General features: G+C 49.3%; 115 protein-coding genes and 4 tRNA genes (2 of these 119 running past the window's edge). 43 read left to right on the forward strand and 76 right to left on the reverse strand.

Going from position 1 to position 115343, the window contains the following annotated elements; all coding sequences use genetic code 11:
* Together cycA and fklB are read right to left on the reverse strand one after the other, a co-directional pair.
* Nucleotides 1-1253 carry the 5' portion of a D-serine/D-alanine/glycine transporter gene (gene cycA, locus GC128_RS09445; protein WP_151994083.1) on the reverse strand. Its footprint begins 160 nt before the window's first position, so 1253 of the gene's 1413 nt are visible here — the first part of the coding sequence; the start codon lies at nt 1251-1253; its stop codon lies off the left edge, out of view.
* A 299-nt stretch (nt 1254-1552) separates the two neighbouring features.
* Nucleotides 1553-2173 carry an FKBP-type peptidyl-prolyl cis-trans isomerase gene (gene fklB / locus GC128_RS09450; protein ID WP_151994084.1) on the reverse strand — a complete coding sequence of 207 codons (621 nt, stop codon included), beginning with the start codon at nt 2171-2173 and terminating at the stop codon, nt 1553-1555.
* Nucleotides 2174-2411: 238 nt separating this feature from the next.
* On the opposite strand from fklB, the gene GC128_RS09455 reads away from it, so the two are divergent.
* Complete coding sequence (locus GC128_RS09455; RefSeq protein WP_151994255.1) at nt 2412-3008, forward strand: OapA family protein; 597 nt, start codon at nt 2412-2414, stop codon at nt 3006-3008.
* Nucleotides 3009-3080: 72 nt separating this feature from the next.
* On the opposite strand, the gene rplI is transcribed toward GC128_RS09455, so the two are convergent.
* From rplI to rpsF, 4 genes are read right to left on the reverse strand one after another with little or no spacing between them, the layout of a single operon-like run.
* Nucleotides 3081-3533: a 50S ribosomal protein L9 gene (gene rplI, locus GC128_RS09460; RefSeq protein ID WP_151994085.1), complete on the reverse strand. Its 453-nt coding sequence runs from the start codon at nt 3531-3533 to the stop codon at nt 3081-3083.
* A gap of 39 nt (nt 3534-3572) precedes the next feature.
* On the reverse strand, nt 3573-3800 hold the full coding sequence (gene rpsR, locus GC128_RS09465) for a 30S ribosomal protein S18 (RefSeq protein WP_002210155.1): 228 nt from the start codon (nt 3798-3800) through the stop codon (nt 3573-3575).
* A 4-nt stretch (nt 3801-3804) separates the two neighbouring features.
* Complete coding sequence (priB, locus tag GC128_RS09470) at nt 3805-4122, reverse strand: primosomal replication protein N (protein ID WP_034461190.1); 318 nt, start codon at nt 4120-4122, stop codon at nt 3805-3807.
* A gap of 6 nt (nt 4123-4128) precedes the next feature.
* Nucleotides 4129-4524, reverse strand: a complete 396-nt coding sequence (gene rpsF, locus GC128_RS09475; protein WP_064515710.1) for a 30S ribosomal protein S6 — start codon at nt 4522-4524, stop codon at nt 4129-4131.
* A gap of 360 nt (nt 4525-4884) precedes the next feature.
* On the opposite strand from rpsF, the gene GC128_RS09480 reads away from it, so the two are divergent.
* The gene (locus GC128_RS09480) at nt 4885-5160 is read left to right on the forward strand and encodes a YdgH/BhsA/McbA family protein (protein ID WP_151994086.1); all 276 of its coding nucleotides are present in this window, start codon (nt 4885-4887) and stop codon (nt 5158-5160) included.
* Between the two features lie 198 nt (nt 5161-5358).
* Here GC128_RS09480 and GC128_RS09485 read toward each other — a convergent pair whose 3' ends face one another.
* The 6 genes from GC128_RS09485 to ulaA are packed head-to-tail and all read right to left on the reverse strand — an operon-like array spanning nt 5359 to nt 9775.
* The gene (locus GC128_RS09485) at nt 5359-6048 is read right to left on the reverse strand and encodes an L-ribulose-5-phosphate 4-epimerase (RefSeq protein WP_151994087.1); all 690 of its coding nucleotides are present in this window, start codon (nt 6046-6048) and stop codon (nt 5359-5361) included.
* Nucleotides 6035-6901 carry an L-ribulose-5-phosphate 3-epimerase gene (locus tag GC128_RS09490; RefSeq protein ID WP_151994088.1) on the reverse strand — a complete coding sequence of 289 codons (867 nt, stop codon included), beginning with the start codon at nt 6899-6901 and terminating at the stop codon, nt 6035-6037. The genes GC128_RS09485 and GC128_RS09490 overlap by 14 nt, the downstream gene beginning before the upstream one ends.
* Before the next feature lie 9 nt (nt 6902-6910).
* Nucleotides 6911-7567: a 3-keto-L-gulonate-6-phosphate decarboxylase UlaD gene (locus tag GC128_RS09495; protein WP_151994089.1), complete on the reverse strand. Its 657-nt coding sequence runs from the start codon at nt 7565-7567 to the stop codon at nt 6911-6913.
* A 23-nt stretch (nt 7568-7590) separates the two neighbouring features.
* Nucleotides 7591-8049 carry a PTS ascorbate transporter subunit IIA gene (ulaC, locus tag GC128_RS09500; protein WP_151994090.1) on the reverse strand — a complete coding sequence of 153 codons (459 nt, stop codon included), beginning with the start codon at nt 8047-8049 and terminating at the stop codon, nt 7591-7593.
* 9 nt (nt 8050-8058) lie between these two features.
* Nucleotides 8059-8364 carry a PTS ascorbate transporter subunit IIB gene (gene ulaB / locus GC128_RS09505; protein WP_151994091.1) on the reverse strand — a complete coding sequence of 102 codons (306 nt, stop codon included), beginning with the start codon at nt 8362-8364 and terminating at the stop codon, nt 8059-8061.
* 13 nt (nt 8365-8377) lie between these two features.
* Nucleotides 8378-9775: a PTS ascorbate transporter subunit IIC gene (gene ulaA / locus GC128_RS09510; RefSeq protein ID WP_151994092.1), complete on the reverse strand. Its 1398-nt coding sequence runs from the start codon at nt 9773-9775 to the stop codon at nt 8378-8380.
* Nucleotides 9776-10145: 370 nt separating this feature from the next.
* On the opposite strand from ulaA, the gene ulaG reads away from it, so the two are divergent.
* Both ulaG and ulaR read left to right on the forward strand, forming a co-directional pair.
* On the forward strand, nt 10146-11210 hold the full coding sequence (gene ulaG / locus GC128_RS09515; protein ID WP_151994093.1) for an L-ascorbate 6-phosphate lactonase: 1065 nt from the start codon (nt 10146-10148) through the stop codon (nt 11208-11210).
* 95 nt (nt 11211-11305) lie between these two features.
* A complete protein-coding gene (ulaR, locus tag GC128_RS09520; protein WP_151994094.1) occupies nt 11306-12061 on the forward strand; it encodes an HTH-type transcriptional regulator UlaR in 756 nt (251 codons plus the stop codon).
* Here the strand turns inward: ulaR and yjfP are convergent, their stop codons facing one another.
* Nucleotides 12062-12787 carry an esterase gene (gene yjfP, locus GC128_RS09525; RefSeq protein WP_151994095.1) on the reverse strand — a complete coding sequence of 242 codons (726 nt, stop codon included), beginning with the start codon at nt 12785-12787 and terminating at the stop codon, nt 12062-12064.
* 194 nt (nt 12788-12981) lie between these two features.
* Here yjfP and bsmA point away from each other — a divergent pair, with 194 nt between their 5' ends.
* The gene (bsmA, locus tag GC128_RS09530; protein WP_151994096.1) at nt 12982-13311 is read left to right on the forward strand and encodes a biofilm peroxide resistance protein BsmA; all 330 of its coding nucleotides are present in this window, start codon (nt 12982-12984) and stop codon (nt 13309-13311) included.
* 154 nt (nt 13312-13465) lie between these two features.
* Nucleotides 13466-13741, forward strand: a complete 276-nt coding sequence (locus tag GC128_RS09535; RefSeq protein ID WP_034461185.1) for a YdgH/BhsA/McbA family protein — start codon at nt 13466-13468, stop codon at nt 13739-13741.
* A 49-nt stretch (nt 13742-13790) separates the two neighbouring features.
* Here GC128_RS09535 and GC128_RS09540 read toward each other — a convergent pair whose 3' ends face one another.
* The 22 genes from GC128_RS09540 to nnr form a co-directional block, all read right to left on the reverse strand.
* Nucleotides 13791-15425 carry an isovaleryl-CoA dehydrogenase gene (locus GC128_RS09540; protein ID WP_151994097.1) on the reverse strand — a complete coding sequence of 545 codons (1635 nt, stop codon included), beginning with the start codon at nt 15423-15425 and terminating at the stop codon, nt 13791-13793.
* A 97-nt stretch (nt 15426-15522) separates the two neighbouring features.
* Nucleotides 15523-16710, reverse strand: coding sequence for a glutathionylspermidine synthase family protein (locus tag GC128_RS09545; protein ID WP_151994098.1), 1188 nt, complete (start codon nt 16708-16710; stop codon nt 15523-15525).
* Between the two features lie 6 nt (nt 16711-16716).
* Nucleotides 16717-17331, reverse strand: a complete 615-nt coding sequence (locus tag GC128_RS09550; protein ID WP_151994099.1) for a DUF1190 domain-containing protein — start codon at nt 17329-17331, stop codon at nt 16717-16719.
* Between the two features lie 8 nt (nt 17332-17339).
* Nucleotides 17340-17738: a DUF350 domain-containing protein gene (locus tag GC128_RS09555; protein ID WP_151994100.1), complete on the reverse strand. Its 399-nt coding sequence runs from the start codon at nt 17736-17738 to the stop codon at nt 17340-17342.
* A 22-nt stretch (nt 17739-17760) separates the two neighbouring features.
* Nucleotides 17761-18429, reverse strand: coding sequence for a DUF2491 family protein (locus tag GC128_RS09560; protein ID WP_151994101.1), 669 nt, complete (start codon nt 18427-18429; stop codon nt 17761-17763).
* Nucleotides 18430-18431: 2 nt separating this feature from the next.
* Complete coding sequence (locus tag GC128_RS09565; protein WP_151994102.1) at nt 18432-19499, reverse strand: potassium channel family protein; 1068 nt, start codon at nt 19497-19499, stop codon at nt 18432-18434.
* A complete protein-coding gene (locus GC128_RS09570; protein ID WP_151994103.1) occupies nt 19499-20197 on the reverse strand; it encodes a PspA/IM30 family protein in 699 nt (232 codons plus the stop codon). Before GC128_RS09570 ends, GC128_RS09565 begins: the two co-directional genes overlap by 1 nt.
* 30 nt (nt 20198-20227) lie before the next feature.
* The gene (locus GC128_RS09575) at nt 20228-20620 is read right to left on the reverse strand and encodes a DUF2170 family protein (protein ID WP_151994104.1); all 393 of its coding nucleotides are present in this window, start codon (nt 20618-20620) and stop codon (nt 20228-20230) included.
* A 152-nt stretch (nt 20621-20772) separates the two neighbouring features.
* Entirely contained in the window at nt 20773-21504 is a 732-nt protein-coding gene (rlmB, locus tag GC128_RS09580; RefSeq protein WP_151994105.1) for a 23S rRNA (guanosine(2251)-2'-O)-methyltransferase RlmB, read from the reverse strand.
* 133 nt (nt 21505-21637) lie between these two features.
* Entirely contained in the window at nt 21638-24106 is a 2469-nt protein-coding gene (gene rnr / locus GC128_RS09585) for a ribonuclease R (RefSeq protein WP_151994106.1), read from the reverse strand.
* Between the two features lie 39 nt (nt 24107-24145).
* Nucleotides 24146-24571, reverse strand: a complete 426-nt coding sequence (nsrR, locus tag GC128_RS09590) for a nitric oxide-sensing transcriptional repressor NsrR (RefSeq protein WP_034461180.1) — start codon at nt 24569-24571, stop codon at nt 24146-24148.
* Nucleotides 24572-24856: 285 nt separating this feature from the next.
* Nucleotides 24857-26155: an adenylosuccinate synthase gene (locus GC128_RS09595; RefSeq protein ID WP_034492792.1), complete on the reverse strand. Its 1299-nt coding sequence runs from the start codon at nt 26153-26155 to the stop codon at nt 24857-24859.
* 102 nt (nt 26156-26257) lie between these two features.
* Nucleotides 26258-26455 carry a DUF2065 domain-containing protein gene (locus GC128_RS09600; RefSeq protein WP_034461177.1) on the reverse strand — a complete coding sequence of 66 codons (198 nt, stop codon included), beginning with the start codon at nt 26453-26455 and terminating at the stop codon, nt 26258-26260.
* 66 nt (nt 26456-26521) lie between these two features.
* Complete coding sequence (gene hflC, locus GC128_RS09605) at nt 26522-27526, reverse strand: protease modulator HflC (protein WP_034461175.1); 1005 nt, start codon at nt 27524-27526, stop codon at nt 26522-26524.
* Between the two features lie 2 nt (nt 27527-27528).
* Nucleotides 27529-28791, reverse strand: coding sequence for an FtsH protease activity modulator HflK (gene hflK / locus GC128_RS09610; protein WP_134186262.1), 1263 nt, complete (start codon nt 28789-28791; stop codon nt 27529-27531).
* A gap of 74 nt (nt 28792-28865) precedes the next feature.
* Complete coding sequence (gene hflX / locus GC128_RS09615) at nt 28866-30146, reverse strand: ribosome rescue GTPase HflX (protein ID WP_151994107.1); 1281 nt, start codon at nt 30144-30146, stop codon at nt 28866-28868.
* A gap of 76 nt (nt 30147-30222) precedes the next feature.
* On the reverse strand, nt 30223-30531 hold the full coding sequence (gene hfq / locus GC128_RS09620) for an RNA chaperone Hfq (RefSeq protein ID WP_151994108.1): 309 nt from the start codon (nt 30529-30531) through the stop codon (nt 30223-30225).
* 102 nt (nt 30532-30633) lie between these two features.
* Complete coding sequence (gene miaA / locus GC128_RS09625) at nt 30634-31581, reverse strand: tRNA (adenosine(37)-N6)-dimethylallyltransferase MiaA (protein WP_151994109.1); 948 nt, start codon at nt 31579-31581, stop codon at nt 30634-30636.
* Nucleotides 31574-33460, reverse strand: coding sequence for a DNA mismatch repair endonuclease MutL (gene mutL, locus GC128_RS09630; protein ID WP_151994110.1), 1887 nt, complete (start codon nt 33458-33460; stop codon nt 31574-31576). Before mutL ends, miaA begins: the two co-directional genes overlap by 8 nt.
* A 9-nt stretch (nt 33461-33469) precedes the next feature.
* Nucleotides 33470-34798, reverse strand: coding sequence for an N-acetylmuramoyl-L-alanine amidase AmiB (gene amiB, locus GC128_RS09635; RefSeq protein WP_151994111.1), 1329 nt, complete (start codon nt 34796-34798; stop codon nt 33470-33472).
* Between the two features lie 13 nt (nt 34799-34811).
* On the reverse strand, nt 34812-35273 hold the full coding sequence (gene tsaE, locus GC128_RS09640; RefSeq protein WP_034461161.1) for a tRNA (adenosine(37)-N6)-threonylcarbamoyltransferase complex ATPase subunit type 1 TsaE: 462 nt from the start codon (nt 35271-35273) through the stop codon (nt 34812-34814).
* Nucleotides 35266-36792, reverse strand: a complete 1527-nt coding sequence (gene nnr / locus GC128_RS09645) for a bifunctional ADP-dependent NAD(P)H-hydrate dehydratase/NAD(P)H-hydrate epimerase (protein WP_151994112.1) — start codon at nt 36790-36792, stop codon at nt 35266-35268. The genes tsaE and nnr overlap by 8 nt, the downstream gene beginning before the upstream one ends.
* Here nnr and queG point away from each other — a divergent pair.
* Nucleotides 36791-37930 carry a tRNA epoxyqueuosine(34) reductase QueG gene (gene queG / locus GC128_RS09650; RefSeq protein WP_151994113.1) on the forward strand — a complete coding sequence of 380 codons (1140 nt, stop codon included), beginning with the start codon at nt 36791-36793 and terminating at the stop codon, nt 37928-37930. The genes nnr and queG overlap by 2 nt on opposite strands.
* 270 nt (nt 37931-38200) lie before the next feature.
* On the opposite strand, the gene GC128_RS09655 is transcribed toward queG, so the two are convergent.
* The 4 genes from GC128_RS09655 to orn form a co-directional block, all read right to left on the reverse strand.
* A tRNA-Gly gene (locus tag GC128_RS09655) sits at nt 38201-38276 on the reverse strand.
* Between the two features lie 37 nt (nt 38277-38313).
* Nucleotides 38314-38389: transfer RNA gene (locus GC128_RS09660), tRNA-Gly, on the reverse strand.
* Between the two features lie 148 nt (nt 38390-38537).
* Nucleotides 38538-38613, reverse strand: a tRNA-Gly gene (locus GC128_RS09665).
* Between the two features lie 215 nt (nt 38614-38828).
* Complete coding sequence (orn, locus tag GC128_RS09670) at nt 38829-39374, reverse strand: oligoribonuclease (RefSeq protein ID WP_034461152.1); 546 nt, start codon at nt 39372-39374, stop codon at nt 38829-38831.
* 113 nt (nt 39375-39487) lie between these two features.
* On the opposite strand from orn, the gene rsgA reads away from it, so the two are divergent.
* The 3 genes from rsgA (at nt 39488) to mscM (ending at nt 44988) form a co-directional block, all read left to right on the forward strand.
* The gene (gene rsgA, locus GC128_RS09675; protein WP_151994114.1) at nt 39488-40543 is read left to right on the forward strand and encodes a small ribosomal subunit biogenesis GTPase RsgA; all 1056 of its coding nucleotides are present in this window, start codon (nt 39488-39490) and stop codon (nt 40541-40543) included.
* 80 nt (nt 40544-40623) lie between these two features.
* On the forward strand, nt 40624-41589 hold the full coding sequence (gene asd / locus GC128_RS09680) for an archaetidylserine decarboxylase (protein WP_151994115.1): 966 nt from the start codon (nt 40624-40626) through the stop codon (nt 41587-41589).
* Nucleotides 41590-41649: 60 nt separating this feature from the next.
* Nucleotides 41650-44988, forward strand: coding sequence for a miniconductance mechanosensitive channel MscM (mscM, locus tag GC128_RS09685; protein ID WP_151994116.1), 3339 nt, complete (start codon nt 41650-41652; stop codon nt 44986-44988).
* A 190-nt stretch (nt 44989-45178) separates the two neighbouring features.
* Here mscM and epmA read toward each other — a convergent pair whose 3' ends face one another.
* Complete coding sequence (gene epmA, locus GC128_RS09690; RefSeq protein ID WP_151994117.1) at nt 45179-46156, reverse strand: elongation factor P--(R)-beta-lysine ligase; 978 nt, start codon at nt 46154-46156, stop codon at nt 45179-45181.
* 329 nt (nt 46157-46485) lie between these two features.
* Between epmA and frdA the strand changes: the two genes are divergently transcribed.
* From frdA to GC128_RS09720, 6 genes are all read left to right on the forward strand, one after another.
* The gene (gene frdA, locus GC128_RS09695; RefSeq protein ID WP_151994118.1) at nt 46486-48279 is read left to right on the forward strand and encodes a fumarate reductase (quinol) flavoprotein subunit; all 1794 of its coding nucleotides are present in this window, start codon (nt 46486-46488) and stop codon (nt 48277-48279) included.
* Between the two features lie 4 nt (nt 48280-48283).
* Entirely contained in the window at nt 48284-49009 is a 726-nt protein-coding gene (locus GC128_RS09700) for a succinate dehydrogenase/fumarate reductase iron-sulfur subunit (protein WP_390886963.1), read from the forward strand.
* 10 nt (nt 49010-49019) lie between these two features.
* A complete protein-coding gene (gene frdC / locus GC128_RS09705; protein WP_034461133.1) occupies nt 49020-49415 on the forward strand; it encodes a fumarate reductase subunit FrdC in 396 nt (131 codons plus the stop codon).
* Nucleotides 49416-49425: 10 nt separating this feature from the next.
* Nucleotides 49426-49785: a fumarate reductase subunit FrdD gene (gene frdD, locus GC128_RS09710; protein ID WP_034461132.1), complete on the forward strand. Its 360-nt coding sequence runs from the start codon at nt 49426-49428 to the stop codon at nt 49783-49785.
* A gap of 158 nt (nt 49786-49943) precedes the next feature.
* Nucleotides 49944-51095 (forward strand): CMY2/MIR/ACT/EC family class C beta-lactamase, encoded by a 1152-nt coding sequence (gene ampC / locus GC128_RS09715; RefSeq protein WP_151994119.1) that lies wholly within the window; start codon nt 49944-49946, stop codon nt 51093-51095.
* Nucleotides 51096-51195: 100 nt separating this feature from the next.
* Nucleotides 51196-51729, forward strand: coding sequence for a lipocalin family protein (locus tag GC128_RS09720; protein ID WP_151994120.1), 534 nt, complete (start codon nt 51196-51198; stop codon nt 51727-51729).
* Here GC128_RS09720 and sugE read toward each other — a convergent pair.
* The gene (gene sugE, locus GC128_RS09725) at nt 51726-52043 is read right to left on the reverse strand and encodes a quaternary ammonium compound efflux SMR transporter SugE (protein ID WP_134186238.1); all 318 of its coding nucleotides are present in this window, start codon (nt 52041-52043) and stop codon (nt 51726-51728) included. The two genes, GC128_RS09720 and sugE, sit on opposite strands and share 4 nt — an antisense overlap.
* Before the next feature lie 302 nt (nt 52044-52345).
* Between sugE and GC128_RS09730 the strand changes: the two genes are divergently transcribed.
* Complete coding sequence (locus tag GC128_RS09730; RefSeq protein ID WP_151994121.1) at nt 52346-52930, forward strand: response regulator transcription factor; 585 nt, start codon at nt 52346-52348, stop codon at nt 52928-52930.
* A 47-nt stretch (nt 52931-52977) separates the two neighbouring features.
* Here GC128_RS09730 and ecnB read toward each other — a convergent pair whose 3' ends face one another.
* From ecnB to efp, 3 genes are all read right to left on the reverse strand, one after another.
* Nucleotides 52978-53124 (reverse strand): lipoprotein toxin entericidin B, encoded by a 147-nt coding sequence (gene ecnB / locus GC128_RS09735; protein ID WP_034461127.1) that lies wholly within the window; start codon nt 53122-53124, stop codon nt 52978-52980.
* Between the two features lie 102 nt (nt 53125-53226).
* A complete protein-coding gene (locus tag GC128_RS09740) occupies nt 53227-53352 on the reverse strand; it encodes an entericidin A/B family lipoprotein (protein WP_226812065.1) in 126 nt (41 codons plus the stop codon).
* A 71-nt stretch (nt 53353-53423) separates the two neighbouring features.
* Nucleotides 53424-53990, reverse strand: a complete 567-nt coding sequence (efp, locus tag GC128_RS09745) for an elongation factor P (RefSeq protein WP_064515606.1) — start codon at nt 53988-53990, stop codon at nt 53424-53426.
* A 40-nt stretch (nt 53991-54030) separates the two neighbouring features.
* Between efp and epmB the strand changes: the two genes are divergently transcribed.
* Nucleotides 54031-55059 carry an EF-P beta-lysylation protein EpmB gene (epmB, locus tag GC128_RS09750; protein WP_151994123.1) on the forward strand — a complete coding sequence of 343 codons (1029 nt, stop codon included), beginning with the start codon at nt 54031-54033 and terminating at the stop codon, nt 55057-55059.
* 65 nt (nt 55060-55124) lie between these two features.
* Here the strand turns inward: epmB and GC128_RS09755 are convergent, their stop codons facing one another.
* From GC128_RS09755 to GC128_RS09770, 4 genes are all read right to left on the reverse strand, one after another.
* A complete protein-coding gene (locus tag GC128_RS09755) occupies nt 55125-55478 on the reverse strand; it encodes a DUF4156 domain-containing protein (protein WP_151994124.1) in 354 nt (117 codons plus the stop codon).
* Between the two features lie 157 nt (nt 55479-55635).
* Nucleotides 55636-57279 (reverse strand): chaperonin GroEL, encoded by a 1644-nt coding sequence (groL, locus tag GC128_RS09760; protein ID WP_151994125.1) that lies wholly within the window; start codon nt 57277-57279, stop codon nt 55636-55638.
* A 48-nt stretch (nt 57280-57327) separates the two neighbouring features.
* Nucleotides 57328-57621: a co-chaperone GroES gene (locus GC128_RS09765; protein WP_034461121.1), complete on the reverse strand. Its 294-nt coding sequence runs from the start codon at nt 57619-57621 to the stop codon at nt 57328-57330.
* Nucleotides 57622-57758: 137 nt separating this feature from the next.
* Nucleotides 57759-58244 (reverse strand): FxsA family protein, encoded by a 486-nt coding sequence (locus GC128_RS09770; protein WP_151994126.1) that lies wholly within the window; start codon nt 58242-58244, stop codon nt 57759-57761.
* Nucleotides 58245-58615: 371 nt separating this feature from the next.
* Between GC128_RS09770 and aspA the strand changes: the two genes are divergently transcribed.
* The 6 genes from aspA to GC128_RS09800 all read left to right on the forward strand — a co-directional run bounded on the left by aspA (nt 58616) and on the right by GC128_RS09800 (nt 64429).
* Entirely contained in the window at nt 58616-60052 is a 1437-nt protein-coding gene (gene aspA, locus GC128_RS09775) for an aspartate ammonia-lyase (RefSeq protein ID WP_151994127.1), read from the forward strand.
* A gap of 112 nt (nt 60053-60164) precedes the next feature.
* Nucleotides 60165-61466, forward strand: a complete 1302-nt coding sequence (locus GC128_RS09780) for an anaerobic C4-dicarboxylate transporter (protein ID WP_151994128.1) — start codon at nt 60165-60167, stop codon at nt 61464-61466.
* Nucleotides 61467-61564: 98 nt separating this feature from the next.
* The gene (cutA, locus tag GC128_RS09785; RefSeq protein WP_034461116.1) at nt 61565-61888 is read left to right on the forward strand and encodes a divalent cation tolerance protein CutA; all 324 of its coding nucleotides are present in this window, start codon (nt 61565-61567) and stop codon (nt 61886-61888) included.
* On the forward strand, nt 61864-63576 hold the full coding sequence (locus GC128_RS09790; RefSeq protein WP_151994129.1) for a protein-disulfide reductase DsbD: 1713 nt from the start codon (nt 61864-61866) through the stop codon (nt 63574-63576). Before cutA ends, GC128_RS09790 begins: the two co-directional genes overlap by 25 nt.
* An 87-nt stretch (nt 63577-63663) precedes the next feature.
* Nucleotides 63664-64239 carry a transcriptional regulator gene (locus GC128_RS09795; protein ID WP_151994130.1) on the forward strand — a complete coding sequence of 192 codons (576 nt, stop codon included), beginning with the start codon at nt 63664-63666 and terminating at the stop codon, nt 64237-64239.
* A gap of 114 nt (nt 64240-64353) precedes the next feature.
* Nucleotides 64354-64429: transfer RNA gene (locus tag GC128_RS09800), tRNA-Phe, on the forward strand.
* Between the two features lie 120 nt (nt 64430-64549).
* Here GC128_RS09800 and GC128_RS09805 read toward each other — a convergent pair.
* The 7 genes from GC128_RS09805 to GC128_RS09835 all read right to left on the reverse strand — a co-directional run bounded on the left by GC128_RS09805 (nt 64550) and on the right by GC128_RS09835 (nt 74195).
* Nucleotides 64550-67294: an autotransporter domain-containing protein gene (locus GC128_RS09805; protein ID WP_151994131.1), complete on the reverse strand. Its 2745-nt coding sequence runs from the start codon at nt 67292-67294 to the stop codon at nt 64550-64552.
* A gap of 308 nt (nt 67295-67602) precedes the next feature.
* Nucleotides 67603-68061, reverse strand: a complete 459-nt coding sequence (locus GC128_RS09810; protein ID WP_151994132.1) for a GNAT family N-acetyltransferase — start codon at nt 68059-68061, stop codon at nt 67603-67605.
* A 96-nt stretch (nt 68062-68157) separates the two neighbouring features.
* Nucleotides 68158-69279 (reverse strand): DUF4056 domain-containing protein, encoded by a 1122-nt coding sequence (locus tag GC128_RS09815; RefSeq protein WP_151994133.1) that lies wholly within the window; start codon nt 69277-69279, stop codon nt 68158-68160.
* A complete protein-coding gene (locus GC128_RS09820; protein ID WP_151994134.1) occupies nt 69279-70412 on the reverse strand; it encodes a BamA/TamA family outer membrane protein in 1134 nt (377 codons plus the stop codon). Before GC128_RS09820 ends, GC128_RS09815 begins: the two co-directional genes overlap by 1 nt.
* Nucleotides 70412-71386 carry a porin family protein gene (locus GC128_RS09825; protein WP_193216241.1) on the reverse strand — a complete coding sequence of 325 codons (975 nt, stop codon included), beginning with the start codon at nt 71384-71386 and terminating at the stop codon, nt 70412-70414. Before GC128_RS09825 ends, GC128_RS09820 begins: the two co-directional genes overlap by 1 nt.
* A gap of 47 nt (nt 71387-71433) precedes the next feature.
* A complete protein-coding gene (locus tag GC128_RS09830; RefSeq protein WP_407643470.1) occupies nt 71434-72585 on the reverse strand; it encodes a BamA/TamA family outer membrane protein in 1152 nt (383 codons plus the stop codon).
* On the reverse strand, nt 72582-74195 hold the full coding sequence (locus GC128_RS09835; protein ID WP_151994135.1) for a mechanosensitive ion channel family protein: 1614 nt from the start codon (nt 74193-74195) through the stop codon (nt 72582-72584). The genes GC128_RS09830 and GC128_RS09835 overlap by 4 nt, the downstream gene beginning before the upstream one ends.
* 212 nt (nt 74196-74407) lie before the next feature.
* On the opposite strand from GC128_RS09835, the gene GC128_RS09840 reads away from it, so the two are divergent.
* From GC128_RS09840 to GC128_RS09885, 10 genes are all read left to right on the forward strand, one after another.
* Nucleotides 74408-75502: a GGDEF domain-containing protein gene (locus GC128_RS09840; protein ID WP_151994136.1), complete on the forward strand. Its 1095-nt coding sequence runs from the start codon at nt 74408-74410 to the stop codon at nt 75500-75502.
* 370 nt (nt 75503-75872) lie between these two features.
* The gene (locus GC128_RS09845) at nt 75873-77462 is read left to right on the forward strand and encodes an arylsulfatase (protein ID WP_151994137.1); all 1590 of its coding nucleotides are present in this window, start codon (nt 75873-75875) and stop codon (nt 77460-77462) included.
* A gap of 59 nt (nt 77463-77521) precedes the next feature.
* Nucleotides 77522-78817: an anaerobic sulfatase maturase gene (locus GC128_RS09850; RefSeq protein ID WP_151994138.1), complete on the forward strand. Its 1296-nt coding sequence runs from the start codon at nt 77522-77524 to the stop codon at nt 78815-78817.
* Entirely contained in the window at nt 78814-79812 is a 999-nt protein-coding gene (locus GC128_RS09855; RefSeq protein WP_151994139.1) for an AAA family ATPase, read from the forward strand. Before GC128_RS09850 ends, GC128_RS09855 begins: the two co-directional genes overlap by 4 nt.
* Entirely contained in the window at nt 79812-80717 is a 906-nt protein-coding gene (locus GC128_RS09860) for a DUF58 domain-containing protein (protein ID WP_151994140.1), read from the forward strand. The genes GC128_RS09855 and GC128_RS09860 overlap by 1 nt, the downstream gene beginning before the upstream one ends.
* Complete coding sequence (locus GC128_RS09865) at nt 80718-81158, forward strand: DUF4381 family protein (protein WP_151994141.1); 441 nt, start codon at nt 80718-80720, stop codon at nt 81156-81158.
* Nucleotides 81151-82128, forward strand: a complete 978-nt coding sequence (locus GC128_RS09870; protein WP_151994142.1) for a vWA domain-containing protein — start codon at nt 81151-81153, stop codon at nt 82126-82128. Before GC128_RS09865 ends, GC128_RS09870 begins: the two co-directional genes overlap by 8 nt.
* Entirely contained in the window at nt 82125-83648 is a 1524-nt protein-coding gene (locus GC128_RS09875; protein ID WP_151994143.1) for a vWA domain-containing protein, read from the forward strand. The genes GC128_RS09870 and GC128_RS09875 overlap by 4 nt, the downstream gene beginning before the upstream one ends.
* The gene (locus GC128_RS09880) at nt 83645-84661 is read left to right on the forward strand and encodes a BatD family protein (protein ID WP_151994144.1); all 1017 of its coding nucleotides are present in this window, start codon (nt 83645-83647) and stop codon (nt 84659-84661) included. The genes GC128_RS09875 and GC128_RS09880 overlap by 4 nt, the downstream gene beginning before the upstream one ends.
* Complete coding sequence (locus GC128_RS09885; RefSeq protein ID WP_151994145.1) at nt 84658-85668, forward strand: HAD family hydrolase; 1011 nt, start codon at nt 84658-84660, stop codon at nt 85666-85668. Before GC128_RS09880 ends, GC128_RS09885 begins: the two co-directional genes overlap by 4 nt.
* A gap of 50 nt (nt 85669-85718) precedes the next feature.
* Here the strand turns inward: GC128_RS09885 and GC128_RS09890 are convergent, their stop codons facing one another.
* The 6 genes from GC128_RS09890 to GC128_RS09915 all read right to left on the reverse strand — a co-directional run bounded on the left by GC128_RS09890 (nt 85719) and on the right by GC128_RS09915 (nt 91315).
* Complete coding sequence (locus GC128_RS09890; protein WP_151994146.1) at nt 85719-86240, reverse strand: GNAT family N-acetyltransferase; 522 nt, start codon at nt 86238-86240, stop codon at nt 85719-85721.
* 3 nt (nt 86241-86243) lie between these two features.
* A complete protein-coding gene (locus GC128_RS09895; protein WP_151994147.1) occupies nt 86244-86513 on the reverse strand; it encodes a type II toxin-antitoxin system TacA family antitoxin in 270 nt (89 codons plus the stop codon).
* A 184-nt stretch (nt 86514-86697) separates the two neighbouring features.
* Nucleotides 86698-86910 carry a transcription antiterminator/RNA stability regulator CspE gene (gene cspE / locus GC128_RS09900; protein ID WP_034461105.1) on the reverse strand — a complete coding sequence of 71 codons (213 nt, stop codon included), beginning with the start codon at nt 86908-86910 and terminating at the stop codon, nt 86698-86700.
* 308 nt (nt 86911-87218) lie between these two features.
* Nucleotides 87219-88055 carry a shikimate dehydrogenase family protein gene (locus GC128_RS09905; protein ID WP_151994148.1) on the reverse strand — a complete coding sequence of 279 codons (837 nt, stop codon included), beginning with the start codon at nt 88053-88055 and terminating at the stop codon, nt 87219-87221.
* Nucleotides 88056-88057: 2 nt separating this feature from the next.
* Nucleotides 88058-89374 (reverse strand): MFS transporter, encoded by a 1317-nt coding sequence (locus tag GC128_RS09910; protein WP_151994149.1) that lies wholly within the window; start codon nt 89372-89374, stop codon nt 88058-88060.
* Between the two features lie 75 nt (nt 89375-89449).
* The gene (locus GC128_RS09915; RefSeq protein WP_151994150.1) at nt 89450-91315 is read right to left on the reverse strand and encodes a bifunctional sugar phosphate isomerase/epimerase/4-hydroxyphenylpyruvate dioxygenase family protein; all 1866 of its coding nucleotides are present in this window, start codon (nt 91313-91315) and stop codon (nt 89450-89452) included.
* Nucleotides 91316-91508: 193 nt separating this feature from the next.
* On the opposite strand from GC128_RS09915, the gene yghU reads away from it, so the two are divergent.
* Both yghU and GC128_RS09925 read left to right on the forward strand, forming a co-directional pair.
* Nucleotides 91509-92375, forward strand: coding sequence for a glutathione-dependent disulfide-bond oxidoreductase (yghU, locus tag GC128_RS09920; RefSeq protein ID WP_151994151.1), 867 nt, complete (start codon nt 91509-91511; stop codon nt 92373-92375).
* Between the two features lie 147 nt (nt 92376-92522).
* A complete protein-coding gene (locus GC128_RS09925) occupies nt 92523-92915 on the forward strand; it encodes a hypothetical protein (protein WP_151994152.1) in 393 nt (130 codons plus the stop codon).
* A 102-nt stretch (nt 92916-93017) separates the two neighbouring features.
* Here the strand turns inward: GC128_RS09925 and GC128_RS09930 are convergent, their stop codons facing one another.
* A complete protein-coding gene (locus GC128_RS09930) occupies nt 93018-93419 on the reverse strand; it encodes a Spy/CpxP family protein refolding chaperone (protein WP_151994153.1) in 402 nt (133 codons plus the stop codon).
* Between the two features lie 324 nt (nt 93420-93743).
* Between GC128_RS09930 and GC128_RS09935 the strand changes: the two genes are divergently transcribed.
* Entirely contained in the window at nt 93744-94127 is a 384-nt protein-coding gene (locus GC128_RS09935; RefSeq protein WP_151994154.1) for a hypothetical protein, read from the forward strand.
* A gap of 456 nt (nt 94128-94583) precedes the next feature.
* Here the strand turns inward: GC128_RS09935 and GC128_RS09940 are convergent, their stop codons facing one another.
* On the reverse strand, nt 94584-95126 hold the full coding sequence (locus GC128_RS09940) for a YfaZ family outer membrane protein (protein WP_064515535.1): 543 nt from the start codon (nt 95124-95126) through the stop codon (nt 94584-94586).
* 178 nt (nt 95127-95304) lie between these two features.
* The gene (locus tag GC128_RS09945) at nt 95305-95934 is read right to left on the reverse strand and encodes a helix-turn-helix domain-containing protein (RefSeq protein ID WP_151994155.1); all 630 of its coding nucleotides are present in this window, start codon (nt 95932-95934) and stop codon (nt 95305-95307) included.
* A gap of 323 nt (nt 95935-96257) precedes the next feature.
* On the opposite strand from GC128_RS09945, the gene GC128_RS09950 reads away from it, so the two are divergent.
* From GC128_RS09950 to GC128_RS09965, 4 genes are all read left to right on the forward strand, one after another.
* On the forward strand, nt 96258-96587 hold the full coding sequence (locus tag GC128_RS09950) for a DUF3302 domain-containing protein (protein ID WP_064515530.1): 330 nt from the start codon (nt 96258-96260) through the stop codon (nt 96585-96587).
* A 16-nt stretch (nt 96588-96603) separates the two neighbouring features.
* The gene (locus tag GC128_RS09955; RefSeq protein WP_151994156.1) at nt 96604-97743 is read left to right on the forward strand and encodes an HlyD family secretion protein; all 1140 of its coding nucleotides are present in this window, start codon (nt 96604-96606) and stop codon (nt 97741-97743) included.
* Nucleotides 97744-97769: 26 nt separating this feature from the next.
* Nucleotides 97770-98681: a DMT family transporter gene (locus tag GC128_RS09960; RefSeq protein ID WP_151994157.1), complete on the forward strand. Its 912-nt coding sequence runs from the start codon at nt 97770-97772 to the stop codon at nt 98679-98681.
* Nucleotides 98682-98759: 78 nt separating this feature from the next.
* Entirely contained in the window at nt 98760-99725 is a 966-nt protein-coding gene (locus tag GC128_RS09965) for a GGDEF domain-containing protein (RefSeq protein WP_151994158.1), read from the forward strand.
* Here the strand turns inward: GC128_RS09965 and yghX are convergent.
* The 6 genes from yghX to GC128_RS09995 all read right to left on the reverse strand — a co-directional run bounded on the left by yghX (nt 99722) and on the right by GC128_RS09995 (nt 105664).
* On the reverse strand, nt 99722-100609 hold the full coding sequence (gene yghX, locus GC128_RS09970) for a YghX family hydrolase (protein WP_151994159.1): 888 nt from the start codon (nt 100607-100609) through the stop codon (nt 99722-99724). The two genes, GC128_RS09965 and yghX, sit on opposite strands and share 4 nt — an antisense overlap.
* 65 nt (nt 100610-100674) lie before the next feature.
* A complete protein-coding gene (locus GC128_RS09975; protein WP_051880769.1) occupies nt 100675-101562 on the reverse strand; it encodes a DMT family transporter in 888 nt (295 codons plus the stop codon).
* A 162-nt stretch (nt 101563-101724) separates the two neighbouring features.
* Nucleotides 101725-103245 carry a glutamate:gamma-aminobutyrate antiporter gene (gene gadC / locus GC128_RS09980; protein WP_151994160.1) on the reverse strand — a complete coding sequence of 507 codons (1521 nt, stop codon included), beginning with the start codon at nt 103243-103245 and terminating at the stop codon, nt 101725-101727.
* Nucleotides 103246-103309: 64 nt separating this feature from the next.
* On the reverse strand, nt 103310-104701 hold the full coding sequence (locus GC128_RS09985) for a glutamate decarboxylase (RefSeq protein WP_151994258.1): 1392 nt from the start codon (nt 104699-104701) through the stop codon (nt 103310-103312).
* Nucleotides 104702-104746: 45 nt separating this feature from the next.
* Entirely contained in the window at nt 104747-105046 is a 300-nt protein-coding gene (hdeB, locus tag GC128_RS09990; protein WP_151994161.1) for an acid-activated periplasmic chaperone HdeB, read from the reverse strand.
* Between the two features lie 15 nt (nt 105047-105061).
* Nucleotides 105062-105664, reverse strand: coding sequence for an HdeD family acid-resistance protein (locus GC128_RS09995; RefSeq protein WP_151994162.1), 603 nt, complete (start codon nt 105662-105664; stop codon nt 105062-105064).
* 231 nt (nt 105665-105895) lie between these two features.
* Between GC128_RS09995 and GC128_RS10000 the strand changes: the two genes are divergently transcribed.
* Nucleotides 105896-106528, forward strand: coding sequence for a YfdX family protein (locus GC128_RS10000; protein ID WP_134186175.1), 633 nt, complete (start codon nt 105896-105898; stop codon nt 106526-106528).
* A 64-nt stretch (nt 106529-106592) separates the two neighbouring features.
* Here GC128_RS10000 and GC128_RS10005 read toward each other — a convergent pair whose 3' ends face one another.
* From GC128_RS10005 to GC128_RS10020, 4 genes are all read right to left on the reverse strand, one after another.
* On the reverse strand, nt 106593-109802 hold the full coding sequence (locus GC128_RS10005; protein WP_407643478.1) for an ATP-binding protein: 3210 nt from the start codon (nt 109800-109802) through the stop codon (nt 106593-106595).
* A 37-nt stretch (nt 109803-109839) separates the two neighbouring features.
* Nucleotides 109840-110454 carry an acid-sensing system DNA-binding response regulator EvgA gene (gene evgA / locus GC128_RS10010; protein WP_064515509.1) on the reverse strand — a complete coding sequence of 205 codons (615 nt, stop codon included), beginning with the start codon at nt 110452-110454 and terminating at the stop codon, nt 109840-109842.
* A 385-nt stretch (nt 110455-110839) separates the two neighbouring features.
* Nucleotides 110840-111397 (reverse strand): OsmC family protein, encoded by a 558-nt coding sequence (locus tag GC128_RS10015; protein ID WP_151994164.1) that lies wholly within the window; start codon nt 111395-111397, stop codon nt 110840-110842.
* 54 nt (nt 111398-111451) lie between these two features.
* On the reverse strand, nt 111452-112225 hold the full coding sequence (locus tag GC128_RS10020) for an SDR family NAD(P)-dependent oxidoreductase (protein ID WP_151994165.1): 774 nt from the start codon (nt 112223-112225) through the stop codon (nt 111452-111454).
* Nucleotides 112226-112380: 155 nt separating this feature from the next.
* Between GC128_RS10020 and GC128_RS10025 the strand changes: the two genes are divergently transcribed.
* The gene (locus GC128_RS10025) at nt 112381-113289 is read left to right on the forward strand and encodes a LysR substrate-binding domain-containing protein (RefSeq protein WP_151994166.1); all 909 of its coding nucleotides are present in this window, start codon (nt 112381-112383) and stop codon (nt 113287-113289) included.
* Nucleotides 113290-113338: 49 nt separating this feature from the next.
* Here the strand turns inward: GC128_RS10025 and GC128_RS10030 are convergent, their stop codons facing one another.
* On the reverse strand, nt 113339-114664 hold the full coding sequence (locus GC128_RS10030; RefSeq protein ID WP_064515507.1) for a PTS sugar transporter subunit IIC: 1326 nt from the start codon (nt 114662-114664) through the stop codon (nt 113339-113341).
* Nucleotides 114664-115343, reverse strand: partial view of a glycoside hydrolase family 1 protein gene (locus tag GC128_RS10035; protein ID WP_151994167.1) — the final stretch only. 712 nt of this gene lie beyond the right edge of the window; the window shows 680 of its 1392 coding nt (coding positions 713-1392); its start codon lies off the right edge, out of view; its stop codon occupies nt 114664-114666. The genes GC128_RS10030 and GC128_RS10035 overlap by 1 nt, the downstream gene beginning before the upstream one ends.

Raw genomic sequence — 115343 nt, forward strand, 5'->3', positions numbered from 1 at the left:
ATAAACTTGCCGAGCGGCATTTTGTAGATCGATTTCTCGTGCAAATGTGGGCGCTGTTTGCGGTACACCAGGTACGAGCAAAGAATAATCGTCCAGACGAACATAAACAGAATCGCCGACACGGTAGTTATCATGGTGAACGCCGCAATCACGTTCGGGTTCACGTAAAGCATCACCACGCCACCCAGCAGGCAGATACAGGAGAAGGTCAAACCCTTCGCCGGAACTGCGCGCTTAGAGAGTTTGGCGAATGCTTTCGGTGCCATACCATCTTGTGCCAGGCCAAACAGCATACGGCTGGTTGAGAACACTCCGCTGTTGGCAGAAGAAGCCGCAGAGGTCAGCACCACAAAGTTGATGATACTCGCGGCGGCAGGCAGGCCCACCAACACAAACAGTTCAACGAACGGGCTCTTATCCGCGACGACGGAACGCCATGGCGTCACCGACATAATCACGATCAGCGCAAACACGTAGAACATGATGATACGGATCGGAATCGAGTTGATGGCGCGTGGCAGAGATTTTTCCGGGTCTTTGGTTTCTGCTGCCGTCGTTCCCACCAGCTCAATACCCACAAACGCAAATACCGCTATCTGGAAGCCTGCGAAGAATCCGCTGATGCCTTTCGGGAACCATCCGCCGTCGTTCCACAAGTTGTTGATGGAAGCCTCTACGCCAGACGGGGAATGGAAGTTGGTTAAAATCATCACCAGGCCGATAACGATTAGCGCAACGATGGCGACAATTTTAATCATCGCAAACCAGAACTCCATTTCGCCGAACATTTTCACCGTGGCCAGATTCAGGCTCAGCAGCAAAACAATCACCGCGAGCGACGCCACCCAGTCCGATAAGCCGGGGAACCAGAACTGCGCGTAGGCGGTTATCGCCACAACGTCCGCCATGCCGGTGACCACCCAGCAAAACCAGTAAGTCCAGCCGGTAAAATACCCCGCCCACGGGCCGAGTAAGTCCGCTGCAAAATCGCTAAATGACTTGTATTCGAGGTTTGAAAGCAGCAGTTCGCCCATCGCGCGCATCACGAAGAACAGCATAAAGCCGATAATCATGTATACGAAGATGATGGATGGGCCTGCGAGGCTAATCGTTTTACCGGAGCCCATAAACAGGCCGGTTCCGATGGCGCCACCGATGGCAATAAGCTGAATATGGCGGTTGGTTAAATTACGCCGCAGAGACTGTTCTGACGGCTCTTCAGCAACGTCAGAAACCTTTATCTGATCTACCATGTTGTATTTTTCCTGTACCTGTCTGTTGTGTTCAGGCTCTACCGGCCTTTATAAAAATTAAAATAGTGAGGATGTGATGTTGTTCCGGGGAACTCAAAGATAGTAGGGAAGAATTGGCAGGATGAATACTAAGAAAGAAATTATTTGTTAATTTAATGTTTGTTTTGAGTGCAAAATCACGGCTATAAAGTGAGCAGTCTCACATAAACACTCAGGAAGGTAGCGTTTACCAGATAAAATCACGCTAATTTTGTTAACCACCAAATAAAAACCCCGCCGAAGCGGGGTCGTTCGAACGCTTACAGAATTTCCAGCAGTTCAACTTCAAAAACCAGAGTGCTGTACGGAGGAATTGACGCACCCGCGCCACGCTCACCGTAAGCCAGGTTATGAGGAATAGTCAGTTCCCACTTTGAGCCAACTGGCATCAGAGTCAGAGCTTCAATCCAGCCTGCGATAACGCCGCTAACCGGGAATTCAGCTGGTTCGCCACGTTGTACGGAGCTGTCGAACACAGTGCCATCAACCAGTTTGCCGGTGTAATGCACGCGAACGTGGTCTTTACGCGCTGGAATTGGACCAGTACCTTGAGTCAGAACACGGAATTGCAGGCCAGATTCGGTGCTGCTTACGCCGTCTTTCTTCAGGTTTTCTTCGAGGAATTTCACGCCTTCAACAGCCAGTTCTTTCTGGCGTTCCTGGCGAACGGCGTCGGCACGTTCGTGAACTTCACGCAATGCGCGATGAACCACATCAACCGGAACTACCGGGGCATTCCCTTCCAGCGCATCACGCAGACCAGCCACCAGTGCTTCTGGCAGCAGGCCTTGCAGACCAGATTCACTCAGTTGTTGACCTACCTGTAAACCAATACCGTAACTTGCTTGCGCTTCGACGCTGTCAAAAGAAGGGGTCGTCATGGGATTTCCTTTAATGGTATTTAAAAGCAAGCCCGCAGCATAGCAGCGTCAACCTGACGGGTAAAATGCAAAAGCGGCAAAGGTGACAAATGCAGGCGAAACAGGAACAATGGTTTAAGTGAGCGTGAAATTGCGGTTGAGAATCACGTTACGCGGGATTATTCAGCGCATCAAACAGTTAGCGTTCTATAATGGAGTGGGTAAATGTACAGAGCACGTTGTGTGGAAATGAGGAGTGTTGCCGATGCGATTCGCTGTTAAACCCTGGCTTGCGCGGATTTGGCATGCACCCGACAATTTCCGGTTGATGGATCCACTGCCGGTGATGCACCGCCGTGGCATTATTATTGCGGCGATCGTGGTTGTACTCGGCTTCCTGTGGCCTACACCTGATGCCCCTACTCTGCCAGTTACGCGCGATGCACAACTTTCTATTGAGTCACAATCCCCAATTCGTGCCCACTTAGTCAACCCGCCAGAGAACTCAACTCCTGTCGAACCGTCACGTGTTGAAGAGCAACCACAGGCAGAAACGCAAGCGCCTGTGCCGCATGAGAATAACGATATTGACCAGCAATGGCGTTCGTACCGCGTAGAGTCCGGGCAAACTATGGCGCAACTGTTCCGCGATCATAATTTACCGCCCGCTGATGTTTATTCGATGGCGCAGGTAGAAGGCAGCAACAAACCACTGAGTACTTTGCAAACCGGGCAGATGGTGCAGATTCGCCAGAATGCAAATGGTGTAGTGACGGGGCTGACAATTGATATTGGCAACGATCAGCAAGTGCTATTTACACGTCAGCCTGATGGCAGTTTTGTACGGGCGCGCTAATTTTTTAGCCGGTTCAGAAATGCAAAACGCCGGCACGAGGCCGGCGTCTTTACGTGTTTGAATCAGCGTAAATTACGCTTCAGCAACAACGTTTACAATCAGTTTAGCGAATACATCGCTGTGAACCTGGAAGTCCACTTCGTGCTCACCAGTGGTACGCAGAACACCGTTCGGTAAACGAACTTCGCTCTTAGCCACTTCAACGCCAGCTGCAGTTACTGCATCAGCGATGTCGCGGGTACCAATGGAACCGAACAATTTACCTTCGTCGCCAGCTTTAGACGCGATAGTAACAGTTTCGAGTGCGTTGATCTTCGCAGCGCGAGCTTCAGCAGCAGTCAGAACGTCAGCTAATTTAGCTTCCAGTTCTGCACGGCGTGCTTCGAAGAATTCAACGTTTTTCTTGGTAGCAGGAACAGCTTTACCCTGTGGTACCAGGAAGTTACGAGCATAGCCCGCTTTAACGTTAACCTGATCACCCAGGCTACCCAGGTTTGCTACTTTATCAAGCAGAATAACTTGCATTACCTTATCCTCTCAAAGTCGTTAATGGACAGTGGCCGATTACTGATGACGATCAGTATATGGCAACAAAGAAAGGTAACGAGCGCGCTTGATGCAGCGAGCCAACTGACGCTGGTATTTTGCACGAGTACCGGTAATACGGCTCGGGACAATTTTACCACTTTCAGTGATGTAGTTTTTCAGTGTAGCGATATCTTTATAATCAATCTCTACAACGCCTTCCGCGGTGAAACGGCAGAACTTGCGACGACGGAAATAACGTGCCATTAGGCTAGTCTCCAGAATCTATCAAATCAATCTGCTCGGCATGCAATACCACTTTGTTCAGACCATTTTTTGCCTGATGGCAACTAATGAAACCTTGAACTGTGAGTACCGTGCCGACCGTTATACTTTGAGTAATGGCTGAGTGTGCGTGCCCGCTAATAATAACTGGCATACGGCACCACGCCTGCCGATCTAAACCGGCTTCCTTTTGCACAGAACGATGCTCAAGCACGAACTGGCAATGAGGAATTCCTGACGGGCTGACCTTGCGAAGAGGCGTCTTGCACACTGTGCCAGACAACACCAGGCGGTTGGCCGTCATTGGAAATTACTCTTCAGAATCCCCAGCATCCGCATCATCAGCAGTTTCGCTAGCGAAGTCATCGCGACGATCACGACGTTCGTCTTTAGCTTTAACCATTGGTGAAGCTTCGGTTACAGCGTGCTTAGTACGCATAACCATGCTACGGATAACGGCGTCGTTGAAGCGGAAGTTAGTTTCCAGCTCATCGATCACTTCCTGCGGAGCTTCAACGTTCAGCAGAACGTAGTGTGCTTTGTGCAGTTTGTTGATCGGGTAAGCCAGTTGACGGCGGCCCCAGTCTTCCAGACGGTGGATCGTACCTTCTGCTGCAGTGATTGCAGTAGTGTAACGTTCGATCATACCCGGAACCTGTTCGCTCTGGTCAGGATGGACCATAAAAACGATTTCGTAATGACGCATCGAATTGCTCCTTACGGATTATTCAGCCTCCTGTCAGGGTCAGCCGCGGCCCATGGAAGCAAGGAACGTGTTTATAAAGGCGGCTGAAAAAATTGACGCGTAATCATACAAGCGGAGCCCAGTAAACTCAAGGTCATATGGAAATTAATTCTTTTGCATGAAGGCTAAATTTCTAACAAGCGCTAACTCAGTGAAATCTATAACTTTGACCTGGATCACTTAAAATTTTTGACCAACACCATCAGAAATGGTCGCTTTTTATCCACCCCTAAGGGTTTACACTTATTGTCATAGGCCGCCACTATTTATTAACAGGAGCGACGACCGCAGCTGACACATTAAGTTGTAGTGGAGCGGATTATGAAAATTACAGTTTTAGCCTTTCTGGCGGCGATTTTGCTTAGTTCAAATGCAGCTGCCGCGATCAAGATTGATGGTCGCCAGGCACAGAATATGGATGATGTGATGAGCCTTGGGGTTATTTATATCAACCATAACTTCGCGACAGAACAGGAAGCTGAAGTTGCTATCCATGAGGATGCAGATCAGCACAATGCAAAGTACTACCACACTATTTTGATGAGAGAATCCGGTAGTAACGGCAATATGCGCGTAAGCGCTGACATTTACCGGTAGCAGAATGCAATGAGGTAATGAAGTAAGGCGTTAACACCAGGAATACCACAACGACATAGAAAGCCAACGTTTGACTTGCCCCCGCTTGCGGGGGCTTTTTTATGGTTCATACTGAAAATTAAAGAGAGTTGGAACCTGCGCAAATGCGATTTAAAAGGCCAAAGCCATGTGCCCTGTAACCTCAATTATCTCGCGTATTTATCTTCCCTGCCCGTAATAAGCGTTCGGGCCATGTTTACGCTGAAAGTGTTTGTTCATCAAATAACTGTCGATAGGTTTAAGTGCCGGATTAATCCCACGAGCAATCCACGCCATTCGCGCCACTTCCTCCATAACCACCGCGTTATGTACTGCGTCTTCGGCAGTTTTCCCCCATGCAAACGGGCCATGTTGATAAACCACGACGCCGGGCGTGTGCAGAGGGTGATGGCTACCTAAGGTTTCGATAATCACTTTGCCGGTATTTAGCTCATATTCGCCCTGCACTTCGTCGATAGTTAATGCGCGAGTGCAGCGAATATCACCAAAAAAGTAATCAGCATGTGTCGTACCAAGTGGCGGAATACTTAGCCCAGCCTGCGCCCATGCGGTGGCATGGGTAGAGTGAGTGTGAACAACTCCGCCGAGTTCGGGATATTGCCTATATAATGCGAGGTGAGTCGCGGTATCAGACGAAGGGCGGTACTTCCCTTCAATCACCATACCGTTCATATCGACTATCACCATGTCGTCAGCAGACATCTGCTCATAGGCCACGCCGCTTGGCTTAATCGCAATACATTGCCGCTCGCGGTCGATACCGCTGACATTCCCCCAGGTGAAGGTCACCAGACCATGCCGTGGAAGCGCCATATTCGCCTCAAAAACCTGCTGTTTAAGCTGCTGCATAATCAGCCTCCAGCAAACCGGCAGTTGCCATGCGAGCGAGCACCCAATCACGAGCAGCGATAACTTCAGCAATCGGGTCCACCGCTTTTTCACTCCACATTTCAATCAAATATGGGCCACGGTAGCCACTGCGTTTTAAGGTCGCAAAGCAATCCTCAAACGCCACCACGCCGCTGCCGAAGGGAACATTTTTGAACACGCCGGGCTTCGTGTCTTTTACGTGAACCGCCACAATGTGCCCGCGCCCTGCCTCCAGCTCCATTTGCACGTCGTTATCCCATGCGGATAAATTGCCGATGTCCGGATACAACTGGAACCAAGGGTTATTCAGGTAATGCGCGTAACCCATCGCTTTGCTGATGGAGTTCATCAGCGGGTAGTCCATGATTTCCATTGCCAGTGTGACCTGGGCGCGGCTCGCCATTTCAACAGCCTGAGTCAAGCCTTCACGAAAACGGCGACGGGTTTCGTCGTTGGCTTGCTGGTAATAGACATCGTAACCCGCCAGCTGAATTACGCGTACGCCAACGTCTTGCGCAAACTTGATGGCTTTACGCATGATCTCCAGCCCATGGTTACGAATTTCGTCATCTTCACTGCCTAGTGGATAACGGCGATGCGCACTCAGGCAGATAGAAGGAACGCGTACCCCGGTATCCGCGATGGCTTGTACCAACGAAAATCGCTGTTCGCGACTCCAGTCAAGCCGTGCGAGGCGTTCATCAGTTTCATCAATCGACATCTCGACAAAATCGAACTCCAGACTGGCAGCGAGTTGTAGCCTTTCCCGCCAGCACTCCCCGGCAGGAAGCGCCTTTTCGTAAATACCCAGCGGCACTTGCTTATTCAACATGAGCAGTCCTTATCCCCAAAGCTGGGCGATAGCACGTTTGAACTGGCGAGCTGCATCTACAGGCGAGGTTGCATCACGAATGCTGCGCCCGGCAATAAATACATGAATCGGAATGCCTTTAAACAGCGGTAAATCTTCAAGCGCAAGACCACCCGTAACCGTCACTTTAAACCCCATATTAGCCAGGCGTTTGATTGCACTAATATCCGTTTCGCTCCAGGCAACGCCCGCAGCTTGCGCATCACGGCTGCGGTGATAAACCACTTGTTCGATGCCCGCAGCACGCCACTCCTGGGCTTGTTCCCACGTCCAGAAACCTGTCAGCTCGATTTGCACATCACCGTTAAATTCACGGGCCACTTCCAGCGCACCTTTAGTGGTGTTGATATCGGCACAGCAAATCACCGTAACCCAGTCAGCATGCGCTTCGAAACACATCCGCGAGAGGATTTTCCCGGCATCCGCAATTTTGGCATCGGCCAGTACAATTTTATGTGGATAGAGCGCTTTGAGGTCACGCACCGCGCGCACGCCTTCGCCCACGCAAAGAATGGTTCCTACTTCAATAATGTCGACTTCTTCAGCGATCAGGCGCGTAGTTTTGTAAGCGTCTGATAGGGTCTGGTTATCTAGCGCAACTTGCAGCATCGGTAATGAATGAGACATAAAAAGCTCCTTAAACTGTGGGCCTACGCCGTAGCGCGATCAATTAAATCCAACACTTCCTGCGCGGTGCGGCAGGCGCGTAAACGATCAAAATTGGCTTCATCTTCAAATAGATTAACGATCTGCATGATGCCGACCTCCTGATGTGTAGTGGCATCAACAGCAGCCATGGTAATAAGAATATCCACCGGGTCGTTATCTTCGTGGTTAAACACCAACGGGGTTTTCAGCGTCACCAGCGAAAAACCGGTACTTTTCACCCCTTCTTCTGGCCGACCATGTGGCATAGCAAGACCTGGGGCAATCACGAAGTAAGGCCCGTGTTGTGCGACGCCATCCAGAATCGCCTGGTAATAGCGCGGCTCTACAACATCCGCTTTTACCAGCAGGTCAACGCCCAGCTTGACCGCGTCCTGCCAGGTTTCCGCCTGCGCCTGAAGTAAAATTGAGTGGTTATCAGCCAATGAGTCACGAAGTTTCATGGTGCCTCTCTATTTCAGATCCTGCGGGAAGTGCGCAGTAATCACTTCCATCAGCTTTGGTCCAAAGTCCGCAGCCGAAAGCATGTTGCGCACACCCACCACATATTTATTGCCTACCACAGTGATTTCACCAGCAATGTGCGTTGAGGCGATAATGACATCGGCACCGCTCAGTTCGCTTTTGTACTCACCCACCGCGCAGCTGTTTACTGAGTGATTGACGCCCTGCTGCGTCAGGAACTGATCCACCTTCATTTTCATAATCATGGAACTACCCTGCCCGTTACCGCATACCGCCAGAATTCGTACCGTCATAATCCAGATCCTTTTAGTGGGCAGATGACTCTGCCAGATGTTTTTCTGCATCTTCCTCGGCGCGCAGAGTGCGCCCGGCGAAGAACATGTAAATCAGTGCAATCACGATAACCACCCCCATAAACCACAGCCCAAGCGTCAGCCCTTGCATTAATGGCGGTGCAAGAATCGACCAGTCAGCCATGCCCATCCAGGCGCTTAATCCGGTGAGTTTGATGGCCCAGACACAGCCAAAGATTTCAATCATGCCCATCACCAGGCAGATTTTTAGCGCCGCGCGCCAGCCGCCAAAGTGGTTGGCAAACACGCCAATGGTGGCGTTAGAGAAGAACATTGGGATAAAGCCTGGGATTATCATGATGGAAGAACCGAGTCCGATAAGAATGCCGACGGCAATCAACTGGCCGATGGTTCCCCAGATGAATCCCCACACCACTGCGTTTGGTGCGAAGCTGTAGATAGCTGCGCAGTCGATGGCGAGAACCGCCCCTGGAATTAAGCGCTGTGAGATACCGTTAAAGGCTTCGGACAACTCTGCGACGAACATTCTCACGCCCTGAACGATGATGAAAATCGCCACCGCGAACTGGAAGCCGGTTTGCAGAATGTAGATAGTCCAGTGAGTTTTACCGGCCATTGCCTGCATGACATCGATGCCGAATGAACAAAGGATCACGCCGAAAAACAGCGTCATAACAATGGCGGTGGAAACGATGTTGTCGTGGAAGATGTTGAGCCAGCCCGGTAATTTAAGATCTTCAACACTCTCCTCTTTTTTACCCAGATACGGCGCGATTTTGTAGGCAATCCACGAAGCGAACTGTTGTTGGTGACCGATAGAAAAACCGCTGTTTTCCGTCACGGCTTGTGTCGGTTTATACATCATGTTGGAGGTGATACCCCAATAGAGGGAAACCAACACCGCGGTGCAGATGATGGTTGTCCACATTGGGTAGCCAAGGATAAAGAAGAACACGGCAATGAGGCCCGCTTGCTGGAACATGATGTGACCAGTCAGCATGATGGTGCGGATCCCCGTAATACGCCGTAGCAACACATAAATAATATTGAGTGCCAGAGCCAATAACACGGCGTATCCCACCCAACTGTAGGCGTCGCCCATTCTTTCGACCGTCGCCATCATCGATGCATAAGTATCTGAAATAGCGCCGTTAATCCCATAAACCTCAGACATCTTCGCGACAACGGGTTTAAACGTACCGGTCAAAATCCCGGAGCCTGCCTGCAGCAACATAAAGCCGATAATCGTTTTGATGGTGCCTTTGATAATTACGCTGACGCTTTTACGCAAAAGCACATAGCCTAGACAAGTCACAATCCCTAGTAGCAAAGGGGCGTTTGTCATTACCTGGTTAAAGAAAATGATAAAGCCGTTGTAGAGGATCTCCATAAAGCTCTCCGTAGGGTAGTCGCTCCCTGTTTCGATCAGAAAACAGGCGGAAGTAATGTTCGCCTTCACTCTATTTGTCAAAAATAATCACAACAAGATTGAAAATGATTATTTGTGAGGAAGTACGCAATTTATTTTCCACAATTACACCGCGGTTAATTCAAGGCAATCAAAAAAGACAAATAAACCTTAAAAAACATATAAATATAAAAACAAACCTCTTTCACCCTTCTAATTCAATAAGTGTTTAAAGGTGAAATCCACAATATAACGTGTCAGAAAAAGCTTCTAAATTTAAAAATTTGATGTCAATATAAATCACAATTTGATCACTTATGATTATTGATTCTAAATGGAAAGGAGAAGGCTGATGAGTAAGGTTGAGACGATTACCCGTGAATCCTGGATTTTAAGCACCTTCCCGGAATGGGGTAGCTGGCTGAATGAAGAAATTGAGCAGGAAGTGGTTGCCCCTGGAACCTTCGCCATGTGGTGGTTGGGCTGCACGGGTATCTGGTTGAAATCCCAGGGTGGTGCGAATATCTGCGTTGATTTCTGGTGTGGTACCGGTAAGCAAAGCCACGGTAATCCGCTGATGAAACAAGGCCACCAGATGCAGCGCATGGCTGGGGTGGAAAAATTACAGCCCAACCTGCGCACCACACCGTTCGTGCTCGATCCTTTCGCTATTCGCAATATTGATGCGGTACTTTCAACACACGATCACAACGATCATATCGACGTGAACGTGGCGGCCGCAGTGATGCAGAACTGTGCCGATGATGTGCCATTTATTGGGCCGCAGACCTGCGTTGATTTATGGATTGGCTGGGGTGTTCCGCACGAGCGTTGCATCGTAATGAAACCTGGTGATGTCGTGAAAGTGAAAGACATTGAAATTCATGCGCTAGATGCTTTCGATCGTACCGCGCTGATTACGCTTCCTGCTGATGAAAAAGCGGCGGGTATATTACCTGATGGCATGGATAAACGCGCAGTCAACTATCTGTTCAAAACCCCTGGTGGCAACCTTTACCACAGCGGAGATTCTCACTATTCCAACTACTACGCAAAACATGGCAATGATCATCAGATTGATGTCGCACTAGGCTCTTATGGCGAGAACCCACGCGGGATCACCGACAAAATGACCAGTGCTGATATTTTACGCATGGCGGAGTCATTGAATACCAAAGTGGTCATTCCGTTCCATCATGATATCTGGTCGAATTTCCAGGCCGATCCGCAAGAGATCCGTGTGCTATGGGATATGAAGAAAGATCGACTGAAGTATGGCTTTAAGCCATTTATCTGGCAGGTGGGCGGCAAATTTACCTGGCCGCTGGATAAAGATCAGTTCGAATATCACTACCCACGCGGGTTTGATGATTGCTTTACTCATGAACCGGATCTGCCGTTTAAGTCCTTCTTGTAATGTTGTGAAGCCGGGTCAATATCCGGCTTTTCCTTTAGGTATTCCATCTGATTTCAAATATCATCTTTAAAAATCATCTCTCATCGGAAAAATTCATGACCGAAGCACAACGCCACCAGATCCTGCTCGAACTGCTCCAGCAAACAGGATTTGTGACTGTCGAACAAGTGATGGAACGCCTGGCGATCTCTCCGGCGACCGCACGGCGTGATATTAATAAGCTCGATGAGAGCGGCAGACTGAAAAAAGTCCGTAACGGTGCCGAAGCCATTAGCCAGCAGCGCCTGCGCTGGACGCCAATGAATATTCATCTGGCTCAAAATCACGATGAGAAAAGCCGTATTGCCAGTGCTGCATCAGCGCTCGTCAAACAAGGTGAAAGTGTCGTGATCAACTGCGGATCGACTGCTTTTTTACTCGGCCAGCAGATCTGTGGCAAACCGGTGCAGATCATTACTAACTATCTTCCGCTGGCGAATTACCTTATCGACGAAGATCATGAAAGTGTGGTGATCATGGGTGGCCAGTACAATAAAAGCCATTCCATAACCCTTGGGCCGCAAGAAAATGAGACTTCGCTGTATGCTGGGCACTGGATGTTTACCAGTGGCAAAGGGCTGACGGCTGAAGGGCTTTATAAAACGGATATGCTAACGGCGATGGCAGAGCAAAAGATGCTGGGCGTCGTGGGTAAGCTGGCAGTATTGGTCGATAGCTCAAAAGTGGGGCAACGCGCGGGCATGCTCTTTAGCCGCACGGAGCAGATTGATTTAGTGATTACCGGTAAGCAAGCAAACTCTGAAGTGGTCAAAAAACTTGAAGATCAGGGTGTGCAAGTGATTCTGGTGTAATTAAAGGTTCTCACTAAAGAAGCGACTGACGGCTTCAAGCGCCGTAGGCGTAATACGGTGTTTTACGCCTGGTTCCCGTAAGCAGATCAGTTGTTTATCCAGCCCCTTCTCAACTAGCGCTTGCTGCAAACGCCATGTCTCGGCTGCCGGAACCACATCATCTTCCTCGCCATGCCACAGTAAAAGTGGCCGGTTACCGATGCTTTCTAGCTGATGGCTGATGTCATAACCGGCAAGCGCATTTAGCGATGCAAGATCTTCGGCCCGCGGCGCGAATAGCGTTTGCCCAAGCGACATAAAATATCCCGATCCCATCAGGCATGCCACGCAGCGAACTTGCGGGTTACGCGCCATAATACCAAGAGCCGTCATGCCTCCCATTGAAGCACCACCCACAGCGACTCGTCGCTCATCTACGGGATAGCGTTCAGATAAAGCCTGATAAAGCGGCGAGAACTCATCAATGTTGTGTTTAAGAATCGACCAGAATTGATACAGACGCGCGCTATCATCACCGTTAAATCGCGCACCGTGTTGATCGGCATCGGGCATAATCGCGCGTATTCCAGCCTGAGCAAGAGCGACCGCAAAGTAACTGTAAACCAGTTTAGATGAAGTAAAACCATGATAGAAAAATACCACCGGGAGTTTGCACTCTTTTTTCCCGGAGGGCACAGCGTGGAGAACTTCAATGCCCGCAAGCTGTTCGGTATATATTTCAATCATGATATTAGACCTATATCGGTGTGATATATCCTTTGTATGTCAGGGTCCTGTGGATGGCAAGTCATTGATGGGTTGTGATTATTGTTCACTATGAGATCTGCTTAGCGATTTTCATTCGAAAGTGATTAAAAAGCGCGGGGAAGCTAACAAAATGGGAACATTCCCTCTTCTCAGAAAAAAACCGGGGCTACACTATGGCTATTAAGAGACGAGAAACGATCATGCGATTGCTATCAGCTGTGATACTTGCGACCACGCTCAGTGCTTGCAGCGTGTTACAAGGGACACCACAACCAGCGCCGCCTGCAACCGGAACCCCTCAGGAAATCCAGCGTTACCAAACGCAGGGTTTGACCAAAATAGGGACGGTGACAGCACTTGAGCACGGCTCTCCGATGGACGCAGAACGAGCGCTAGAAGAGAAAGCTGTTGCAGCCAAAGCGGATTATTACGTCATCGTGCTAAACGATGAGACGGTAGTACCTGGTCAGTGGTATGCCCAGGCGATTTTGTACCGTAAGTAATTTAGCGCTGTGTTTAATTTATGCATATTTACATAGCTTTGCGTCAATTGATCGTTTGTTATGCACAATGAACCTCAGCCAACGGACAGGTCTGAAGTTCACCCACGCGAAGGAATGCCCTGCTGATTTAGGGTAAGTATTAAAGGAGCTAATTATGAAACGATCGCTTGCCTTAACCTCATTACTGCTGTCCGTGGGGTTAATCACAACTTCGGCGCAATCGGCAGAAGATGTTGCCGCAGATTGTGTGACGGGTTTGAATGAAATCGGCATGATTTCAGTAAATGGTATTGCCGGTAGCGTGCAAGATGTGGAGAAAGTCATTGCCCTGAAGGCTGACGAACATGGAGCATCATACTATCGCATCGTTAAAATGCAGGAAAACCAGCTTGCTGAAGGCTGGCGTGTACAAGCCATTATTTATGCATAAATAAGCCAGCGGCCATTGATACTCCCCTTATGGCGCTGGCTTTTTTGTTCTATCCTGTGCGGCCTGTCGCTCTGAGCAGTACATCAATAAGTACCTGATTCGGTAAAACACTTTCCCCCCGCGAGTCCAGCATCATACGGCACCAGGCTTCACCTAACGGTGGAGAGAGATGCTGTAAAACCTGGGTACCTGTCGCCAGAAGAGCCAGCGTTCGAGTAACTTCTCTGCTCCATTCCTCTTGTGGCTTATGAAGTCGCTGTTGCAACTGCCGCCAGCTACGATCGAAATGCCGGTTTTGCCCTTTCACTTCGTCAAACTCCGCATGCAACATCTCCATCGCACCGGGCTGTTTGGCCAGAACACGCAGCACATCAAGGCTCATGATATTGCCCGATCCTTCCCAGATACTATTCACCGGCATTTCACGGTAAATGCGTGGCAACTCGCTATCTTCGCAATAACCCATTCCTCCAAGCACTTCCATGGCTTCGGCGACAAAGGGGATACCCGATTTGCAGACGCTAAATTTAGCCGCAGCCGTAAACAGCCGACTATAAGCCAACTCATGCGGATTACCGGGTGATTCCCAGGCGCGGGCCAGACGAAACAGAAACGCCGTTTGCCCTTCAAGTTGCAAAGCCATACGCCCAAGTACCTGGCGCATAATAGGCAGGTCGATCAGCGTTTTGCCGAATGCCTGCCGTTGATGGGCGTGATACAACGCGACAGAAAGCGCACGGCGCATCAAACCATGGCTGCCAAGCACGCAGTCAAAGCGCGTGTAGCCGCCCATTTTAAGAATCGAACGAATCCCCTCGCCTTCTTCACCGATAAGCCAGGCTGTCGCATCACAGAACTCCACTTCACTGCTGGCATTAGAACGGTTGCCGAGTTTCTCTTTAAGGCGCTCAAACCGAACCTGATTACGTTGCCCATCGGGCAAAAATCGCGGCAGGAAGAAACATGAAAGCCCACCTTTCGCCTGCGCCAGAATCAAATGCGCGTCGCTTTGTGGTACGGAGAAAAACCATTTGTGGCCGACTATGCGATACATTTCACCAGGGCCACGTTTATCGATGGCTTCAGCGCGCGTGGTATTGCTGAGCACATCCGAGCCTCCTTGCTTCTCAGTCATACCCATACCAATCAGCAGGCCACGTTTTTGAGCGCCAGGTGAGAGGTGCGCATCGTAACGATCGCTGAGTAGCGGTTTCAGCCACGGCTGAAACTCTTTGGGTAGATGCTTAAGTAAGAGAGGAATGGCACCAAATGTCATAGTGATGGGGCATAACGTCCCTGCTTCCACCTGCGCATGCTGAACAAAGCGCGCGGCACGGGCCACAAACGAGCCTTGTCTGGCGTCTTCCTGCCACGGCAAATTGTGTACTCGATTGGCACACAGCCCTTGCATCAGTAAATGCCACGCAGGATAAAAACGCACATCATCGAGCCGCTCACCGCTGGAATCATAGCGGAGTAATTCAGGCGGATTGGCATTCGCCAGGCGGCCGAGCTCCAGCGATTCAGCTGAACCCAGTTGTTGGCCGATACTTGCCAGAAGTTCCGCATCCCAGCCAGCCCCTTCACGAGCTACAGCCTCGGTTAACGAGATATCAGAAAGGAAAAGGTTACTGTTGTTGAGGGGTATTGGTTGGTTAAAAACGGTATGAGTTTGCCAGCGCATCGTGTTCCCTCCCATTAATGGCAATGCCATTAGTATGGACGGACCTGAAAGATCCGCCCTGGGGCTTCATCACAAAAATACCGGTCTCTGGAGTAAATTACCCAGAGATGTAATGAGGTACAAACCGCGATGTATCTTTAGTAATCAGTGAGATATCCTCACGGATGCCAATTCCTGCAGGTTCATCGTCCACAATCCAGCTACCTAGCAAGGTATAGCTATTTCCAAATCGCGGGAGTGCCTGAAATGCCTGGTAAATCATAGGCTCGTCAGCGTAATCCCCCCCTTCCTCCACGATAATTTTGTCTGCCATGTCATAGACTATTACATTCCCACCTTCGCGTGAGAAAAGGGGTTTTCGCACATAACCACGGCTGGACTGCAAACACTCTTCTATAGCCGGATTATTACGAGAAAAGTCCTCAGAAAACCATGAAGGTAATAAATTGGGATGGTTTGGAAACTGCTGCCAAAGTAACGGCAGTAAGCCTTTATTACTCAGTACGCTCTTCCATAATGGCTCAACCCATTGCTCATGGCGTCTGCGCAAAAGCGGTCCATTCTCGTCACGCATCATCCATTCCAGTGGATAAAGTTTAAATGCATGGCGTATCACATTATCTTCCAAATCGGTGAGCACGCCTCCAATCCCTAATCCAAGATCTTCCATATAGGTAAAGCGAGTGTCCAATCCAGCTTGGCGAGCACAATCCTCGAGGTAAAGCACAGTACCGCGATCTTCTTCGGAATCTTTGCAACAGCAAAAATAGAATGGGTTTGCGCTCGCTAGCTCACCAAAACGAGCAATCAACTTCTCCTGGATTGAATTAAATTGATCAGCATCTCCAGGGATCAAACCTTGGCGTTTCGCATCCTCCAGCCATGTCCACTGGAAATAAGCTGACTCATAAAGCGATGTTGGGGTATCGGCGTTGTATTCCAGCAGCTTGACCGACCCAGTCCCCGTCCAGGCAAAATCCATCCTTCCATAGAGTGATGGATCTTTTTGATGCCAGCTTTTAGCAATAACATCCCAATAAAGGGGTGGGATCGCCAGTTGTTCCATCATTTTCTCGCTTCTTACGGCACGATCAACGATATCGAGACACATTTGATGCAGTTCAGCTGTCGGTTTTTCGATTTGTTCTTCAATTTGACGAAGGGTAAAGCAATAGGCACGGCTTTCATCCCAATAAATTTCATCATCAATGATATGAAAATCAAATCCATGTAGCTTTGCCTGTTCATCCAGATTGGGGCGAACAGGGAGTTTGCGTCTGAGCATAAGTCGTTACCCCCCCCAACTGCCACGTGCGCTGGAGGACTTACCATAACCACCGCGAGAAACTGTCGTGACTTTAGATATACGGGTAGGTTTTGCATCACTGCTATCACTTTTCCCGGTGTTTGATGAATATGAATAATACCCACCAGATCCGCCCCAGACAGGAGTGGATGAATATTGCCTGCAGTAATTAGCATCGTATTGGCAACTGTTCTGCCGACCATTAGCCAGAGCTTGTCCAAGCATGAAACCGGCAAATGCAGGGATAAAGCCATTCGAATCTCTCTCATAATGGCAACTATCAGTGCTGAACTGCTGTTCACAAGCAGTACGACTTAAATTTTTAGGTGCAGAATTATAAAAAGTCGTTTTTGCTTCATCAAAAGCATTATTACAAACATCAAAGGGATGACTATCCTCAGAGCATTCGTAAGGCGTACTATAAAAGTTGCTAGTAGAACTATCCTCGTCATCACATCCTTTCAGAATAAAGAGTGCAGCTCCACCCATTACAATCAGAGTCAAAAAGTGTGGCCCTTTCCGTTTAGGTTTAGGTTTAGCTTTAGGTTTGGTGAGGATCGGAGAAATAGCTTTATTTCGTGTTGATTTTTTTCGGCTCATTTTTCCTCCTACCAGGTCATGCAAGCTGCATTGAAGATTCCACCAGCCAATGAGGCCGTGCCCATAAACATACCGGCAGCAACATTATGATTGATAATGTTTTCACTCAATTTTGGCATGTAAATACGTACTGAAAAATAGATCATCAGTTGTACTGCCAGGGCGATCACTCCCCATACCAAATAGTCAGGAATACTCACTGAGTTAATTGCTGCACTAGACAATGGAATAACATAACCAATAAATGTGCCACTAAAAGCTAGCGCTGCTGCAACGTTGTTTTCTTTTATAAGCCTCCATTCGTTATGTGGAGTAATACGAGTGTAAATAAACATGAAGCAGCAAATCATCGCCAGACCAATGAAGAAATAGGTTGAAAAGGCGAGCAGTGAAGATAAAACATGCATTTCAAACATCCTGTAAAGTTAATTAACCAATGACATTGACCTGAAGGAAAGTTAAATCGATCCCAAGTGCATAAGAGAGAAGCCACTCAGGTTGATTTTGCTCATCGAAGGTTTCTTCCCCAGTAATCATTAAATATTCATATTGGGAATCATTTAATTCTCGTTGATATACCATCGTAAAATTATGAACCTGCCATTCGTCTTGCTGCTGATTACTGACGTTTTCAAGCAGATAGACAGGCGCCACAGCACCGGATTCTTCAGCGTTAAAAACACGCAGCCAGGTTTTATCTCGCCACTTTAATTCTGCAGCGCCGATGCAGGCAGGGCTAATCGCTTTGTCCCATGCCATTTTCCCTGTAATCCCGTGGCTATCTTCATAAACAAATAACTTAATATCGCTGATGCTATTACTGTCAAACCCACCCTCAGTGTTGATCTGAATAAACTCGTCACCAGAGGTGTAATATCGATAAATATCACAACCAGCACCAAGGTCGATGGTGCTTTGCGCTGCAATCAGAAATTCTTCGCCGGGTAATTCTATCAACATTTGGTTTTCACAAAGCCGATATTCCAGCAGATCCAAAGTGAATGCAGCATGAAGATGCAATCCAAGAGGGCCGATGACTTTATTGCTTTTCTGTGAAGGGCCGAAAATATTCTTAAAGCGATTAAATAAATTTGTCATTTCTATTTTCCTATTTCCGACCACGCAACGTCCTGCGCGAGGATTCGAGCATTGCCAATCATATGCAACCACATTCCCCCTTTAACTAGGGTTGATATCACTGGGTTAAGTTCAACATCGCGACCATTTTTGTACTGACTGATTCCAATCACAGTCGCATCATGCACCACCTTCATATAGCGCATTAGGTCTCCGTATTGGAAGTGACCAGCATCGTCAGGAATAGCTAATACACATCCCGTATCGCCAATTAATGGATTGACCATTGTTGCGATGGATTGTGATGAGCCAGGATCCTGCATAGAGCGGGCAAGTTGTTCTGCAGAGAGATTACGGTTGATTTCTATATTAGGGCAATGCACTTCCAGTAAGGTTGCGTAGCGTTCATCCTCAAGGTAAACCACAACGTGGCTACTGGCAGGGACTTTTCCAGCAATAGACAATGCAATAGTGAAAGTTTGCTCATCATTTAGTGCATAAATAATTACGCTATGGCAATGAGATAAAGCAATACGCTGTTGCTCTGAGGGGTCGTTAAAATTTGAGATCCGAGCAAAATCGACAAGAGAATTACTTGTAAACGGATGGCTATCCAGCTCGTTAGGTTCACATAACAACACCCTGTTGAATTGGCGACGCTCATCCACTAGCAAAAGTGAAATCATTTTCTGCGTTTGGTGCCCACGCCAACCAACGACAATCACATGATTTTGTAAGCCGCTGAAATCAGCCATACCGTTAAGTCCCTTTTTGATGATCATCTGTACTATGCTGATGACTTTCCCCATCAATGCACCGAAAAGCCCTATTCCAACGGGTATCTGCCATATGGCGGTAAAAAGACGCCCTCCGGCAGTCGTAGGGCTCAGATCACCAAAGCCAATAGTCGAACCCAACACTGAGCTATAGTAAATAAAATCAATGACATTACTGGTAAGTTGTTGCTCACCCACACACCTTAATAGCCAATAGCAGCTGATGTAATGAACAACAAACATGACCATTAAACCAAACCATGACAGGCGCGCTAAATGCAGCTGGCAGAGCTTTAGAACATGCTTAAGAATCATTACTCCTCGCTTTGTTTCCTTAGTCGAGCAAGTACATCATCAGCCGAAGTTCGTTTAGCATTACCAATACCCGCTTCTGCCAATTTTTCATCAAGGCTGGCACCAGAATTTACTTTTTCCAGTTCATCGATCGCATCCAGTTTGGCCTGACGCTCGACCTGACGAGCTTTGATTCGTTTAAGCGATTCCGCCGCAGTAGCAACATTGGTTGTTGCTCCAAGTGATGAAGCCGTGACGGCCTGTTGTGCTTTTTGCGTGGCTTCTGTCGCCTTGATCATCTCTAATTGCTGTTCAAATTGCGCGATACGCGAACTCGTCGTCGTTACCGCTTTTTCAACAGATTGTTGTGATGATTCAAGATTAGCCAGAAGCTGTTCTTCTGTGCTGATGGCATCGTCCAGACGAGCAATCTCAACAGCCACTTCCTGTAAAAGTGCCTCATCAGCCTGCTTTTCCATAGCCTGAACAGCGTTCGCTTCAAGTATTGCCTGCCGTTCCCAAAGACCAGCAAGTTTGCTCTTGCTCATTCGAACTCTGGCCAGCAAATCGACACGTGATTTTCCTGCTTTATCTAATTCGTTTCGAGCATCGCGGATATGCTGCTCAAGCAAGCGAATTCCCTGGCTCTCTTCTAAGGCTTGTTCCGCATCAGCAACAAACGATTTACCAAAAGTAAATAATTTTTTTAAAATACCCATAATGAATCCCTCCAAAGATAAAACTTAAGATCAAATAAACTCTTCAATTAGCTCCGCTAATTCAAGGGCATTTTCGGCAAGCGTATCTATTTCCATGTTAATGTTTTCTATAGAGGAATGAGTCGCCAGTGCTCCAAAAGCAATATAAAACTCTTGCTTGTTTATGGAAGCAATTCCGACAGTAGAAAGAGGCAGGATTTTCTGGTGGCGTAACAGGAACAGATTAAACTCTGAAGGCCGCGCTATAACATTAACGGGACAAATAGATGTTTCAATGAGCATCTGCTTTTGAGTCAGTGTCAATATTAATTGAAGATCGCCATAATCCTTTAAGCGAATTATCAATGCAGAATCAAATTGAACAATGCAATAATTGGGATTAATAACTAACGCGTCATAAAGTGACGCAATGCTCCATGGCATATAACTACTCTTCCATTTTATAAACTAATATAAATGAAACATATATTCATGCAGTGAATATATGTTTCATTGTGAAGAGATATATTAACACCCACAATAAGAATAGCCATCCGTTAAAAGATGGTTATTCTTATTTCAGAAAAAAGTATATTTTATTTGCGTTGACGCACAGCTTCGAACAGGCAAATACCGGTCGCGACGGAAACGTTCAATGAAGAAACGGTTCCAGCCATTGGGATGCTAATCAGCTCATCGCAATGTTCACGAGTCAGACGACGCATACCTTCCCCTTCAGCGCCCATCACCAGCGCCATTGGGCCAGTCATTTTGCTCTGGAACAAGGTGTGGTCTGCTTCACCCGCGGTACCGACGATCCAAACGTTCGATTCCTGCAATAAACGCATAGTTCGAGCCAGGTTGGTCACACTGATAAGCGGAACATGCTCAGCGGCACCACAGGCTACTTTCTTGGCAGTGGCGTTCAGTTGTGCAGAGCGATCTTTCGGTACGATAACCGCGTGCACGCCGGCAGCATCTGCGCTACGGAGGCAGGCACCGAGGTTGTGAGGGTCGGTAACGCCATCCAGAATCAGCAAGAATGGCTGTTCAAGACCTGCAAGCAGGTCCGGAATATCATTTTCCTGATACTGACGACCCGGTTTCACGCGAGCAATAATGCCCTGGTGCACAGCGCCTTCAGATTTTTCATCCAACCATTGGCGGTTTGCCATTTGAACCGGCACACCCTGGGCTTCCAGCGCATGAATTAAAGGCATCAGACGTTTGTCTTCACGGCCTTTAAGAATAAAGACTTCCCGAAAACGCTGGGGGGCGTTATCAAGTAGCGCCTGGACGGCGTGAATGCCGTAAATCATTTCACTCATTACTGTTACTCTTTTCAGGTGCTGATGCACCAGTGTTAATTTGCTCGTAAATGTCGGATGTCGCTTACGCTAATCCGACCTACGAAAAGCAGTGTCAGGGTGGATAAACGAAGAACCATCCACCCTTTCAAGGCTAGCTCGGCTGCTTTTTCGCTGCCCGCTTAGCTTTCGTGGCTGCCGCTATCTTACGAGTTTTATCCGATGGCGTTTTTGGTTTCTTCACCTTCGGTTCGGCGCTTTTCTCGATTTTTTTGTCGGCTTTCGCTTTCTTCGGCTTCGCAGGGCCTTTCTCTTTACGGAAAGCACTGTCTGACTCGAAGTTTCCGCGTTTGCCAGCTTGACGACGTTTCGGTCCGTTGCCGTTAGCGCCTCTTTTCGCTTTGTCTTTCTCAGTTTTACCCGCACCTCGAGGTACTCGAGTACTAGAGAGCAAAGCAAAATCAATCTTGCGCTCGTCCATATGAACGGCTTCAACGCGCACTTCTACACGGTCACCCAGGCGATAAGTCTGACCGCCGGATTCACCAATCAGGCGCTGCCCAACCTGGTCGAAGCGATAGTAGTCGTTATCAAGAGTAGAAACGTGTACCAGGCCATCGATAAACAGATCCGTCAGTCGGACAAAGAAGCCAAAACCGGTGACGCTTGCGATGATGCCAGTGAAAGTATTACCGACCTGATCCTGCATAAAGTCGCATTTCAGCCAGTCGGCAACGTCGCGTGTGGCTTCATCGGCACGGCGTTCAGCCATGGAACAATGCTGGCCAAGTTGCAGCATCTCTTCCATGTCATAGTGCCAGCCGCCAGACTCGGTGCTGTTGCCCTTATGGCCCTGCTCTTTCGCCAGCAGATACTTGATTGCACGGTGTAACAACAAGTCCGGATAGCGGCGAATAGGCGAAGTAAAGTGCGCATAAGATTGCAGCGCAAGGCCAAAGTGACCACGGTTTTCTGGATCGTAAACCGCCTGCTTCATGGAGCGCAGCAGCATAGTTTGCAGCATTTCATGATCCGGACGATCGGCAATCGAGTTCAGCAGTTCTGCGTAATCACGCGGTTCAGGCTTCTGCCCGCCCGGTAATTCCAGACCCAGTTCAGCCAGCACAGAACGGAACGAGGTGATCGCTTCGTTGGTTGGACGATCGTGGTCGCGGAACAGTGACGGTTCGTTATGTTTTTCAACAAAGCGAGCGGCTGCAATGTTCGCGAGGATCATGCACTCTTCGATTAGCTTGTGCGCATCGTTACGTACAGTTTGCTCAACGCGCTCGATGCGGCGTTCAGCGTTGAAGATAAACTTCGCCTCTTCACTTTCAAACGAGATGCCACCACGCTCGGCGCGAGAAACATCCAGCACTTTATACAGGTTATGCAGCTCTTCGATGTGCTTAACCAGCGGCGCATACTGCTCACGAAGTTCCTGATCGCCCTGCAACATATGCCACACTTTGGTGTAGGTCAGACGCGCATGGGAACTCATTACCGCTTCGTAGAATTTAAAGCCTGTCAGGCGACCCGTTGCAGATATAGTCATTTCGCAGACCATACACAGACGGTCAACCTGTGGATTGAGCGAGCACAGGCCGTTGGACAGCACTTCCGGCAGCATTGGGATAACCTGCGACGGGAAGTAAACTGACGTGCCGCGGTTACGCGCTTCTTTATCCAGTGCGGTTGGCGGGCGAACGTAATAACTCACGTCAGCAATCGCAACCCACAAACGCCAGCCGCCGCCACGTTTTTTCTCACAGAATACGGCGTCATCGAAGTCACGCGCATCTTCACCATCAATGGTCATGAGTGGCAGATCACGCAAATCTACGCGGCCAACTTTGGCCTCTTCTGGCACTTGCTCCTTCAGGGAAGCAACCTGGGTTTCAACTTCTGGTGGCCAGATATAAGGGATTTCGTGGGTGCGCAGCGCCATATCGACGGCCATGCCGGTGCCCATGTTGTCGCCAAGAAGCTCAACAATTTTACCAACCGCTTTGGTCCGGCGAGTTGGACGTTGGGTGAGTTCAACCACTACCACAAAGCCCATACGTGCACCCATTACCCCTTCTGGTGGGATAAGGATATCGAAGCTCAGACGGCTGTCGTCTGGCACCACGAAACTGATACCAGCATCGGTAAAGTAGCGGCCAACAATTTGCCCAGTTCTTGGCTCCAGCACACGCACAATTCGCGCTTCGCGACGGCCTTTACGGTCGGCACCCAGCGGTTGCGCCAGTACGATGTCGCCATGCATACACATTTTCATCTGTTCAGATGAAAGGTAGAGATCGTCTTTACGACCTTCTACGCGCAGGAAGCCAAAGCCATCGCGATGACCAATAACTTTGCCTTTGAGCAAATCAAGACGTTCTGGAAGGGCATAGCACTGGCGACGGGTAAAGACCAACTGTCCATCGCGTTCCATGGCTCGCAAACGGCGACGCAGCGCTTCAAGTTGTTCTTCACCAGTAATATTTAGTTCTTCAGCCAGTTCGTCACGATTGGCTGGTTTTTCACGTTTGGAGAGATGAGCGAGAATAAACTCCCGGCTTGGGATCGGGTTTTCGTATTTTTCGGCTTCTCGTTCCTGAAAAGGATCTTTTGACATTGCGGTTCCTCCGTTGTCATTTGCTGAGGAAATCGTGATTTATTCCACCAGCAATAATTTGTAGAGCGGTTGGTTTTGGTCCACCAAATCGGCCAGCGTGTGCTTATCCAGCTCTGTTAGAAAGCTTTGCACCGCCTGAGCCAGTGCCTGTTTGAGGCGACATGCGGGGGTAATATGACAAAACTCACTGCTACAGTTCACCAAAGATAGCGGTTCCAGCTCGCGCACCACATCACCCACACGAATTGTTTGCGCAGGTTTGCCGAGGCGAATACCACCGTTTTTGCCGCGCACTGCCGTCACATAGCCCGCGCGACTGAGTTGATTGATGATTTTCACCATGTGGTTACGTGATACTCCGTACACTTCTGTTACCTCAGAAATGCTCGTCATTTTGCCTTCTGGCAAAGACGCCATATAAATCAAAGCACGTAAACCGTAATCAGTAAAACTCGTTAACTGCACATCAACCTCTAGGGTGGGAGGGGAAACGCTTAATAGCTGTAAATACTATACCCTAAATAATTCGGGTTGCAGCCAGGCGGCCAGCTCAAGAATCCCCGAGAGCTTACTTAAGTAAGTGACTGGGGTGAGTGAGTGCAGCCAACGCCGCTGCAACATGAAGTATGACGGGTATAGATTGATGATAAACCAGCCATAAGGTTGCCAGCTAATTTATTTAATAGGGGAAGGTAGATAAAACGGCAGGATAAAACAGTTGGGGTGCGCTAAGCACACCCCATCACATCATTATGCGTCGAACGGATCACGCAGAATCATGGTTTCAGAACGGTCTGGACCGGTAGAAATAATGTCTACTGGTACTTCAGTCAGTTCTTCAATGCGCTTGATGTAGTCCAGCGCTGCTTGCGGCAAACCACTACGCTCTTTCACGCCGAAGGTCGTTTCGGACCAGCCTGGCATGGTTTCGTAGATTGGTTCGATACCTTCCCAATCGTCAGCAGCCATTGGAGTGGTAGTCACTTCACGGCCATCTGGCAGACGGTAGCCTACGCACAGTTTAACTTCTTTCAAGCCGTCCAGTACGTCCAGCTTGGTCAGGCAGAAACCTGACAGGGAGTTAATCTGCACTGCACGACGCACAGCAACGATATCCAACCAACCAGTACGACGACGACGACCAGTGGTCGCACCGAACTCGTTACCTTGTTTGCACAGGAACTCGCCGATATCATCAAACAGTTCAGTTGGGAACGGACCTGCGCCAACGCGAGTAGAGTACGCTTTGATAATACCCAGAACGTAATCAACATAACGTGGACCAATGCCGGAACCTGTTGCCACGCCACCCGCGGTGGTGTTGGAAGAGGTCACGTACGGATAGGTACCGTGGTCGATGTCCAGCAGTGTGCCTTGAGCACCTTCGAACATGATGAAGTCGCCGCGCTTACGTGCCTGATCCAACAGATCGGACACATCAACGACCATGCTGGTCAGAATGTCAGCAACAGCCATGACATCATCCAGAACTTTCTGGTAGTCAACCGCTTCAACTTTATAGAAGTTAACCAGTTGGAAGTTATGGTATTCCAGAACTTCTTTCAGTTTGTCGGCAAAGGTGGCTTTGTCGAACAGGTCGCCAACGCGCAGGCCACGACGGGCCACTTTGTCTTCATACGCAGGACCGATACCACGACCGGTAGTACCGATAGCTTTAGCACCGCGCGCTTTCTCACGAGCCACATCCAGCGCTACGTGATAATCAAGGATCAGCGGACATGCTTCAGATAACAGCAGTCGCTCACGTACCGGAATCCCACGGTCTTCCAGCTCTTTCATCTCTTTCATCAGTGCAGCAGGAGACAGCACAACGCCATTACCGATGATGCTGGTAACGTTATCACGCAGAATACCTGATGGAATAAGATGAAGAACGGTTTTTTCACCGTTGATTACGAGAGTATGGCCTGCGTTGTGACCGCCCTGGTAGCGCACAACATATTTAGCCCGTTCAGTCAGAAGATCTACGATCTTTCCTTTACCTTCGTCACCCCATTGGGTGCCCAGTACGACGACGTTGTTACCCATTTTTCAAAATCACCGTTTGCTTAAAAAAGGATTCTACCATCGGTTTCCCCGATGATCAGCCCTTTTAGTATACAAAATGGTAATCAGCCACCTCAACGTGGCTTAACCACCGCTTCGACTCAACATGTAGTAGACAACGACACCTGCAACCACTAGTCCGCCGCCAAAACGACGCAGCGTGTTATCGGGTAATTGGATTAAAGCGGCTATCATACGACGCCACATACGCGGATAAAGCATTGGTCCGAGTCCTTCGAGCACTAATACCAGTGCTAATGCCATCCAGATTGTCGAATTCATAATTTCCTCTAACACCCATAAAAAAAGAGCCGGTCAGACCGGCTCTTGATAGATAACTTGCGAATATTAACGTGAACTGTTCGCTGGTGTTTTCATGTAGCGGAAGAAATCGCTATCCGGGCTTAACACCATAACGTCCTGACCAGAATTGAAGCTCGCCTCGTAAGCACGCAGGCTACGAATGAAGGCATAGAAATCTGGATCCTGGCTGAATGCGTCAGCAAACAGTTTGGCAGCTTCTGCATCACCTTCACCACGGCTGATTCGGCCCATACGCTCGGCTTCTGCCAGAGTACGAGTCACTTCGTAGTCGGCGGTAGCGCGCAGCTTCTCAGCTTCTTCCTGACCTTGTGAACGGTGGCGACGAGCAACCGCTTCACGCTCAGCGCGCATACGGTTGTAGATTGCCTCAGACACTTCAGCTGGCAGGTTGATCTGCTTGATACGCACATCGACCACTTCAATACCCAGCGCTGCCATACTGTTCGGGTTAACCACTGGCACTTTACCTTTGGTTTCCGCCGTTACACGCGCAGCTGCTGAGGCAATCGCATCATCCGCAGCAGGTGTTGACACTTCATCGTCAGTACCTGCAGAACCTGAGTTCAGCGCATCACGAACGTCCAGAGTCAGACGACCGCGAGAATCGGTCACGATGTCTTTCACATCAAGACGACCAATTTCAGAACGCAGACGGTCACTGAACTTACGTTTTAACAGCACTTCAGCTTGAGAAACGTCACCACCACCGGTTGCCAGGTAGTAGCGGCTGAAATCACTGATACGCCATTTGATATAGGAATCGACAATCAGGTCTTTCTTCTCTTTGGTTACAAAGCGATCGGCTTGGTTATCCATAGTCTGAATACGTGCATCAAGGGTTTTAACCGACTCGATAAACGGTACTTTGAAATGCAGACCTGGTTCGTAGACCACCGGCTTGTTTTCGTCATCACGCAACACTTTACCGAAGCGTAACGTAATTCCGCGCTCACCTTCCTGTACCACGAAGACCGAGGTAAACAGCACTACCAGCACGATGATAATTAAAGCAATGACTGACTTACGCATCGTTATTCACTCCCTACGCGCTGGTTATCAGTGCGCTGTGCGTCGGCACGGCGCTGATCCATGATATCGCCCCGGCTTGACGAGGACGGTGTGCTGGCGCTACCGCTGCTTGAGCTGGATGCAGGTGGCAGACGCAACAAGCTGTTCGCACCACTAGTATCGCTCTTCGCCGCAGGCTGTGAACCACCTTTAAGCATCTGATCCAGAGGAAGAACCATCAGGTTACCGCCTTTGTCGTTAACCAGAACTTTACGGGTATGGCTAAGCACTTTTTCCATGGTTTCGATATACAGACGCTCACGGGTAATTTCCGGCGCAGCCTTGTATTCCGGCAACAATCTGGCAAAGCGAGCAACCTCACCCTGAGCTTCTAACACAGTCTGTGTTTTATAAGCGCGAGCTTCTTCGAGAATACGCTGCGCCTGACCGTTAGCACGCGGCTGAACTTCGTTGGTATACGCTTCTGCTTCACGGATGTATTGCTGTTCGTTTTCACGCGCAGAAATCGCATCATCAAATGCAGCCTTCACCTCTTCCGGCGGACGAGCAGCCTGGAAGTTGACGTCCAGCAGGGTAATACCCATGTTGTACGGGCGAATGGTTTCTTCCAGTTCGCGCTGAGTATCGTTACGAATAATGGTACGACCCTCAGTGAGGATCTTATCCATGGTGTATTTACCAATAACACCACGCAATGCACTGTCGGTTGCCTGACGCAGGCTATCGTCTGCGCTGGTTACGCTAAACAGATAACGACGCGGATCGGTAACACGGTACTGGACGTTCATCTCGACGCGAACGACGTTCTCATCGGAAGTCAGCATCACACCGGAAGCAGCCAATTCACGTACTGCCTCAACGTTTACCGCTCTGACACTATCAATGAATGTCGGTTTCCAGTTCAGGCCCGGCTCAACCAAATGACTGAATTGACCAAAACGAGTTACAACACCACGTTCAGCTTCTTTAATGGTGTAGAACCCAGTCGCTGCCCAAATAACAACAGCCACGGCGGCAACGATGCCAACCATGCGGCCACCAATATGAGGACGTGGAAGTTGCGAAGAACCACCACCAGAACCGGAACCGCCGCCTTTACCGCCGCCCAGACCACCAAGTTTCTTACTTAATTTTCGGAAGATATCATCCAGATCAGGTGGCCCCTGATCCCGCCCTCCTTTGTTACCCCCAGAGTCGCCGCCAGGTTTGCTGCTTCCCCACGGGTCGCGGTCCTGTCCGTTATTACCGGGCTGATTCCACGCCATGTTTATGCTCCATATTTGTTGTGCGGTGATATCCCCCGAAGGGGAAAAAGTCTTCAGGACATTCCCTTGACTGGCTAGACAATATAGTCAGCGAGTGCCGGTTCTTGTTTACAGAGGCGACGCCAGTCAACAATAGGCATACGAATTTGTAAGCCAACACTGCCGTCTTCCTCCATCCACTCTTTTTCTATTGCCTGAAGCTGATAAAACCGGCTCCGAAGTCGCCCAGCCTGGGGGGGTAAGCACAACGTATGCTGTGCAATTTCACCAGATAAACGCTCTGTCAAAGCCTGGAAAAGCAGTGGAATACCGTCTCCGGTCTGGGCAGAAAGCCAGACCCGAATCGGCATATTTTCATCATCTCTGTCGATACGTGGAACGAAATCATCCAACATATCTATCTTATTCATCACCAGGAGCGTTGGAATTTCATCAGCCTCAATCTCTTCGAGAACGGTATCTACCGCGGCAATGTTTTCCTCAATCCTGAGGTCGCTTGCATCAATGACATGTAATAACAGTGTCGCCTGACGAGTTTCCTGCAAGGTTGCCTTGAACGCCGCCACTAAATCGTGTGGCAGATGACGAATAAAACCTACTGTATCGGCCAGTATGGTTTCACCAACATCCGTAACGTTAATACGACGTAATGTTGGATCAAGTGTGGCAAACAACTTATCTGCAGCATAAACGCCAGCTGCAGTTATCTGATTAAACAGGGTAGATTTGCCGGCGTTGGTGTAGCCCACCAGAGATACGGTCGGGATATCAGCCTTGGCACGCGATCTTCGCCCTTGCTCACGCTGTTTTTCGACTCGTTCTAAGCGACCAAGGATCTGCATAATCCGATTGCGCAGCAAACGACGGTCGGTTTCGAGCTGAGTTTCCCCAGGGCCTCGTGAACCAATCCCCCCTCCCTGACGCTCAAGGTGGGTCCAGCCGCGCACAAGTCGAGTTGCCATGTGACGTAACTGAGCCAGTTCAACCTGCAACTTACCTTCATGGGTACGCGCACGTTGAGCAAAAATATCTAAAATCAGGCCGGTTCTGTCGACGACACGACATTCACACAGCGCTTCGAGGTTACGCTCCTGAGCTGGAGACAACGCATGATCAAATAAAACGACCGATGCCCCAGTGGCTTTCACTGCATCGGCAATTTCAATTGCCTTACCTTCACCAACAAAATACTTCGGGTGAGGAGCTTTACGGCTACCAGTAACCACCTGCAATGCTTCGACACCGGCTGAAGAGACCAGAGATTCAAATTCCTCTAGATCTTCCATGTCTTTGTCTTGCGAAAAATAGATGTGTACTAGTACCGCATGCTCACCGGCATCATAACGGTCAAACAAGCGTATAACCTCTCTAAAAGACCAGCGGGGAACCCATCATCCCTGGTTCCCCGTCTTGGAAAAACAACGTTATGCCTTATTCAGCTTCTTCGTTGTCTTGTTGTGGCGCAGAACCTTGCGCGCTGCCGCCATGGTGATAGCTGCCAGAACCGCTAGTACCGGTGTTATTGCTGTGATGAGATACCGGACGTGACGGAACAACAGTTGAAATCGCGTGCTTATAGACCATCTGGCTGACCGTGTTTTTCAACAGGATCACAAACTGATCAAAAGACTCAATCTGCCCTTGCAGCTTAATACCATTCACCAAATAAATAGAAACTGGAACACGTTCGCGACGCAGTGCGTTCAAGAACGGATCTTGTAATGATTGCCCCTTAGCCATTCTATCTTTTCCTTATATGCTTGTTGTTTGTAACTCAAGAACCCTGAGGCTCTGAAAAACTGCGTAAGATACTGCGCACCATAACGATTCAATTGTACACATTCATTGGTGCTTCGCACTAACAACCTGTACTACATCGTTATAAGATTGAGACGGATTCTCACTGTCTAGCCAGTGAACACCTTCCCAACCTCTTAACCAGGTCATTTGGCGCTTAGCCAATTGTCTCGTCGCGCAAATACCACGATAAACCATTTCATCATGCGGAATTTCACCTGCCAGATAAGACCACATCTGCCGGTAACCCACACAACGAATGGAAGGCATGTCCGTATGCAAATCACCACGGGCAAAAAGAGCCCGTACTTCAGCTTCAAATCCAGAAGCTAACATCTGATGAAAACGCTGCTCAATTCGTTGATGGAGCAGTTCACGGCTCGCCGGGGCGATGGCGAACTGATGCACCTGGTAAGGCAGAGCTTCTCCTGACGTTTTCGTCAGTTCCGTTAAAGTTTTACCCGAAATGAAAAAAACTTCCAGTGCGCGGGAAAGCCTTTGTGGATCATTTGGATGAATACGTGCAGCGGCGACAGGATCAACCTGTGCTAACTCACGATGCAACGCCTCCCATCCTTGCTCTGCAGCCTGTTTTTCTATCCGATCCCGAACTTCCGGATCGGCAGATGGCAACGGTGACAAACCTTCTAACAATGCCTTGAAGTAGAGCATCGTTCCCCCAACTAACAAGGGGATACGCCCGGCTGCGGTAATGTCTGCCATTTCAGCCAACGCATCGCGCCGGAAATCTGCGGCTGAATAAGCCTGTGCCGGGTCGAGAATGTCGAGTAACCGATGCGGAGCCTGAGCCAGTTCTTCGGCAGTAGGCTTCGCTGTACCAATATCCATTCCTTGATAGATAAGGGCCGAATCGACGCTTATCAACTCTACCGGCAACGTTTTACGCAAATTAATGGCCAACGCTGTCTTACCTGAGGCCGTCGGCCCCATCAGAAAAATTGCCTGTGGCAGGCTTTGCTTAACTTCAGTCATGTTTCAGGGCGTTCATCGCCAATTGTAAATCAACAGGTTGTAACAAACCGCCAGGTGGTGATTTCACCAGCTGCGGACAAAGGCGCTCTACATCAGCCAGCAAGGCAATTGCCTGTGCCAGATTCCATTGTTCATGAAAGCCGTCCATTTGACGAGCAAACCATTGAGCAATCTGTGTTGCGTTAACCTCTGTCTGTTGCGCCAGGTATCCTGGCAGTTCGTGAATCAAGATTTGTAAATTTTGTTTACGTAAAGGTAAAGGTACGGTGCGAATTGTTATCTGACGCGACTCTGCGACAAATTCGATGCCCATTTCCAATAAAAGCGACTGATATTTAACCAGAACGTCCTGTTCTTCTTTCGTCACTTTCAGGCGTACAGGGATCAGCAATGGTTGTGCCCGCGCACCTTCACTACCTGGTACTAACTGCGCCATTTTCAACCAGCGTTCAGCCACGGTTAATGAAAGCAGCATAATTTTGCCGTCGCGTTCCAGCAATGCCATGTCTGGTGCAAGCACCGTCAGTACACGGCCAAAACTTTGTGCGTGGGCGTCTAATACTTCGTTGGTTTCAGGTTCAGCTGCACGATTTTTTGGCGTTGGGGAAGCTTGTGTATTCAGAAGCTCGCGATACAGCGCCCCTTCTTTCTTCTGGAAACCTGGTGCCGCATGAGGCCATAGAGGTGTGTTTTTGCTGGCACCGCCGCTGCTATATTCACCACCATTTGGCGAAGAACTGCGAGGCGATGATTCGCGAACAACAGAAGAAGTGGATGCAGGTGTTGAAAACTGGTTACGTCCAGATGCAACGCGGTTTTCCGGCTGCCAGCGCTGTTGCGGTTCTTCGGCTGTCTCTTCCAGTGGCAAACGGTTTTCTGTCTGCTGTTGCAGCACGCTCAACACGCCCTGATAGATAAAGTCATGCACCAGACGCGACTGATGGAACCGCACTTCGTGTTTGGCAGGATGCACATTCACATCCACCTGATGCGGATCGATCTCCAGATAGAGTACAAATGCAGGCTGCTGATCGGCTCCGAGCTTATCTTCACACGCCTGGCGAATGGCGTGATTTATCAAGCGGTCACGCATCATGCGGCCATTGACATAACAATATTGAATCTCTGCCAGTGCCGAAGTCGTCGCACTTGGTTCAGCCACCCACCCACGTAAAGCAAGATCGCCGTGCTGCCATTCAATGGACAGAGCTTGTTCGAGGAACGGCGTGCCGCAAATCGAGCCAAGACGGCGTTCACGAGGCGCACCTTCTGCGACCGCACGATACTGGCGAATCACTTTGCCGTTGTGCGTCAGGTTTATCGACACATCAAAACGTGCCAGCGCAATACGCCTGACAATCTCATCAATATGGTTGAATTCGGTTTTTTCAGTGCGCATGAATTTGCGTCGGGCAGGTGTGTTGTAAAACAGATCCAACACTTCAAGCGTGGTTCCGACTGGATGCGCTGCGGGCTTCACCGTCACATCTTGTTCACGGCCTTCGGCATAGGCTTGCCAGGCCTCACTTTGATCGGCGGTACGTGACGTTAACGTCAGACGGGCAACTGAGCTAATACTGGCTAACGCTTCGCCACGAAAACCAAGGCTGATAATCGCCTCAAGGTCATCAAGTGAAGCAATTTTACTGGTGGCATGGCGAGCCAACGCAAGCGCCAGCTCGTCTTTTTTGATACCGCAGCCGTTGTCACGAATACGAATAAGCTTGGCACCACCGCGTTCGATATCAATATCAATACGAGTAGCGCCAGCATCCAGACTGTTCTCAACCAGCTCCTTCACCACCGATGCGGGGCGCTCTACCACTTCGCCAGCAGCAATCTGGTTGGCAAGTTGCGGCGGCAGAACCTGAATCGGCATGAAATTTCCTTATTGAGTAATCGCAACCTGATCGAGACCCGCACCTTGCGAACGTGCGGTTTGCCCCGGGGCAGGTGCTGATTGTAACGGATGCGTCTGGAAATAGTCCCTCAAACCTTGATAAATGGCCTGGGCAATTTTTTGCTGATAGTCATCGCTATCAAGCAGGCGCTCTTCCGAGTTGTTACTGATAAACCCGGTTTCCACTAGCACAGAAGGGATATCTGGTGAGCGCAATACGCCAAGGCTTGCATGCTCAGGGCGACGCTTGTGTAACGCGCCGACACGTTGCATTTGAGCCAGCACTTTTGTCGCCACATCATACCCGACACGCTGGGAATGGCCGAACTGCAAATCCAGTACCGCCTGGCTCAGATACGGGTCAGCCTGGCTATTGGCCAGTACATCGCCCGCACCACCCAGCAACTCGGATTGCTTCTCGTGTTGTTCGAGCCAGCCAGCCATTTCGCTATTTGCACGGCGGTTTGACAGCACCCAGACGGATGCTCCGGTCGCATCGCGGTTTGGTGCAGCATCCGCATGAATGGAAACCAGAATATTGGCGTTCTGTTTACGCGCCACATCCGAGCGCCCCATCACCGAAATGAAATAGTCGCCATCACGGGTCAGCACGCCTTTAAACATCGGGTCATCATTGAGCAAGGAACGCAGTTTACGGGCAATAGAAATAGTGACGTTTTTCTCTTTCGTCCCACCTGGACCAATCGCACCCGGGTCTTGTCCACCATGTCCAGCATCAATCGCCACAACCACGGTATCGGATTGAGTTGTGGTGCGTTGAGTTCGCGCAGGATGCATCGCCGTATTCGAACTGACTGCGCCAGTAACGGTTTGTGGGTTAAACGGATTTTTTGCCGGTTCTGTCGGGCGGGTAACTGGCGGGGCCTCCACGCGTTTGGCAACAACCGGTGGTGGAGGCGGCGGCGGCACATCGGCGTTAATGGTAAACACAACCGTGTAATTAGAACCATTTTGCTGTTTCACCGCGCGAGTTTTGCCGGGCTCAGTGAGATCAACCACCAGGCGTAAGGAATCGCTGTCTTTCGGTTGCCCTGAACGAATGCTTTTCACCAGGTTATTTCCACTGAACAACAGAGGTAAACCGCGAATCACACCGGTTTGTTTGATATCCAGAGCAACGCTTTTTTTGTCATCCTGAGAAAAGGCATACTCAGGATCACCAATAAAACTAAAGGTGATTCGCGCCTGAGAATCACCATTTGATACCTGAATATCCGCTAAACTCGCGGCACCCGACTGTGCCGTAAGCAACAGTAAGCACGCCGCCATCAACCAACTTTTCACGCGAACGATCATCCCGTCATCCTTGTTATTTGGCAAACCGCGCCAGTAACGACTCACCAGATGAGGAAACTGCTTTCAGGCACGCCTCGCGCCCTTCGGCCTGGTAACTTAGGTGTATTTCGACATCCGGTTCCGGCAGCACACCCTGGCCTTTTTGCGGCCATTCCACCAGACTAATTGCGTCATTGGTAAAATAGTCACGAATTCCCATAAATTCGAGTTCTTCTGGATCAGCAAGGCGATAGAGATCAAAGTGATACACCATCAAATCGCCAAGTTCATACGGTTCAACCAACGTGTAAGTTGGGCTCTTAACATTGCCTTTATGGCCCAACGCTTGAACAAAACCACGGCTGAATGTCGTCTTGCCCGCACCCAGGTCACCATACAGATGAATCACGGTGGCACCGATACAGGCTTTTGCCAGACGCGCACCCAATTCTAAGGTCGCAGTTTCATCAGGTAATGCGATAACTCGATTAATCATTTTCTTTGCTATTCAAATCCGGGTTAACAAAAGGGTACATCGTCGAGAATAAGTCGCTTGCTAACATGCCGCGTGTACCGAAGCGCTGAGCAAGCACATCAGCAGCAGCGCCATGTACAACACATCCGGCACATGCCGCATCATACGAGGTTAACTTCTGTGCCAGCAATGCTCCGATGATTCCGGATAGCACATCCCCCATACCGCCGCTTCCCATCCCGGCATTTCCCACATCAATGAGTGAGCATTCGCCGTTTTGGCTGGCAACAACCGTACCGGCACCTTTTAAGACCACAATTCCGCCATAACGTTTTACAAGACGGTCTGCGGAAAGTAAGCGGTCACTCTCAATTTGTGATACTGCGCAATTTAACAGCCGGGCGGCTTCTCCCGGATGCGGTGTAATAACGCGATTCTGACGTTTATCGGGATTGATTGCCAGAAGGTTGAGCGCATCTGCATCCCACAGCATCGGTTTACGGCAGTTCTCTACTTTTTCCAGGGCTTTTTTGCCCCATTCATGCATCCCAAGCCCGGGACCAATAACCACCACATCTGCCCATTCGAGACATTCATCAAGTGAATTTGATGTGAGTTCCTGAACCATCAGTTCAGGTCGGGCGGTAATAAGCGGTGCAATATTTTCTGAACGAGTTAAAACCTTGACCAACCCCGCTCCAGCGCGTAGCGCAGCCTCTCCGGTCATGCGAATGGCACCCGCAGTCCCATGGTCGCCACCTATAATCACCAAACGCCCGTTCGTACCTTTGTGTGAGGTCGGCTTGCGTGGCGGCAACCAGCCAACTAACTGCGCACTGTCCACGCGAGTTATCGGCGCAGTCTGCCCATTCAGCCAGGCTTCAAGACCCAAAGCATGAAAATGCAGTTTGCCCACGACATCGCGAGCTTTTCCGGTCAGAAGCCCGGGTTTAAGGGCGATAAAGGTGATGGTGTGGGAAGCGTTGATCACAGCGCCAGGTGTTGCACCGGTTTCTGCAAGCAAGCCGGAAGGGATATCCAGCGCGACGACAGGTGCCGCATGCTGATTGCACTTTTCTATCAGCTGCGCGGCAACATCTCGGGGAGCACTGTTAAGTCCGGTGCCAAGTACGCCGTCAATCACAAGATCGATATCGTCTGCCCAGACATGTTCTGGCGCATGAATCACACCTGCTGCATCCAGCCAGGCATCACGTGCGTAAGCGGCTTCTTCAGGCAAAGGCTTGTCGCTTTCGATCGCCAGTAAAGTGACGCGAATACCGGCAGCCTGCGCAAGTCGCGCGACGACATAACCATCGCCGCCGTTGTTGCCATGCCCGCACACAACAAGCCAGTGTTGGGTTAGTGGATAGAGTTCGCGGGCAAGATTAAATGCCGCAGCCCCTGCCCGCTGCATCAATTCGTATAGCGTTAACCCTAAGTAATCTGCCGCGTGTTTCTCAGCGGTGCGCAGCCAGTCTGCGGACCAGACTGAGTGTGGTATACTTTTGGCGGTTATTTTTAGGCTCAGGTCCGTCATGTCACAGCCCCTCGATCTCAATCAATTAGCGCAAAATATCAAGCAGTGGGGTATCGAACTCGGTTTCCAACAAGTTGGCATAACCGATACCGATCTCTCTGCCAGCGAGCCTGCGCTCCAAATGTGGCTGGATAAACAATATCATGGCGAGATGGATTGGATGGCCCGTCACGGCATGATGCGTGCCCGACCACACGAATTGCTGCCGGGCACTTTGCGCGTTATCAGCGTGCGGATGAATTATCTCCCCGCAAATGCGGCTTTTGCTTCCACGCTCAAAAACCCCAAAATTGGTTACATCAGCCGCTACGCCCTTGGCCGTGACTACCACAAACTGCTACGTAATCGGCTCAAAAAACTGGGCGAAATGATCCAGTCCCATTGTTCCACGCTGAATTTTAGACCTTTTGTGGATTCAGCGCCGATTCTTGAACGTCCATTGGCTGAAAAAGCCGGGCTTGGCTGGACAGGTAAGCACTCACTAATCCTCAATCAGGAAGCAGGTTCGTTCTTTTTCCTGGGCGAACTGTTAGTCGATATCCCGCTTCCAATTGATAAACCCATCGAGGAAAAGTGTGGGCGGTGTGTGGCCTGCATGACCATCTGCCCGACTGGCGCGATTGTAGAACCCTACACTGTTGACGCTCGCCGTTGTATTTCTTATCTCACTATTGAACTTGAAGGTGCAATCCCGGAAGAGTTCAGGCCGCTTATCGGCAACCGAATCTACGGTTGCGACGACTGCCAGCTGATTTGCCCGTGGAACCGTTTCTCACAATTAACCACAGAAGACGACTTTAGCCCGCGCAGCAAGTTGCATGCGCCGGAGCTGGCTGAGTTGTTCACCTGGAGTGAAGAATATTTCCTGCGCGTGACAGAAGGTTCGGCGATTCGTCGAATTGGCCATTTACGTTGGCTGCGAAATATTGCCGTGGCATTGGGAAATGCACCGTGGGATGAGGCGATTCTGGAGAAGTTACAGCAACGGAAAGGTGAGCACCCACTTCTTGATGAGCACATTGATTGGGCGATTGCGCAACAATTAATCAAGCGAAGCGCTAATGCAACTGAAGTCCAGCTCCCACAGAAACAGCGCCTGGTCCGTGTGATCGAAAAGGGGTTAAAACGTGATGCGTGACATGTCCACAGGATGTGAATAAAAATTTGAACGCCTTGTCCTGCAAACGAAAAAAAAACTGCAAGCGATCTGCTCAATATTCTAAAATTTTAAAAAAATGATATTAATCAAGTGGTTAAAATATTCTTATAAAATTTAAGAAATAATTAGCGATCTAAGTGAATAGACGAAGGCTGTGGATAAGTCTGTTTACAAGAATTTATCGCGAACGTAAAAACCACCACCGACGCTGGTTAGCGTTGTGGATAATTTGTACTGGATATTAGAATTTGGAGCGGGAAACGAGACTCGAACTCGCGACCCCGACCTTGGCAAGGTCGTGCTCTACCAACTGAGCTATTCCCGCTTGGGTGGTGCGTGGCTTATAAAAGCCAATCAAATTTTGGAGCGGGAAACGAGACTCGAACTCGCGACCCCGACCTTGGCAAGGTCGTGCTCTACCAACTGAGCTATTCCCGCATATTCTTCGTCTTTCAAGCTGCTGCTGCGTTAGCTGCCTTCGTTCACCTTAGTCTCTTACCGAAGTAAGCTCTTAAGGATTCACTCAGTTGCTGCCTTGCCGCAACTCGAAATTCATCGAATTTGGTGGTACTGCTTAAATCAAATTTGGAGCGGGAAACGAGACTCGAACTCGCGACCCCGACCTTGGCAAGGTCGTGCTCTACCAACTGAGCTATTCCCGCTCTGTGTAACGCTGCAAATTCTGCATCGGTACGGGAGGCGCATTATACGAGAAATCGTTTTAGTCGCAAGCCCTCAAACGATTTTTTTCGCTATTTTTGTTTGAATGCTGATTAATTCGACAAAATGATTATTTTCCCAGCGAATATCAGGAAAATCTCTCGATCCTGCCTTTTTTCGGGTTAGTAAAAAAAACAGGACCGAGGCTAATAACTTCTTATAGCTTGATAAAGTTCTCGCGGTAGAACGCAAGTTCCGCCACTGACTCACGGATATCATCCATCGCCTGATGGGTACCCTGCTTTTTGAAATCAGCCAAAATTTCAGGTTTCCAACGGCGCGCTAGCTCTTTCAGAGTGCTGACATCCAGATAACGATAGTGGAAGTACTCTTCAAGCTCTGGCATGTACTTAAACAGGAAACGACGATCCTGGCCTATGCTGTTACCACAGATTGGAGAACTATTAGCGGGAACCCACTCTTTCAGGAACTCAAGTGTTGCCAGTTCAGCCGCACGGTCGTCCATGGTGCTTGCTTTCACGCGTTCTACCAGCCCGCTGCCAGTATGGGTACGCACATTCCAGTCATCCATCAACGCCAGCTGTTCGTCAGACTGATGAACCGCAATCGTTGGCCCTTCGGCGAGGATATTCAAATTGGCATCAGTAACCAGCGTGGCAATTTCAATTATGCGATCCCGCTCGGGGTCCAGGCCGGTCATTTCTAAATCAATCCAAATCAGATTGTTTTCATTTCCACTCATGCTATTTTCCACCCTTCTTGTGCGTAGCCCACCGTTGTCGATGGGTTAATTCGTATAAAATAGTGTGTATCATAGAGGTTTTGCCCACCACGGGCGACCAGGAGCCAGTAAGATTGAGCAAAAATAAACTCTCCAAAGGACAGCAGCGCCGGGTTTCAGCAAACCACCAGCGTCGGCTTAAACAGACTGTGGAGAAAGCCGATCCTGACGACTCTCAGTTTGGCGAACCGCGCGATGGTCGCGTAATCAGCCGTTTCGGCCAACATGCCGATGTTGAATCACCAGGTGGTGACATTCACCGCTGCAATATTCGCCGCACCATCCGTTCGCTGGTAACCGGCGACAATGTGGTCTGGCGCCCAGCCAAAGAAGCTGCGGCTGGCGTAACCATAAAAGGCATTGTTGATGCAGTGCACGAGCGCACAACCGTCCTGACACGCCCTGATTTCTATGACGGCGTAAAACCCATTGCCGCCAACATCGACCAAATCATTGTGGTTTCCGCCATTCTGCCCGAGCTGTCATTAAACATTATTGACCGTTATCTGGTGGCGTGCGAAACCCTGGACGTTGAGCCACTGCTGGTACTGAATAAAACCGATCTGCTCGACGAAGAAGGCCTGAAATTCGTCAATGAACAGATGGATATCTACCGCAAGATTGGTTACCGCGTGTTGATGGTTTCCAGCCATAAAGTTGAAGGTCTGAAAGAGCTTGAAGAAGCCCTAATCGGCCGCGTCAGTATTTTTGCCGGGCAATCAGGTGTGGGTAAATCGAGCCTGCTCAATAACCTGCTGGGGTTCAAAGAAGTCCAGATTCTGGTGAATGACGTTTCTGACAACTCAGGCCTAGGCCAGCACACCACTACTGCATCTCGTCTGTACCACTTCCCGGGCGGCGGTGATGTTATCGACTCCCCAGGGGTGCGCGAATTTGGTTTGTGGCACTTAGAACCGGATCAAGTCACTCATGGCTTCACTGAATTCCATGACTACTTAGGCCGTTGTAAATATCGTGATTGCAGCCACACCAACGATCCAGGCTGCGCACTGCGCGAAGCCGTTGAGCGTGGGGATATCGCCCAATCGCGTTTCGAAAACTACCATCGCATACTGGAAAGTATGTCCGAGGTAAAATCGCGTAAAACCTTTTCCGATACTGACCGCTGACAATTAAGCTGGGCATCGCTAAAATCGCGCTCCTTTTTGTGTATGCCCGCTAAATATGGGTACTTAGCCAGGAGGCTATCTTGTTAGACAACTTTAAACTTTCGCTCCAGTACATCCTGCCTAAACTATGGCTGACTCGCCTGGCAGGTTGGGGTGCAAGCAAACGAGCTGGCTGGTTGACCAAACTGGTTATCGACCTGTTCGTTAAATACTACAAAGTCGACATGAAGGAAGCTCAGAAGCCGGATACCGCAAGCTATCGCACCTTCAACGAATTCTTCGTGCGCCCACTGCGTGACGATGTCCGTCCAATCAATACCGACCCAAATGTACTGGTGATGCCAGCAGACGGTGTTGTGAGCCAGTTAGGTCCTATCGAAGAAGATAAAATCCTGCAGGCAAAAGGCCATAACTACAGCCTCGAAGCCCTGCTCGCTGGTAACTACTTAATGGCCGATTTGTTCCGTAACGGCAGCTTCGTTACTACTTATCTGTCACCACGTGATTACCACCGTGTTCACATGCCGTGTAACGGTATTTTGCGTGAAATGATTTATGTACCGGGCGACCTGTTCTCCGTAAACCATTTAACCGCGCAAAACGTGCCGAACCTGTTTGCCCGTAACGAACGCGTGATTTGCCTGTTCGATACTGAATTCGGCCCAATGGCACAAATCCTGGTGGGTGCCACCATTGTTGGCAGCATCGAAACCGTCTGGGCGGGCACTATCACGCCACCGCGTGAAGGCGTAATTAAACGCTGGACGTGGCCTGCGGGTGAAAGCGAAGGCTCCGTTGCGCTGCTGAAAGGCCAGGAAATGGGTCGCTTCAAACTTGGCTCTACGGTCATCAACTTGTTCGCGCCAGGCAAAGTGAACCTGGCTGAACAGCTGCAAAGCTTGTCTGCGACTAAGATTGGTGAGCCACTGGCGATTTCTACCGAGCCTGTGATTGAGCCAGAAATCCCGGTAAGTGAGATTCTGGAAGTCGAAGTTGCGGCTGAACAACAAACCAGTCCGTCTGTGGAAAACAAAACCGAAAGTTAACCTGCTCTCCCCAGCCCTCGTGACATCGCTACGAGGGCTGGTTCACTTAAAGGTACTGACGTGCGCCTGATAATCACACTTCTGATGGCCTGGTGCCTTAGTCTACCGACGTATGCCGCCACCGCCCCCGACGCCAAACAAATCTCCCAGGAACTAGAACAAGCTAAGTCTGCAAAAGACAAACCTGGCAGCCCTGAAACCGTGGAAGCACTTCAGACCGCGCTCAACGCGCTTGATGAACGCAAAGTCTCGCTGGAACGAGCCACGCAATACCAACAAGTTATCGATAACTTCCCCAAACTCTCTGACACCTTGCGTCGGCAGATCAATAATCTGCGCGATGAACCGCCAAAAGTGCCAGAGACCATGAGCACCGATGCGTTAAATCAGGAAATCCTGCAAGTTAGCAGCCAATTACTGGATAAAAGCCGCCTTGCACAGCAAGAGCAGGAACGCACTAGAGAAATCACCGATTCGCTCAGCCAACTGCCTCAACAGCAAACCGATGCGCGCCGCCAGCTAAACGAGGTGGAACGTCGGATGGGCACCCCGCCGGCCACCAGCACACCTCTAGCGCAGGCACAAAATCTCTCTTTACAGGCTGAATCATCACGCCTGAAAGCCCTGGTCGATGAACTGGAGCTGGCACAGTTGTCAGCCAGTAACCGCCAGGAACTTGCTCGCCTGCGCGCTGAGCTTGCCCAGAAACAGAGCGAACACCTGGATGCCTATCTCCAGGCATTACGTAATCAGTTGAATAACCAGCGCCAGCGAGAAGCTGAAAAGGCCCTGGAAAGCACAGAATTGCTGGCTGAAAGTAGCGCCAACCTGCCATCAGGTATCGTTGACCAGTTTAAAAATAACCGTGAATTATCCCAGGCGTTGAATCAACAGGCTCAGCGCATGGATTTAGTGGCCTCTCAGCAACGCCAGGCCTCAAGCCAGACCTTGCAAGTGCGTCAGGCACTCAACACACTGCGCGAACAGTCACAATGGCTTGGCGTGTCGAATGTGTTGGGTGAAGCCTTACGCGCTCAGGTAGCTCGTTTACCTGAAATGCCAAAGCCTCAGCAACTGGATACCGAACTTGGCCAGTTGCGTGTACAGCGTCTGCATTATGAAGACCTGATGAACAAGCAGCAGCAATTACGCCAGATTCGTCAGAACGATGGCCAGGAGCTTACCAGTGAGCAAAACCGTATTCTGGAAGCGCAATTGCGCACCCAGCGCGAACTGCTCAATTCCTTGCTGCAAGGTGGCGATAACCTGATTCTTGAGCTCACCAAACTGAAAGTGGCGAATAGCCAACTGGAAGATGCGTTAAAAGAGGTCAACGAAGCAACACACCGTTACCTGTTCTGGACCTCAGATGTCAGCCCGATGGGCATCACCTGGCCGGTGGAGATTGTGCAGGATTTGCGTCGTCTGGTATCGATGGACACCTTCAGCCAGCTTGGCAGTGCCACCATCATGATGCTAACCAGCAAGGAAACATTGCTGCCACTGTTCGGTGCATTGATACTGGTGGGCTTTAGTGTCAGCTCCCGCCGGCATTTTTCTGCTTTCCTTGAGCGTTCGAGTGCGAAGGTCGGTAAGGTTACTCAGGATCACTTCAGCCTAACCTTGCGTACCGTGTTCTGGTCGATTCTGGTGGCTCTGCCTTTACCTGTTTTGTGGGCAACGCTCGGTTACGGGCTGCAAGCTGCCTGGCCGTATCCCCTTGCAGTAGCTATCGGTGATGGGGTGACTGCCACGGTTCCGCTGCTGTGGGCCGTGATGATTTGCGCCACATTTGCCCGTCCAAATGGTTTGTTCATTGTTCATTTTGGCTGGCCGCAGCACCGTGTTGCCCGCGCCATGCGCTATTACCTGATGAGCATCGGCTTAATCGTGCCGCTAATTATGGCATTGATTATGTTTGATAATCTGAACGATCGGGAGTTCTCCGGCTCTCTCGGCAGACTGTGCTTTATGTTAATTTGCGGTGCAATGGCACTGGTCACCCTGAGCCTGAAACGCGCGGGCATTCCGCTGTATCTGGATAAACAAGGTAATAGCGAAAACATCGCTAACACCATTTTGTGGAACCTGCTGCTTGCCGCCCCGTTGCTCGCCATTCTTGCAGCGGCTGTGGGTTACCTGGCAACTGCACAGGCCTTGCTGGCAAGGCTTGAAACGTCAGTAGCTATCTGGTTCTTACTGCTCGTTGTGTACCATATCTTCCGCCGTTGGATGCTGATTCAGCGTCGCCGCCTGGCCTTTGACCGCGCTAAACATCGCCGTGCTGAAATACTCGCCCAACGTGCACGTGGTGAAGAAGAAGCCGCACATAGCCACAGCAATGAAGGCTCATCAGAAACCATCGAAGAACCTGAAATCGATCTGGATACCATCAGCGTGCAATCACTGCGTCTGGTGCGTTCGATTTTGATGCTGATTGCGCTGTTGTCGGTCATTGTGTTGTGGTCAGAAATCCACTCTGCATTTGGCTTCCTTGAAAACATCACCTTGTGGGATGTGACCTCAACGGTACAAGGCGTGGAAAGCATCGAGCCGATAACCCTGGGTTCAGTGTTAATTGCCATTCTGGTGCTGATTATCACCATGCAACTGGTACGTAACCTCCCTGCACTACTCGAACTTGCGCTCTTACAGCACCTGGATTTGGCGCCAGGTACGGGTTACGCCATTACCACCGTAACTAAATATCTGCTGTTACTGGTCGGTACGTTGGTCGGCTTCTCAATGATTGGTATCGAGTGGTCGAAATTGCAGTGGCTGGTTGCGGCCCTCGGTGTTGGTCTGGGTTTTGGTTTGCAGGAAATTTTCGCCAACTTTATCTCTGGCCTGATAATCCTGTTCGAGAAGCCGATTCGTATTGGCGACACAGTGACGATTCGCGATCTCACCGGCAGCGTCACCAAGATCAACACTCGTGCTACCACTATCAGCGACTGGGACCGCAAAGAGATAATCGTGCCAAATAAAGCGTTTATCACCGAGCAGTTCATCAACTGGTCATTGTCGGATTCAGTAACGCGTGTGGTGCTAACTGTTCCGGCACCGTCTGATGCAAACAGCGAGGAAGTCACGAAAGTGTTGTTGCAGGCAGCCGAGCGCTGCTCGCTGGTAATTGATAACCCGGCACCAGAAGCCTTCCTGGTCGATTTACAGGCGGGTATTCAAATCTTTGAGTTGCGAATTTATGCCGCTGAGATGAACCACCGTATGCCGCTGCGCCACGAGATTCACCAGTTGATTCTGCAAGGCTTCCGCGAACACGATATCGAACTGCCATTCCCACCATTCCAGATGCGTCTGGATAGTCTGGGCGGGCAACGTAGTGCTAAGACGGTGACTTCTTCGGGGAAAGCGGGACGTACGCCGGGGAGTTTGTAAGCCAACTCCCCTCATCCCGGCCTTCTCCCCCAAGAGAAGGAGAAAACCGGACAATCCCCTCTCCCTCAGGGAGCTGTCGCTTAGTCACATCTCTGTGAGTCGGTAGACAGTTCCGTTCACCCGATGTTCAGTGTTTTATATAGCCACTGAACCGGTGAACGTATCAAGGAGAGGCCCGGGGTGAGGGGCTCTAAGCCCTATCTACCGGGAACGCCAGCACATCAGCCAGACTTTCAGCCTTCAGCGCTAACATAATCAAACGATCCACACCTAGCGCAACACCTGAACAATCCGGCAATCCTGCCTTGAGTGCTTCCAGCAAATTCACATCAATCGGCTGCTGTGGCAAACCGCGAGCGACACGTTTGCGATTATCCTGCTCGAAACGCTGCTGCTGCTCACGCGCATCGGTCAATTCGTGGAAACCATTCGCCAGCTCAATACCTCGGAAGTAAACCTCGAAACGCTCCGCAACGCGGTGATCCTCGGTGCTGATCTGTGCAAGGGCTGCCTGGCTTGCCGGGAAGTGATAAACAAACGTCGGTTTGTCTTTACCAATATGTGGCTCAACACCCATGCTGAACAGCAGCTGCAGCAAGGTATCGCGGTCTTCTTCTTGATCGGCAATGTTGCTTAAATCGAGTTTTTTCGCCACTTCGCGCAACTGCGTTTTATCCGCAGAAAGTGGGTCAATTTCCAGATGGCGCTGGAAAGCCTGCTGATATGAGAGAGACTCTGCCGCGTCAGTTTCCAGAACCTGTTGCAGTAAATCATCAACTTCATTCATCAGACGATACATATCGTAGCAAGGGCGATACCACTCCAGCATAGTGAACTCTGGATTATGGTGGCGGCCCATCTCTTCATTACGGAAGCTACGGCACAGTTGGAATACCGGGCCGATACCCGCCGCCAGCAGGCGTTTCATGTGATATTCCGGGCTGGTCATCAGGTACAAATTCACGCCCTGAGCGTGGCCTGGGCCAACAAAACGGGTTTCAAACGGGAACAGATTAATGTCCGTTACCGTAGCCTGACTCATGCACGGTGTTTCCACCTCCAGTACACCGCGGTCGGCAAAAAAACGCCGAATGACTGCCATGATCGCAGCGCGTTTTAACAGGTTGGGGATGGATGCGCTCGGCTGCCAGGTGGCCGTTTCGCTCATGGTGGAGTCTCCGTATTCAAACAAGGCCGAGAAGTCTACCCGCATCGCATATTGGAGACAAATTTTGCGCAGTAAATTTTCATCGTTGCTGAAACCACTATGACGCGAAGAATCCTAATTTCGTGACGTAACTCATCACTACTACTAATTAATTGCTGAACTGAACAGCAAAAAAATCGAACACGTCAAATTTCCTTAAAAAGCCTGCGGCTATAATCCGCTACCTACAAAGGAGCAGGGAAAACCCTTTCGCTATAGCTGCCGCCGTATCGGTGAACTACCTTTGGTTAAATTAGCTATGCGAAATAACTAAAATCTGGAGGAATGTCGTGCAAACCTTTCAAGCCGATCTTGCCATAATAGGCGCTGGCGGAGCGGGCTTACGAGCAGCCATCGCGGCGGCACAAGCCAATCCACAAGCCAAAATCGCTCTGATCTCCAAAGTCTACCCAATGCGTAGCCACACCGTGGCCGCCGAAGGGGGTTCTGCTGCCGTTACGCAGGATCACGACAGTTACGAATACCATTTCAACGACACCGTTTCCGGTGGCGACTGGTTGTGCGAGCAGGACGTAGTCGACTACTTCGTGCATAACTGCCCAACCGAAATGACACAGCTTGAGCAATGGGGTTGCCCATGGAGCCGCCGTCCGGACGGTTCAGTGAACGTTCGCCGTTTTGGTGGCATGAAGATTGAGCGCACCTGGTTTGCCGCGGATAAAACCGGCTTCCATATGCTCCACACCCTGTTCCAGACCTCATTACAGTTCCCGCAAATCCAGCGTTTTGACGAGCACTTCGTGCTCGATATCCTGGTTGATGATGGTGCTGCTCGTGGCCTGGTCGCCATGAATATGATGGAAGGCTCGCTGGTACAAATCCGCGCAAACGCCGTTGTTATGGCAACCGGTGGTGCTGGTCGTGTTTATCGCTATAACACTAACGGCGGCATCGTGACCGGCGATGGTATGGGCATGGCATTGAGCCACGGCGTACCGTTGCGTGATATGGAATTTGTGCAATATCACCCAACCGGCCTGCCAGGTTCCGGCATTCTGATGACGGAAGGCTGCCGTGGTGAAGGCGGTATTCTGGTCAACAAAGATGGCTATCGTTATCTGCAAGATTACGGAATGGGGCCTGAAACTCCTCTGGGCGAGCCGCGTAACAAATATATGGAACTCGGTCCGCGCGACAAAGTTTCTCAGGCCTTCTGGCACGAATGGCGTGCTGGCCGCACCGTTCCAACGCCACGTGGCGATGTGGTTTATCTCGACCTGCGTCACCTGGGCGAGAAAAAACTTCTCGAACGTTTGCCGTTTATCTGCGAACTGTCAAAAGCGTATGTTGGCGTCGACCCGGTTAAAGAGCCGATTCCTGTTCGCCCTACCGCGCACTACACCATGGGTGGTATCGAAACCGACAGTCAGTGCGAATCACGCATTAAAGGCCTATTCGCAGTCGGTGAATGTTCGTCTGTTGGTCTGCATGGTGCGAACCGTTTAGGTTCGAACTCTCTGGCAGAATTGGTGGTGTTTGGTCGCCTGGCAGGTGAAGGTGCGATGCGTCGTGCTAACGAAGCACAGCCCGCCAATGATGCTGCATTGAATGCACAAGCGGCTGATGTCGAAACTCGCCTGAAGAAACTGGTGAATCAGGAAGGCACTGAAAACTGGTCGAAGATCCGCGATGAAATGGGTCTGTCCATGGAAGAAGGTTGCGGTATTTATCGCACGCCAGAACTGATGCAGAAAACCATTGATAAACTGTCTGAGCTGCAAGAGCGCTTCAAACGCGTTCGCATTACTGACACTTCCAGCGTGTTTAATACTGATTTGCTGTACACCATTGAGCTGGGCCACGGCCTGAATGTTGCGGAATGTATGGCGCACTCGGCGATGGCACGTAAAGAGTCTCGCGGCGCGCACCAGCGTCTGGACGAAGGCTGTACCGAGCGTGATGACGTGAACTTCCTGAAACATACTCTTGCTTTCCGTGACGCAAATGGAACTACGCGTCTGGAATACAGTGATGTGAAAATCACCACCCTGCCACCGGCAAAACGCGTCTACGGTGCGGAATCAGAAGCGGCCGATAAGAAGAAGGAGGCGTCTAATGGCTGATGCGATGAAGACCCTGAAGATTGAAGTGGTGCGCTACAACCCGGAAACGGATAACGAGCCGCACAGTGCAATCTATGAAGTGCCTTATGATGAGCAAACCTCGCTGCTGGATGCGCTGGGTTATATCAAAGACAACCTGGCACCAGACCTGAGCTACCGCTGGTCATGCCGTATGGCTATCTGCGGCTCCTGCGGCATGATGGTCAACCGCGTGCCTAAACTGGCTTGTAAAACCTTCCTGCGCGAATACACCAAAGGCATGAAGGTTGAGGCGCTGGCAAACTTCCCTATTGAGCGCGATTTGGTGGTCGATATGACCCACTTTATCGAAAGCCTGGAAGCGATTAAGCCATACATCATCGGCAACACGCGTACTCCAGACCAGGGGCCAAATACTCAAACTCCAGCCCAGATGGCGAAATACCATCAGTTCTCTGGCTGCATCAACTGTGGCCTATGCTATTCCGCATGCCCGCAGTTTGGTTTAAACCCTGAGTTTATTGGCCCGGCTGCAATCACGCTTGCTCATCGTTACAACCTGGATAACCGCGACCATGGCAAGAAAGAGCGTATGGCGCAGTTAAACGGCCAGAACGGCGTCTGGAGCTGTACTTTCGTGGGCTACTGCTCCGAAGTGTGCCCGAAACACGTCGATCCCGCCGCTGCCATCCAGCAGGGTAAAGTCGAAAGTTCGAAAGACTTTTTGATTGCCACCCTGAAACCACGCTAAGGAGTGCAAAATGACTACGAAACGTAAGCCATATGTGCGGACGATGACCCCAACCTGGTGGAAAAAACTGGGTTTCTATCGTTTTTATATGATTCGCGAAGGAACCGCTGTGCCTACCGTCTGGTTCAGCATCTTGCTGCTGTGCGGCCTTTTCTCTTTGAAAAGTGGCCCGGAAAGCTGGGCAGGATTTGTCAGTTTTCTCCAGAACCCTATCGTGGTTATCCTCAATCTGATCACGTTAGCGGCTGCGTTGTTGCATACGAAAACCTGGTTTGAACTGGCACCAAAGGCCGCCAATATCATCATCAAAGATGACAAAATGGGGCCGGAGCCAGTGATTAAAGGGTTGTGGGCGGTGACGGTTGTTGCCACGGTCGTCATTCTGTTTATTGCACTGTTCTGGTAAGGGGGACGTCATGATTAATCCGAATCCAAAACGCTCCGACGAGCCAGTATTCTGGGGTCTATTTGGCGCAGGTGGCATGTGGGGTGCAATCATTGCTCCTGTCATCGTGCTGCTGGTTGGCATCATGCTGCCGCTGGGGCTTTTCCCGGGCGATGCATTAGGTTATGACCGTGTGTTGGCATTCTCACAAAGCCTGATTGGTCGCCTGTTCATCTTCCTGATGATTGTGCTGCCGCTGTGGTGTGGTTTGCACCGTATCCACCACGCAATGCACGACCTGAAAATTCATGTGCCATCTGGCAAGTGGGTGTTCTACGGTCTTGCTGCCATTCTGACTGTTGTGACTTTTATTGGTGTCATCACTCTCTAAAGCTAAGCATTCCAGTGACAAGGCCTGCCATGTGCAGGCCTTTTTCTTTGTATCTTCCCGCCTGACACATAAACATATTCGCTAAACCCCCCCTGAGGACTGATGATAAATTGAGTCGTTCAGGGCATGCTGTCGTGTCACTTTATGGAAGCTATTCAATGATGAAAAAAACACTTTGCTGTGTGCTAATGCTCACGGCCTCCTGCTCAACGCTTGCCGCCACGAAAGCGTTGACCGAAAAACAGATTGCTCAGACAGTGAATCAGACCATTGAGCCCCTGCTCAAAGAGCAGAATATACCCGGCATGGCCGTCGCCGTTATTTATCAGGGAAAACCCTATTACTTCACGTATGGTCAGGCTGATATCGCCAAAAATTTACCGGTCACCAAAGAGACATTGTTTGAACTCGGCTCTGTCAGTAAGACCTTTACCGGTGTTCTGGGTGGCGACAGCGTAGCCCGTGGGGAAATAAAACTAAGCGACCCGGCAACGAAGTACTGGCCTGCACTCACCGGTAAGCAATGGAAAGACATTAACCTGCTGCAACTTGCCACCTATACCGCAGGTGGCTTACCACTACAGGTTCCTGATGAAGTCACAAGCCAGGCTTCCTTGCTCCACTTTTACCAGAACTGGCATCCACAATGGGCTCCGGGTTCCACTCGTCTCTATGCTAATGCCAGCATCGGCCTCTTCGGTGCGTTAGCGGTGAAGCCGTCAGGAATGAGCTTTGAAGAGGCAATGTCCAGACGCGTATTCCAGCCGTTAAACCTTGTGCATACATGGATAAAAGTGCCCGCATCTGAGGAGCACAACTACGCATGGGGCTACCGTAACGATAAGGCAGTGCACGTTTCACCAGGCATGCTGGATGCAGAAGCCTATGGCGTGAAAACAACGATTGAAGATATGGCCAGTTGGGTACAGGCAAACATCAAGCCTGAACAGGTAGGTTCTTCAACATTACGTAAGGGAATTGAGCTCGCACAAACGCGCTACTGGCGCATTGGCAGCATGTATCAGGGCTTAGGTTGGGAGATGCATAACTGGCCGGTTGATGCCAAAACCGTGGTAAATGGCAGCGATAATAAAGTAGCGCTATCCCCTCAAACGGCGACAGCCATCGAACCGCCTGCGCCTGTTGTTAAGGCATCCTGGGTTCACAAAACAGGCTCAACCGGGGGCTTTGGGACTTATGTAGCGTTTATTCCCGAGCAACAACTTGGCATCGTGATGATGGCAAATAAAAGCTACCCCAATCCTGAGCGGGTTAAAGCCGGGTACAAAATCCTCGCAGCATTACAGTAATGCATACCGGCCTGCTCAGCAGGCCTTTTTATTTCTGCCCGCATACCGCTTTTTTGCTGCTGCCTTCTACACTTAGCTAAAACAGCAGAAGGAATTAGCTATGCGCATCTGGCCGATTATCACCACTCTTGCAGTTGCGTTTCTCGTTGTTGCCTGTAGCTCTCCAACCCCTCCACCAGGAACCACGGTGGTCAATAATTTTGAAGCAAAACGCTATCTCGGCAAGTGGTATGAAATTGCCCGTCTTGACCACAAATTTGAAAGCGGGCTAGAGCAAGTGACTGCTACATATAGCACCATGGATGACGGTGGAATTCGTGTGATAAACAGAGGATTTAATCCCGACAGGCAGATGTGGCAGCAAAGTGTCGGCAAAGCTTACTTCACTGGAAACCCAAGTCGCGCAGCACTAAAAGTCTCATTCTTTGGGCCGTTTTACGGTGGGTATAATGTGATAGCCATTGATAAAGATTACCGGCACGCACTGGTGTGCGGGCCGGATAAAGACTATCTGTGGATATTGTCACGCACCCCGACAATCAGCAGTGAAGTGAAGCAGCAGATGCTTAATATCGCGACACAACAGGGCTTCCCGGTCGAGAAGTTACTGTGGATTAAACAACCCACCAGTTAATGAGTGCTAATTTTCAGGCCAATAATCCCGACGACAATCAAAGCCAGGCTCGCAATGCGGGCCAGGTTTGCTGATTCGCCTAACAGCAAGATACCTGTGGTGGCTGCACCTACGGCACCAATTCCTGTCCAGACGGCGTAAGCCGTACCGGTCGGCAACGTTTTCATTGACCAGGACAGCAGCGCGATGCTGACAACCATGGCAACTACGGTGATAACGCTTGGCCACAGGCGGGTGAAACCATGGGTATATTTCAGGCCCACAGCCCACACAACTTCTAATAAACCGGCGATAACAAGAATAAACCAGGCCATATACAGCTCCATTATTGGGGCCGTCCCCGGAAATCAAGAAGCGCGAATGGGTCGTCCCATAAGGCTGGTGAGGGCACTATTTTAACGATCGGCCGCAGACAAAAAAGTCCAACAGGACTTTCTTATCATAAAAACCAGTAAAGTTTTGTTTCCACATCTGGCGGGAGTTTTGACATTAAGCCGAGAAATGAACGCAATTTAACCCGTAAATCCACAATTCATTTCAGGTGCTTTTTTCATATTATAATGTTTTATTTGGCATTCAGAAAAGGCTGTAATAGTGAGTCACGCGAACGGTAATTATGCATAAGATATTGTTAATTGACCGCTGCCATTATACCCGGCAGGGATTCAAATATTGGCTCAGTCAAAACCCTGCTTTTTCTATTTCTGAAACTGATAATTTACTTGTAGCTCGCGAGAAAATAATACAATGGCGACCTAATCTTGTTATTGCCGATTTCACCAGTTTCGCCAGCTCTCTACATAATATCCAACAGCTCTCATCTATTTATTCTGCCTGTGGTACATCAATTCGATTAATGTTGCTTAACAGTATCCGTCATGAAAAGATCGAAGAGTACTGTCTGGCTCAGGGCTCACGCTCGCTACATAGTAAATCCGTTCCACTAGCGGAGCTTTACGACACTATTCAGAAGCAACTTAGTGCCCGCCCACCTTTTCATCCGGTACGGCAGTATGCATCGCCTCTTCTTACATTGCGTGAGGAGCGTATATTAAAGTTGTGGACCGATGAGGCCAATAATGATTTTATCGCCAGAATAATGGGGATTAGTACCAAGACGGTTTATACCTATAAGCGGAATATCCGCATGAAGTTAGGGATTAATAATCGCTATTCATTGTTTATAGAGCAACAACATTAACGAAAGGAATTACGGTACGGCAATGATACCGTACCGTCGGTGATACTTTAATTCTGCGCTTTTGTTGCAGCACCTGAAATGGCCTGGCCGCCATCCTGAATATCTTCACCCACGCCTTTGGTGGTATTACACGCGGTAAGTAACGACGAAAGCACTATGAGAGAAAAGAACGCTGCAATAGTTTTCTTAATCATGACCGTTTCCTTTTTTGACCATATTGTTTGTGTATAGCAGTTAAAGCATAGACAAAAATTGGCAAGCTGAAGGAAAAAGCGGATTTTTAGGAGTGTTGGTAATTACTTGTTTGCTGCACGTTCGATGGAGCCGCCAAGGTGCTTGAGATCTTCACCAAAGCCGCGGGTGGTATTACAACCGGCGAGAAACGAGGTTAACAACGTGATGAAAATTAAATGCTTAATCAAACGGTTCATCTTCCCTGCCTTTTGTAAGCTGCGGTGAAGCGAAAAACCGCCTCACCGCAAATCTTCACGTATTACTTAACGCGAGAAACGTATTCGCCAGAGCGGGTGTCAACTTTGATCACTTCGCCAGTCTGAACGAACAAAGGTACTTTAACCACAGCACCAGTAGACAGTTTTGCAGGCTTACCGCCGGTACCAGCAGTATCACCTTTCAGACCTGGATCGGTTTCAACGATTTCCAGCTCTACAAAGTTTGGTGGTTGTACGGCGATTGGACGGCCGTTCCACAGGGTGACGATACATTCGGCCTGATCCAGCATCCACTTAGCATTTTCGCCAATGGCTTTTTCATCAGCTGCAAGCTGCTCGAAAGTTTCGTTGTTCATGAAGTGGTAGAACTCACCGTCGTTGTACAGGTAAGTCAGGTTCATATCGATAACGTCTGCGCCTTCAGCGGAGTCGGTAGATTTGAAAGTTTTTTCTACGCGGGTGCCAGTCAACAGGCGGCGCATTTTAACGCGAGCAAAGGCTTGGCCTTTACCTGGTTTCACGAACTCACTGGATTCAACCGCGTAAGGTTCGCCTTCGAACATGATTTTAAGACCGGCACGAAAATCGTTGCTAGAATAAGTCGCCATAAGGCCCTCTGAAATTGTTAATTGGTAGCTTAGCCAAAAAATGGCACACATTGTAACCCTAAATCCCCCTCGCAGAGAAGATTGGTTAACGCAACTTGGCGATGTTATAACCGATCCTGACGAACTGCTGCATATTTTAGAGCTCAACGCTGACAAAGAGTTGTTAGCGGGACGTGATGCACGCCGACTTTTTGCCTTGCGCGTGCCGCGAGCTTTTGTCGCGCGCATGGAAAAAGGCAATCCGAACGACCCACTATTACACCAGGTGTTAACTTCGAAAGAAGAGTTTATTGCCGCTCCCGGCTTTAGCACTGATCCGCTCGAAGAGCAGCACAGCGTGGTTCCGGGGCTGCTGCATAAATACAGTAACCGGGCGCTGTTGTTGGTTAAAGGTGGCTGTGCGGTCAACTGCCGCTACTGTTTCCGTCGCCATTTCCCCTACTCCGATAACCAGGGGAGCAAGCGTAACTGGCAGGCCGCCATTTCATATATCAGCGATCACCCTGAACTCGATGAGATCATTTTTTCTGGCGGCGATCCGCTTATGGCAAAAGATCATGAACTGGACTGGCTGATCGGTGAACTGGAAGCAATCCCGCATATTAAACGTCTACGTATTCACAGCCGTTTGCCGATTGTCATCCCGGCACGTATTACCGAAACGTTAGTAGCACGTCTTGCGCGCTCACGGTTGCAGGTGATTCTGGTAAACCATATCAACCATGCCAATGAGATTGATGAAGAGTTCAGAGCGGCTATGGTGGGCTTACGCCAGGCAGGCGTCACATTGCTTAACCAAAGTGTCCTGCTGCGCGATGTGAACGATAACGCGCAGACTCTCGCAAACCTGAGTAATGCACTGTTCGATGCGGGCGTAATGCCCTATTACCTGCATGTGCTCGATAAAGTGCAAGGTGCGGCGCATTTCATGGTGAGTGATGATGAAGCCAGAATGATTATGCGTGAGTTGCTGACGTTGATTTCCGGCTATATGGTGCCGAAGCTTGCGCGTGAGATTGGCGGTGAGCCGAGTAAAACACCATTGGATTTGCAGTTACGGCAAAGTTAATTCAGAAATGAATTTTGTAGGTCGGGTAAGCGCAACACCACACGACCTACAAAATTAAACTTAGATCAGTTCGGGCACTTATAAACCTGACCAGTCATTTTGCTGGCAGTCGGAGCAAAGCTCGACAACAAGTTTTGCGTCGGGCTGCTCACGCCATACAGCACGTTACCACCCATCGCCGCTGCGTTATTACGCAGAGCATTAGCCGCGCCGCGCATAGAACCACCTTCATCACCATGTTGGCCTGACAACCAGTTACTTTGCTCGCCGGTTGCGGTGCCAATCAGCTGGCATTCAGTGCCTGGCTTCTCTTCAACGAAACGAACGCTCTGGCCATTAGTGCTTAAATCATTGCTGGTGCTACATCCTGCCAGCAGCAGCGCTGCCACAGCTATTCCTGCTGAAACTTTAATGCGCATGTTCTTCCCCGTTATCAATGCCGTCTTGAATAGTAGCGGGCAGTCATCGCCCGGTGAGATCTTATACCAGAGTGCGACCAAAAAGAAAAAACCCTCAGACATTTCTGCCTGAGGGTTTTCTTAACACGGTGTTACTTCACACCAGGTGTTGGGGCAATTACATCATGCCGCCCATGCCACCCATACCACCCATACCTGCACCGCCCATGTCTGGACCGTCAGATTTTGGCATATCGGTAATCATGCACTCAGTGGTGATCATCAGGCCAGCCACAGAAGCTGCGTACTGCAGAGCAGAACGAGTTACTTTGGTTGGATCCAGGATACCCATGTCGATCATGTTGCCGTATTCTTCAGTTGCTGCGTTGTAACCGTAGTTACCGTCGCCCGCTTTCACGTTGTTAGCAACAACAGATGGCTCTTCGCCGCAGTTCAGAACGATCTGACGCAGTGGGGATTCCATTGCGCGCAGCGCAACTTTGATACCCACGTTCTGGTCTTCGTTCTGGCCACGCAGTTCAGACAGTTTAGAAGCTACGCGAATCAGCGCAACACCACCACCGGCAACCACACCTTCTTCAACCGCAGCACGGGTAGCGTGCAGGGCATCTTCAACGCGTGCTTTCTTCTCTTTCATTTCAACTTCGGTAGCAGCACCGACTTTGATTACTGCAACGCCGCCAGCCAGTTTAGCTACGCGCTCTTGCAGTTTTTCACGGTCGTAATCAGAAGTTGCTTCTTCGATTTGCTTACGAATCTGAGTCACACGACCCTGGATTGCGTCTTCTTCACCATTACCATCGATGATAGTCGTGGTGTCTTTGTTGATAACGATACGTTTAGCAGTACCCAGATCTTCCAGAGTCGCTTTTTCCAACTCCATACCGATCTCTTCAGAGATTACGGTACCACCAGTCAGAGTTGCGATATCTTGCAGCATTGCTTTACGACGGTCGCCAAAGCCAGGTGCTTTAACAGCAGCAACTTTCACGATGCCACGCATGGTGTTAACCACTAGGGTCGCCAGCGCTTCGCCTTCAACATCTTCAGCAATGATCAGCAGTGGTTTGCCTGCTTTCGCAACGGCTTCCAGAACTGGCAGCATTTCACGGATGTTGGAGATTTTTTTGTCAGCCAGCAGGATGAACGGGCTTTCCAGTTCGATAGAACCAGTTTCAGGCTTGTTGATGAAGTACGGAGACAGGTAGCCACGGTCAAACTGCATACCTTCTACAACGTCCAGCTCGTCTTGCAGGCCAGTGCCTTCTTCAACGGTGATAACGCCTTCTTTGCCCACTTTCTCCATTGCTTCAGCAATCAGAGTACCAACAGTTTCGTCGGAGTTAGCAGAGATAGTACCAACCTGAGCGATTGCTTTAGAGTCAGAGCAAGGAACAGACAGTGCTTTCAGCTCTTCAACAGCGGCGATAACAGCTTTATCGATACCGCGTTTCAGGTCCATTGGGTTCATACCCGCAGCAACAGCTTTCAGGCCTTCAGTGATGATGGACTGAGCCAGAACGGTTGCAGTGGTTGTACCGTCGCCCGCAGCGTCGTTCGCTTTAGAGGCAACTTCTTTAACCATCTGGGCACCCATGTTTTCGAACTTGTCTTCCAGTTCGATTTCACGCGCTACAGAAACACCATCTTTAGTGATAGTCGGTGCACCGAAAGATTTATCCAGAACAACGTTACGGCCTTTAGGACCGAGGGTAACTTTCACTGCATCTGCCAGTACGTTAACGCCACGCAGCATTTTCACACGAGCGTCATTACCGAATTTTACGTCTTTAGCTGCCATTCTTAACTTTCCTTAAATTCGTTTATGTTCGTTCAGTTATTGCGCGTATTACGCTTCAACAATTGCCAGGATGTCGCTTTCTGCCATGATCAACACTTCTTCATTGTCGATCTTCTCAGATTTCACGCCGTAGCCATCGTTGAAAATTACGATATCGCCGACTTTAACGTCCAGCGGTTGTACGTTACCGTTTTCCAGGATGCGGCCTTTACCGACAGCGATGATTTCGCCACGAGTTGATTTGCCTGCTGCGCTGCCAGTCAGAACGATGCCGCCCGCAGATTTAGATTCAACTTCTTTACGCTTGACGATAACGCGGTCATGTAATGGACGAATGCTCATGTGATAGCTCTCCTTTGAGAAAGTCATTATCAATTGTTTAGGTAACGCCGGCCCAAAATGGGTTATCGGCTGGTGACCTGAGAGATGGGGATGAGCCTTCCCCCCTTCAAGGGGGAAAACAAAAAAATTTTCGATTTTTAACGATTGTGACGATCGTCGTTATCGCGGTCATCTAGCTGTTTGGGAGCATTATCTTTACGTTGATACTCACCGTCGAACGTTGAGCCACCGCCAGTGCCCGCGCTAAAACCACCGCCTGGTGTACGCGAGAAACGTAGATGTGGCATCAGTTTCAGCGTCAGATGCTTCTGTACTGGTGGCAGTAACAGCAACAAGCCCAGGAAGTCAGTGAAGAAGCCTGGCAACAACAACAGCAACCCTGCGATGATTAGCGAAACGCTTTTAATCATCTCAACTGCCGGGCTTTCACCCGCTGCCATTTTTTGCTGCATCAGCATGAAGTTTTTAAAACCCTGGTTGCGAACCAGCGACATACCAATTACTGAAGTGAATATCACCAGCACAAGCGTCAGGAAGACACCCATGACGTGGGCGACCTGAATAAACAATGAAATCTCTATGTATACATAGAGAAAGACGGCAATTAACGGTATCCAGCGCACCGTATACTCCTGTAGTTGGAAAAGCCCGTAGTAAAACCGGAGCAATTGTAGCAAGCGCCATCAAGCACTTGCGAAAATAGGTTAGCAATTATGCACAGTCAAAGAGATGGCGACTCTATAGTCAAAAATCAATCTAAGCGCCTTATTATTTTTTTGGAAGTTTTCAACAATTGATCAGCATCACATATTAATAATTGTTATGTGAGCTGGCGTTTAATAAGTGATCCAGATTACTGCTTTTCGCTATCATCAGCATATCATCACGGCACGCAGACCGAATATGGACATAATCGTCGGTCTATTCATCGCACAACCGTAGATCCTGTGTGTGCAATGATCAATCAATGGCAGCTTTAATTAAGAAGGTTCACATGTTAAATAACATTCGTATCGAAGAAGATTTGTTGGGTACCAGGGAAGTGCCAGCGGATGCCTATTATGGTGTTCATACTCTGAGAGCGATTGAAAACTTCTACATAAGCAACAGTAAAATCAGTGACATACCTGAATTTGTGCGCGGCATGGTCATGGTTAAGAAAGCAGCGGCAATGGCGAACAAGGAGTTGCAAACCATTCCGAAAAGCATCGCAAACACCATTATCCAGGCCTGTGATGAAGTGCTGAATAACGGCAAGTGCATGGACCAATTCCCGGTGGACGTTTACCAGGGCGGTGCCGGTACTTCCGTCAACATGAATACCAACGAAGTGCTCGCCAACATTGGGCTTGAGCTGATGGGCCACCAGAAAGGTGAGTACCAGTTCCTGAACCCGAACGACCACGTAAACAAATGCCAATCCACCAATGATGCCTACCCGACAGGTTTCCGAATCGCGGTGTACGCTTCTATTGTGAAACTGATTGATGCTATCAACCAGTTAGGCGATGGCTTCCAACGCAAAGCGGTTGAGTTCGAGAATGTCCTGAAAATGGGTCGTACTCAGCTACAAGACGCCGTACCAATGACGCTAGGCCAGGAATTCCACGCATTCAACGTGTTGTTGAATGAAGAAACCCGCAACTTGCTGCGTACCGCAGAACTGCTGCTGGAAGTGAACCTCGGTGCGACCGCAATCGGTACTCGCCTGAACACCCCTGACGGTTATCAACAACTTGCGGTCCAGAAACTGGCTGAAGTCAGCAACCTGCCATGCGTACCAGCTGAAGACCTGATTGAAGCGACTTCCGACTGCGGCGCATACGTCATGGTTCACAGCTCGCTCAAACGCCTGGCGGTGAAAATGTCGAAGATCTGTAACGACCTTCGCCTGCTCTCTTCCGGCCCACGTTCTGGCCTGAACGAAATCAACCTGCCAGAATTGCAGGCTGGTTCTTCCATCATGCCTGCCAAAGTAAACCCGGTAATTCCAGAAGTAGTGAACCAGGTCTGCTTCAAAGTGATTGGCAACGACATCACCGTAACCATGGCTTCCGAAGCCGGCCAGCTGCAGCTGAACGTAATGGAACCTGTCATTGGCCAGGCGATGTTCGAGTCTATTCACATCCTGACCAACGCTTGCTACAACCTGCTGGAAAAATGCATCAACGGCATCACTGCTAATAAAGAAGTGTGTGAAAGCTACGTCTACAACTCAATTGGTATCGTGACTTATCTGAACCCATTCATTGGCCACCACAATGGCGACATCGTTGGGAAGATTTGTGCCGAAACCGGTAAGAGCGTGCGTGAAGTCGTGCTGGAGCGTGGCCTGTTAACCGAAGCCGAGTTGGATGATATTTTCTCTATCAACAACCTGATGCACCCGGTTTATAAAGCGAAGCGTTATACCGATGAAAATGAACAGTAGACCAACCGGTAGTTAAAAAAAGGCACGTCCATTGGACGTGCCTTTTTCATTTCTACGTTAAACAAATACACAACATATAATTATCAAATAAGCAAACACAAGGAAGGAAATCATGTTTGGAGCTGAACTTGTTATCGTGCTGCTAGCGATATACCTGGGAGCCAGACTCGGCGGCATAGGCATTGGCTTTGCTGGCGGTTTTGGTGTGCTGGTTTTAACGCTATTTTTCCAGATTAAACCCGGGGCTATCCCCTTCGATGTCATCGAAATCATCATGGCAGTTATTGCCGCGATTGCCGCTATGCAGGTAGCAGGCGGAATGGACTATCTGGTCAGCCTTGCAGAAAAACTGCTGCGTCGCCATCCGAAATACATCACCTTCCTCGCTCCCCTCGTGACATGGTTTATGACTATTCTTGCGGGAACGGGTCATACCGCATTTTCCACGCTACCGGTAATTACGGAAGTTGCGAAAGAACAAGGCATTCGCCCGTCGCGCCCATTGTCTATCGCCGTTGTGGCTTCACAAATTGCAATTACTGCCTCGCCAATTTCTGCGGCAGTAGTGTTCTTCTCCGGCATTCTTGAGCCAATGGGCATCAGTTACCTGACGCTTCTGAGTATCTGCATTCCAGTTACGCTGGTAGCAGTTATGCTGACAGCGATTGTGTGTAACTTCCTGGGCAGTGAACTGAAAGACGACCCGATTTATCAGGAACGTCTGGCGAAAGGCGAAGTAAAACTGCGTGGGGCCAGCGTGTTTGAATTAAAACCTCATGCAAAACGCTCGGTGCTACTGTTCCTTATCGGTATTGTTGCCGTCATGCTGTACGCCACCGCCATCAGCGACACCGTTGGCCTGATTCAAAACCCAATCCTGCCGCGTAACGAAGCGATTGTGGTGTTCATGCTGACCATCGCCACGCTTATCTGCTTCACCTGTAAAATTGATACTGGCGAAATCCTTAATGCCAGCACGTTCAAATCGGGCATGAGTGCCTGTATCTGCGTACTGGGTGTAGCCTGGTTGGGTGATACCTTCGTTAAAAACCACATCCAGGATATTCAGGCTGTTGCGGGTGACTTGCTGCAAAGCTATCCGTGGTTGCTGGCTGTAGTGCTGTTCTTCGCAGCCACTCTGCTTTACTCCCAGGCGGCAACCACTAAAGCTCTGATGCCAGCGGCATTAATGCTCGGTGTTAGCCCGCTGACCGCCATCGCCTCTTTCGCCGCCGTTTCAGCGCTGTTCGTGCTGCCAACCTACCCAACCTTACTGGCTGCGGTAGAGATGGATGACACTGGCTCTACGCGTATTGGTAAATACGTGTTTAACCACGCGTTCTTAATTCCTGGCGTTATCGCTATTACGCTGTGCGTGATCCTCGGCTTCATTGTCGGCGGCTTGGTTCTGTAAATCTTTTAAAACACGGGTCGCACTGCGGCCCGTTTAACGCCCCCGCTCACTCCCACATGCTATAGTCAACCGCTAATCCACCAGATACGAGGTTAGCTATGCCGACTACCCAGGCTGTTGTCATCCTTTGTACTGCCCCAGATGAAGCCACCGCTCAGGAACTTGCCGCCCTTGTGCTGGCTGAGAAACTGGCGGCCTGCGTCACCTTATTGCCCGGTGCGACATCGCTCTATTACTGGGAAGGGAAAATGGAACAGGAGTATGAGGTGCAGATGCTGCTCAAAAGCGACATTGAGCATCAGGAAGCGCTGCTGGCTTGCCTGAAATCGCATCACCCATATCAAACCCCTGAATTACTGGTTCTGCCAGTTACCCACGGAGATAGTGAATACCTCTCATGGCTCTACGCATCTTTGCGCTAATTTTTGCGCTATTCAGCTCACACGCTTTTGCAGGTCTTTTCGACAACCAAAGCAAATCTCAGTTTGTGCCGGTCGACCAGGCTTTTGCATTCGATTTCCAGCAATCTGACCACCAACTCAATCTGAACTGGCAGATAAAACCCGGCTACTACCTTTATCGCCAGCAAATCAAAGTGAATCCAGCGCAGGCCGAACTCGCCCCGCCAGAGTTGCCAAAAGGCACCTGGCATGAAGACGAGTTTTACGGCAAGACTGAGATCTATACCCAGCAGCTTAATCTACCGATAACGATTGAGAAGGCGACCAAAGGGGCAACTGTTAGCGTGACGTATCAGGGCTGCGCCGAAGCGGGCTTCTGTTACCCGCCTGAGACGCGCGTGGTGCCACTTAGTGAAGTTCTGCCAACGGCAAATTCATCTGCGCCCGTGGCCGATGCGCCAAAACCACCAGCGGACGCTACAGATACTAAAACCACCCAACTGCCGTTCTCTGCACTTTGGGCATTCCTAATCGGTATCGGTATCGCCTTCACGCCTTGCGTGCTGCCGATGTACCCATTGATTTCCGGCATTGTGCTCGGCGGTAAACAGCGTTTATCCACTGCTCGTGCCCTGCTGCTGACCTTTGTCTATGTGCAAGGAATGGCACTGACCTATACCGCGCTGGGCCTTGTGGTTGCGGCGGCGGGACTGCAATTCCAGGCAGCCCTCCAACACCCTTATGTGCTTATCGGCCTGTCAGCGCTGTTTGTACTGCTCGCGGCTTCTATGTTTGGGCTATTCACCCTACAACTGCCATCATCGCTTCAAACGCGCCTTACGTTGATGAGCAATCGGCAGCAAGGCGGTTCCGCGGGTGGCGTGTTTGCGATGGGCGCATTAGCCGGGCTGATTTGCTCGCCTTGTACTACCGCACCGCTGAGTGCCATTCTGCTGTACATCGCCCAGAGCGGGAACATGTGGCTCGGAGGTGGCACGTTGTATCTCTACGCGCTAGGCATGGGCCTCCCATTGATGCTCATCACCGTATTCGGCAACCGTCTGCTTCCAAAAAGTGGCCCGTGGATGGAAACCGTCAAAATCGCATTTGGTTTTGTGATCCTTGCACTGCCGGTTTTCCTGCTGGAACGCATACTGGGAGATAATTGGGGTATTCGGTTATGGGGTTTGCTCGGCGTGGCGTTCTTCGGCTGGGCATTTATCACCAGCCTGCAAGCGACTAAATCGTGGATGCGCGTGGTGCAGATAATCCTGCTCGGTGCGGCACTGGTTTGCGCTCGCCCGCTGCAAGACTGGGCATTCGGTAATACAGTAACCGCCAGCCAGGCACATCTCAATTTCACCAAAATTGCTAACGTTGAGCAGCTCAATGCCGCACTCGCCAATGCAAAAGGCAAACCCGTGATGCTCGATTTGTACGCCGACTGGTGTGCGGCTTGCAAAGAGTTTGAGAAATACACCTTTAGCGATGCGCAGGTACAGCAACAGCTGGGAAATACCGTTTTACTCCAGGCTGATGTTACCGCCAACAACGCGCAAGATGTGGCGCTGTTAAAGCATCTCCAGGTTTTAGGGCTACCAACGATTTTGTTCTTTGATACACAAGGGCACGAGTTGCCAGAAGCACGTGTGACCGGTTTTATGAATGCTGACACCTTCCGTACGCATTTGCAGAAACTGACGCCGTAAACAACACTCATTGTGGGAAGTACACTAAATAATTCAGCTTGCATCGAGGCAGCTTGAAGTATGACGGGTACAACGGAGGAGATAACCGTGCAACGCGAAACAGTACTAGAGCACGCCTTACACGTACTTGAACGTGAAGGAATTGCCAGCACCACCCTGGATATGGTCGCCGCAGAGGCAGACTATCCGGTTACAGAGATCAGCAATTTCTGGCCAAACAGTGAGGCATTACTCTATGACGCCCTGCGTTATTTGAGTCAGCAAATTGATGTCTGGCGCCGTCAGCTCGCGCTTAATGAAGAGATGTCACTCGAGCAGAAACTGTTGAAGCGCTACGAAGCGTTGACCGAATGCGTCAACAACCATCGCTATCCAGGATGCCTGTTTATCGCTGCCTGCACTTTTTACCCGGATGCATCGCACCCGATTCACCAACTGGCCGATCAGCAGAAAAAAGCCGCCTGGGAATTCACTCATGAAATGCTAATGCAGCTGGAAGTGGATGACCCAACGATGGTGGCGCATCAAATGGAACTGGTGCTGGAAGGCTGCCTGAGCCGTTTGTTGGTGAAACGCAGCCAGGCCGATATCGAAACTGCCCGTCGACTGGCCGAAGATATTCTGCGATTTGCCCAGTGCCGACAAGGTGGTGCATTGACCTGATGAATTGTTTTCTCGCCATTTTGCATGAAAAGAAAGCACTTAAACGCATTTAGCCCCTTTTTTATGACAAAGCCGTTGACGCCTAACGGCCTTTACGGTTTAATGCGCCCCGTTGCCCGGATAGCTCAGTCGGTAGAGCAGGGGATTGAAAATCCCCGTGTCCTTGGTTCGATTCCGAGTCCGGGCACCACTATTTAGAAGAACCCGCCTATGGCGGTTTTTTTGCTTTCGGGGATTCGGACTCTTCATCGAACTTCGTTCAATAGTTCGATTACTCGTCGCTTCCCTGCGACTCGCCCTGATATAACAATTACCAGAAGTACTTCACACCCGCGCTGGCAGAAAAGGCCTGGTCATTCGCCGTGCTATTCTGCATTCCGGCAAAAAGCTGCACGCTATTCAAAATAACGTAATCAATGTCTAAGCCGTAATCGAAGCTGTTCCGATCAAACTCTGGCGAGTTAAGCGAAATCTCCTGCCCGCTCATATTGGTTGCCAGTCTCATATCACTGATATCACGCGCCACGATCTTGCTGGCCTGCGCCCATGCAGCCAGATGCAGTTCATTGCTCACCATATAATTAAAGCGAGAGCCCAACGCTACGCTGCTCTGGCGCCCTTTCATGCCGCTAACACTCACACCCTGCAAGTTTTCTTCATCGATACTATCGGTATTAGAACGATCGTATTCAACGCCGAGATAAGGCGTGATATCGGCTTCATGCGGTAAATGAAATGCGTAGCCTGATTCAAAGTAGAGGCTCGCACTGCTCATATCCGTATTCGAATTCTGGCTACTTTGCGTGCCATTGCCGATAACAGGACGTTTAATGTCTGCATCACCACGCTGGTAACTTGCCAGACCGTTCAGATAAAACGCTCCATCGTTGAACTGCCCATAAGCGCCAATACCATTCTGGCTCCCGTCAAGACTCCCACCGTTTCTGTCCAGTTTGGCAGTGATATTATTTTTATTAACGAAGCCACCCAGCAGCAAGGCATTACTCACACGACCATCCATCCCCACAGAGGTGTTATTAGTGGTGCTGCTCACCTGGTTCCATCCATCAGGCTGATACTGGTTTTTCATATAATCATAAGAAGTCCACACGCCAGGGGTAACTTTACCCATGCCATACATGGCACTTAAACGATTCACGACAGTTTGCGTAAGGCGATTTTGCTCCGCCAGTAACACGGAAGGCAGCTCGGAATAAATGACGCCAGAATGGCTATCCACAATGCGCTGAACACCATCTCCTGAACGAGTAGATTGTAAGCCCGCGGAATAATCCAATAATTGCTGCTCGTCTACCGTCAGTACTTCACCGTTGTGCTGCTTTAATGCAATGTCATTAGCCGCAGCAAAAATGCTGTCTACCGCTTTGGCGCCCGCCATTGACAGAGAATCTCCATTACTGACAGCATTTTTCGCAGAGACTTGTTCCACATCGAGATTGACGTGGTCAGGCGTGTAATTAACATGATTAATCTTCAGGAATTTGCTGCCATTAACCTGGCTAAATTGCCCCTGAATATTTTGCGCATGCAGAATGTCGTACGTCCCGTTAACCACGTAATTCTGATTAACCACGTTGACCGTGCCATCCAGCGCCGCGTTACCGCTAATATCAAGCTGATTATCAATGTAGGCATTAAGTATGCCGTTATGGCTCTGTGAATAATCGCCTTTCACTTTCAGTGAGCCGTTAGATAAATCTATCGTCCCATTGTTATAAGTCGAACTCACTGAACCCGAACCCGTTAATAACCCTCCAGGGGAAATGTTTACCGAGCCACGATGAATACTGCCACTAACCCATAGTGAGCCCTGATTTATCGTCGTATCGCCGGTATAGCTGTCATCCCCTGCCAGTTCCAGAGTGCCGTTACCGTTCTTAACCAGACCAGCATCACCGGATATATTGTTGCTGAAGATGTAATGTGAATCGGGTACTTGAGCATTAAAGTCGCCAAAGAGAGAAGAAAACAGCATTGGGCCATTTTCTGCACGCAGAGCATTTAACTCACCCCAACCATAGGTCGCGTTATAATGTGCCCCTTGTGGGGAACCATCAGGCAGATAGGTTGCGGTCGTTAATATTGTCTGTTTTACCTGCTTTGCGGTCATCCAGGGATATTTTTGCCATACATTTGCTGCCGCTGCCGTAACTTGAGGTGCGGCACCTGAAGTCCCGTAGAAATAAACATGACCGTTGTTATTCTCGCTGAGCAGTGGCCCAACGACATAATCGCCAGCAAGACACCAGGCCGCAGCCCTTCCGCAAGCATTACTGCCTTTAATTACACCGTTTTCGTCATACTCACTATAGAGCTGCTTATTACCATCAAGACCCACTACCGTGATTAATCCATTTTCGATAGAGCGATCAATCAACGGGGTCAGGTTTTCTGCGGAGGGTTCATTAAATAAATCATTCCCGGCAGAAAAAACTATCAAACCATTGCTATTAACCAGATATTTTAATACTGATGTAATCGGTGAATTTGCATCGTAATGATTATAACTCCCCCATGAGGCATTAAATAAATTGACCCCATAATGCTGATGCAGATCCATAATTGCAGCAAGTTGATCATCAATCATTGAATGGCCAAGAGGGTCATTGGTCGTTTTGGCTTCATAAAGCTGAATGTTCTGGCTACCTACATATGTCCCACCACTCCCCGTACTGGCAAGGATTTGAGAGACATAGCTACCATGTCCAGAAGTATCCATATCAGCCAGTGCCAGCGACGCCGTAATATCCTCGGGAGTAAATGCACCTGAGCCAAGGTTCTTCCCCTGCCCGACATAATGCAAAATAATAGCAACCTTACCGGTTATATTATTGAGATTTTTATTAATTCCTGAATCCAACACCCCAACTTTGACTTTATTATTATTTGATCCTGGAGTTTGCACATCGGGTTTTATAGCTGGAGTATTTATTGTTTGAGGAGAGCCCGAGTCGCTACCACCACCGCCTCCACCACATGCCGTTAACAAAAGAGGAATAAATAGCGCGATTTTTCTTAACTTTAATATATTCATTGTCCCAGCGATGTCTTTTTTTGGATATTTATTATGAACTTTACGAGGGTAATAAACATTACTGAATAGCCGTGTGAAAATCAAACATATTATTAAATGACAACTCACTCAATAATTAATATAAATGGATAAATTGAATGCTCATATTTTTAGGGAAAATAAAGTAAAATAAGATGAAGAAGGGATTATGCAAATACATTAAAGGGAACATCGCAAAATTCGATGTTCCACAAAGATGCATGGTTTTAAAATAGTAGCCCAGGCCAAAAGACACAATCTTACTTTTGGGTAGCTTTACGTTAAACCCGCTACAAAACCAACGTCATAAAGCGGCTATTTGGGTCGAGTTGATAATCAGCAAACGGCTGACAATCGACAAATCCATGCTTAAGATAAAGCTGATGGCAAGCAGCAAAGCCCGGCTGAGTTCCGGTTTCTAAACTCAGACGCTGGAATCCACGCTCACGCGCCACTTGCAAAATGTGCAGCAAAAATTGGTTCGCCACACCACGGCGTAAAAAGTCCGTCGCGGTACGCATTGATTTCAACTCACCATGCCCATCATCGAGCATTTTCAATGCACCAATTCCGGCTAATTGCTCCCCTTCCCACGCAGACCAAAATGTCACTGCCGGATCGCGGAGTTTTTGCACATCCAGCGCGTGGCTGCTTTCGGGTGGTGACTGTTCCAGCATGCCGGAAATATGGTAGGCCACTAATGTCTGCACCACCGGATGCGAAAGATCGTCAATTTTGATTGTGAACATGCGAGATTTCCAAATATTGGGTAGAGAGCAAGTAACATATTTGCAACATCAAAACGAACAATCGCCTGTTCGTCCAATAACGATTACTTATAGCTCTCACTTCTTCATCTGCTGTAACTGAATCTGATCGGCGTATTTGGCTTGTTCTGCCAGCGCTGGAAACTGTGCCGGAAGATAAAAACTCTCCGGTACTCTAAGCCCACGCATGTCGCTGCCAGTGTGGATTTGCAATTCTCCAAGCTGACTTATCGTCATCCCGGCAACTGCCGCAGGCATCACCAAGCGGTAGGGCTTCGCCTTTTCAAATGGGACAGGAGTCGGGTAACGGTTCTCGCTGAGATCATAATTACGGTTAAGCACCAAAAATTTATCCGGCACCCGGCGCTTGCTGTTCCACCAGTCGCCGTCCACTTCGCGGAATTTTCTTTCTGATTCTGCTTTGCTGACCGCGCCAAGTTGTACCAATGCCTTGTGCAACGCCTTGTCTATCGCATGATCGTAAGACTCAATTGACCTGGCGTGTCCGTGCAAAATCACGTTTATCGCAAGCCTTGCGCCCAATAAATTGGAATAGAGATCTTCGGGTGAAAAAGCAGATATCTCCTCAGAAAATCCCGGAACCGACTGGAATCCATACCATTGAGCAATCTCATGCCATTGCGCTAGCTGAAAGGCGAGATGCCCCGCAAGCCAGGCGGCAATCGTATAGCGTTCAACCATGGACGCAGGTGGATTGAACGCATGAAGCTGAATGCGTCGGACACCCAATTCTTCGCTATAGAACAGCCGCCAGTCCTGGCCAAGCCGCGAGTAGATCTGCGTGAAAAGATAGAAGGTATTATCAGCAGTATCACGCACATGGGCGATATCAATAAAACCCCCACGGCGAGTGTAAATGAGGCCACTTTTCTCCTCACTCAAACCAACAATATTTTTGACCGCCCCCAACGCGCTATCGTTGTAACGATGATGACCAAGGGTCGTAAGCGTCAGAATATTACCAATCTGGTAGACCGGAATGGGTACACCAACGGCTCGTACTTGCAGGTCATATCCAAAGGCACAGCAAGGCCGTAAAGACTCAGGAGCCGTGAGCTCTTGTGTTATTGGCCATACTCGCCTCGCCTTCTCAATGGGCAAGATATCTGCTGATTTCGGTGACGCGCCAAAACTCAGGGATGCCACACAAAGCAGCAGAGAAAAAATCCAGCGCTGCATTAAAATGCCTCCGCAACTTGAAAGTAAAACCCGGCACTCTCTTTGCCAAACCCCAGGTCGAGGCGAATATTCATGTCAGGCTTAACCTCGAAGCGGTAACCCGCGCCGATGGTAGGTAACAGCGGGTTGTCTGAAAGATTATGCGGGCTGTCACCCAATGCGCCCGTGCCAACCCACAACACATAACCGTGCCGCCAGTTAAGCTTTTTACGGTATTCCAGTTGTGTGCTGACCACGTCTTTATCGCGATAACGCCCCTGATAATAGCCACGCATTCGATTATCATCCCCGGCCTGCGACAAGCGGTCCCATGGCACATCACCACGCGCAAAACGCCCCCAAAGATCGAACGCCAACACATCCTGATTGTTTAGCGGAAGGTAATAATTATATTGCAGCTGCAAAACGGTGAAGTGGTTATCCGAACCAAGAGCAGGATCAAAAAGGCTGTATTCGGCACTAAAGAACTGCCCGTGTTGCGGCCGGGTTATCACATCCCGAGAATCGTAGTTGATAGCCGCCGTGATGCCTGAACTTAGCGAATTTCCTTTTACGTTGTAGCGCGAGAAGTTATCACCAGGATGTTGATCATCAATATTTTCAGCGTCATACGTTGAAAAGTCCCAACCCAAACCGGCATACAGATTATCAACCACCTGGCGCATGATCTGCGGTTGAAGGCTAATCGATTGTTGCGTGTATTTCTGCTCATCACCCTGCGCCGCATCGTAGCCAATGCCCCAAAAACCGGTCGGGATCTTCGCCAGCGATCCATCGACAAACAGCCGCCATTCATCCCCTGCAAAGAAGGTGTAATTCTTCATGCCAAGCCCTAACGCGCCACTAGTACTAACAAAACCGGTAAACGACACCGACGAGTTTTGCGTGACATGATCATTGGGATCAACGCGGTACACGCCCGCGATGGCAGTCCCCAGGCCAAGTTTCAACTCCGGGGTATAAAACGGCCCAGGCAACACGCTCCAGTCAATGCCTTTACTGGGGTCATACTGATTATCAGCCCCCAGCTTTCCCAGAAAACCGTCAATCTCCTCGCGCGTCATGGCAACCGCCTCAGTCGGTAGATTTATCAGGCTTAATAAGCCCAAAAATAGCGCGCCACGTTTCTTCATTAGAATCGATATTCACCTGCGAGGAAGAAGCTATTACGCTCGTTAAAACCAATCTCCGTCAGCACGTTAAAGTTTTGCGTGAGTTCATATTGTGCCCCAATCAACGTGTTCCATGGCGAAGTCAGATGCTGTTTAACGTCAAAGCGCCCATCGTCATCTTTATTTACCGAATTAATCAGCGGCTGAAGTTCGGCAGGCATATGCAAGTCGGATAGATTGCCTTTGAACTCCTGCTGGACGTCCTGATACATCGCCCCGACCCACACGCTTAAATGCGATGGCCCGGAAATTTGCGGCATATCGAAACGATACCCGACACGTGGCGATACCGTCAGGGCAGAGATTTTGCCGTCCAGAATATCGAAATTGGTACGCGTGTAGTTGGTGTCCACCAGCGTAAACCAGTTTTTATACCCACCCGCCAGCGTAACGCCGGTGCCATAAGTAACACCTTCAAAATCGAGAGTGAAATCGATGTTCTGTAAATCACCGCTTTGGTTCAGGCTATGCACCGACGAGGCAATAATCCGGTCAATGCCGGTATAACGTGACGGGTCGGCATCTACCGATACGTTCGAAATCGACGAGCCTTTGGTGTAACCCATCAGCCCATAAATATTTAAAAACGGGAACACCCACATATCCAGACGCAGGTTTTCAGTCTTACTGCGCTCGCGCGTATGGCCGACATCAATGGCAAACATATCGCTGGGAATGGGATGCGCGCCAAGCTTCAACCCGGAGAAGGTAATGCTATCAACGTCGACATTCTGGCGAATATTCATATAGCTGAGATTCACACCAAACGGCAGCGGGATAGAATATCCGCGCGCACGCGCTTCATCTCCCCAGATGGGAAACGTGCTGCTGTCTGTCGCAGTGTCCGTTGTCGCACCAAACGCCGCACCGGATAAAAACAGTAGCGGCAGCGCAATCACCCGGCACTGTTGCACACTCCTTTGGATTTTCTTCATGGCGTTCTCTTTGATATTTGCATTGTCAGTCAGGCGGCAAATTCCTTCTATAGCCCCGCCCCCACATTGAAATAAACGGCTTGTTCGCTATCACTAAAGGCGACATCAATCCCGGTATGCAATCCGAACTTGCGCGCAATCAGGTAGCGAAACCCACCGCCATACGCCACTTCGGTTTTATTAAAGAGATCGTCGGCTTCTTTGCTGGCGCTTCCTGCCCCCACAAAACCCTGCAACACCCAGCGCGGCGTCATTTGCCATTCAAGCTGGGTTTGCGCAGTGCTGACATAATCTCCCTGATAGCGATACTGCGAGATGCCTCGCAATTTGATATAGGGCCGTGCCATCGGTGGCAAATGCCGGTCATGGTTTGAAAGTGACTGATAATTCCCGGCCAGCACCAGCGTAAAATCGGTGCCAAGCGGTTGGAAATATTTACCGTCGAGCGTCAACATGTCGTAGCGATAATCACCACCGAGGAAGCTGCTATAAAACTGGTATTCCGCCGTGGCTGACAGCCCGTTGTGCGGGTAGAAAAAGTTATCGGTGGTGTCATATTCCATGACCAACCCAAGCGCTGATGAAGCGCTCTCCTCACCCAAAACACGCTGCAATGCGCGGCTAATAACCGGGTTATCCGCAGAGATTTTGGTATCTGCGTAAAACTGTGAAGCGCCAATAAAGAATGGCGTATCTGCTACTCGGAACTGTAATTTTTGCATACCGCCGTAGCCTTTGGTTTGCGTACTGATGCCCTTTCCTCGAGAGAATCCCGCAACGTCACCTGAATAAATATCAAGATTTACATCGGCATAACCGAGTGCGACCAAATAACGGATGCTGTCATTGTTCCAGGTGTGGCGATGACCGCCGCCAACAAACCAGGTGCCATTTTGCGTCGCGCCCCCACCAAACGCCGTGACTGCAGGCGGGATAGTTTTTCCACCAGGATGGTTTTTCCCGGCTTCACTGTCCGGCGTATCATGCAAGAAAAGGCCAAACAGACCGCCGCCGTAACCTACCGCAGGCTCGGTTATCACCACCGGGACCGGCAAAAAGCCGTAACGGTTATCACTGAGGTATTCGCTCATATCCAGCATGCCGTCCGCCTCGTCAATCAGTCCGCTGGCACTGGCGAGCAATGGCTGTGACAAGCCCGCGCCAAGAAGCAGTGCTAACGAATAGCCAGACCTTTTCACGAAGGCTTCTCAGGCTGGGTGGCAGGAGCAGCAAACCAGTTATCACGCGCCACCATCACCGCACCTTCCGGCTGGTTAACAAAATTCGGCGACATAATCTGCACGTTGAATTCGTTAAACACATCCTGAATATGGCTGTGCAATTCACTCTTCACGCCCGCCAACGATTCACCCACGCGTAATTTGACCTGTAATTCGTATGCGATGTACCAGTCCATCAAATTGAGCTGGCGAACCAGCGGTGGTGTACTGGGATCAATGCCTTGTGTACGTTTAGCAGCCAGCTCCAGCATGGCGTGAACCTGCCGCCAGGGCGTGTCGTAACCGATAGTGACACTGGTTGTCAGATTGACGCCAGAACCTGGATTCTGAGCGCTGAGGTTAGTGATTTTCCCACTCACGACCACCGCATTTGGCACCGTGACGATGTAGTTTTCACGTGTGAGGATTTTGGTTGCCAGCATACCGACTTCGTTCACCAGCCCTTCGTTATCGCCGATGCGAATGACATCTCCTTTGCGTAGAGCACGGGAATAGGTCAGCACCAGGCCACTCATGGCGTGGTTCATTACCCCTGCCGAGCCGAGCGTTAGCATCAAGCCGAAGAAAACGCTGATCCCCTTAAATGCCAGCGAGTTAGCACCGGGCAAGAATGGATAAGCCGCTGAAAGCGCAAATAACCAGACCATCACGGAAATCAGTTTACGTGTGGCTCCCACCGTTTCCGGGTGCAGGCCTGGCACCATCATTCTTCTGCTTTCAACGCGCGTGAGGAGAATTTTGAGCAACTTGAGAATAAATGCGGTGATTAAAAAGATAATCATCACAATCAACAATCCGGGAAGCGCTGAAACAATCGATAACGCAATTTTCTGGACAACATTAATAGACCAGTCACCCAGCGATTCTCCCCAGACTCGCGTCCACGGGAACAACCTGAAGATCCAACTCAACCAGAGATAAAATGCCGCAATGCCTAAGAGAATCATTAATAAACCATAGAGATAACTTTCCACCGCCCCAAGAAATTCGCGCCACTTAGCCGGTATTAAGCCTTTTTTACGGCTGATTCGTGCTTCAAAGTATTGCTTAACTTTTTTCCAGGATTTGAACGCGCCATAAAATAGCAGCCCTAAAACAACTGTTCCCGCTAAGGTTTTTACAACTGCAGTGGCGAGGTATGACGAGGAGTACTGATCTTTCAAGGAAGTGCGCTGCTCATCCATACGAGCTAACACTCGTTGCGCAGCTTGATCGAGCGTCAGATCATCACCTTCATCTAAATCACCTTCTGCTAATAACATCAGCATCTTACCGTTGACCGTAAATAAGCGGCCTTGCTGGTTATAGCGAGTGACAGGGGTAATTAATATCGGCTGGCGAATGTCTTCTTCACTCAGAGAACGTAAGGTTCGGCGAACGCGCAACACGCGCTCTTCAGGCGTGGTCAGGCCAAATTTTGCCTGCAACATAACAATTGGGTGATGAAAGATTGAGATCGTGCGTGCTTGATCTTGTTCGGAAGGAAGTTGCCTGGGTTCCGCCGCATGCAGCACACCAGCGGTTATCAGAGGTATCCATGCCAGGAGGAATAGCAGCGCCCTAATCATATTTTTTACCCAAAAAGGAATGATTTTGTTTTATTTTTCAATGACACGAGCAGCGCTCTGCCGAGTCATATCTGATTTGAGCATAGACCAGCATTAAGCATATTCAAGATAACAAGAGTGATATTAAAGGGTTGGTGAACAAGGATATCAAGGGTGGTATCGGTGGGGTGAGCACGGTATCATTTAATAAATTTATTAAAGGAGTGTTATTTGTGGACATTAATCACAACACTGGCGAAAACGTCATTACCAGTACCAAAGGCTATATGTGGTTTTTGTCTCTGAACATAATATTTTGTATCTGGTTATTGTTGCGCGGCACTAACCGCAGTGACATTGATGCCCTTCCACTGACTTTACAAATAATATGTGGGTGCATCGTTGCTCTTTCACTGGTCAATATCATTATTACACTAAAAATTAAGAAAAATATTAACGATGGGTTTTATCATACAATACTTCCCTTCCTGGTTTTAACCCTTGGATTACTGTGGTCAATTTTATCCTTTAACTTCACGGTTTATTACCAAAATCCGCTGATGACGTTAATGCTGACCATTTCGGTATTATTGCCAGCAACCATCACCTTTTACATTTCAGGGCGGTTGTTGTTTTTGTTCTCGGCTCCTCTGGTCTTGTCACTGCTCTACGTCGAATACTTCTTACAAGAAAGATTTAATGTGGCGCAATTTGTCGGTGCATTGATCATGCTGTTAGTTATCTATTCCGCCCGCTACATTTTGCTGGAGTGGTATCAGCGAGTGCAGCGCAGTGAATATGAAAAAAATATCCTGATCAAAAAGCTGGTACAGCAGGCGCACTATGACGCATTAACCGGGCTATTTAACCGTCTGAGCCTGACTCGTTTCTTTGAAGAATGCGTAAGCTCACTTTCCGGGAATAACAAAAAGCTGTTCATGATTGTAATGGACATCGATTTCTTCAAACAATACAACGACGTTTATGGCCATGTTGCCGGTGATAAATGCTTGATAAAAGTCTCGCAATGCATTGAAAAATCACTAAGAAAAGAGAGCGATAGTGCGTTTCGTTTTGGTGGCGAAGAGTTTGTCGTTCTGACGGTGTGTGATGATATCTCCCAGGTCAAAGCGATCAGTCAGAGGATTCAGCAAAATATTGCTCATGCCCATATTCTTCATAAGGGTTCAGACGTCTCTTCGGTGCTAACCATCAGCCAGGGTATTGCACAATGGCAAGAAGGAATGGCACTGGAAGCATTGGTTGAACAAGCAGACCAACAACTTTATAAAGCTAAGAAAAATGGTAGAAACTGTGTTTGCTATTAGATGTTAATAGTCCCATGAAAAAAACAGATTCAATGGTGTGATATATCTAGGTTTTGTTGATTATTCCTCACCGAGTAAAGGCAATCTTTGCTCGGTTATTCCTTTTGGTTCCCTCATAAACCCCGCATAATTTTTAGCTATAAAGTTTAAAATTAAATAAATCCATAACATTCTCTTTAATCCAAAATGGTACTGTATATAGCGCCATTTATTAAATTTCAATTAGTTAGCTAATTCCTCTTATTTTTTCACGTTAAGAATATCTTTAACTATCTTAATCAGAAATTTTTCCTGGTAATTCATAATGTAATAGCAAGTTTCAACCCTTGACTATACTCATTCAGTCCCCTAAATGAACGGAGTCCCAAAGATGCTTAACAACGTCCCTTTCAAAAGGACAATGATTGCCAGCATGCTTACTTTGATGTCTGGTGCAGTGTCCTCTGTTAATGCCGCTCCTGCTACCGCCTCACCCGAAAATGCACCGAAACAAGACACATCAAAACCAAATATCGTGGTTATTTTCGGTGATGATATTGGTTACTGGAATATCAGCAGTTATAACCAGGGAATGATGGGTTATAAAACGCCGAATATTGACAGCATTGCTAATGAAGGGGCCAAGTTCACCTCCTATTATGCAGAGCAAAGTTCTACCGCCGGACGCTCTTCGTTCATTACCGGGCAAATGCCATTCCGTACCGGGATGAGTAAAGTCGGTATGCCGGGTGCACCACAAGGCCTGAGCAAAGAGGACCCGACGATTGCCAATATCCTCAAACAACTCGGTTATGCCACCGGTCAGTTTGGTAAAAACCACCTCGGCGACCGCGATGAATTCCTGCCAACCGCACATGGTTTCGACGAATTCCTCGGTAATCTCTACCACCTGAACGCTGAAGAAGAACCCGAAAACCCGGATTACCCGAAAGATCCTGAATTCCGTAAAGAATTTGGCCCGCGCGGCGTCATTAAGAGCACCGCCGACGGAAAAATTGAAGATACCGGCCCGCTCACCGTCAAACGTATGGGCACAGTCGATGAAGAAACTCTCGCCGCCAACAACGACTTTATGGAGCGCCAGACCAAAGCAGGTAAGCCATTCTTTACCTGGTTTAACACCACTCGCATGCACAACAAGACTCACCTCAAAGATGCCAGCATCGGCGTAACGGGGCTTGGGACATATGCAGATGGCATGGTTGAGCACGACAAGATGGTTGGCGAAGTACTGCAAAAGATTAAAGATCTCGGTATCGAAGACAACACGATCATTCTCTACACCACCGATAACGGCCCGATGACGGCAACCTGGCCTGATGCAGGTATCACGCCATTCCGTGGCGAGAAAAATACCGGCTGGGAAGGCGGTTTCCGCGTACCGGCTATGATCAAATGGCCGGGCCATATTAAGCCAGGCACACTGATTAACGATATCTTTGGCAGTAACGACTGGTTCCCGACACTGGTTGCTGCAGCTGGCGTTCCTGATATCAAAGAGCAGTTGTTGAAGGGCTACAAAACACCGTCCATCACCTACAAAGTCCATCTTGATGGCTATAACCAACTCGACTTCCTGCAAGGCAAAGGTGAAGACCCGCGTAAAGAGTTCTTCTACTGGAGCGATGACGGCGACTTGCTGGCCATCCGTTATGGTCGCTGGAAAGCGCACTTCATGATTCAGGAGCACACCGGCCTTGATCTGTGGCGTTATCCATTTACCAAACTGCGCGCGCCGATGATCTTCGATCTGGAAGTGGATCCGCTGGAAAAAGCTTCCGACGGCATGGGCTATCAGACCTGGTTCTACGACCGTATGTTCCTGATGGGTGGTGCACAGAAATACGTTAAAGAAATGCTGGCGACCTTCAAAGAGTTCCCACCACGCCAGAAACCGGGTTCCTTCACCATCTCCGATGCCTCAGCGATGATTGAACAAGGTTCAAACGCGAATAATTAAATCAGTCAGCCGGGCGGGAAACTGCCCGGTTTTTCAACGCCTGTTGTCAGGGGATTGCCATGAAATACAGCACGACATTGCCGGTTAAAGCATTACCGTCAGCAGAAAAATATGATGGCAAAGGCCCTGAATACAAACGCCGTTTCCACGTGATGGCAAAACCGACTGGCTCAACTTGTAATCTCGATTGCTCCTACTGTTTCTACCTACACAAAGAAGAGTTACTGCATCAAGACCGCCACACCGGCATGAGCGATGAAGTGCTGGAAAACTTCATCCGTCAGTACATTGACGGACAAGATGGTGAGCAAGTGGTCTTCTCATGGCAAGGCGGTGAGCCAACACTGATGGGGCTGGAATTCTTTGAAAAGGTGGTGAAATTCCAGAAGCAGTACCAAAAACCCGGCCAGCGCATCGAAAACGACTTACAGACAAATGGTGTACTGATAAACGATAAGTGGGCCGAATTTCTTAAAGAACACCGTTTTCTGGTGGGTTTATCGATTGATGGCCCGCGAGAATTGCACGACCGCTATCGCGTCACCCGCAGCGGCAAACCAACTTTCGATTTAGTGATGAAAGGCGTTGAAGCGCTAAAAAAATACAAAGTCCCGTTTAACGCACTTGTCACCGTCAACCGCACCAATGCCCGCTTCCCACTGGAAGTTTACCGCTTTGTGACCCGCGAACTGGGCGCAACCTACGTGCAGTTCAACCCGTGCGTAGAACCTGTAGATTTCAAAGTCACCGCCCCACAATTCTGGCGCGATGACACCATCCCAATTACCGGCTCCCGCCGTGCTCGACCAGGCGATCTGGACTCTATCGTCACCGATTGGTCAGTCGACCCGGAAGACTGGGGTACGTTCCTGAAAACGGTATTTGAAGAGTGGGTGAATAACGATTTAGGCCGCGTGCAGGTCAACCTGTTCGAAACCGCTGTTGCTCAAACCATGGGTATGCCCGCGCAAATTTGTACTGCGTCTGAGTTCTGCGGCAAAGGGCTGGCCATTGAAAAAAATGGCGATATCTATTCCTGCGACCACTACGTTTACCCCGAATACCAGATTGGCAATATCGAAGACACCAAACTCGCGCACTTGGCCTTTTCTGAGCGCCAGAAAGCATTTGGCATGGGCAAAAAAGATACCCTGCCAGAATACTGCAAGCAGTGCCCATACCTGAAATTGTGCTGGGGAGAGTGCCCGAAAAACCGCCTTGTCCGTACACCAGACGGCGAGCCTGGCCTTAACTATCTCTGCCCTGGTATTAAAACTTTCTTCAATTACGCCGAGCCGATTCTTGTCGGTCTCGCCACGCTTTTGAAACGTGACTTTGCAGGATTGCGCAAATGACAAACAGAGAGAAACTGCTCGAACTTGAGCAGCGTATGAACCAACAAGTTTTGGGTCAGGAATCGCTGGTACGCATGTTGATTGTCGCCCTACTGTGCGACGGGCACGTGCTACTCGAAGGCTTGCCAGGTTTGGCTAAAACCCGTGCGGTGCGTGAACTCGCTAAACACGTAGAAGGTGAATTCCGCCGCATTCAGTTCACGCCGGATTTGCTGCCGTCGGATATTACCGGCAGCGAGATTTACCAGCAAAACGCTACGCGGGAAGAAGACCAGTTCCGCTTCCGCCCAGGCCCGGTGTTCGGCAATATTATTCTGGCCGATGAAATCAACCGTGCATCGGCACGCGTACAGTCAGCATTGCTTGAAGCCATGGAAGAGCGCCACGTCACCGTTGCCGGGAAAACCTGGCCATTGCCGGGTGTTTTCATGGTGCTGGCAACACAAAACCCGGTCGACCAGGAAGGCACATGGCCGTTGCCTGAAGCCCAGCTCGACCGTTTCCTGATGAAAGTCCTGGTGGATTACCCATCCAAAGCGAACGAACAAAAAGTGATGCAACTGGTACGTGATGAGCAGCAGAAAAAGTACCAGGCAGGCTCGGTTGAAGCTGGGGAAAAACAGCCGGAAACGCTGATGTTATCGCAACAGGATATTGCTACCTGCTGGCAGGAAATCTCTGCGGTTTACGTCGCCCCCACTATTGAAAACTACATCGTGAACCTGGTGGATATGACCCGTCATCCACAAGGTGTTAGCGATACCCTCGCCAGTTACATCACCTTTGGCGTCAGCCCGCGCGGCACACTGGCACTCGACCGATGTGGCCGTGCGTTGGCCTGGCTTGAAGGCCGCGATGCAGTATTGCCGGAAGATATTCAACATGTCGCACCAGCGGTGTTGCGCCACCGCCTGATGCTGAGCTACCAGGCCAACGCCGATAATTGCTCACCAGATGATGTGATTCGGATGTTGCTTGATGCAGTGGTAGCGTGATGGGCAGCGCATTGCAGGTGGACAGAAAAACCCTGATGGCACTGGCAGGCGAAGCGCGGCTGCTATCAAACCCGCCGGGGCAAATCCCACCAGGGGCGCTTGCAGGTGAACGCGTATCACGCCAACAGGGGCGTGGGCTTAATTTTGACAGCCTCAGGCGCTATCAACCCGGTGATGATGTGCGGTTGATCGACTGGCAAGCTACAGCGCGCCTGCGATCGCCATGGATCAGGCTCTACAACGAAGAGCGCGAGCGCCCGGTTTTCTTGATAGTCGACCAACGGTTAGATATGTTTTTTGCCACTCGTGGGCAAACCAAATCCGTCGCCGCCGCCAAAATTGCTGGTCTGCTGGCATGGCGCAGTTGGCACGACGGCGATCGTCTGGGTAGCGCGATTTTCAGCGATACCCAATACAGCCTGCAAAAATGCCGCTCTCCGAAAAGCAATCTCCCTGCCGTGCTTGATGATGTGCTGCAATACAACCAACAGTTACCCGAACGCTATCCTGATGAAACGCCCGCCTCTGTCACGTTGACTCACGTGCTACAACACGCAATTCAGCTGATCCCCAGCGGATCGTGGGTGGCAGTCATCAGCGATTTCCACGATCTGGATGCGCCAAGTGAGGCATTACTTGCAGCCTTGAGACGACGCTGCGAGATAAGCGCCTTTGTGATCCTCGACGATCTCCATCTTAAACTGCCCGCGCAAGGTGATTTAGCCGCCAGCTATCAGGGGCGTGAAGCGGCATTTTCTCTTTCAGCCAGCTTGAAAGATGAGATTGCGCAAAGCACAACTTCCCGACTTTCTGGCCTGCAAAACCGGCTCACACGACTTGGGATCCGCGTAAATCAGATAGTGGTCGCGCAGGATCTTCTCAAGCAGCTACAAAAGGGAGTCTGAATGCTGGAGAAAGGATTTAGCGTGCCGGATCTAATAAACCCAGCACTTCCGCAAAGTATCTCCTGGCTTCCATTACCCCCAGGTTGGTTTGTGTCTGCCGGTCTGTTGCTGATTGCCCTGCTCATTTTCCTGCTATTTCGCCTGGCACGCTGGCGGCGAAACCTGTGGCGACGTGAAGCACTGGCGGCTTTGCAGCAGCCGCACAGTGTTGATAGCTGGCTTGAACTAATAAAACGCATTCTTCTGATGCACCAGCCGCGAACCCTCGTCAGCCACACGCTCTCCCCGGAACAGCTTTTACAGCAGGTGGAAATCGACAACGATTTACGCCAGCAACTTAGCGACAAATATTGCAGGCCCGATAACCAGCTCAATGCAAGTCAGGCTGCACGCCTGCAAACTCAATTGAAAAACTGGCTGGAGAAACTGCCGTATGTCTGAGTTTCTAAGCCGCATAGATTTCGCCTGGCCATGGGCCTGGTTATTGATTTTCTTGCCATTGATTGGCCGCTATTTTTTGCCGCAAGACCGCGAAGTGAAAGAGCATGTTCGCGTGCCGTTTCTGCCTGAACTGATTGATGAACTAAAGCTTAACAGCCAGCCTGTGCGCAGCAGCAGACTCTCAAGCCTGCTTTTCTGGCTGGTATGGATATTATTAGTTGCCGCCCTATCGCGTCCGGAATACCTGACACCACCACAGCATATTCAAAAACCGATGCGCGATGTGGTGCTGATTCTTGATGTCTCGGGTTCGATGGCAAAAAACGACGTTCAGGGTGGCGTAACGCGATTGCAGGCGGTTCAGGATTCAGTACGCAAATTCGTCGCGGCCCGTAAGTCTGACCGTATTGGGCTGGTTATTTTCGCAAGCTCCGCCTGGCCATTCGCACCTGTTAGTGAAGATAAACAGGCGCTACAAACCCGTATCAACCAATTGGCTCCCGGCATGATTGGCCAGCAAACCGCGATTGGTGACGCGTTAGGCGTGGGTGTGAAACTGCTCGACAGTACCACCAATAAAGATGCCAGCAAGCTGGCAATTTTGCTCACCGATGGCAACGACACCGCTTCGCAATTAGCCCCACCGCTAGCCGCGCAACTGGCTGCAATACATCATGTTCAGGTGCATACCATTGCTTTTGGCGACCTCAACAGCATCGGCGATGACAAAGTCGACCTCCCGCTAATGCAGGAAATTGCGCGCATTACCGGTGGCAAATCCTGGACTGCTGCCAGTTCGGGCGCGTCGCTCGATAGCGTCTGGAAGGAAATCGACGCCATCACGCCTGTTCAGGTCAAATCCATCGGTTGGTCGTGGCATATTCCGCTGTTCCAGTGGCCACTAATGCTCGCGCTGGTATTGCTGATTTTGCTCGCCATCGGTCGTTTTGTTCGGGGGAAAACAGCATGAGTGATTTCCATTTTGTTTATCCCTGGCGGCTACTCGGCCTGCTGATTTGCGCTTTGTTGTGGTTTATCAGCACCGGGCAGCGCAGCGCCTGGCACAAGATTATGGACAAGCCTTTCGCTAAGGCGCTCATTATCGGGCGGCAAAAACGAATCACTCAGGTTTTACCATGGCTGTGCGCATTAGGCGTTATCGGGCTGGCAGGCCCAACATGGCAACGCGAACTGCCTGCGGCATTAACGCAGCAAAGCAATATGATGGTGGTTCTGCAACAAGATCCGGCAATGTACGTGCAGGATCTCGCACCCAGCCGCCACCAGCGGATGCAAAGCAAAATCATGGATTTGATGTCGCGCTCAACCGGCACGCATTTTGGCCTGGTGGTCTACAACAGCCATGCATATTTAACAACCCCGCTCACTTCAGACCCATCGTTTTACGCGCTGTTTTTGCATGCCCAAAGCCCAAATCTTTTGCCTGAGGGAGAAGGCTCAGGGCTAAAACAGGCCATCGCTCTGGCGCTGAAAAACATGCCAGCCACACCGAATATGCCGCGCAATATTTTGCTGGTCGCCGACACCGTTTCAGCGCAGGACGCGGCCTGGCTCGCACAACTTAAAGCGCCGATTCAAATCTGGGTGCCCGGCACCGCACGCGGTGGCGAACTACCGGAAAGCTACGCCCAACGCGGCATTGATACCCGACTTAACGTCGAACGTTTCAGTCAGATTCGCGACGGTGGTATTCCCGTAACGCTTGTGACCAGTGACGACAGCGATTTATCCGTCATCACCAGCCATATCCAGCAATCGGTCAGTGCACAGAATAATGCACGCGGTGATTTGCACTGGAAAAATAGCGGCTATCTGCTGGTTATCCCGATGCTGATTTTGTTGTTGCTTGGGCGGCGTCAGCTAATTTGCTGGCTCATTGTATTGGTACCGCTGCTCTATCTGCCACAAAGCCAGGCCGCATGGCAGGATGCGTGGGTTAGCCCGGATATGCAGGGGCAGATCGCTTTCAAAAATGGTGATTACAAAAAAGCGGCTGAACGTTTCCAGGACCCGCTCTGGCAAGGCATTGCTTACTACCGTGCGGAGGATTTTGTCGCTGCCACTTCGGCATTTCACCAGGCACCACAAACCGCTGAAACCCTGTTATGGACGGGTAATAGCTATGCCCAGCAAAAGCAGTGGCAACAGGCAATCAACAGCTATGACCGCGCGTTAAGCCTGCGACCAGACTGGAAAATGGCGCAACAAAACCGAGCTGCAATCGCCAAAATCATTATGGAGTTGCGGCAAAAAGAGCGCGATCGCCAGGCGGCCCAAGGCAAAGAGCAAGACTACAAACCCGATGAGATTAAGCATGATTTGAAGAAAGATCAGGGCGTGAATCAAAAGGATATTCAACCGGTTGAAAGCAGCAGCCCGCAGGTTAACCAATGGTTTGAAAACCTCGAAGTTTCCCCGTCCGGCCTGCTGGAAAATCTCTACCGCGCCAATACGGAGGAGACACCATGAGAGCCTTGTTGATTCTGCTTTTGCTGGCGGTACTTCCAGCTCGTGCAGCAATGGACATCACACGTGAACTCGAGGTGCCGGAACATGTGGTGCCGGGCCAGCCAGTACGCATCGCTATTACTTTCTGGACAGATAGCTGGTTTAACCCGCCGCCTGAGTGGCCTGACTTTAAAATTGAAAACGGCTCGTTAATGAGCACCCCACTGCCAAACCAGCTGTTAAGCCGCCAGAAAAATGGCATTAGTTGGAGCGGTATTCGCCTGGAAAAACAGGTCACGGCATGGGATCAAGGCGTGCTGCTTCTACCTGCAGTAGAAATTACGCTGACATCACCAAACCAGCCGCCGGTAACGGTGCAGTTGCCAGAGTTGAAAAAAGAGGTGGTCTGGCCGAAAGGCGTTGAGCAGCCAGACCGTTTCTTACCTGCCAGCAACTTAACGTTAAGCCAAAAAATCACCCAGTATCACGCCCGCAAAGACACCACTCTGCACGCCGGAGATGTTGTGGAACGCATTGTCACGGTGAAAGCTAACGGAATTGTGGCGACGCAAATCCCGCAATTGCTGTACGCCATTCCAGGCACAGAAACGCAGCGCCTGACGCCTGTAAATACGATGCTGAAATCTGGGCGCGGCGAAATCGAAGGCGCACAGCGTGAAGAGACATTGCGTTATCTACCCTCGCAGGAAGGAACCATCACGCTACCCCCCATTAAATTGCGTTGGTGGGATACCGCCAATCAGCAATGGCAAGTCGCGCAATTACCCGGTTCAACGATGCCAGTCGTACAAGCACGCGCAGCGGGTAGCGAATCGGCACTACGCGGCACGACAGGCCAGGATAAATGGCAAACCGTGCTGGTTATCAGCGCCATTGCCATCCTTTTGCTACTTATCTGGTTTACGCGACGCCTGCTCAAGCGCTGCCTGAAATACCTGCACCATGCCTGGCGACGCTTCTGGAACCCGGTTCAACTACCCGAACTGACTCCCACCAAAAGGGGTGAACGATGAAAAATAAACTATTACTCAGCGCTCTGATTTTTAGCGCTATTGGCACAGCACAGGCCGCCGACCCGCTCTCTGCCTGGAACGATACCGCCGCGAAACAAGCGATTGAGCAATGGGTGCAAAACGCAACCAACAAAGATCGCTCGACCTTTATTCCACCTGAGAAACGCTACGTTGTGTTTGATAACGACGGTACTTTGTGGCCTGAAGCACCTCTGACCTTCCAGTTACAGTTTGCTATTGATGAAGTGAAACGCCTTGCACCTGAACACCCTGAATGGAAGAGCGACCCGATTGCAAGTGCTGTGCTGAACAACGATTTGCAAAGCGTCGCCGCCGCAGGTGAAAAAGGATTGATGCAACTGCTGGAGATAACGCACAGCAATATCACCACGGATGAATTCGACCAACGCGTCAGTAACTGGGTGGCCAGCCATCGTGATAACCGTTTTGGCTGCCATTACGACCAGATGGGCTACCAACCGATGCGTCAGCTGCTCGACTACCTGCGCGACAATGGTTTTAAAACGTGGATTATTTCCGGCGGCGGCATCGATTTTATGCGTGTCGTGGCGCAGAGGATGTACGGCATCCCGCCAGAACAAGTGGTGGGATCATTCTCACTGAGCGAGTTTTCGCTAACGGACAACGGCACGCAACTGCGTAAAACCATGAAAGGCGCGTTTAACGACGACGCCGCCGCCAAGCCTGTCGCCATTCATCTATTTATGGGCCAACGCCCGGTTGCAGCATTTGGTAACAGTGACGGCGATTTGGCGATGATGCAGTACACCGCAGCAAACCCGGACTACAAAACTTTCGGCTTACTGGTTCACCATACGGATGCAAAACGTGAATATGCGTACGACAGTCATCCACCAGCCAGCGGAAAACTGGTTGAAGGGTTAACGGTGGCGAAGGAAAAAGGTTGGACGGTAGTGGATATGAAGCAGGACTGGAGAACGGTGTTTGACCCGAAATCCTGTGTTCCGGAATCGCCAAAACAGTAAATCATAGGGTGGATAAGCATGAACGCCATCCACCTTAAAATGAAGTCTTCTTATTCTGCGAACAACTGTTCGATGGACTTAGTGGGGTAGAAAAGCGAATTCGCATTGTCGCCTACCAATGCAGTAAATCCGAGTTTGAGATAAAACTGCATCGCCCCCGCGTTAATGGCATCCACAAACATTCCGTGAATCCCCACCGCCTGTGATGCAAGCCAGGTCGTTTTCATCGCGTGCGTGACAAGCGTTGTGCCCCACTCTTGCCCATGAAGATCTTTATGAACCGCCAGGCGCCCTAACGTGACGCTGGGAATATTGGCATAAGGGACTTGCCGCTTCTGTGTATTCGACGGAAGTGTCGCCTTTTCAAAGCAGCTGCCCGACAACGTATAGTAGCCGAACACTTTCGATTTCTGCTCTTTAGCAACAAGCAAGTAGCCGCGTAAGATACGGCCACTATGCTGACGTGCAAGATGATCGGTTAGAAAAGTATTCAACGATTCTTCACCGCAATCGAAGCCGGAAAAATCGTATTCAGCATCCTGCGAAAAAATCTCAATCATCAGGTCAGCCACGCGTTACTCCATATTTTGTAAGCGTTTAGCGGCACTTTTAAGCCTGGCGTTCGGTGCAGGCGGATTGCTGAGAGCCTCCATCACCAAATCCCACGATTCTTCATTAAGAACCAGACGGCGATGTTGCTCAATGACTTGTGCAGCACGTTCAGAAGCGCTGGCTACCATAAACTGAGTGATAGTCTGGTTGGACATTGCCGCAGCTTCTTCGATTAAGCTCTTGTCGTCGTCAGTTAATCTGAGATCGATGCGCTGTTTTTTTAATGCTGACATAGTGCGCTCCATAACTGCTCGCGTTGGCATCGGAAATTATGTACGGTATTTTTCCGTACGCTGACTATAGAGTGGAATGAATAAATTTTCAACAAGTGATCCGGTGGGGAACCGTATCGGACAGAAACGAAAAAACCCGCCGAAGCGGGTTTTTAAATTCTTTAGAGCTTAGTTAACGCTAACCTTACAGGCTAGTTACGTTACCAGCTGCTGGGCCTTTAGCGCCGTTCTCGATGGTGAAGGAAACTTTCTGGCCTTCATCAAGAGATTTGTAACCGTCGTTCTGGATTGCAGAGAAGTGAACGAACAGGTCTTTTGAACCGTCGTCTGGAGTGATGAAGCCGAAACCTTTATCAGCGTTGAACCATTTTACCAGACCAGTCATTTTGTTAGACATGTGTATTACCTTTTGAATTGAGTGTGCCTTACGGCGATTTGGTATGCTTTACAGATTTTATGAAGCGGTAGAGGAGCACACGACAAAGGGTATCCAGGGATGACTCTTGAAGGACTGCTTTACTAGGTTGCTTTAAAGGTCTGTACGTCAAACCGATGGGGCGTATTAACTCATGCTTAGGCGATGAATGACAAGGATTATTTTAGCCGTCCACAGCTCTATAGCTAAATTACGTCTCATTTACCGTTTCGTTTAGGGGGTGCGAATGGCATCCTTTCGCACCCATCTACCACTACCTTAACCAATTGTTAGTAATCAATTTTAGCTACGCGACGCAGTGCTTCAGGCGTCACTTCTGGCAGGCCAAAAAATTCCATATATGCAGGAATCATCTCAAACAACATATCTGTTCCAGGTTGTATCTGGCAGTCTCTTTTCATGGCGGCCTGCAAAAATGGCGTGATTTCGCTCTTCATTACCACCTCTCCCACGAAGGTTCCGGGCGTTATCGCGCTAACATCCACCGGTAATTCGTCACCGGCATTCATACCCAGCGGCGTTGCGTTAACAACAATGGAAAACTCTTTCGGGTTGCGCAACCCGGTAAGCACCTTAAGAGACGGATAGTGGCTACGTAGCCGTTTTGCCAGCTCTTCGCAGCTTTCAGCCCGGCTATCAAACAGCGCCAGCGTATCAACGCCAGCAGCCGCAAGAGACGCCGCAATAGCGGAACCCACGCCACCGCTACCCACGACTAACGCACGAGCTCCACCCACCTGAATACCTTTGCGCAACACGCCACGAACAAAACCGTCGCCATCAAACATGTCGCCACGCAATGAGCCGTCTGGCTCAAGGCGAATGGCATTACACGCCCCGGCAATTTGCGCCGTTGGGCTAATAGTGTGAACCAACTCACAAGTCGAAACTTTATGCGGCATCGTCACCAACGCGCCAATAATATTGGTCATGCGAAATAGAGAAGGAATCAACTGCACATAGTCTTCTGCTTTCACCCCCATCGGCACCACTTTGATATCGATGCCTTGCTCTTCAAACCAGGGGTTGTAAATCATCGGTGCTTTGAACGTGGTTGTCGGGTAGCCCAGATGGGCGATTAAACGCGTCTTGCCACTCATGTCCATAATTAGTCCGCCAGCTCAATACGTTTGATATCGCCAAGAATAAAGACATACGCGAACACACCCAGAAGTGCAGCACCGCCGATATAGACCAGCGCGTAGAAGAAGTTGCCGGTCGCCGCAACGATAAAACCGACAATCAGTGGCGTGATAATAGAGGCCAGGTTTGAGCAGAAGTTAAATAAGCCGCCGGTCAGCCCCGCGAGATTCTTCGGTGCCATATCGGAAATCAGCGTCCAGCCGAGTCCCACCATGCCTTGCCCGAAGAACGCTACCGACATCACCGTAATCACCAGCGCATCGGTTGGCATCCAGTTAGCCGAGATAATCAGACTGGCCATCAACAACCCAGAAATGATTGGCAATTTACGGGCGATATTCACCGAACCGGTGCGTTTGAGGATTTGGTCGGAGACCCAACCACCAAACATCACGCCCACTGCGGCGGCGAGGAACGGCAGAATGGCGAAGAAGCCCACTTTCAGCCATGGCATATGGCGTTCGGTAGCAAGGTAGGTTGGGAACCAGGTCAGGAAGAACACCAGCGTCGTGTTCCCGGCAAACTGGCCAATGCCCGCACCGAGGATTTGGCGGCATTTAATAAGCCTTGCGACATTCGCCCAGCTAAAGTTCATCTTCGGTTCAGGCTCGGCCTCTTTGAGATCGTGACCGATGTATTCAAGCTCAAGACTATTGGCAGTTTTGGACTCGTGCGGTTCGTGATAGAAACGCCACCACACCAGCACAAACAAAATGCCCACGACGCCGACGGTGATAAACAACGCACGCCAGCCGAAGGTTTCCATAATAAAGAACAGCAGCGGCGCAAACGCAGCAAGGCCAATGTATTCACCGACGGTGTAAACCGCCGTAGCGCGCGCACGCTCATGCTGTGGGAACCATTTTCCCACCACGCGACTGTTCACCGGGAAGCATGGTGCTTCACTAATCCCTAAACCTAAGCGGCATAGCAGCAGCGTTTTCAGGCCAACGGTTAAACCGTGGAACAGGGTAAATGCCGACCAGAAAAACAGTGCCAGCGCATAGGTGACTTTATTGCCAAAGCGGTCAAGGAAGATGCCGCCGGGGATTTGCATTGCCGCGTAAGTCCAGGCAAACGCCGAGAACACAATCCCCATCGTTGCCGCGCCGATGCCAAGATCGGCACTCAGTTGCGGTGCAGCAATGCCAAGCACGGTGCGGTCGAGATAGTTAATCATGGTTCCGATAGCCAGAAGAGTCAGGATAACCATTCGGGTACGGGTTCTTTTTACAACACCAGTTTTCTGGGCAGCGATGTCGCCCTGGCCATAACTCGCCATGGTTTTTACCTCGGTTATTTGTAGGTTACAGGTGTCTTATTGAACCTTAAGGTTCATTTATTGTTGTAAATCGCATTAACGCATTTGCATGGCGGCCAACCGCACGGCGGCGTTAGTTGCACCGTATTGTTGATAATCCCCCCGCCGTTCAACTAACTCAAAGAAGAAACGGTCCGGGCGGAAAGGTGGCGTATAGGCATGCAAAAACTCATGCTGGCGCGCATCTCGTTCATAAAGAATATCCAGGCGCTCAAGCCCTTGGAGCAATGGGTTATTTGCCCCGTACCGCGCCAGCAAATCGTCATAATAGTTTGCCGGAATTGGCAGCAATTTCAGCCCTTGTGATTGCAGGCTTTCTACCGTCGCGAGTAAATCATCACAAGCAAACGCCGCGTGTTGCAGGCCCGTGCCCTGATAGCTGGCAACCGAACGGGCAATTTGCGTATCAAGGCTGTGCGACATATTCAGCGGCAAGCGGATCGAGTGACAAGGGCTGTGCATCACCTGGCTTCTGACCAGGCCATACGGGTCCGGCACGCTAAGTTCGTTGTCCAGTTCAAATCCGAACACCGCGCGGAAAAACATAATCCAGTTATCACGGCTGCCTTCTACCAGCCCTAACGCCAGATGATCAATCCCAAGTAAGCTGCCCTGGTTGGCGGTTTCTGAAAGGTTAAAATCGGTTTGATAAATATCGTTTTCACCCTGATCTGGTGCCTCTATCAGATAAATCAGGCTGCCGTCAGGCGCACACACTGCCGCCAGCGCACGCTCATCTGGCCCATGCTTTTCATGCCAAATCGGGTAACCGTAATCCTGCGCCCGTTGCACTACATTTGCCGCCCCTTTCATGCGCCACGCCATCGCGCACAGCGAAACACCGTGACGACGATGAAACTCATCAGCCCAGCTATGCGACTCATGGTTAAGAATCACATTCACCCCACCGTTGCGCCACAGTGAAACATCCTTAGAACGGTGCTCACCGGCTTGTGCAAAACCCAGTGGTTGCAGTGCTTCGCCCAATGCCTGTGCATCTTTTGCATCGGTGGCAAATTCTAAAAACTCGATACCCTGGTAACTGGCCTGGGTTGCGCTATGGAACAGCTGCGCATCAATTTGCGGATTAGCATTCCAGATCTGCTCTTCCAGCCAAAGCAGCGAGCGATAACCATCTTTGGCGGTTGGTGCATTTGGCGTAGCACGGAAACTGTCGTTGAAAATCTCCAGCGACCATGGGCCACGGTAGCCTTTTTCCGTCAGCAAGCGGGTAAACTCAACCACCGGCAATTCGCCTTGCCCAGGGAAGCAGCGGAAATGGCGGCTCCACTCAAGCACATCCATTTTCATCAACGGTGCGTCGGCCAGTTGCAGGAAGGTAATTTTATCGACCGGAATGTCGTCGAGATTAATCAGTTGGTCACCCAACGAAAGCACATGGAAGCTGTCGAGAACCAACCCCAACGCCGGGCTGTTTACCTGTTTTACACGCTCCCATGCCTGGCGATAACGGTTCACATGTGTGCCCCACGCCAGCGCTTCATAGCCAACGGTTATTTCATTACGTTGTGCTAACTCAGCCAAATGCGCCAGGTCACTGACCTGCAAATCAAGATTCGGCGAACAATCGGGAGCCACGTTGCTACACAGCAGCATGGTGTTGCACCCCAGCTCGTGCATCAGAGCAAACTTGCGCCGCGCGCGTTCCAGATTGCTGGCAAACTGCGGGCGCGACGCGCCTTCGAAATCGCGGAACGGCTGAAACAATGTAATAGTAAGCCCTAGATCGGCCGCCATTTTTCGCACATCGGCAGGCGTGCCTGGGTAATAAAGAAGATCATTTTCAAAGATTTCTACACCGTCAAAACCAGCAGCCGAAATTGCGGCCAGTTTTTCAGGCAACGTGCCAGAGATGGATACGGTTGCAATTGAACGCTGCATGATAGCTCCTGGTCTGTCGGGATAAGTCGGTTAATGTTGTATCATTTGGTTCATATTGCAAATTTATAGTTAATTTATTGTTACCTCAGATCACACCTCAGAAAGTTAAAAAAAATAGCGGGCGATTACCGAACAAAACAAAGTGGGGTTACACTTTTCAATCTCTCACTGGCAATTAAAAGGCAGACACAACATGTCAGATAATAACTATCAGCCGCCAAAAGTTTGGACTTGGCAAAAAGGCGAAGGCGGTACCTTTGCTAACATCAACCGTCCGATAGCGGGCCCAACTCACGAACGCACGCTGCCAATTGGCAAGCATCCCTTGCAGCTTTATTCACTTGGCACACCGAACGGGCAGAAGGTGACTATTCTGCTTGAGGAGCTGCTGGCTCTGGGTGTAAGTGCTGCCGAATACGACGCGCATCTGATTCGTATCGGTGAAGGGGATCAGTTCTCAAGCGGCTTTGTAGACGTGAACCCGAATTCAAAAATCCCGGCACTCATGGACCATTCGGTAACACCACCGATTCGTGTGTTTGAATCCGGTGCAATCTTGCTGTATCTGGCGGAGAAATTCGGCCATTTCCTGCCTAAAGATCTTGCCGCACGCACTGAAACCTTGAACTGGCTGTTCTGGTTGCAGGGTTCAGCGCCATATCTGGGCGGTGGCTTCGGTCATTTCTATAATTACGCACCAATGAAAATTGAGTACGCAATTAACCGCTTTGCCATGGAAACCAAGCGCCAGTTAGACGTGCTCGACAGGCAACTGGCGACACATCGCTTTATTTCAGGTGATGAATATACGATTGCAGATATCGCCATTTGGCCGTGGTACGGCAGCCTGGCAAAAGGTGGGCTGTACAGCGCGGCTGAATTCCTCGACCTCGCCTCGTACAAAAACTTCGTACGCTGGGCCGATGAAGTCGCAAGCCGCCCGGCGGTTAAGCGTGGGCGCATTGTAAACCGTACCTTCGGTGAGCCGTCTGAGCAGTTGCATGAACGCCACGATGCGTCGGACTTTGAGTTACGTACCGAAGATAAGCTGGCGAAGTAGATACAGTTGTACTCAACCACGCCCTGCAAGTTGCAGTATGCAGGGCGTAAAAATTTAAAATTAAACAAACTATGGGTGGTTTAAGCCTAACCGTTGCAGGTAACTTGCCGTCTGAATTATTCAGTGAGCAAACTGCAAGGAAATATCGTGTTAAAAAAATTCGTACTCGTATTCACTTTCGTTATTGCCGGATGTGCCAATCCTGGTGATGAAACGGTCGAAGCCCTAAATACCCTCGAATTCCATCCCGGCACGATGTCTCCAGCGATTAATAGCACCCCGGAAGAATTGCAAACTTTGCATACTTCTAATAAGGAGGTAATTACCCGTCTCACCACAGAAATAAAAGCGGCACGGGTCGATAACCTCAGAAGTGTAGATGTTTTTGATAATCGCTATGGTATTGATGATGTTTTCCAGGCGCTGACTCGGCTCGAACAATTTGATGAGCTGAATAACACTTATCTAAAAGATCAAAACAAAGATGGGTTAGTGCAGATTGGCAAAGCATTAAAACCAATAAAAGAGAAAACATCCTGAGCCAACTAAAATTGGTGGATGTCGCTTACGCTAGTCCACCAACCAACGACTTACCGTAGCTCGGATAAGCGACGCTAAATCCGACTCTCGTTCACTCAATAATCAGTAAAGTTGCTTCTCAATCAGCATTTGCTGTAACTGCTTTTTTTGTTCCGTGGTTAACACCTGGCTGACATTAAACAGGTACTTTGCTCGCTGGTAGCGCACCTTACTCTGAATATCACCGATGGCATTAAGTTGTTTTTTCGCTGCGCTATCATCCCAGACGCCAGAATGGAACATATCAACAATCGCATCTTGTGTTAAAGCATCGGTATTAATTTTGGCGATCTCTTTTTGCGTATCTTCACGCAGTGCTTTTACCTTCTGCGTTTGCTCTGGTGAGAAATTTAATTGCTTCGCCAATGAATCCTGCGGCAGCGTTTCTGTAGCAGAAGATGCAACAGACATTCCTGAAAAAGCCAGTACCGTAATCAATGTGGCAATTTTAAATACTTTCTTCATTCTATACCCTTAAACATAGTGTGTATTAATAGCATCTGAACGCCCACATTATTAACGCAGTAACAACATCATTAGAAATCATTAGTTATTTATTTTTAAACAAACCAATTAATTGTATTTAAAAGTTTATTATTATAATAAAGGTTATATGTCACATGGAGTATCTAATGCTTATCACGCAAATTATAACTTTGTTCTTATTCGTATTTTTGCAATGGATTATTGTCAAACGTACCGGACTGAAACCCTGGGTTTCAATTTTATTACTGCTTCCGCTAATCAATTTGTTCGTATACTTCTATATCGCAACTGCACGCTGGCCAAATGAAAAAAACCAAAAATGTCCAGATTGAATCAAGTGAAAAACCACATTGCAAAGAAAAACAGAACCGTCAAGGTTGGCTGGCAGGATTATTTTCATTACTCTACACTATATTTGCGGTGATATTTAATGAATACAGTAATTATGTTGAATTGAAATACCTACAAACTCCTGTTGAGTTTTTAGTTATTGCACTACTCACCTATCTTATTTTTATCAAGAGCAAGATTGGCGCAGTGCTTATGGTTATTTACTTCGCCACACACAGGATGATATTATTAATTTCTGGAGTTTATTTCTCAGTAAGTAACATCATTATCGATGTTGTTTTGTTTTACTGCTATGTTACTGCGGCTCGCGAAATTAATTTTATATACCCAAAATAATTCGAGTGGCAGGAAGGCGGCAAGTGCGTGAATCCCGATGAGCTTACTCTGGTAAGTGATTCGGGTGAGCAAACGCAGCCAACGCACATGCAGCTTGAAGTAAGACGGGTATAAAGATAAAGCCACACTATGTTGCCATAGTGTGGCTGCTGAGCACTAACTATTTGATTATTACTTACATAGCCTACATCCTTATTGGCTATAAACAGCATAGAACCATTTCTCCCAGTACTCAATTATCTTTTTATTTAAAAATAAATGCTGCATTATGGATAAAAAAATACCCGCCGGACAGGCGGGCACATTGTATTGGCGCAATAAAACGCACAAACAACATTAAAAAAATATCTAATCACTCGGGATTGATAATATCAATGAGACTTGATGCATCAACAAAATAATTTTAATGCGCAATTTGTTATCGGGCAATTGTCTTCACATATAAAAATAAATTGATCAGAAGTTGAAATTAACCGCAGCGTAGCCCCCATCGGCTAAGATGTTATCGCTATGACCATCTTTTCCCTGCATACCCACATAGCGATACCCACCTTCAACTGACAGCGTTGGGTTAACTTTCCAGCGAATGCCTGCGTTCGCTTCCCCATACTGCTCAACACCACTTGAGAGCGAATCAGGTGAATAATATGCGTCACCAAACAGACTAAAATGATCGCCAAGTGGAAGTTGCGCGCCACCACCCACGGCTACGGCATAACCTTCATCACCATCACTCGGATTGAGGTACAGTGTTTTCCCACCCAATGTCACCAAAACAGAGCCAAGCGGTATATTCCAGCCCATTCCCAGACTGGCAATATCACCATCATTATCGTTGTGCGCCCAGTTACCATTGAAGGTAAAACCCGGTTCGTTTGCACCAAAACTCATTCCAAGATTAGTCCAGTCGGCACCAGCCTCACCGTGAAATGCCACCGCATTAGCATTCGTTACTGCAAAGGTGTTGAATACGATTAACGCAATAAGAGTCTTTTTCATCATAATCCTTGAAATCACTGCAGAGAGATTACTCTATGGTTTTGATATTTCAGGGATGGATGGTATTCAGACTCCCAGGGAGAGGGAATTTGATTTTTGTTTAATTTTAAATAAAAGAAGATTGGGCGAAAATTATTTCGCCAGTGCTTTTAGTAATTATCCAGAATGTAAACCTGCCTCAGAATTTCTCTGGCAAGTTGATCACTTCCAGTAAATATCCACCACGCTTAATATCGATGTATCCACCATTTTTTAGCGCAAACATCACATTCAAAATACTGCTGCGCGATAAGTGCGTTCTTTCCTGAATGTAATCAAGAACGGAAGTTCTCAACCGCGAATCTTCAGGCAGGCGGTTCATTTCAATAAGATGGCCTCGAATGATGGAATAGGTGCGTTGCTGCACCACCACAGAATCGCGATAGAAAAGATGGGTAGTATAATAAGCAAGTATCACCGCAATATCTTTCCACATCCCTTCCTGAGTAATGATTTCATGTGCAAGACTGGCATCAAGACGCAGCATGGTGCATTCAGTTTCTACTCGCAAAATATGGCTACGTAATGGCTGGATGCTTTCTGCAATACCAAACAGATTCTGGCCAGAAACCGTGGCGATAACCAGGCCATCGGTCGCCCGCAAGACAGAGATCTCGCCTTGCTTGAAGATATAAAATTGCGGGATCTCTTTATATTCCCAGTTTATCCGTTTACGGGGAATCACCTCCATCGGTGTTCCGTGGGGCTCGAGGATGGCAATCAGACGCTGGATAGCTGATTCCGGGCGGGTTGGAGGAGAGATAGTCATTATTTTTCCTGAAATTACTCACGGTATGCACAGGTTCCTTGAAGTATATACCACGCCAAAGATCTCGCTGGGTGCGCTACATTGCGGTGTTTGGCTTATAGATACAACCGTGTTTATTAAAACTAAAACAATATTCAGCAACATTCTTACAACTATTTCTATGATGCAAAGAATTGTAATTTTCAAGCTTTCCTCTTGCACACTATTATGGCTTTGTGCAATTGAATATTTACCCTCTATTTATTTTTAAACAAAATAAAAGTGGAGCGATACACGCCTTATCTTTAGTGTCTCCAGACATTTTCTCACGGGGGCACCCATCTATGTTTCTCGATTACTTTGCCTTAGGCGCACTTATTTTCGTGGCACTGACGCTCTTTTATGGCGTTATTGTTGTACACGACATCCCCTATGAAATAGCAGTGCATCGTAACCATCCCCATCAAGATGCTATTCATGCAGCAGGATGGGTAAGTCTATTTACTTTGCATGTTTTATGGCCGTTCCTGTGGATCTGGGCGATGTTATATCGTGAAGACAGAGGCTGGGGGTTTGCCGTCAAAAATAATGAAATGGAAATGCTACGTGAAAGGTTACTCCGGCTGGAATCCCAGCATGAGAAAAACCAAAGCAAGTCATCAGTAACCGACTAATTGAGCAGGATTCATTGTGGATTTATTACTTATTCTTACATATACCGCCATTTGCTTCGGTATATTTAAATTCTTTAAAATTCCGTTAAATAAATGGAGTGTGCCTACTGCTGTATTGGGTGGCATTATTCTTATTGGCTCGTTGTTATTATTAATGAATTATAACCATCCATACACCGAACGAGCCCAGATGGTTACCGTTACGTTACCCATCATCCCAGAAGTACAAGGCGTCGTGGTAGAAGTGACCGCCAATGCCAATCAGAAGCTAAAAAAAGGGGACTTCTTATTTAGGGTTGATCCCACTGCTTATGAAGCCAAAGTCGAAGCAATAAAAGGTGAGATAGAAAGCGCTCAGCAAAATGTAGAGATGCTCAAAGCACGCCTTGCTTCCGAAAACGCTGATATCGCGCAGGCGAAAGCAGAGCGTGATTTAGCCTTGAAAGATGCCGACCGTTACCGTAACGGCAGCCGGGACAAACTGAAAAGCCCGTTTACCGATCAAGAAGTGGTTCGCGCACAGCAGACGTATCTGGCCGCGCAAGCACAGTGGCGCTCTTCCCTCTCAAAGAGAGATCAAACAGCGGCACAGCTTGATGCCATGATAAACGGTGAAAACGCCACGGTTTATCGCCTGAAAGCAAACCTTAAAGAAGCAGAGTACTTCCTTGCAAAAACCGTGGTTCGCGCACCGAGCGATGGCTACGCGACACAGCTTTTGCTGAAACCCGGTATGTTCGTGCGCCCTTTGCCACTGCGCCCGGTGATGGTGTTCGTTCCGGATCAAAAAACCAGTGTTTATGCCGTATTCCGCCAAAACTCCGCCCTTCGCTTAGTCGCAGGCGACCAGGCCGAAGTGGTATTTAATGGCCTGCCCGGCAGTGTCGTGCAAGGTACGGTCAAGCAAATCCTCCCGGCGATTGCTAACAGCAGCTATCAGGCGCAAGGCCATCTACAAGGCTTGAGCCTTGACCCAAAACTCGACGGTATCTATGCGGAAATTGAGCTGAAAAACGTTGCCGATGTGCAAAGGCTACCCGCAGGAACCATGGGCCAGGTCGCAGTGTATTCCGGTTATTTCGAGCACGTTTCCATTATTCGTAAAATCCTGCTGCGCATGACCAGCTGGATGCACTATCTCTATATTGATCATTAAGTTAAGGTAAAAAAGGGAGCCGCCCCATGCAGAAAACAAAAATGTTTATTCTTTTCGCCATCGTTATTCTGATGTGGGGAACAACCTGGCTTGCCATGAAGTTTGCGTTGGTCAGTATGCCGCCGATATTTGCCACCGGGCTGCGCTTCTTAAGTGCAGCACCCTTGCTGCTATGGCTGCTGCACATTACGCGCTCATCATTGTTATTTCCGCCAGGGCACCGGTTCTTTCAGTTCTGCGTGTTCCTATTTTGTTTCTGCCTGCCCTTTACGCTGGTGATTTACGGCGAGCAGTACGTTAACGCCAGCACTGCGGCGATAATCTTCGCCGGAATGCCCGTCGCCGTGCTTCTGATTTCTATTGTGGTGCTCAATGCACCCACCAGCCTGTTGCAGCTGATGGGCGCAATGTTGGCAATGCTCTCCCTGTTTTGTCTCTTGCAGGAAGAGTCCAGAAACAGTCTCAGTAATAACTGGAAGGGCGCATTTGCTGTCGTAGCGGCCGTCACCATGCATGCTTTTATGTATGTGCAATGCAAAAAGCGCAGTTGCCAGATTTCGCTTTTCACGTTTAACGCCCTGCCTTGCCTGGCTGCGGGTTTACTGCTCACATTGACTGGCGCGGTAGTGGAAAGGCCGGAAATTGAAAACATCACCTGGTTGTCTTTTTCTTCGATTCTTTACCTGGGCGTCGTGGCTAGCGTATTCGGGATCTTGTGTTATTTCTCGCTGCAAAAACGCATTTCGACTTTTAACACCTCTTTGGTATTTATCTGCTTTCCCATTATCGCGGTCATCCTGGAATGTGTGGTGATGGGCAGCGTATTTTCTCAAACATCGTGGATTCTGCTCGCGGGAATGTTATGCGGCGTATTGCTGTCTGTTATTCCTGTAGAGAGAGGAAAAATGGCCACAACGACAAAACGTTTGTGGAATTAGCACGATTTTTACATCGCCATATTTACAAGTAATTAATAGCTGTTAAGAATGGATATTATTTACTCATAACTGTGGTCAATGTCAGAAGAGATACTCAGGCAGCAGATTCAGAACCTTAAAAAACACAATGCCCGACTCAAAAGAATTGCACACGACTCTCGCAATAAGCTCAGTGCAGCGCTGGACGGGACAGGCTTATGTTTATGGCAACTCGACGTGCCAAGCGGCAAGTTGGTTATTTTCAACCGTCGCTGGGGTTCCATGCTGGGCTTTCAGCCCAAAGAACTTAGCGCTCATTTTGATGTGTGGCGTGAGCATCTGCATCCTGAAGATAAAGAGATGGTGCTGTCCGCGTTTTATAACCACCTCGAAGGTAAAGCGCCATTTTATGAAGCACTGCATCGCATGCAGGCTAAAAATGGCGCCATCACATGGGTGCTGGATCGGGGCCGTGTGACCGAATGGAGTGATGATGGAAAACCGCTGAAAGTTACCGGCACCCACATTGATATGACCAAAGAAAAGCAGTACGAGCAGCAGCTGGCAAAACTTGCCAATCATGACCCCCTCACCGGCCTTGCCAACCGCCACGCGCTTCAAGCGCAGTTCGATCTGCTAAAAAAATTGGGCCCACTTTCGATAGCGTTTATCGATCTCGATGACTTCAAAAACGTTAACGATACGCTGGGCCACCGCAGCGGTGATGAAGTGCTGTTGCAACTGAGCCAGCGCCTGCACGAATCCTGCCCACCAGAGGTCACCATTGGCCGCATTGGGGGAGATGAATTTATCCTGTTATTGCCCTGGTCGCTGGAACATCCCGAAATAAACCACATCGCCAGATGCTGTCTGGATGCCGCCATCACCCCGTTCGAATTAGGTAATGGCGCCGCCAAAGTAGGAGCATCTATTGGGGTGAATGAATCTTGGGCGGACGACACTTTTAATAATGCGGTGATTCGCGCCGATGAGTCGATGTACTTGATTAAACGCACCGGCAAAAATGGTATCGCGTTGGGTGCCAGGATTATTATTCAGTCTTAAACCAGGTATTTGCGGAACCAATCAATGGTTCTCGTCCATGCAAGTTCTGCCGCGGCTTTGTCGTAACGCGGAGTCGAATCGTTGTGGAAGCCGTGATTCACGCCAGGATAGATATAACCTTCGTAGACTTTATTATTGGCTTTCAGAGCCGCTTCATAAGCGGGCCATCCCTCATTTATGCGCGAATCGAGCTCGCCATAATGCAGTAATAAAGGTGCTTTGATACGCGGTACATCTTCAGTTTTTGGCTGGCGACCATAGAACGGTACGGCGGCTGCTAATTCCGGGTAAGCGACTGCTGCGGCATTGGCGACTCCTCCGCCGTAACAAAAACCGGTGATACCGACTTTTCCCGTGACCGCATCGTGATGCATCAAAAACTCTATCGCGGCAAAGAAATCATTCATCAGTTTGGTCGGGTCGACCTGGGATTGTAGCTCGCGGCCTTTTTCATCATTGCCAGGATAGCCACCAACCGAACTTAATCCATCAGGAGCCAACGCAATAAAACCCGCTTTGGCAACGCGCCGCGCCACATCTTCGATGTAGGGATTAAGCCCACGGTTTTCATGCACCACGACCACTCCCGGTACTTTGCCCACGGCTTTTGACGGACGCACCATGTAGGCCCGCACTTTGCCGTGGCCCTGCGGACTTGGGTATTCGATATATTCAGCGACAATATCTGGGTCGGTAAACTCCACTTGCGTCGCAAAGGCATAATTTGGGGTCAGCAATGTACCGAGTGCCACAGCCGAAAGGCCACCAACAACAAATTTCCCCGCCAGATCGAGAAACTCGCGTTTGCTGATTTTGCCATGTACATAAAAATCGAAGTATTCGAGTAATTCAGGAGGGAAATCTTTTGCGGTAAGTCTGGTCATTTGCAGGCCCTTTATCGATAAAAGATAGATAAATAATGGCCTGCATTTAATGATTTTGCCTGGTTCTAATTTAAACGGGATTTCACCACGTTAACCCGCCAAATCCCGAAGCACACCAGCACAAGCGCCAGCGCATAACGCCACTCAAGAATGCTCTCTTGCAGGAAGATTGCCGACAATACCGCACCGGATACCGGGATCAGGAAGTTAAATGGTGCAATCATGCCCACACGGTTATGTTTGAGCAGCAGGCTCCACAGTGCAAACGCCACGGATGATAACAGCGCCAGGTAACCCAGAATGGCCACCGACTCCCAACCATGAAACGCAAGCGTACCGCCGCAGGCATAGCCGCCAGCCGTGAGCACAAGGCCACCAATAGCCAGTTGCCAGCCGGTCATAATCGTCGCATCCATGGTTTGCGAAATACGCTTACCGTACAACGACGCGGCAGAAAGAATAAACGCCGCCAGCACCACGAAACCATCGCCCATCAGGCTGAAGCTAAAGTCCATCAACTGGCTGTTGAAGTTCACCACCATCACACCGGCAAAACCGAGCACGCAACCCACGACTTTGTTGATGCTGAGTTTGTCGTTTTGGTAGATAAAATGCGCCAGTAGCACGCTAAAGAAAGTACCGGTGGCATTCATAATTGAGCCTTTAACACCGGTGGTGTACGCAAGGCCAATATAGAAGAAAATGTATTGAATTGCGGTTTGCGTGACCCCCAATACGGCCAGTTGGGAATACTGCTGGCGCGACAAACGAGCAATCGGCTTACCCTGTAAAAACGCAAATGCCAGCAACAACAAGCCAGCAATCACAAAGCGGTATCCGGCAAAGACAATTTTGCCAGGCAGGTCGTCCGTCGCTATCTGAAATATTTCATAGCCGTTTTTAATTGCCGGGTAAGCACTACCCCATAACAGGCAACAAAAAGCAGCCCCCATCCATGCGATTTTCTTATTAGTAAACCGTGAAACGTTATTACTCACGCCTCTTCCCTTAACCAAAATTAAACTGTCGTTTCAGAATCGACCATTATCCTTCAATAAAGAAAAATAGCGATAGCGCCATCCACACTTTGCGCGGTGGATGGCACGACGTTTAATTTAAGGTTTAGGAAGATGCGAAGGACGCGCTTTCGGATGCACAGCAAAGTGCCCTTCTGGCGCATTATCGACTTTCACATGAACCAGATCCGGAGCCTGACTTTTAATGGTTTTATCGCGGAACAGATAGACGTTAAACGGCAGAATAAACACCAGTACAAAGCAGACAATCAGCAAACCGCCGTACACATCGTGGGCGTGGGCACCGGGTAGAGAACTTGGCGGAATAAATGACACAATAAACGCCAGCACCGACACCACCAACCCTGAACAGGCGATAGCCAGTTTCACTGGTTTCCCACCTGGAACCTGGAAGGCACGTTTTCTATCACGCTGTTTACGCACCAGTTGGATATACCCGAGGAACAACATCAGATAACTGCACAGATAGATAACTACGGTGAGTGACAGAGCCACGAGGAATGACATATTGCTACCGCCGCCAGTATTGGTCAGGACAATCAGCGCAATGGAAGTGATGATCAACTGAGAGATCACCAGTGCTACAGGTACGCCGTTTTTATTCACTTTGGCAAAACGCGCAGGCAGCAGACCTTGTCGTGCTGTCACTAACATGCCGCGAGAAGGGCCAACAATCCACGAAGCAATTTCGGCTAACACACCCAACATCAGCAATGCCGCAATGACACGCACCGCCCATTCAAAACCTGGGCCGTAATAACCAATCAGAGTACTAAATGCCTGCATCACCCCAGCGGAGAGGTTGATTTCATCATGCGGAATAACCGCCGCGACCGACAGACCGCCAATCGAGCTAAGTACAATAGCGGCAATCACCAACAGAATCATCGCCAGTGGGTAATCACGCGCCGGGTTGGTCATCTCATTGACGTGAGTCGCTGAAGCTTCAACGCCCATATAACTGAGCACAAATGCCACAAACACCACTAATGTGCCAATTTGTGAAAAATCAGGGAAGAAAGTCGCGGCCGACATTTCAATTGCCAGCGGTTGGCCGTTATACAACCAGGCGACAGCCAGCCCCACCAACACGATTGCCGGGAATAAAATCCCAAAGAAGAAACCCGCTTTAGCAATACGCGCGGTGTAGCGTGTACCTTTAAATTGTGTCAGAGCCAAGCCCCATAAAATAATCAGGGCTGCGATGGTTTTCACCAGCGGATCGGTATTTAGCGCAGGCCAGTTAAGGATGTATGAGAGCGCGCCGAGCACAAAATAGAGCATCGGAATAAAACCGATGGCGATTTGCAAATAGCTAAAGGAAATCGCCGCAAATCCCCAGCGTTCACCAAGCGTATTGGAAACCCAGGCAAATAAACCGCCCTCCTCCCAGCCTTCAACGGTTGCCATTTCAGCGGCGCATAAACCAACGGGAATAAACCAGAAAACCCCGCCCATCAGCAGGAAGAAAATCAGGCTAAAACCGGAGGTGGCAAACGTAGGATATTCATAAACCGCCATCACCATTGAGGCAGTAATCGCGAAAAAGCCAAGCAAAGTCAGCGACCTTGCGGGGGCATTTGTCGTTGTGGTGGACATAAGTCTCTCCGCATCCGCAAGCAGAAGCCTGCGGATGTTTTTGGTTAATTGATAAGAAAGTGTCTTATGCGTGGTTGAAGCCGCCCGCTTCTTCGGCGGTCAGCGAATGCGTAACCGGATTTTTCTCCAACGCCTCAAGAGTGCGTTTCAGATCGGCAATCAGCAATTCAGCCAGGTCGGTACTCATCCCGTGACGGACCAGGATGCGCTGCACCACTAAGTCTTCACGATGAGTTGGCATGGAGTAAGCAGGCACCTGCCAGCCACGGCTACGTAAGCGGTCAGCCAGGTCATACAGAGTGTATCCATCATTCTGATGGTCAGCTTTCAGCGCCCAGGTCAGCGCCGGAATACCGTTCAGGTGGCTGCCGTCAAAAATAATCTCGAATGGACCAATCGCGGCAATTTCTCGAGCCAGATACTGCGCAGTCTCGTAACAGGCCATGTGAATTTTGCGATAGCCTTCGCGGCCCAGGCGCAAGAAGTTGTAATACTGCGCGACAATTTGCCCACCAGGACGCGAGAAGTTCAGCGCAAAGGTCGGCATATTGCCGCCGAGGTAGTTAACGTTAAAGATAAGCTCCTCTGGCAGGTCCTGTTTTTCACGCCATACCACCCAACCGGCACCAAGTGGCGCAAGACCAAATTTGTGGCCAGATGCGTTAATGGATTTCACTCGCGGTAGACGGAAGTCCCAATCGATTTCCGGTGCGCAGAACGGAGCAAGGAAACCACCGCTTGCGGCATCCACGTGCATTGGAATATCCAGCCCGGTTTTCTCGAACAGATCATCGAGCGCATCGTGAATTTCTTTTACTGGTTCGTACTGGCAGGTGAAGGTAATACCCAAAGTCGGCACCACACCGATGGTGTTCTCATCGACATATTTCAGTGCTTCTTCCGCCGTCATCATCAGGCGATTACCGTCCAATGGCACTTCGCGCAGTTCAACATCAAAGTAGCGGGCGAATTTGTGCCAGCAGATTTGTACCGGGCCACACACCATGTTTGGTTTATCAGTAGATTTCCCGGCCAGTTCACGGCGTTTGCGCCAGCGCCATTTCAGCGCCAGGCCGCCAAGCATCGCGGCTTCAGAAGAACCAATGGTTGAGCAACCGAGCGTATCGGTGGCTGCTGGAGAATGCCAAAGGTCGGCGAGCATATTCACGCAGCGCTGTTCCAGTTCAGCAGTTTGTGGGTACTCGTCCTTATCAATCATGTTCTTATCGATGGAGAGATCCATTAGCTGGCGAATCTCATCATCCACCCAGGTCTGGCAGAAGGTCGCCAGATTCTGGCGTGAATTGCCATCGAGCATCAGTTCGTCATGAATGGCATGAAAAACATTACGTGGATTGCTTTCTTGAACCGGGAATTCGGTTTTTGGCAGTGAAGTGGATAATTCTACAGATGCATAAACATCGTCATTTTCATTTTCAGCGGGTTGAATGAGCATAGTCATAATTAATCCTTTTTCGTATCAGATAAATTTATTATTCAGTTACTTTAGGGCTGGAGTTATTTCACCCAGTTTGGCATGCGGTGTTTTTTGACATTGTTTGAATATTTTCGGTACCGCTATGGTTTCGACTTCATGCCAGTGAACATAATCGCCACCTTTAAAATCGGTATTTCTATTGACTACCCAAAAAGCGATTGGCGTCATGGATTTCGGATTCATATCCATAAATTCCTGACAAGTCATATTTTGTGGCGTCGTTTCCTGTTCGGCAAAAGCAGAATTAATAGAAGTAGAAAGAGCTGCAGCAATAATTATCGAGATACTTACTTTAATATTCATAAATTATTCCAGTGGTTATTTTGAATCTTTTGACGCCAGTCGTTTAGGTTGTGCCAGCGCCAATTTCTTACGCAAAGAGATAAAACTCCCGGCGCTGAAGATCATCTCCAGGCCAATAAAAACAGTGGTGAATAGATAAGACTGCTCAGGGTTCATGCCCAGCCAGATGGCGGCAATCAGCAAGTCAAAAATACCGATAAAGATGTTCCAGATAGCCCCGGAACGCCCGCGCATAGTGAAGCCAGAAACGATGCGTGAAACACCGCCGATAATGAACAGACAGCAAAATACTATCGATAGAGAGTTCATCCCAACCATTGGGTTGGCGACGAAGCTGTAACCCAGTAACAACCAGGCTAGAGCGAAAATCGCACTGACAAATTTTGATTTCCAGTGCTGCTGGCGAAAGACAACCAGGCAGTAAAGAGTATAAAAGCCGCAAACCATAAACATCATGCCAATGATATAACTGAGATACAGTCCTGACATAAATGGATAGATAAGACAGCAAGCGCCACATATAAGCAGCAGCACCGCCATGACCAGAGCATGTTTTTTATAATAAAGACGAGAAGCTTCGCTCAGTGCCTTCATTCTATATTGGTTAAAGATGAACATATTATCTCCGCCGTAATTTCAATGGTTGAAATGGTAGTTCCCACCTGGCTGCGGAGTAAATAAGAGTGAAGGGTCATTGTTATACGCTGAGTCTGACATCCGTCTGTCTCTTCTGACATATGTAAGACTCAGCTTGCATTATTCATTCGGCACTCTGATTTTCATTGTGATACTTATTTTTTATTCTGGTGGCGTTTGGTGATGAACACCTATTTTATTAAGGAGAAGATAATGAAAAAATTAATTCTGGCAGGCCTGTTGGCAACCATGATGAGTTCCGCACCTGTATTAGCAGCAGCGACTGCAACCCCAGCACAGACAGCTGCTGCAACCGCACAAATCCAAAAAGAAGCGGCTGATGTCATGCAAGTTGCGGTACAGGGTGCCAATGCAATGCGCGATATTCAGTTTGCACGCCTGGCGCTATTCCACGGTGAACCTGCCAGCGCGAAGAAATTAACCGACGACGCAGCAACTTTGCTCAAAGATGACAGCGCTGACTGGAAGAAATTTGTCAAAACCGACGCCAAAGCGAAAATGATCGACGATCAATACGTGATCATTAACGCAACCGTTGCGCTGTCTGAAGACTACATTGCGACCCCAGCAAAAGAGACCGCCATCAAATCTGCTAATGAAAAACTGGCAAAAGGTGACCAGAAAGGTGCGATGGATACCTTACGTCTGGCTGGTATTGGCGTGATGGAAAATCAGTATCTGATGCCACTTAACCAGACCCGTAAAGCGGTTGCTCAGGCCAAAAAACTGCTGGCAGACGGTAAATACTACGAGGCGAATTTGGTACTGAAAGGTGCTGAAGACGGTATCGTAGTTGATAGCGAAATGTTTGCTGCCAGCAACTAATCTGCGTTTGTATTGAGAGTGCACGCGGGGAATGGTCGGGCGATAACTGCCCGACCATTCAATCTCAGTGGCTCATCAAGCTCTCTATCTCCACCTCGATTTCCCGCATAACTGTCGCAATTTCTTCTAACGCCTCCCGTCGCTCCTCAAGCGGTAGCGAATCATGGCGGCGTGACTCAAAGGGTTCACAAAGTTTCTGCAACGCAGTGATTTCCAGTATTTGAGCCGAGCCATGCAGACGATGTAGCGCATGCAAAAACATCTGCGGCTCATCTTCTTCTATTGAACGCACAGCAGCCTGCAAATCATTTGCCGAAGCTTCGCGGAAGGTTTCCAGAATTTCATTCATCAACTTCCGCTCCCCCCCAGTATTCTCGGTCAAAATACTGAGTTTCAAATGCCGGGTAACACAAGGCATTGAACGGCCAACATCGAGTTTGCTGAGCTCATGGGTCAGCGTTTGAATCGATACTGGCTTAAACAGACACTGATTCATCCCACTTTCCAGACACTGTTCGCGTGACTGAGACAAGGCACTGGCAGTAAGCCCCCAAATTTGCAGCCGCTGATTTTGACGACGTAACGACGCCGCCAGTTCGAGGCCATCTTTTTTCGGCATATTCACATCAGTTATCAATAAGTCGTACTGCTTGCTGAGGATTTTGGCTTCTGCTTCTTCGCCATCACAAGCCTCATCAACATTGAAACCAATAGTATTTAACTGCCGTTTGAGTAGCAGGCGATTAGTTGGGTTATCGTCCGCAATCAGAATCGATAAGCGCGGCAATGGCGACAGTGCAGCAGGCGTATCGCGCGTTGGCGTTAGCGATTGTTGAGCCGTTTCAACCGCAAGCGTTATCGTAAAAGTGGTACCCAGCGATTGGCGGCTGCTCATTTCAAGCGAGCCTCCCATCAGCGTGACCAGCTCTTTACAGATAACCAATCCCAGACCAGACCCCGTTTGTTCACGTCCCTGGCGTGCCTGAACGTAGCGGTGGAATAACGTTTCCTGCTCTTCCGGGCTAATCCCGCAACCGGTATCACTTACCGTAATCACTAACGTGCCCTGTTTATCCGTTTCGGGGATCAGGCGAGCAGACACCTGAATATGCCCTTGTTCGGTAAACTTCAGCGCATTACCGACCAAATTGGTGAGGATTTGTCGCAAAGCCTGCGGATCGACCAGCACCCGATCATTAGCAGCCAAATGGCTAACGCAGCGCAACGTAATACCCTTTTGCCGTGCAAGCGCATCAAACGAGTGGCATTGCAGATCGATAAGCTGAGTTAAATCAGTCCACTGTGGAGCAATTTGATATTTACCTGACTCAATTTTATCGACATCAAGGATCTTACCAATCAACCCCAGCAGCGATTGCGCCGTCGCCCCGGCAAGCGCTATCGCCTCTTTGCGTTGGCTGGAGCTGAGATCCGAACTGGACAGCAATTCTAAGAAACCCACAATAGAACTGACGGGGGTGCGTAGCTCATGGCTCATACTCGCAAGGAAACGACTTTTCGCTTTAGTCGCCTGAATCGCTTTATCTTTTTCAGCCTCCAGTTCGTGAGAAAGCGCCTCTTTAAGATGCAACTGCTCTTCGAGTTGCCGCTGTGATTGTTTTCTTTTACGCACTTCACGCGAAAGCGATAGCCCCCATCCCAGGCTGATGGCGATAAGCATCAGCGCGAAGAGAACCAACTGATAGAACTGTTTGCTGTAAAGGCTCCAGGTGTCAATCTGCACGCTGGAAATCTTCGACCACTTCTCCGTCATTTGCAGAATTTCGCGCGGAGGAATGGCTTGCAGCGCTTTGCCTAAAATAGACTTCAGTTCAGGCTCATCGCGCGCCATCGCAAAACTAAGAGCCGCGCTGGGCATACCTGGCAGCCGGGTATAGTGCATATTTTGCGGATAATAATGGTCAATCATGTAACGAGCGGAAAGCTCGGTGGTTATCGCCGCATCAACCTCCCCCTCCTCGACCATTTTCATCGCCACTTTGACATTATCCGTTTCAACCCAGGTCGCCTGCGGGAAACGAAGCTTGAGGTCGTGCGTCAAAATATGCCCCGCTGCCACGGCGATACGCCGAGGTTTTGCCAGCATTACGTTGGCATTTTCTCGGTGTGCGGTAACCAGTACGAAAGAGACATTCATCAAGGGATCGCTAAACGAAATAAATTTCTGTGGCTGGTTACTGAGGGTGGCGGCTGGGATCATATCCCACTGACCCGGCACCATTTTTTCCGCCATTTCCTTATTGGAATTAACGATAACTGGCTGAAACTCAAGGCCGGTTTGCAGTTGGACGATATTGAGCAAATCCGCCATGATGCCGCGCAGCTCACCGTCATGATCGATAAGCGTAAACGGTGGGTAGTTTGGATTCACCAGCACGCGGATTTTAGGGTGCTTTTTAAGCCAACTCTTTTCCTCACTGCTGAACGGAATCGGGGTATTCAGGTAAGAAAGGTTGCCGCGATTTAGCCAGTTCTGCATGACCCGCATATGGGTTTCATTGCTAATTGCGGTAATAAAACTTTCAAGGATGTTTCGCAACAGCGGCTGATTCTGGCTAGTGACAAAATAGTTATATTGTTCCTGCTTGTTAAAGTAGTGCGTGATAACCAGCGATTGTGAGAAATATTTCGAGATGCAATTACCGGTGGTAACATTATTACCAATAAAATATTGGTTAAGACCTGACATAACGGACGACAACGCCTGATAATCGCTATCGTAAAAGGTGATTTTTGCGTTAGGAAAAGCCACCTTAATCACATCGAGAAATGAACAATCACGCACGCAAGCAAGGGTGACTTTTTTATTTGTTGCCAGTGGCAGTAAGGTGTTTTTGAGAGAAGTGACCAATGTTGGCCAGGTCTTGATCAACGCTGAGGTTCGCAGCAAGTCGCTCCCTACTTCTTCGCGCTGAGATAACTGCGTGAGCAGAGTATCCACTTCGTTTCGGGAGAGCGCTGCCAGGGCTTCTTTTTCGCTATCATACTGTTTGATAGCGACTTTAATATTCAGGTTTTTTTGTAATAGCGCGAGATAATCAGCATTAACACCCTGATAATGTTCTCCACCACTTTCATAATCTATCGGAGAAACTTCCGGCAGCCAGGTGCCGACTGTCAGAGTATTATTACGTGCCAGCCAGCGTGATTCATCTGCACTTAAACGAATATCCAGTGCCGATGGTTGATAATTACTTTTAAGCTCAATTAACTGAGAAGCACCGTAGGCTGAAAAAATGTTCAAGAAAAACATTGCTGCCAGATAAACATATAATAGAAACCGCATCTTATTACCCTATTTTATTTCTTTGCGCATAATCATAAAGTTCCATTAATGAGGAACAATCTAACTTTTCCATTAAGCGACTTTTATAGGTACTGACGGTTTTATTACTGATATTCATTTTGCTGGCAATGGTCGTGTAATCAATACCATTGAGGATATAGCGTAATACTTTCATTTCCTGAGTAGATAACGTATCCAGCTTGTCCTGTTCCGTCGTCGCGGCACCGCTGAAGCGCTCGAGTGAGAATGGGAAATAGCTGTAGCCATTTTTTGCAGCCTCGATAGCCGCGAGGATGTTATTCATGCCCTCCTTTTTACTAACAAAGCCGTTAGCGCCGCATTCAGCACTGCGTTTACCGTAAAACAATTCATTCTTAGCAGAGATGATAATAATGATGCCCAGGTAGTGCCTTTTGCGTAGCTGTTCCAGCACTTCAATGCCGCTGATGCAGGGAATATCGACATCGATAATTAATAGTTCAGGCTTGAGTTTCTCGACGGTTTGTACCGCACGCTCACCGCTGTCGAGCTCAGTAGTGACCGTAATACCGTTGGTATCGAGCAAATTTCGAATGGCTATACGCGCCAATGGGTGATCGTCAACGATTATCGCGTTCATTGCGTTATAAGATCCTGATAAAAAAAGAAAAAGCGATGCCAGACCGCAGGTGCAGTATTATGATAATTATGCTTAAAATAATCCGGGATGCCGTCAATGCATCTATATATTGAAGTATGACGGAAATAGAGGTAAATCTGGAGGGAATGAGGGTATAACATTATGTAATTAGGTGTTGTGAAATGTTTACACCAGAACTAAGTAAACGAGAAAATTCAAATTAATTGATTTGAGACTGATTCTTATAATTATTTTAGTAATACTTAACATGATGTCGGTCATATTTGGATGACAACTGTAGGATTGGTATTACAGATATTATGGTGAGGTCCTAAAAGTGGGTAAACTTTGCGCTTACCCGACTCACTTCAATTACAATATTCGCTTAGCCTACAATCTGGTCGCCTTGCACTTCAATATTATTAGCCAGGTTCCAGCGGTTTGGTGAAGTCGCTATCACTACTTGGTGAATACGCTCAAACTGCTCAATCGTGCCATCGCCTTTTACGCTAATGGTGTAATTGATTTTGTCGTAGCCCGGCTTCACTTCGCTATCAAGACCCATAAAACCACGTAAATCTAAATTGCCTGTGGTTCTGATTTCCAGTTTTTCCAGCGTCACACCTTCTGCGGCAGCAGCGACAACATAGCCTACCGTCATGCAGGCATTCAGCGCAGCAAATAACAGTTCCTGCGGGTTCGGAGCACTTGCCACACCACCAAGTGCGGAAGGTTCATCGGCCGCAATGATCATCGGTTTTTCTGCTATTGGCTGTGGCACACCTTGCGCCGTCCACGGGTTAACTGTTGCTTCGCTGCGTGTACCGCCACACCAGGAAGTGGTGACATCAAATCCGACAACGCCTTTCTCAGAATCTGCGGCGATATCATCACGTAACGCACCAATGGCCTGCAGATCGATACCGTTAATTAATTTATTCATGGTCATTCCTCAAATTTCTTATCCGGTGGCCTGTTACCGCCACCGGGCTTAATATTAGTTACGGCCAGCCATCACGCCGCCATCGATATCCCAAATCGCACCCGTTACCCAACCGGCTTTGTCAGACAGCAGGAAAGCCACAGTTTCAGCAATATCTCGCGGCGTACCCACACGATTAATAGGGTGGAAGCTATTGAAGCTGTCCATTACGCCGTGAACTTCTTCTTTCGGAATAAAGCCTTCGTAAATCGGCGTCTGCACTACCGCTGGCGATACCGCATTCACGCGGATCCCGTTGCCGCCAAGCTCAATAGCCATGTTTTTGGTCAGTGCGTGCAGCCCGGCTTTCGCCATGGAATAAGCAGATGACGGTGTTGCTCCAATGGCCTGTTGCGCCCACATTGAACCGATATTCACGATTGAACCTTTGATTCCCGCCGCCAGCATGTTTTTCACCACATCACGGGTGATGAAGAACGTTGCACGGTTGATGCTCATATACATGTCGTAATCGGCTTCTTCATGCTCGGCAAAAGGTTTCGGGAAGAACACGCCAGCAGCATTCACCAACAGGTCGATATCACGGTGTTCAGCATTCACCACATCCATCACATGCTGCATGCCATCCGTCGTCATCAAATCAGCAATAACAGTGGAAACCTGACCCAGGGGAGCCAACGCAGCACGTGCTTCTTCCGCTTTTGCCTGGCGATTGCCTACCAGCACTACGCTGCCGCCCTGCTCCATAATCACGCGAGCGGTTTCCAGACCCATGCCGCTTGTGCCGCCAACAACCAAAAGTTTTTTACCTGCGAATACGTTGCTCATGATTCTCTCCACAATAATTTCTATGTTAGTTGATACAAGGAGAAGCTCGTCTCCCTGTCGATGTGCAAAGAATGCCAGTTCCTCTCGACTGTAACGAACCATAAGAACTACACTAGTGAGATAGAAAAACTATCTCACTAGTGTAAAGAGATCCGATGCGCATTCTGAACAGACTTAAATGGTTGCAGGCTTTTGAGGCGACCGCGCGCCACGGTAGCTTTACCGGTGCGGCGAATGAACTTGGTGTAACACCTGCTGCGGTAGGCCAGCTGGTACGGGCATTAGAGGAATGGGTTGGGCATCCACTTTTGACGCGTAGCCGCTCAGGCAATGAACGTTTATCGCTCATTAACGAAGCGCAGGATGCACTAGAAGACATTACGATTGGCCTGGACAAACTTGAAAGCGGGCTAAAAAAACTTCGCGGGCGTAAAGCTCGCTCGGTGCTGGTTGTTACAGCATCGCAAGTACTGGTGATGAACTGGCTGATGCCACGACTTAATCGATTCTCAGAACACAATGATTCAATAGACGTACGTCTGGACGTGGCAGACCGGCTTATTGATCTCAGCCATGGCGAAGCAGACATTGGTATCCGCTGCGGCACCGGTACCTGGAAAGATTTAGTAGCCGACTGGATGATGGACGAAGAAGTGGTAATGATTTGCAGCCCTTCCACGCTTCCTGCCACGGGGGCCGCGAATGTGGAATGGTTATACCAACAAAAGCTGATTCAGGATGATACACCGCACCCTGGCGCCAACTTCCCGTCCTGGGAAAGCGTGCTGCAAAAAATGGGGCTCGAAGGCGTGCAGCAAACGCGTCTTCATATCAACTCCACCGCCACCGTTATACAGGCGGTGCTCAGTGGCAGGGGAGTCGCGCTAGTGCGCAAAGCACTGGTACAGCAGGATTTGGATATTGGCCGTCTGGTGCAGCTATTCCCGGAAAACCGTTGGCCGATTAACTGGTCTTATTATGTTGTTTGTTCAAAAACATCATTGAAACGCCCGGAAGTTCAGGCGTTTCATGATTGGATGTTGGAAGAAGTGAGAGTTAAGTAGAAATTGGCTGCCTCTTCAGCCCTCTTTCACAGAAAATGAGCAGGGTGTTTTAGGCATTCGCCAGCTGTTTCGCCTTCTCTTCTTCTTCGCGTTGTTGCTGCTCGGTTTCCAGCATCTTCTTCTCGTAAACCTTGAAGAATGGATAGTAGATAGCCAGTGAAATAAAGAAGCAGACGAACACCAGCCCACAGGCGACCAGATTCCAGTTTGAGGTGATCAACGCCCCTAACGGAGCAGGGATGGTGAAAGGTGGTTTCACCATCATGCGTGGAATAATTCCGGTGATAGTAAACAGATACACCACTATGGTGTTTGCCATCGGCGCAAGAATAAAGGGAACAGCCAGAATCGGGTTCATCACTATTGGCGCGCCGAAAATCATCGGTTCGTTGATGTTAAACAGCCCCGGAATAAAGGAGAGTTTCCCCAACGATTTCAAATAAGCAGCTTTAGAACGGATAAACAGCACAACTAGCGCAAGCGTCGAGCCAGTACCGCCCATCTGCGCATACCACTGGAAGAACTGCTCAGTGAAAATATTTGGCAGCTCGTAAGCGCTGGTTCCCGCCTGGAACATCTCCATATTCTGCACAATCGCCTGATCCCAAAGCGGGCGAATCAGTGGCCCCATTACCGCATGGCCATGAATACCGAATACCCAGAACAGGTCGATAAAGAACTGCGTAACAATGCCGCCAAACAGGTTCGTACCGGTCATAAACCCTTTGAGCGGCATGATGATGTAACTGATGATGGCGTTAATATCGATATTCAAAAAGTGACGCGGGATCCAGAAGATCAACACTACCGCGAGTGTCGGGAATAGCGCTGAAAACGAACTCGCCACCACTGGCGGTACGCCCTCTGGCATTTTGATTTCAATATTTCTGACTTTAATAAAACGGTAAATCTCGATAGCAATCAGTGAGGAAATAATCGCGCCAAACAGCCCCTGAGAACTTAGCGACGTAATGGGAATATAACGCCCGGAGACCGCGTCTCCGGCAACGGTAATGCCTTCTTTGATATTGACGGGCACAATCATCAGCAAAGTCGCCAGCATCGCCAACAGCCCGCTGGTAATATCGTTAAGCTTGTAACTTTTACCGAGGAACGAACCGATAGTAAAAGCGGCATACAGCGACATTAATCCCACGGTAAAACGGAACGGCACATCCAGCATATCGCGATATGGCGCGATAAAATCCATATAACCTTTAATCGGGATATTGAGCAAAATAACGAAGAATGACCCGACAATAGTCAGCGGTAAAATTGAGATAAGACCATTACGGATTGCCTGCATATGCCGCTGGTTGCCAATCGCATTTGCCACCGGCAGCATTTTTTCAGCCAGTCGTTCAAAGTAAGACATTATTCCGCCTCCTCGAATCCGTTGTTTTCAATCACAGCCTTGAACCACAGGCCTGATTTTTTAAGCGAACGCTGCTGAGTCTCTAAATCCAGACGATAAAAACCGTAGCGATTTTTATAAGCGTTTTGCCATGACCAACAGTCGATAAACGTCCACATGTGATAACCCAGACAATTGCTGCCATCAGCCATCGCCTGATGCAAATAACTCAGATGTTCTTTGAGAAACTCAATGCGGTAATCATCCTGTACCTGACCATTCACCATGAACTGTTCTTCGTCAGAAATACCTATCCCGTTTTCCGAGACAAACCATGGCAAATTGCCGTAACGGTCTTTAACCACCATCGCGATGTCATAAAGTGCCGCAGGATAAATCTCAATGCCGCGCGAGGTATTCATTCTGCGTCCCGGCATAATATATTCTTCAAAAAAGCGTTCTGGCACAAAACCATGCGGCTCTTCGAGCAGGGTTTCACGCGCTTTAACACGGCGCGGACGATAATAATTTATCCCCAGTAAATCGATACGCGTGTTGGCAATAAGCTCGCAATCACCAGGCTGAATGACCGGCAATTGGTCGTGCTCTTTCAAAAGGGCGATCAGTTCATCCGGGTAGCGCCCAAGCAAAATCGGCTCGTTAATACTACGGGTATAAAACAGATCGGCCATTTCTGCGG

Source organism: Buttiauxella massiliensis (assembly GCF_902500225.1).
In the GTDB taxonomy this organism is placed as follows: domain Bacteria; phylum Pseudomonadota; class Gammaproteobacteria; order Enterobacterales; family Enterobacteriaceae; genus Buttiauxella; species Buttiauxella massiliensis.

Bases quoted from the DNA above. Each gene is read 5' to 3' on its own strand.
- queG (WP_151994113.1), top strand. From the start codon at position 36,791: ATGTCACAGCCCCTCGATCTCAATCAATTAGCGCAAAATATCAAGCAG.
- GC128_RS09820 (WP_151994134.1), bottom strand. From the start codon at position 70,412: ATGAAGAAACGTGGCGCGCTATTTTTGGGCTTATTAAGCCTGATAAAT.
- GC128_RS09885 (WP_151994145.1), top strand. From the start codon at position 84,658: ATGAAAAATAAACTATTACTCAGCGCTCTGATTTTTAGCGCTATTGGC.
- GC128_RS09965 (WP_151994158.1), top strand. From the start codon at position 98,760: ATGTCAGAAGAGATACTCAGGCAGCAGATTCAGAACCTTAAAAAACAC.
- GC128_RS09495 (WP_151994089.1), bottom strand. From the start codon at position 7,567: ATGTCTCATTCATTACCGATGCTGCAAGTTGCGCTAGATAACCAGACC.
- GC128_RS09950 (WP_064515530.1), top strand. From the start codon at position 96,258: ATGTTTCTCGATTACTTTGCCTTAGGCGCACTTATTTTCGTGGCACTG.
- GC128_RS09855 (WP_151994139.1), top strand. From the start codon at position 78,814: ATGACAAACAGAGAGAAACTGCTCGAACTTGAGCAGCGTATGAACCAA.
- GC128_RS09700 (WP_390886963.1), top strand. From the start codon at position 48,284: ATGAAGACCCTGAAGATTGAAGTGGTGCGCTACAACCCGGAAACGGAT.
- GC128_RS09860 (WP_151994140.1), top strand. From the start codon at position 79,812: ATGGGCAGCGCATTGCAGGTGGACAGAAAAACCCTGATGGCACTGGCA.
- GC128_RS09880 (WP_151994144.1), top strand. From the start codon at position 83,645: ATGAGAGCCTTGTTGATTCTGCTTTTGCTGGCGGTACTTCCAGCTCGT.
- GC128_RS09810 (WP_151994132.1), bottom strand. From the start codon at position 68,061: ATGTTCACAATCAAAATTGACGATCTTTCGCATCCGGTGGTGCAGACA.
- GC128_RS10015 (WP_151994164.1), bottom strand. From the start codon at position 111,397: ATGAATAAATTAATTAACGGTATCGATCTGCAGGCCATTGGTGCGTTA.
- GC128_RS09915 (WP_151994150.1), bottom strand. From the start codon at position 91,315: ATGCAGCGTTCAATTGCAACCGTATCCATCTCTGGCACGTTGCCTGAA.
- nnr (WP_151994112.1), bottom strand. From the start codon at position 36,792: ATGACGGACCTGAGCCTAAAAATAACCGCCAAAAGTATACCACACTCA.
- GC128_RS09845 (WP_151994137.1), top strand. From the start codon at position 75,873: ATGCTTAACAACGTCCCTTTCAAAAGGACAATGATTGCCAGCATGCTT.
- GC128_RS09790 (WP_151994129.1), top strand. From the start codon at position 61,864: ATGGCTCTACGCATCTTTGCGCTAATTTTTGCGCTATTCAGCTCACAC.
- hfq (WP_151994108.1), bottom strand. From the start codon at position 30,531: ATGGCTAAGGGGCAATCATTACAAGATCCGTTCTTGAACGCACTGCGT.
- hdeB (WP_151994161.1), bottom strand. From the start codon at position 105,046: ATGAATATTAAAGTAAGTATCTCGATAATTATTGCTGCAGCTCTTTCT.
- GC128_RS10000 (WP_134186175.1), top strand. From the start codon at position 105,896: ATGAAAAAATTAATTCTGGCAGGCCTGTTGGCAACCATGATGAGTTCC.
- GC128_RS10025 (WP_151994166.1), top strand. From the start codon at position 112,381: ATGCGCATTCTGAACAGACTTAAATGGTTGCAGGCTTTTGAGGCGACC.
- GC128_RS10005 (WP_407643478.1), bottom strand. From the start codon at position 109,802: ATGTTTTTCTTGAACATTTTTTCAGCCTACGGTGCTTCTCAGTTAATT.
- GC128_RS09905 (WP_151994148.1), bottom strand. From the start codon at position 88,055: ATGGACATGAGTGGCAAGACGCGTTTAATCGCCCATCTGGGCTACCCG.
- GC128_RS09780 (WP_151994128.1), top strand. From the start codon at position 60,165: ATGTTTGGAGCTGAACTTGTTATCGTGCTGCTAGCGATATACCTGGGA.
- ulaR (WP_151994094.1), top strand. From the start codon at position 11,306: ATGACCGAAGCACAACGCCACCAGATCCTGCTCGAACTGCTCCAGCAA.
- GC128_RS09485 (WP_151994087.1), bottom strand. From the start codon at position 6,048: ATGCAGCAGCTTAAACAGCAGGTTTTTGAGGCGAATATGGCGCTTCCA.
- efp (WP_064515606.1), bottom strand. From the start codon at position 53,990: ATGGCGACTTATTCTAGCAACGATTTTCGTGCCGGTCTTAAAATCATG.
- GC128_RS09570 (WP_151994103.1), bottom strand. From the start codon at position 20,197: ATGGGTATTTTAAAAAAATTATTTACTTTTGGTAAATCGTTTGTTGCT.
- frdD (WP_034461132.1), top strand. From the start codon at position 49,426: ATGATTAATCCGAATCCAAAACGCTCCGACGAGCCAGTATTCTGGGGT.
- GC128_RS09805 (WP_151994131.1), bottom strand. From the start codon at position 67,294: ATGAATATATTAAAGTTAAGAAAAATCGCGCTATTTATTCCTCTTTTG.
- GC128_RS09835 (WP_151994135.1), bottom strand. From the start codon at position 74,195: ATGATTAGGGCGCTGCTATTCCTCCTGGCATGGATACCTCTGATAACC.
- GC128_RS09720 (WP_151994120.1), top strand. From the start codon at position 51,196: ATGCGCATCTGGCCGATTATCACCACTCTTGCAGTTGCGTTTCTCGTT.
- sugE (WP_134186238.1), bottom strand. From the start codon at position 52,043: ATGGCCTGGTTTATTCTTGTTATCGCCGGTTTATTAGAAGTTGTGTGG.
- GC128_RS09825 (WP_193216241.1), bottom strand. From the start codon at position 71,386: ATGAAGAAAATCCAAAGGAGTGTGCAACAGTGCCGGGTGATTGCGCTG.
- ulaB (WP_151994091.1), bottom strand. From the start codon at position 8,364: ATGACGGTACGAATTCTGGCGGTATGCGGTAACGGGCAGGGTAGTTCC.
- orn (WP_034461152.1), bottom strand. From the start codon at position 39,374: ATGAGTGGAAATGAAAACAATCTGATTTGGATTGATTTAGAAATGACC.
- GC128_RS09935 (WP_151994154.1), top strand. From the start codon at position 93,744: ATGAAAAAAACCAAAAATGTCCAGATTGAATCAAGTGAAAAACCACAT.
- cutA (WP_034461116.1), top strand. From the start codon at position 61,565: ATGCCGACTACCCAGGCTGTTGTCATCCTTTGTACTGCCCCAGATGAA.
- GC128_RS09545 (WP_151994098.1), bottom strand. From the start codon at position 16,710: ATGCTCAGACGCAAACTCCCTGTTCGCCCCAATCTGGATGAACAGGCA.
- bsmA (WP_151994096.1), top strand. From the start codon at position 12,982: ATGGCTATTAAGAGACGAGAAACGATCATGCGATTGCTATCAGCTGTG.
- tsaE (WP_034461161.1), bottom strand. From the start codon at position 35,273: ATGATTAATCGAGTTATCGCATTACCTGATGAAACTGCGACCTTAGAA.
- GC128_RS09985 (WP_151994258.1), bottom strand. From the start codon at position 104,701: ATGCTCATTCAACCCGCTGAAAATGAAAATGACGATGTTTATGCATCT.
- evgA (WP_064515509.1), bottom strand. From the start codon at position 110,454: ATGAACGCGATAATCGTTGACGATCACCCATTGGCGCGTATAGCCATT.
- GC128_RS09575 (WP_151994104.1), bottom strand. From the start codon at position 20,620: ATGCCATGGAGCATTGCGTCACTTTATGACGCGTTAGTTATTAATCCC.
- GC128_RS10030 (WP_064515507.1), bottom strand. From the start codon at position 114,664: ATGTCTTACTTTGAACGACTGGCTGAAAAAATGCTGCCGGTGGCAAAT.
- GC128_RS09540 (WP_151994097.1), bottom strand. From the start codon at position 15,425: ATGCGCTGGCAAACTCATACCGTTTTTAACCAACCAATACCCCTCAAC.
- ulaG (WP_151994093.1), top strand. From the start codon at position 10,146: ATGAGTAAGGTTGAGACGATTACCCGTGAATCCTGGATTTTAAGCACC.
- frdC (WP_034461133.1), top strand. From the start codon at position 49,020: ATGACTACGAAACGTAAGCCATATGTGCGGACGATGACCCCAACCTGG.
- rnr (WP_151994106.1), bottom strand. From the start codon at position 24,106: ATGTCAAAAGATCCTTTTCAGGAACGAGAAGCCGAAAAATACGAAAAC.
- GC128_RS09730 (WP_151994121.1), top strand. From the start codon at position 52,346: ATGCATAAGATATTGTTAATTGACCGCTGCCATTATACCCGGCAGGGA.
- GC128_RS09600 (WP_034461177.1), bottom strand. From the start codon at position 26,455: ATGAATTCGACAATCTGGATGGCATTAGCACTGGTATTAGTGCTCGAA.
- GC128_RS09555 (WP_151994100.1), bottom strand. From the start codon at position 17,738: ATGCATGTTTTATCTTCACTGCTCGCCTTTTCAACCTATTTCTTCATT.
- GC128_RS09960 (WP_151994157.1), top strand. From the start codon at position 97,770: ATGCAGAAAACAAAAATGTTTATTCTTTTCGCCATCGTTATTCTGATG.
- mutL (WP_151994110.1), bottom strand. From the start codon at position 33,460: ATGCCGATTCAGGTTCTGCCGCCGCAACTTGCCAACCAGATTGCTGCT.
- amiB (WP_151994111.1), bottom strand. From the start codon at position 34,798: ATGATCGTTCGCGTGAAAAGTTGGTTGATGGCGGCGTGCTTACTGTTG.
- aspA (WP_151994127.1), top strand. From the start codon at position 58,616: ATGTTAAATAACATTCGTATCGAAGAAGATTTGTTGGGTACCAGGGAA.
- GC128_RS09490 (WP_151994088.1), bottom strand. From the start codon at position 6,901: ATGTTGAATAAGCAAGTGCCGCTGGGTATTTACGAAAAGGCGCTTCCT.
- rlmB (WP_151994105.1), bottom strand. From the start codon at position 21,504: ATGAGTGAAATGATTTACGGCATTCACGCCGTCCAGGCGCTACTTGAT.
- ulaA (WP_151994092.1), bottom strand. From the start codon at position 9,775: ATGGAGATCCTCTACAACGGCTTTATCATTTTCTTTAACCAGGTAATG.
- yjfP (WP_151994095.1), bottom strand. From the start codon at position 12,787: ATGATTGAAATATATACCGAACAGCTTGCGGGCATTGAAGTTCTCCAC.
- GC128_RS09940 (WP_064515535.1), bottom strand. From the start codon at position 95,126: ATGAAAAAGACTCTTATTGCGTTAATCGTATTCAACACCTTTGCAGTA.
- GC128_RS09755 (WP_151994124.1), bottom strand. From the start codon at position 55,478: ATGCGCATTAAAGTTTCAGCAGGAATAGCTGTGGCAGCGCTGCTGCTG.
- GC128_RS09870 (WP_151994142.1), top strand. From the start codon at position 81,151: ATGTCTGAGTTTCTAAGCCGCATAGATTTCGCCTGGCCATGGGCCTGG.
- GC128_RS09895 (WP_151994147.1), bottom strand. From the start codon at position 86,513: ATGTCAGCATTAAAAAAACAGCGCATCGATCTCAGATTAACTGACGAC.
- hflC (WP_034461175.1), bottom strand. From the start codon at position 27,526: ATGCGTAAGTCAGTCATTGCTTTAATTATCATCGTGCTGGTAGTGCTG.
- priB (WP_034461190.1), bottom strand. From the start codon at position 4,122: ATGACGGCCAACCGCCTGGTGTTGTCTGGCACAGTGTGCAAGACGCCT.
- GC128_RS09765 (WP_034461121.1), bottom strand. From the start codon at position 57,621: ATGAGCATTCGTCCATTACATGACCGCGTTATCGTCAAGCGTAAAGAA.
- GC128_RS09945 (WP_151994155.1), bottom strand. From the start codon at position 95,934: ATGACTATCTCTCCTCCAACCCGCCCGGAATCAGCTATCCAGCGTCTG.
- ecnB (WP_034461127.1), bottom strand. From the start codon at position 53,124: ATGATTAAGAAAACTATTGCAGCGTTCTTTTCTCTCATAGTGCTTTCG.
- groL (WP_151994125.1), bottom strand. From the start codon at position 57,279: ATGGCAGCTAAAGACGTAAAATTCGGTAATGACGCTCGTGTGAAAATG.
- GC128_RS09815 (WP_151994133.1), bottom strand. From the start codon at position 69,279: ATGCAGCGCTGGATTTTTTCTCTGCTGCTTTGTGTGGCATCCCTGAGT.
- epmA (WP_151994117.1), bottom strand. From the start codon at position 46,156: ATGAGCGAAACGGCCACCTGGCAGCCGAGCGCATCCATCCCCAACCTG.
- ampC (WP_151994119.1), top strand. From the start codon at position 49,944: ATGATGAAAAAAACACTTTGCTGTGTGCTAATGCTCACGGCCTCCTGC.
- GC128_RS09865 (WP_151994141.1), top strand. From the start codon at position 80,718: ATGCTGGAGAAAGGATTTAGCGTGCCGGATCTAATAAACCCAGCACTT.
- GC128_RS09595 (WP_034492792.1), bottom strand. From the start codon at position 26,155: ATGGGTAACAACGTCGTCGTACTGGGCACCCAATGGGGTGACGAAGGT.
- hflK (WP_134186262.1), bottom strand. From the start codon at position 28,791: ATGGCGTGGAATCAGCCCGGTAATAACGGACAGGACCGCGACCCGTGG.
- GC128_RS09535 (WP_034461185.1), top strand. From the start codon at position 13,466: ATGAAACGATCGCTTGCCTTAACCTCATTACTGCTGTCCGTGGGGTTA.
- epmB (WP_151994123.1), top strand. From the start codon at position 54,031: ATGGCACACATTGTAACCCTAAATCCCCCTCGCAGAGAAGATTGGTTA.
- GC128_RS09930 (WP_151994153.1), bottom strand. From the start codon at position 93,419: ATGAAGAAAGTATTTAAAATTGCCACATTGATTACGGTACTGGCTTTT.
- cspE (WP_034461105.1), bottom strand. From the start codon at position 86,910: ATGTCTAACAAAATGACTGGTCTGGTAAAATGGTTCAACGCTGATAAA.
- GC128_RS10020 (WP_151994165.1), bottom strand. From the start codon at position 112,225: ATGAGCAACGTATTCGCAGGTAAAAAACTTTTGGTTGTTGGCGGCACA.
- GC128_RS09550 (WP_151994099.1), bottom strand. From the start codon at position 17,331: ATGAGCCGAAAAAAATCAACACGAAATAAAGCTATTTCTCCGATCCTC.
- gadC (WP_151994160.1), bottom strand. From the start codon at position 103,245: ATGTCCACCACAACGACAAATGCCCCCGCAAGGTCGCTGACTTTGCTT.
- GC128_RS09875 (WP_151994143.1), top strand. From the start codon at position 82,125: ATGAGTGATTTCCATTTTGTTTATCCCTGGCGGCTACTCGGCCTGCTG.
- GC128_RS09995 (WP_151994162.1), bottom strand. From the start codon at position 105,664: ATGTTCATCTTTAACCAATATAGAATGAAGGCACTGAGCGAAGCTTCT.
- GC128_RS09560 (WP_151994101.1), bottom strand. From the start codon at position 18,429: ATGACAAATTTATTTAATCGCTTTAAGAATATTTTCGGCCCTTCACAG.
- rplI (WP_151994085.1), bottom strand. From the start codon at position 3,533: ATGCAAGTTATTCTGCTTGATAAAGTAGCAAACCTGGGTAGCCTGGGT.
- GC128_RS09850 (WP_151994138.1), top strand. From the start codon at position 77,522: ATGAAATACAGCACGACATTGCCGGTTAAAGCATTACCGTCAGCAGAA.
- yghU (WP_151994151.1), top strand. From the start codon at position 91,509: ATGTCAGATAATAACTATCAGCCGCCAAAAGTTTGGACTTGGCAAAAA.
- GC128_RS09975 (WP_051880769.1), bottom strand. From the start codon at position 101,562: ATGGGGGCTGCTTTTTGTTGCCTGTTATGGGGTAGTGCTTACCCGGCA.
- yghX (WP_151994159.1), bottom strand. From the start codon at position 100,609: ATGACCAGACTTACCGCAAAAGATTTCCCTCCTGAATTACTCGAATAC.
- GC128_RS09565 (WP_151994102.1), bottom strand. From the start codon at position 19,499: ATGATTCTTAAGCATGTTCTAAAGCTCTGCCAGCTGCATTTAGCGCGC.
- rpsF (WP_064515710.1), bottom strand. From the start codon at position 4,524: ATGCGTCATTACGAAATCGTTTTTATGGTCCATCCTGACCAGAGCGAA.
- GC128_RS09910 (WP_151994149.1), bottom strand. From the start codon at position 89,374: ATGGCGAGTTATGGCCAGGGCGACATCGCTGCCCAGAAAACTGGTGTT.
- fklB (WP_151994084.1), bottom strand. From the start codon at position 2,173: ATGACGACCCCTTCTTTTGACAGCGTCGAAGCGCAAGCAAGTTACGGT.
- GC128_RS09480 (WP_151994086.1), top strand. From the start codon at position 4,885: ATGAAAATTACAGTTTTAGCCTTTCTGGCGGCGATTTTGCTTAGTTCA.
- miaA (WP_151994109.1), bottom strand. From the start codon at position 31,581: ATGACTGAAGTTAAGCAAAGCCTGCCACAGGCAATTTTTCTGATGGGG.
- rpsR (WP_002210155.1), bottom strand. From the start codon at position 3,800: ATGGCACGTTATTTCCGTCGTCGCAAGTTCTGCCGTTTCACCGCGGAA.
- ulaC (WP_151994090.1), bottom strand. From the start codon at position 8,049: ATGAAACTTCGTGACTCATTGGCTGATAACCACTCAATTTTACTTCAG.